The 112364-nt window shown below is 70.9% G+C and carries 108 protein-coding genes, 1 tRNA gene, 2 pseudogenes and 1 riboswitch (2 of these 112 cut by a window edge); of the genes and pseudogenes, 53 read left to right on the forward strand and 58 right to left on the reverse strand.

Annotated features, from left to right (window positions below; all coding sequences use genetic code 11):
- Positions 1–1512, reverse strand: the start of a protein-coding gene (locus OHA17_RS17825) for a sacsin N-terminal ATP-binding-like domain-containing protein (protein WP_406510747.1). Its footprint begins 1596 nt before the window's first position; only the first 1512 of its 3108 coding nucleotides appear in the window; it begins with the start codon at positions 1510–1512; its stop codon lies off the left edge, out of view.
- Between the two features lie 797 nt (positions 1513–2309).
- A complete protein-coding gene (locus OHA17_RS17830; protein ID WP_398877598.1) occupies positions 2310–3230 on the reverse strand; it encodes a DUF3027 domain-containing protein in 921 nt (306 codons plus the stop codon).
- Positions 3231–3568: 338 nt separating this feature from the next.
- Here OHA17_RS17830 and OHA17_RS17835 point away from each other — a divergent pair, with 338 nt between their 5' ends.
- The 4 genes from OHA17_RS17835 to OHA17_RS17850 all read left to right on the forward strand — a co-directional run bounded on the left by OHA17_RS17835 (position 3569) and on the right by OHA17_RS17850 (position 7110).
- Complete coding sequence (locus OHA17_RS17835) at positions 3569–4924, forward strand: MFS transporter (RefSeq protein ID WP_406507433.1); 1356 nt, start codon at positions 3569–3571, stop codon at positions 4922–4924.
- A gap of 80 nt (positions 4925–5004) precedes the next feature.
- Positions 5005–5502, forward strand: a complete 498-nt coding sequence (locus OHA17_RS17840; protein ID WP_406507434.1) for a DUF2771 domain-containing protein — start codon at positions 5005–5007, stop codon at positions 5500–5502.
- A gap of 17 nt (positions 5503–5519) precedes the next feature.
- Complete coding sequence (locus OHA17_RS17845; protein WP_406507435.1) at positions 5520–6266, forward strand: futalosine hydrolase; 747 nt, start codon at positions 5520–5522, stop codon at positions 6264–6266.
- Positions 6253–7110: a 1,4-dihydroxy-6-naphthoate synthase gene (locus OHA17_RS17850; RefSeq protein ID WP_406507436.1), complete on the forward strand. Its 858-nt coding sequence runs from the start codon at positions 6253–6255 to the stop codon at positions 7108–7110. The genes OHA17_RS17845 and OHA17_RS17850 overlap by 14 nt, the downstream gene beginning before the upstream one ends.
- Positions 7111–7115: 5 nt before the next feature.
- Here the strand turns inward: OHA17_RS17850 and OHA17_RS17855 are convergent, their stop codons facing one another.
- The gene (locus OHA17_RS17855; protein ID WP_053724374.1) at positions 7116–7499 is read right to left on the reverse strand and encodes a cold-shock protein; all 384 of its coding nucleotides are present in this window, start codon (positions 7497–7499) and stop codon (positions 7116–7118) included.
- A 135-nt stretch (positions 7500–7634) separates the two neighbouring features.
- On the opposite strand from OHA17_RS17855, the gene OHA17_RS17860 reads away from it, so the two are divergent.
- On the forward strand, positions 7635–7922 hold the full coding sequence (locus tag OHA17_RS17860; RefSeq protein ID WP_406510748.1) for a hypothetical protein: 288 nt from the start codon (positions 7635–7637) through the stop codon (positions 7920–7922).
- Positions 7923–7979: 57 nt separating this feature from the next.
- On the opposite strand, the gene OHA17_RS17865 is transcribed toward OHA17_RS17860, so the two are convergent.
- Entirely contained in the window at positions 7980–8612 is a 633-nt protein-coding gene (locus tag OHA17_RS17865) for an HAD family hydrolase (protein WP_406507437.1), read from the reverse strand.
- Between the two features lie 153 nt (positions 8613–8765).
- On the opposite strand from OHA17_RS17865, the gene OHA17_RS17870 reads away from it, so the two are divergent.
- Genes OHA17_RS17870 through OHA17_RS17885 form a run of 4 tightly spaced genes read left to right on the forward strand, consistent with a single transcriptional unit; the run spans position 8766 to position 12659 of the window.
- Positions 8766–9773 (forward strand): FecCD family ABC transporter permease, encoded by a 1008-nt coding sequence (locus OHA17_RS17870; RefSeq protein ID WP_406507438.1) that lies wholly within the window; start codon positions 8766–8768, stop codon positions 9771–9773.
- Between the two features lie 34 nt (positions 9774–9807).
- Positions 9808–10872: a FecCD family ABC transporter permease gene (locus tag OHA17_RS17875; RefSeq protein ID WP_406507439.1), complete on the forward strand. Its 1065-nt coding sequence runs from the start codon at positions 9808–9810 to the stop codon at positions 10870–10872.
- Positions 10873–11703 (forward strand): ABC transporter ATP-binding protein, encoded by an 831-nt coding sequence (locus OHA17_RS17880; protein WP_406507440.1) that lies wholly within the window; start codon positions 10873–10875, stop codon positions 11701–11703. It begins immediately after the preceding gene.
- The gene (locus OHA17_RS17885) at positions 11700–12659 is read left to right on the forward strand and encodes an ABC transporter substrate-binding protein (protein ID WP_406507441.1); all 960 of its coding nucleotides are present in this window, start codon (positions 11700–11702) and stop codon (positions 12657–12659) included. The genes OHA17_RS17880 and OHA17_RS17885 overlap by 4 nt, the downstream gene beginning before the upstream one ends.
- 189 nt (positions 12660–12848) lie before the next feature.
- Here the strand turns inward: OHA17_RS17885 and OHA17_RS17890 are convergent, their stop codons facing one another.
- On the reverse strand, positions 12849–13892 hold the full coding sequence (locus OHA17_RS17890; RefSeq protein ID WP_406507442.1) for a hypothetical protein: 1044 nt from the start codon (positions 13890–13892) through the stop codon (positions 12849–12851).
- 122 nt (positions 13893–14014) lie between these two features.
- Here OHA17_RS17890 and OHA17_RS17895 point away from each other — a divergent pair, with 122 nt between their 5' ends.
- Complete coding sequence (locus tag OHA17_RS17895) at positions 14015–16528, forward strand: helicase-associated domain-containing protein (RefSeq protein WP_406507443.1); 2514 nt, start codon at positions 14015–14017, stop codon at positions 16526–16528.
- A 301-nt stretch (positions 16529–16829) separates the two neighbouring features.
- Here OHA17_RS17895 and OHA17_RS17900 read toward each other — a convergent pair whose 3' ends face one another.
- From OHA17_RS17900 to OHA17_RS17910, 3 genes are all read right to left on the reverse strand, one after another.
- Entirely contained in the window at positions 16830–18020 is a 1191-nt protein-coding gene (locus OHA17_RS17900; protein WP_406507444.1) for an SPFH domain-containing protein, read from the reverse strand.
- A gap of 25 nt (positions 18021–18045) precedes the next feature.
- Positions 18046–18297, reverse strand: coding sequence for a hypothetical protein (locus OHA17_RS17905; protein ID WP_398877573.1), 252 nt, complete (start codon positions 18295–18297; stop codon positions 18046–18048).
- A 132-nt stretch (positions 18298–18429) separates the two neighbouring features.
- Positions 18430–18819 (reverse strand): hypothetical protein, encoded by a 390-nt coding sequence (locus tag OHA17_RS17910; RefSeq protein WP_406507445.1) that lies wholly within the window; start codon positions 18817–18819, stop codon positions 18430–18432.
- 207 nt (positions 18820–19026) lie between these two features.
- On the opposite strand from OHA17_RS17910, the gene OHA17_RS17915 reads away from it, so the two are divergent.
- The gene (locus OHA17_RS17915; protein ID WP_406507446.1) at positions 19027–20670 is read left to right on the forward strand and encodes a DNA repair helicase XPB; all 1644 of its coding nucleotides are present in this window, start codon (positions 19027–19029) and stop codon (positions 20668–20670) included.
- Here the strand turns inward: OHA17_RS17915 and OHA17_RS17920 are convergent.
- From OHA17_RS17920 to OHA17_RS17930, 3 genes and pseudogenes are all read right to left on the reverse strand, one after another.
- Positions 20628–21026, reverse strand: coding sequence for a hypothetical protein (locus OHA17_RS17920; RefSeq protein ID WP_406507447.1), 399 nt, complete (start codon positions 21024–21026; stop codon positions 20628–20630). The genes OHA17_RS17915 and OHA17_RS17920 overlap by 43 nt on opposite strands.
- 97 nt (positions 21027–21123) lie before the next feature.
- Positions 21124–21591 (reverse strand): annotated as a pseudogene (locus OHA17_RS17925) (glycosyltransferase 87 family protein); the annotation flags it as partial.
- A 66-nt stretch (positions 21592–21657) separates the two neighbouring features.
- Positions 21658–21858 (reverse strand): hypothetical protein, encoded by a 201-nt coding sequence (locus OHA17_RS17930; protein ID WP_406507448.1) that lies wholly within the window; start codon positions 21856–21858, stop codon positions 21658–21660.
- A 197-nt stretch (positions 21859–22055) separates the two neighbouring features.
- Between OHA17_RS17930 and OHA17_RS17935 the strand changes: the two genes are divergently transcribed.
- The 3 genes from OHA17_RS17935 to OHA17_RS17945 all read left to right on the forward strand — a co-directional run bounded on the left by OHA17_RS17935 (position 22056) and on the right by OHA17_RS17945 (position 25805).
- Complete coding sequence (locus tag OHA17_RS17935) at positions 22056–22955, forward strand: sigma-70 family RNA polymerase sigma factor (protein ID WP_406510749.1); 900 nt, start codon at positions 22056–22058, stop codon at positions 22953–22955.
- 586 nt (positions 22956–23541) lie between these two features.
- Complete coding sequence (locus OHA17_RS17940; RefSeq protein WP_406510750.1) at positions 23542–25524, forward strand: HelD family protein; 1983 nt, start codon at positions 23542–23544, stop codon at positions 25522–25524.
- A complete protein-coding gene (locus OHA17_RS17945) occupies positions 25521–25805 on the forward strand; it encodes a hypothetical protein (RefSeq protein WP_406507449.1) in 285 nt (94 codons plus the stop codon). Before OHA17_RS17940 ends, OHA17_RS17945 begins: the two co-directional genes overlap by 4 nt.
- Positions 25806–25848: 43 nt before the next feature.
- On the opposite strand, the gene OHA17_RS17950 is transcribed toward OHA17_RS17945, so the two are convergent.
- Both OHA17_RS17950 and OHA17_RS17955 read right to left on the reverse strand, forming a co-directional pair.
- Positions 25849–26217 (reverse strand): DUF397 domain-containing protein, encoded by a 369-nt coding sequence (locus OHA17_RS17950; protein ID WP_406507450.1) that lies wholly within the window; start codon positions 26215–26217, stop codon positions 25849–25851.
- A complete protein-coding gene (locus OHA17_RS17955; protein ID WP_406507451.1) occupies positions 26214–27050 on the reverse strand; it encodes a Scr1 family TA system antitoxin-like transcriptional regulator in 837 nt (278 codons plus the stop codon). The genes OHA17_RS17950 and OHA17_RS17955 overlap by 4 nt, the downstream gene beginning before the upstream one ends.
- Before the next feature lie 203 nt (positions 27051–27253).
- Here OHA17_RS17955 and OHA17_RS17960 point away from each other — a divergent pair, with 203 nt between their 5' ends.
- Positions 27254–27685, forward strand: coding sequence for an ATP-binding protein (locus OHA17_RS17960; protein WP_406507452.1), 432 nt, complete (start codon positions 27254–27256; stop codon positions 27683–27685).
- Positions 27686–27895: 210 nt separating this feature from the next.
- Here OHA17_RS17960 and OHA17_RS17965 read toward each other — a convergent pair whose 3' ends face one another.
- The 4 genes from OHA17_RS17965 to OHA17_RS17980 all read right to left on the reverse strand — a co-directional run bounded on the left by OHA17_RS17965 (position 27896) and on the right by OHA17_RS17980 (position 31634).
- On the reverse strand, positions 27896–28321 hold the full coding sequence (locus tag OHA17_RS17965; protein WP_406507453.1) for a hypothetical protein: 426 nt from the start codon (positions 28319–28321) through the stop codon (positions 27896–27898).
- Positions 28322–28440: 119 nt separating this feature from the next.
- The gene (locus OHA17_RS17970; protein WP_406507454.1) at positions 28441–29052 is read right to left on the reverse strand and encodes a hypothetical protein; all 612 of its coding nucleotides are present in this window, start codon (positions 29050–29052) and stop codon (positions 28441–28443) included.
- 100 nt (positions 29053–29152) lie between these two features.
- A complete protein-coding gene (locus tag OHA17_RS17975; RefSeq protein WP_406507455.1) occupies positions 29153–30139 on the reverse strand; it encodes a helix-turn-helix domain-containing protein in 987 nt (328 codons plus the stop codon).
- A gap of 805 nt (positions 30140–30944) precedes the next feature.
- Entirely contained in the window at positions 30945–31634 is a 690-nt protein-coding gene (locus OHA17_RS17980; RefSeq protein WP_398880487.1) for a copper homeostasis protein CutC, read from the reverse strand.
- Between the two features lie 355 nt (positions 31635–31989).
- Here OHA17_RS17980 and OHA17_RS17985 point away from each other — a divergent pair, with 355 nt between their 5' ends.
- Entirely contained in the window at positions 31990–34266 is a 2277-nt protein-coding gene (locus OHA17_RS17985) for a heavy metal translocating P-type ATPase (RefSeq protein WP_406507456.1), read from the forward strand.
- Positions 34267–34358: 92 nt separating this feature from the next.
- Here the strand turns inward: OHA17_RS17985 and OHA17_RS17990 are convergent.
- Together OHA17_RS17990 and OHA17_RS17995 are read right to left on the reverse strand one after the other, a co-directional pair.
- A pseudogene (locus tag OHA17_RS17990) lies at positions 34359–34895 on the reverse strand (sigma-70 family RNA polymerase sigma factor); the annotation flags it as partial.
- 145 nt (positions 34896–35040) lie between these two features.
- On the reverse strand, positions 35041–36300 hold the full coding sequence (locus OHA17_RS17995) for a hypothetical protein (protein WP_406507457.1): 1260 nt from the start codon (positions 36298–36300) through the stop codon (positions 35041–35043).
- Between the two features lie 213 nt (positions 36301–36513).
- Here OHA17_RS17995 and OHA17_RS18000 point away from each other — a divergent pair, with 213 nt between their 5' ends.
- From OHA17_RS18000 to OHA17_RS18010, 3 genes are all read left to right on the forward strand, one after another.
- Complete coding sequence (locus OHA17_RS18000; RefSeq protein WP_406507458.1) at positions 36514–37149, forward strand: hypothetical protein; 636 nt, start codon at positions 36514–36516, stop codon at positions 37147–37149.
- Between the two features lie 82 nt (positions 37150–37231).
- Positions 37232–37762, forward strand: coding sequence for a GNAT family N-acetyltransferase (locus OHA17_RS18005; RefSeq protein ID WP_406507459.1), 531 nt, complete (start codon positions 37232–37234; stop codon positions 37760–37762).
- 259 nt (positions 37763–38021) lie between these two features.
- On the forward strand, positions 38022–39227 hold the full coding sequence (locus tag OHA17_RS18010; protein ID WP_406510751.1) for a Cmx/CmrA family chloramphenicol efflux MFS transporter: 1206 nt from the start codon (positions 38022–38024) through the stop codon (positions 39225–39227).
- Between the two features lie 101 nt (positions 39228–39328).
- Here the strand turns inward: OHA17_RS18010 and OHA17_RS18015 are convergent, their stop codons facing one another.
- From OHA17_RS18015 to OHA17_RS18025, 3 genes are all read right to left on the reverse strand, one after another.
- Positions 39329–39532 carry a cold-shock protein gene (locus OHA17_RS18015; protein ID WP_053724154.1) on the reverse strand — a complete coding sequence of 68 codons (204 nt, stop codon included), beginning with the start codon at positions 39530–39532 and terminating at the stop codon, positions 39329–39331.
- 273 nt (positions 39533–39805) lie between these two features.
- Complete coding sequence (locus tag OHA17_RS18020; protein WP_189965166.1) at positions 39806–40072, reverse strand: DUF4031 domain-containing protein; 267 nt, start codon at positions 40070–40072, stop codon at positions 39806–39808.
- Positions 40069–40428, reverse strand: coding sequence for a hypothetical protein (locus tag OHA17_RS18025; protein WP_406507460.1), 360 nt, complete (start codon positions 40426–40428; stop codon positions 40069–40071). Before OHA17_RS18025 ends, OHA17_RS18020 begins: the two co-directional genes overlap by 4 nt.
- A 113-nt stretch (positions 40429–40541) precedes the next feature.
- Between OHA17_RS18025 and OHA17_RS18030 the strand changes: the two genes are divergently transcribed.
- The 6 genes from OHA17_RS18030 to OHA17_RS18055 all read left to right on the forward strand — a co-directional run bounded on the left by OHA17_RS18030 (position 40542) and on the right by OHA17_RS18055 (position 46398).
- Positions 40542–41459, forward strand: a complete 918-nt coding sequence (locus tag OHA17_RS18030; protein WP_398880478.1) for a MurR/RpiR family transcriptional regulator — start codon at positions 40542–40544, stop codon at positions 41457–41459.
- Positions 41460–41490: 31 nt separating this feature from the next.
- Complete coding sequence (murQ, locus tag OHA17_RS18035; RefSeq protein WP_406507461.1) at positions 41491–42420, forward strand: N-acetylmuramic acid 6-phosphate etherase; 930 nt, start codon at positions 41491–41493, stop codon at positions 42418–42420.
- Positions 42421–42482: 62 nt separating this feature from the next.
- On the forward strand, positions 42483–43949 hold the full coding sequence (locus tag OHA17_RS18040; protein WP_406507462.1) for a PTS transporter subunit EIIC: 1467 nt from the start codon (positions 42483–42485) through the stop codon (positions 43947–43949).
- Between the two features lie 66 nt (positions 43950–44015).
- Complete coding sequence (locus OHA17_RS18045) at positions 44016–44351, forward strand: helix-turn-helix domain-containing protein (RefSeq protein WP_406507463.1); 336 nt, start codon at positions 44016–44018, stop codon at positions 44349–44351.
- Between the two features lie 204 nt (positions 44352–44555).
- Positions 44556–45728 (forward strand): cytochrome P450, encoded by a 1173-nt coding sequence (locus tag OHA17_RS18050; protein WP_406507464.1) that lies wholly within the window; start codon positions 44556–44558, stop codon positions 45726–45728.
- A 124-nt stretch (positions 45729–45852) separates the two neighbouring features.
- Positions 45853–46398, forward strand: a complete 546-nt coding sequence (locus OHA17_RS18055; RefSeq protein ID WP_406507465.1) for a cupin domain-containing protein — start codon at positions 45853–45855, stop codon at positions 46396–46398.
- An 11-nt stretch (positions 46399–46409) separates the two neighbouring features.
- Here OHA17_RS18055 and OHA17_RS18060 read toward each other — a convergent pair whose 3' ends face one another.
- Positions 46410–46901 (reverse strand): hypothetical protein, encoded by a 492-nt coding sequence (locus OHA17_RS18060; RefSeq protein WP_406507466.1) that lies wholly within the window; start codon positions 46899–46901, stop codon positions 46410–46412.
- A 214-nt stretch (positions 46902–47115) separates the two neighbouring features.
- Here OHA17_RS18060 and OHA17_RS18065 point away from each other — a divergent pair, with 214 nt between their 5' ends.
- Complete coding sequence (locus OHA17_RS18065; protein ID WP_406507467.1) at positions 47116–49443, forward strand: LPXTG cell wall anchor domain-containing protein; 2328 nt, start codon at positions 47116–47118, stop codon at positions 49441–49443.
- A gap of 55 nt (positions 49444–49498) precedes the next feature.
- Here the strand turns inward: OHA17_RS18065 and OHA17_RS18070 are convergent, their stop codons facing one another.
- Entirely contained in the window at positions 49499–49789 is a 291-nt protein-coding gene (locus tag OHA17_RS18070) for a hypothetical protein (RefSeq protein ID WP_406507468.1), read from the reverse strand.
- 115 nt (positions 49790–49904) lie between these two features.
- Here OHA17_RS18070 and OHA17_RS18075 point away from each other — a divergent pair, with 115 nt between their 5' ends.
- The 5 genes from OHA17_RS18075 to OHA17_RS18095 all read left to right on the forward strand — a co-directional run bounded on the left by OHA17_RS18075 (position 49905) and on the right by OHA17_RS18095 (position 53081).
- Positions 49905–50744: a Scr1 family TA system antitoxin-like transcriptional regulator gene (locus OHA17_RS18075; RefSeq protein ID WP_406507469.1), complete on the forward strand. Its 840-nt coding sequence runs from the start codon at positions 49905–49907 to the stop codon at positions 50742–50744.
- Positions 50728–50988, forward strand: a complete 261-nt coding sequence (locus OHA17_RS18080) for a DUF397 domain-containing protein (RefSeq protein ID WP_406507470.1) — start codon at positions 50728–50730, stop codon at positions 50986–50988. The genes OHA17_RS18075 and OHA17_RS18080 overlap by 17 nt, the downstream gene beginning before the upstream one ends.
- Complete coding sequence (locus OHA17_RS18085; RefSeq protein ID WP_406507471.1) at positions 50985–51140, forward strand: hypothetical protein; 156 nt, start codon at positions 50985–50987, stop codon at positions 51138–51140. Before OHA17_RS18080 ends, OHA17_RS18085 begins: the two co-directional genes overlap by 4 nt.
- Before the next feature lie 385 nt (positions 51141–51525).
- Positions 51526–52446, forward strand: a complete 921-nt coding sequence (locus tag OHA17_RS18090) for a hypothetical protein (RefSeq protein WP_406507472.1) — start codon at positions 51526–51528, stop codon at positions 52444–52446.
- A gap of 56 nt (positions 52447–52502) precedes the next feature.
- Positions 52503–53081, forward strand: coding sequence for a Uma2 family endonuclease (locus OHA17_RS18095; protein ID WP_406507473.1), 579 nt, complete (start codon positions 52503–52505; stop codon positions 53079–53081).
- Positions 53082–53105: 24 nt separating this feature from the next.
- On the opposite strand, the gene OHA17_RS18100 is transcribed toward OHA17_RS18095, so the two are convergent.
- The 14 genes from OHA17_RS18100 to thrC all read right to left on the reverse strand — a co-directional run bounded on the left by OHA17_RS18100 (position 53106) and on the right by thrC (position 66660).
- Positions 53106–54038 carry an alpha/beta hydrolase gene (locus OHA17_RS18100; protein ID WP_406507474.1) on the reverse strand — a complete coding sequence of 311 codons (933 nt, stop codon included), beginning with the start codon at positions 54036–54038 and terminating at the stop codon, positions 53106–53108.
- 136 nt (positions 54039–54174) lie between these two features.
- Entirely contained in the window at positions 54175–54921 is a 747-nt protein-coding gene (locus tag OHA17_RS18105; RefSeq protein ID WP_406507475.1) for a DUF4097 family beta strand repeat-containing protein, read from the reverse strand.
- Between the two features lie 272 nt (positions 54922–55193).
- A complete protein-coding gene (locus tag OHA17_RS18110; protein ID WP_406507476.1) occupies positions 55194–55535 on the reverse strand; it encodes a hypothetical protein in 342 nt (113 codons plus the stop codon).
- A 61-nt stretch (positions 55536–55596) separates the two neighbouring features.
- Positions 55597–56079, reverse strand: coding sequence for a hypothetical protein (locus OHA17_RS18115; protein ID WP_406507477.1), 483 nt, complete (start codon positions 56077–56079; stop codon positions 55597–55599).
- Positions 56080–56108: 29 nt separating this feature from the next.
- Positions 56109–57458 carry a hypothetical protein gene (locus OHA17_RS18120; RefSeq protein ID WP_406507478.1) on the reverse strand — a complete coding sequence of 450 codons (1350 nt, stop codon included), beginning with the start codon at positions 57456–57458 and terminating at the stop codon, positions 56109–56111.
- Positions 57459–57601: 143 nt separating this feature from the next.
- Positions 57602–57898 (reverse strand): hypothetical protein, encoded by a 297-nt coding sequence (locus tag OHA17_RS18125; RefSeq protein ID WP_406507479.1) that lies wholly within the window; start codon positions 57896–57898, stop codon positions 57602–57604.
- A 15-nt stretch (positions 57899–57913) separates the two neighbouring features.
- The gene (locus tag OHA17_RS18130; protein WP_406507480.1) at positions 57914–58339 is read right to left on the reverse strand and encodes a hypothetical protein; all 426 of its coding nucleotides are present in this window, start codon (positions 58337–58339) and stop codon (positions 57914–57916) included.
- 1 nt (position 58340) lies between these two features.
- Positions 58341–59516 (reverse strand): type VII secretion-associated serine protease mycosin, encoded by a 1176-nt coding sequence (gene mycP, locus OHA17_RS18135; protein WP_406507481.1) that lies wholly within the window; start codon positions 59514–59516, stop codon positions 58341–58343.
- Between the two features lie 164 nt (positions 59517–59680).
- Positions 59681–61225, reverse strand: coding sequence for a translation initiation factor IF-2 (locus tag OHA17_RS18140; RefSeq protein ID WP_406507482.1), 1545 nt, complete (start codon positions 61223–61225; stop codon positions 59681–59683).
- Entirely contained in the window at positions 61225–61803 is a 579-nt protein-coding gene (locus tag OHA17_RS18145; protein WP_406507483.1) for a hypothetical protein, read from the reverse strand. The genes OHA17_RS18140 and OHA17_RS18145 overlap by 1 nt, the downstream gene beginning before the upstream one ends.
- Before the next feature lie 226 nt (positions 61804–62029).
- The gene (groL, locus tag OHA17_RS18150; protein WP_053728151.1) at positions 62030–63655 is read right to left on the reverse strand and encodes a chaperonin GroEL; all 1626 of its coding nucleotides are present in this window, start codon (positions 63653–63655) and stop codon (positions 62030–62032) included.
- A gap of 706 nt (positions 63656–64361) precedes the next feature.
- On the reverse strand, positions 64362–64565 hold the full coding sequence (locus OHA17_RS18155) for a cold-shock protein (protein WP_005315736.1): 204 nt from the start codon (positions 64563–64565) through the stop codon (positions 64362–64364).
- A 446-nt stretch (positions 64566–65011) separates the two neighbouring features.
- Positions 65012–65287 (reverse strand): MoaD/ThiS family protein, encoded by a 276-nt coding sequence (locus OHA17_RS18160; protein ID WP_189965133.1) that lies wholly within the window; start codon positions 65285–65287, stop codon positions 65012–65014.
- A gap of 74 nt (positions 65288–65361) precedes the next feature.
- A complete protein-coding gene (gene thrC / locus OHA17_RS18165) occupies positions 65362–66660 on the reverse strand; it encodes a threonine synthase (RefSeq protein ID WP_406507484.1) in 1299 nt (432 codons plus the stop codon).
- 17 nt (positions 66661–66677) lie between these two features.
- A riboswitch (SAM riboswitch) is annotated at positions 66678–66833 on the reverse strand.
- Positions 66834–66969: 136 nt separating this feature from the next.
- Between thrC and OHA17_RS18170 the strand changes: the two genes are divergently transcribed.
- A complete protein-coding gene (locus OHA17_RS18170; RefSeq protein ID WP_406507485.1) occupies positions 66970–67935 on the forward strand; it encodes a glucosyl-3-phosphoglycerate synthase in 966 nt (321 codons plus the stop codon).
- A gap of 74 nt (positions 67936–68009) precedes the next feature.
- The gene (locus OHA17_RS18175) at positions 68010–69485 is read left to right on the forward strand and encodes a trehalose-6-phosphate synthase (protein ID WP_406507486.1); all 1476 of its coding nucleotides are present in this window, start codon (positions 68010–68012) and stop codon (positions 69483–69485) included.
- A gap of 162 nt (positions 69486–69647) precedes the next feature.
- Here OHA17_RS18175 and otsB read toward each other — a convergent pair whose 3' ends face one another.
- The 3 genes from otsB to OHA17_RS18190 all read right to left on the reverse strand — a co-directional run bounded on the left by otsB (position 69648) and on the right by OHA17_RS18190 (position 72468).
- Entirely contained in the window at positions 69648–70487 is an 840-nt protein-coding gene (gene otsB, locus OHA17_RS18180) for a trehalose-phosphatase (protein ID WP_406507487.1), read from the reverse strand.
- A 67-nt stretch (positions 70488–70554) separates the two neighbouring features.
- A complete protein-coding gene (locus tag OHA17_RS18185) occupies positions 70555–70794 on the reverse strand; it encodes a DUF3263 domain-containing protein (protein ID WP_406507488.1) in 240 nt (79 codons plus the stop codon).
- 456 nt (positions 70795–71250) lie between these two features.
- A complete protein-coding gene (locus OHA17_RS18190) occupies positions 71251–72468 on the reverse strand; it encodes an extracellular solute-binding protein (protein ID WP_406507489.1) in 1218 nt (405 codons plus the stop codon).
- Positions 72469–72750: 282 nt separating this feature from the next.
- Here OHA17_RS18190 and OHA17_RS18195 point away from each other — a divergent pair, with 282 nt between their 5' ends.
- The 3 genes from OHA17_RS18195 (at position 72751) to OHA17_RS18205 (ending at position 75903) form a co-directional block, all read left to right on the forward strand.
- Complete coding sequence (locus OHA17_RS18195) at positions 72751–73758, forward strand: ROK family protein (RefSeq protein ID WP_406507490.1); 1008 nt, start codon at positions 72751–72753, stop codon at positions 73756–73758.
- Positions 73758–74903, forward strand: coding sequence for an N-acetylglucosamine-6-phosphate deacetylase (gene nagA / locus OHA17_RS18200; protein WP_398880420.1), 1146 nt, complete (start codon positions 73758–73760; stop codon positions 74901–74903). The genes OHA17_RS18195 and nagA overlap by 1 nt, the downstream gene beginning before the upstream one ends.
- Before the next feature lie 79 nt (positions 74904–74982).
- Positions 74983–75903, forward strand: a complete 921-nt coding sequence (locus OHA17_RS18205; protein WP_406507491.1) for a 1-phosphofructokinase family hexose kinase — start codon at positions 74983–74985, stop codon at positions 75901–75903.
- 25 nt (positions 75904–75928) lie between these two features.
- On the opposite strand, the gene OHA17_RS18210 is transcribed toward OHA17_RS18205, so the two are convergent.
- A complete protein-coding gene (locus OHA17_RS18210; protein WP_406507492.1) occupies positions 75929–76918 on the reverse strand; it encodes a CBM35 domain-containing protein in 990 nt (329 codons plus the stop codon).
- A gap of 110 nt (positions 76919–77028) precedes the next feature.
- A complete protein-coding gene (cdgB, locus tag OHA17_RS18215; RefSeq protein WP_406507493.1) occupies positions 77029–78702 on the reverse strand; it encodes a diguanylate cyclase CdgB in 1674 nt (557 codons plus the stop codon).
- A gap of 329 nt (positions 78703–79031) precedes the next feature.
- Here cdgB and OHA17_RS18220 point away from each other — a divergent pair, with 329 nt between their 5' ends.
- Both OHA17_RS18220 and OHA17_RS18225 read left to right on the forward strand, forming a co-directional pair.
- Positions 79032–79598, forward strand: a complete 567-nt coding sequence (locus OHA17_RS18220; RefSeq protein WP_406507494.1) for a flavin reductase family protein — start codon at positions 79032–79034, stop codon at positions 79596–79598.
- A 188-nt stretch (positions 79599–79786) separates the two neighbouring features.
- Positions 79787–81445 carry an FG-GAP repeat domain-containing protein gene (locus tag OHA17_RS18225; protein ID WP_406507495.1) on the forward strand — a complete coding sequence of 553 codons (1659 nt, stop codon included), beginning with the start codon at positions 79787–79789 and terminating at the stop codon, positions 81443–81445.
- Positions 81446–81518: 73 nt separating this feature from the next.
- Here the strand turns inward: OHA17_RS18225 and arfB are convergent, their stop codons facing one another.
- Entirely contained in the window at positions 81519–81953 is a 435-nt protein-coding gene (gene arfB, locus OHA17_RS18230; protein ID WP_406510752.1) for an alternative ribosome rescue aminoacyl-tRNA hydrolase ArfB, read from the reverse strand.
- A gap of 212 nt (positions 81954–82165) precedes the next feature.
- Here arfB and OHA17_RS18235 point away from each other — a divergent pair, with 212 nt between their 5' ends.
- The gene (locus OHA17_RS18235; protein WP_406507496.1) at positions 82166–82741 is read left to right on the forward strand and encodes a TerD family protein; all 576 of its coding nucleotides are present in this window, start codon (positions 82166–82168) and stop codon (positions 82739–82741) included.
- Positions 82742–83040: 299 nt separating this feature from the next.
- Positions 83041–84543, forward strand: coding sequence for a M4 family metallopeptidase (locus OHA17_RS18240; protein WP_406510753.1), 1503 nt, complete (start codon positions 83041–83043; stop codon positions 84541–84543).
- A 33-nt stretch (positions 84544–84576) separates the two neighbouring features.
- Here OHA17_RS18240 and OHA17_RS18245 read toward each other — a convergent pair whose 3' ends face one another.
- On the reverse strand, positions 84577–86037 hold the full coding sequence (locus OHA17_RS18245) for a M1 family metallopeptidase (RefSeq protein ID WP_406507497.1): 1461 nt from the start codon (positions 86035–86037) through the stop codon (positions 84577–84579).
- Positions 86038–86067: 30 nt separating this feature from the next.
- Entirely contained in the window at positions 86068–86613 is a 546-nt protein-coding gene (locus tag OHA17_RS18250) for a heme-binding protein (RefSeq protein WP_406507498.1), read from the reverse strand.
- Positions 86614–86778: 165 nt separating this feature from the next.
- On the opposite strand from OHA17_RS18250, the gene OHA17_RS18255 reads away from it, so the two are divergent.
- The 3 genes from OHA17_RS18255 to OHA17_RS18265 all read left to right on the forward strand — a co-directional run bounded on the left by OHA17_RS18255 (position 86779) and on the right by OHA17_RS18265 (position 89747).
- Positions 86779–88029 (forward strand): sensor histidine kinase, encoded by a 1251-nt coding sequence (locus tag OHA17_RS18255; RefSeq protein ID WP_406507499.1) that lies wholly within the window; start codon positions 86779–86781, stop codon positions 88027–88029.
- Positions 88026–88652, forward strand: coding sequence for a response regulator transcription factor (locus OHA17_RS18260; protein WP_053728166.1), 627 nt, complete (start codon positions 88026–88028; stop codon positions 88650–88652). Before OHA17_RS18255 ends, OHA17_RS18260 begins: the two co-directional genes overlap by 4 nt.
- A gap of 594 nt (positions 88653–89246) precedes the next feature.
- Positions 89247–89747, forward strand: coding sequence for a hypothetical protein (locus OHA17_RS18265; RefSeq protein ID WP_406507500.1), 501 nt, complete (start codon positions 89247–89249; stop codon positions 89745–89747).
- An 80-nt stretch (positions 89748–89827) separates the two neighbouring features.
- Here OHA17_RS18265 and OHA17_RS18270 read toward each other — a convergent pair whose 3' ends face one another.
- Positions 89828–90511, reverse strand: a complete 684-nt coding sequence (locus OHA17_RS18270) for a pentapeptide repeat-containing protein (protein ID WP_234392206.1) — start codon at positions 90509–90511, stop codon at positions 89828–89830.
- A 152-nt stretch (positions 90512–90663) separates the two neighbouring features.
- Between OHA17_RS18270 and OHA17_RS18275 the strand changes: the two genes are divergently transcribed.
- From OHA17_RS18275 to OHA17_RS18290, 4 genes are all read left to right on the forward strand, one after another.
- The gene (locus OHA17_RS18275) at positions 90664–91875 is read left to right on the forward strand and encodes an NAD(P)-binding protein (RefSeq protein WP_406507501.1); all 1212 of its coding nucleotides are present in this window, start codon (positions 90664–90666) and stop codon (positions 91873–91875) included.
- Between the two features lie 154 nt (positions 91876–92029).
- Positions 92030–92782 (forward strand): DUF6879 family protein, encoded by a 753-nt coding sequence (locus OHA17_RS18280; RefSeq protein WP_406507502.1) that lies wholly within the window; start codon positions 92030–92032, stop codon positions 92780–92782.
- A complete protein-coding gene (locus OHA17_RS18285; protein WP_406507503.1) occupies positions 92779–93621 on the forward strand; it encodes a helix-turn-helix domain-containing protein in 843 nt (280 codons plus the stop codon). The genes OHA17_RS18280 and OHA17_RS18285 overlap by 4 nt, the downstream gene beginning before the upstream one ends.
- A gap of 201 nt (positions 93622–93822) precedes the next feature.
- Positions 93823–94020, forward strand: a complete 198-nt coding sequence (locus OHA17_RS18290; protein WP_406507504.1) for a hypothetical protein — start codon at positions 93823–93825, stop codon at positions 94018–94020.
- A 65-nt stretch (positions 94021–94085) separates the two neighbouring features.
- Here the strand turns inward: OHA17_RS18290 and OHA17_RS18295 are convergent, their stop codons facing one another.
- Both OHA17_RS18295 and OHA17_RS18300 read right to left on the reverse strand, forming a co-directional pair.
- Positions 94086–94556 (reverse strand): GNAT family N-acetyltransferase, encoded by a 471-nt coding sequence (locus tag OHA17_RS18295; protein WP_406510754.1) that lies wholly within the window; start codon positions 94554–94556, stop codon positions 94086–94088.
- A 181-nt stretch (positions 94557–94737) separates the two neighbouring features.
- Positions 94738–95937: a hypothetical protein gene (locus tag OHA17_RS18300; protein ID WP_406507505.1), complete on the reverse strand. Its 1200-nt coding sequence runs from the start codon at positions 95935–95937 to the stop codon at positions 94738–94740.
- A 143-nt stretch (positions 95938–96080) separates the two neighbouring features.
- Here OHA17_RS18300 and OHA17_RS18305 point away from each other — a divergent pair, with 143 nt between their 5' ends.
- Entirely contained in the window at positions 96081–96791 is a 711-nt protein-coding gene (locus tag OHA17_RS18305) for a rhomboid-like protein (RefSeq protein WP_406507506.1), read from the forward strand.
- On the opposite strand, the gene OHA17_RS18310 is transcribed toward OHA17_RS18305, so the two are convergent.
- Positions 96788–97513 carry a DsbA family protein gene (locus OHA17_RS18310; protein WP_406507507.1) on the reverse strand — a complete coding sequence of 242 codons (726 nt, stop codon included), beginning with the start codon at positions 97511–97513 and terminating at the stop codon, positions 96788–96790. The genes OHA17_RS18305 and OHA17_RS18310 overlap by 4 nt on opposite strands.
- Positions 97514–97746: 233 nt before the next feature.
- On the opposite strand from OHA17_RS18310, the gene OHA17_RS18315 reads away from it, so the two are divergent.
- Positions 97747–99138, forward strand: a complete 1392-nt coding sequence (locus tag OHA17_RS18315; RefSeq protein WP_406507508.1) for an NAD(P)/FAD-dependent oxidoreductase — start codon at positions 97747–97749, stop codon at positions 99136–99138.
- Positions 99139–99937: 799 nt separating this feature from the next.
- On the opposite strand, the gene OHA17_RS18320 is transcribed toward OHA17_RS18315, so the two are convergent.
- Positions 99938–102037: a restriction endonuclease gene (locus OHA17_RS18320; protein ID WP_406507509.1), complete on the reverse strand. Its 2100-nt coding sequence runs from the start codon at positions 102035–102037 to the stop codon at positions 99938–99940.
- Positions 102038–102127: 90 nt separating this feature from the next.
- Positions 102128–102201 (reverse strand) — tRNA-Thr (locus OHA17_RS18325).
- Between the two features lie 220 nt (positions 102202–102421).
- On the opposite strand from OHA17_RS18325, the gene OHA17_RS18330 reads away from it, so the two are divergent.
- From OHA17_RS18330 to OHA17_RS18340, 3 genes are all read left to right on the forward strand, one after another.
- Entirely contained in the window at positions 102422–103558 is a 1137-nt protein-coding gene (locus OHA17_RS18330) for an ABC transporter ATP-binding protein (protein ID WP_406507510.1), read from the forward strand.
- Between the two features lie 210 nt (positions 103559–103768).
- A complete protein-coding gene (locus OHA17_RS18335) occupies positions 103769–104176 on the forward strand; it encodes a hypothetical protein (protein WP_100577781.1) in 408 nt (135 codons plus the stop codon).
- A gap of 33 nt (positions 104177–104209) precedes the next feature.
- Positions 104210–104941, forward strand: a complete 732-nt coding sequence (locus tag OHA17_RS18340; RefSeq protein WP_406507511.1) for an NDP-sugar synthase — start codon at positions 104210–104212, stop codon at positions 104939–104941.
- Between the two features lie 79 nt (positions 104942–105020).
- On the opposite strand, the gene OHA17_RS18345 is transcribed toward OHA17_RS18340, so the two are convergent.
- From OHA17_RS18345 to OHA17_RS18370, 6 genes are all read right to left on the reverse strand, one after another.
- A complete protein-coding gene (locus tag OHA17_RS18345) occupies positions 105021–106496 on the reverse strand; it encodes a DoxX family protein (RefSeq protein ID WP_406507512.1) in 1476 nt (491 codons plus the stop codon).
- 75 nt (positions 106497–106571) lie between these two features.
- Complete coding sequence (gene rlmB / locus OHA17_RS18350) at positions 106572–107528, reverse strand: 23S rRNA (guanosine(2251)-2'-O)-methyltransferase RlmB (RefSeq protein WP_053728178.1); 957 nt, start codon at positions 107526–107528, stop codon at positions 106572–106574.
- A gap of 110 nt (positions 107529–107638) precedes the next feature.
- Positions 107639–109039, reverse strand: coding sequence for a cysteine--tRNA ligase (gene cysS / locus OHA17_RS18355; protein ID WP_406507513.1), 1401 nt, complete (start codon positions 109037–109039; stop codon positions 107639–107641).
- Between the two features lie 119 nt (positions 109040–109158).
- Positions 109159–109659, reverse strand: a complete 501-nt coding sequence (ispF, locus tag OHA17_RS18360) for a 2-C-methyl-D-erythritol 2,4-cyclodiphosphate synthase (RefSeq protein WP_406507514.1) — start codon at positions 109657–109659, stop codon at positions 109159–109161.
- Positions 109649–110386: a 2-C-methyl-D-erythritol 4-phosphate cytidylyltransferase gene (gene ispD, locus OHA17_RS18365; protein ID WP_406507515.1), complete on the reverse strand. Its 738-nt coding sequence runs from the start codon at positions 110384–110386 to the stop codon at positions 109649–109651. Before ispD ends, ispF begins: the two co-directional genes overlap by 11 nt.
- A 292-nt stretch (positions 110387–110678) precedes the next feature.
- Positions 110679–111161 carry a CarD family transcriptional regulator gene (locus OHA17_RS18370; protein ID WP_003953493.1) on the reverse strand — a complete coding sequence of 161 codons (483 nt, stop codon included), beginning with the start codon at positions 111159–111161 and terminating at the stop codon, positions 110679–110681.
- Between the two features lie 612 nt (positions 111162–111773).
- On the opposite strand from OHA17_RS18370, the gene OHA17_RS18375 reads away from it, so the two are divergent.
- Positions 111774–112364, forward strand: partial view of a DUF461 domain-containing protein gene (locus OHA17_RS18375; protein ID WP_406507516.1) — the 5' portion only. 63 nt of this gene lie beyond the right edge of the window; the window shows 591 of its 654 coding nt (coding positions 1–591); it begins with the start codon at positions 111774–111776; its stop codon lies off the right edge, out of view.

The following is a 112364-nucleotide window of genomic DNA, read 5'->3' on the forward strand; positions in this document are numbered from 1 at the left end:
CACCGGGAGCCCGGAAAGCCGGTCGGGGTCGACGCCTGCGAGCGTGTCGTAGAGCCGGTACCACCACTCGGGGGCCCGCTCGGCCCCGGCGATCCGCTCGATGGCGTCGCCGAGCGGCAGCCGTCCGACCTCCAACGTGCGCAGTTCCGGGCGGCGTTCGAGACCGGCGGGCAGCAGGGTGGGCAGGACTTCGGCCAGGACGCGCACGGTGTCCGCGCCCGCGCCCTCGACGACCTCCGCCTCGAAGGGGCGCAGGGCGACGAGTTCCTCGGTGGGCGCGGCGGGCGCCAGGAACGCGACGCGGGGCAGCCGTTCGAGGACCGCCGCGCGCAGGGCGCCGTCCAGCTCGCCCCGGCCGAGCGGGCCGGGCACCAGGTCGACGGTGCCGGTGGACACCGGCCGCCAGGCGCCGAGGAGTTCGGCGTACGCGTCGGCCGCGCGCTGCACCAGGAAGTCGGTGAGCGGGCCGGGCGCGGGGTGACGGCGCGCGGTGTCGAGCGGGAACGACGCGATGAGCAGCGCGGGGACGCCGAGCGGCTCGTCGGTGGGGGTCGGCGCGTGCACCACTGCGGCGGTACGGGGCCGCTCGGGCGCGCCGTCCTCGTCCACCGGGACCGCCCAGGTCACCGTCCAGTGCGGACGCAGCCGCTCCTCGACGGGCCGGTCGGCGAGCAGGTCCGGGTGGATCGCCCCGTGGTGACTGACGGCCCGCCAGCGATGAATGGATTCATCCCGGCTGTCGTCGATGTGTACGTAGGCGTAGGCGTCGTCGTCGTGCACGGACCGCCGCAACACCCGGGTCGCGTCCGGGGTTTCGACGACGATCTCGGTCAGGCCGGGGAGGGTGAGGAGCAGCGCGTCGTCGATGCCGTCGAGGAGGCGGCGTACGAGATCCTCCGCGGTGCCGTCCCGCAGCGGCAGCACCACGACGGTGTCGTACCCCTCGGGGGCGGCGCCCTCGGCGGGCAGCGGCAGCCTGAGCAGCGGTACGTGTCCGTCGCGGCGGCGCAGCTCGTCGCCCAGGCCGGGGCTGGCGTGGGCGGCCTCGGCGGCCAGTTCGCGGGCCTCGGCGAGCGACCAGCGCACGCCGCCGGTGCGGCCCACCACGGCGGGCTCGTCGCTGACGGCGAGCACCGCGGCGAACCCGACGCCGAACCGGCCCACGGCCACCTCGGTGTCGGCGCGCTTGGCGCTGGCCCGCAGGGTGGACAGCGACTCGACGCCGATGGCGTCCAGCGGCGCGCCGGTGTTGGCGGCGGCCAGCACGGCGGGGGTGTCGGGGCCCGCGGGGTGCAGGGTCAGCCGGAGCCTGCCCGTGGTGTGCGCGCGGGCCGCGGCGTCGGCGGCGTTCTGGGCGAGCTCCACGACGAGGCGGTCGCGGTAGCCGCCGAGCGCGAGGTCCTCCTCGGCGTTGGCGTCCTCGCGGAATCTGGCCGGGCCCGCGCCCCAGGCGTTCAGGACCCCGCGCCGCAGCCGCGCCGTCCCGAAGGGGTCGGCCCCTTCGGCCGCCATCGCCTTGACGATCACGCCGTACTCCGCTCTGTCCTGCCCCCGCGTGTGCCGGGGGGCTGCGGGGCGAAGGTACCGCGCGTTGGGCGCGTGCCTTCAATTTCCCCCGCCTTGGCCCTGCCCTGCTGTGACACTTCGCGGCTCCGCGGCGTGGCCCTCCGGGGGTGGGGGTGCGGCTTGGCAGGGTGTACTGGGGCTCCGCCCCAGACCCCGTGGGCCCCTCCCCGCCCCTTCCCTAGACCCTCCGGGGGTGGGTGGGGTTCGGCTGCGGTCTGGGGTGGGTGGTGGTTCGGCTCCGGCCGGTGGTCGGTGGTCGTTCGGCTGCGGACCGTGGGTGGCTGGTCGCGCCCACGCGGCGGAGCCGCATATGTCACAGCCCCGCGCCCCTAGCAGGATCGATCCTGGCGGGGTCGGCATCTTCAGCCCGTCCGGCGTTTGAGGACGAGCGCCGTTTCAGGCGCGAGCGGGGGTCCGGGGGCGGAGCCCCCGAAGCAGGGGTGCAGGGGACGAAGTCCCCGCAAGGGGTCTGGGGCACAGCCCCAGGGCTCAGCCCTCCCCACCCCCGTCACGGGATGGGGGTCCCCCCTGCTCCTTAAGAGCTTGGGGGAGGGTGGACAAACCCCCCGGGGGTGCAGGGGGCAGAGCCCCCGCAAGGGGGGTCTGGGGGCGCAGCCCCCAGAAGCAGAACCATCCAACCCGCTGCACGGGCGGGTGGGCGAACTCCCCCGGGGTCTGGGGCGCAGCCCCAGGGAGCTCCGGGTCGGGGGCGGAGCCCCGGGCGCCCCCGACCCGGGCCAGGGTTACGAGTGGCCCAGGTCCTCCGTCGCGTCCGGCGCGTCCGGCACGGAGCCCTCGCGCGACGGCCGCAGGGCCAGGACGTCGGGGGCCACCGTGTCCAGGACGGGCGGGGCCGGCCGGGGCGGCTTCGGCATGACCGCCGCCTCGGAGTGGCCCCCGCAGCCGTAGTCGAGGGCCACGACACGCCCGTCCGCAGGACCGAATTCGTTGGCGCAGATTCCGAACGCCTGGGAGAGGGATCCCGCGATGGGGACGAGGAAGGCGCAGGACACGCAGGAGGCCGGCGCCGCCTGAGCCATCGCGGTCTTGCCGCCGAAGGACTCCTCCCACCGGTCGGCCGCCGTGTGCAGCCCGTACCGGGAAAGGACCCGCGCCCGCCGCATGCCGAGTTCCTCGGCGACGGCCGCGATGGAGCCGCGCGCGGTGCCCGCCGGGGCCTCCGCGTCGGACAGGTCGGCCAGCTCGGCGTCCTCCGCGTCGACCCGCTCGGCCATCTCCTCGGAGACCACGGAGTTCGGCGGCGGCACGTCCTCGCCGGAATATCCGGGCTCCAGGCGCAGATCGTCGGCCTCGGTGGGCAGCAGGTCGCCCGGGCCCATGTCACCGGGGCGCAGCCGCTCGCTCCACGGCACCCACTCCGGGGCCTCCAGGGCGTCCGGGCCGGGCAGCAGGACCGTCTCGTCGAGGGTGACCAGCTTGGCGCGGGACGCCCGGGCGACGGTCACCGCCCAGCGCCAGCCCCGGTAGCCGAACTCCTTGCACTCGAAGAAGTGCGTGACGACCCGGTCGCCCTCCGAAACCAGGGCCACATGCTCGCCGACCACACCGGGTGCGGCGGCTTCCTCCGCCGCCTCGCGGGCTAGGTCGACCGCCTCGGCGCACAGGCGGTCAGGGGTACGGCTTCGCGTCGTCGCAGCACTCACAGGTCTCGCTTCTCTCCTACGCCGTCTCACGGGTGCGCCGGGGAGCCGAATGCGTACGGGCGGCGGGCGGAGCGGACCAGGGGGCCGCGTCAACGTCCGCGCCCGGGCGATCAACTGCCCAGCGACTGTCCAGTTTCACTGACCAAGGGAGTCCCCCTTGCTCCGTATGAGCGTGGAGGCGCACCTTCTGCAATCCATTCTGCGGGATCACGGATAGGCGCGCGGCCTTGGGCAGCCGCGGGCGGCGCGCCTGTCACGCTACCCCCTTCGTGGCCCCCGGCCCACCTGCACGTCCGAATCCTGGTTCGGGTCGGACGGGCTTGGGGCACTATGGCGGGGTGGCAACCGCGAGGTCGTCAGGGTCTTCGGACGCGTCCGGCCGCCTCCGCAAGGCGGGCCGGGCGGTCGGTCACGCCCTGCACCTGCCGTTCACGGGGACGGCCCGTTCGATCAGAAAAGCGACCCACGCGCACGGCGCCGGTGAGTCGGGCCTCGGCAAACTGATCGAGCTGCACGCGGTGAACGGCGCCGGCGACGTCATGATCACGGTGGCGCTCGCCTCGACCGTGTTCTTCTCCGTGCCGACCGACCAGGCGCGCGGCCGGGTCGCCCTCTACCTGGCGATCACCATGGCACCGTTCACTCTCCTGGCGCCCGTGATCGGCCCGCTGCTCGACCGGATGCCGCACGGCCGCCGCGCCGCGATGGCCGGCGCGATGCTGGCCCGCGCGCTGCTCGCCCTGACGATGTCCGGCGCGGTCGCCACCGGCGGCCTGGAGCTCTATCCCGCGGCGCTCGGCGTACTGGTCGCCTCGAAGGCGTACGGCGTGGTCAGGAGCGCCGTGGTGCCGCGCCTGCTGCCACCCCGCTTCTCCCTGGTGAAGGCGAATTCGCGGGTCACCCTCGCGGGCCTGCTCGCCACGGGCATCGCCGCCCCGATCGGCGCCGGGCTCTCCCGCATCGGGCCCGAGTGGCCGCTCTACGGGGCGTTCTGCATCTTCACCGGGGGTACGTTCCTGGCCTTCACGCTGCCCCACAAGGTCGACTCGGCCAAGGGCGAGGCCAGGGCGCAACTCTCCGACCGCAGCGGCCTGCGGCCCAGTCTGCGTACGGTCGGCGTGTCCGTCCTGAACGGCCTGTACGCCAATGCCGCGCTGCGCGCGCTCTCCGGATTCCTGATCTTCTTCCTGGCGTTCCTGCTGCGCGAGCACCCGCTGTCCGGGCAGAGCGCGGCCGTCTCGCTCGGCATCGTCGGGGTGTCGGCGGGCGTCGGCAACGCGCTGGGCACGGCGGTCGGCTCGCTGCTGCGGGCGCGCGGGCCCGAGGTGCTGATCGTGACGATGCTGACGATCGCGCTGGGCGCGGCCGTCCTGTCGGCGGCGTTCTTCAGCGGCCTGATGGTGGCCGTGCTGGGCGCGACGGCCGGGCTCACCCAGGCGCTGGCCAAGCTGTCCCTGGACGCGATGATCCAGCGCGACGTGCCGGAGGAGGTCCGTACGTCCGCGTTCGCCCGCTCGGAGACGCTGCTCCAGGTGGCCTGGGTGCTCGGCGGCGCGATCGGCATCGCCCTGCCGCTCAACGGGATCCTGGGCATGTCGGTGGCCGCGGCCCTGCTGGCACTCGGCGCGGCCGTCTCGGTACGGGGCCTGCTCGGCGCGGCCCGGCGCGGCACCCCGCATCCCCGGGTCGCCTGAGCCCCGTACGGAGCGACGTACGACACGGCACGCCGCACCCCCGCGCGGCTTGGCTGGGGTCGACCGATAGCCTTCGCTCCATGACCGTTGCGTTCAATTCCGGTAGGACCCGCCGGGCCGGCCTCGCACTCGCCGCCGCCTCCGCCGGACTCCTCGTCCTCTCCGCCTGCGACAAGCCGACGCCTCTCGCGACCGTGACGGTCGGCACGAACTCCGTCAACACCGAGGCGTCCTGCCGCGGCGAGGACGGCAAGCCGCTCGCCGAGGCCAAGCTCACCAGCTGCCTCAGCGGCGTCAAGGACGCCAAGTCGATCGACTACGCGCCCGGTGCGACCCTGCGCCTCGGCGTCGACCCCAAGGTCGTCGAGAACGGCGGCAAGTGGATCGCGCTCCTCGACGGCAGCCCGATCACCGAGGCGTCCGCCCAGACCTACCGGAGCTTCCCCGGCGCCGACGTCTTCTCGACCGGCGGGCAGGGTGCCGCGCCGAAGGAGAAGAAGATCAGCATCGTGCAGGTCGACAAGGACAACAAGCCCGAGTCGGTCTGGAGCTTCTCGCTCAAGCGCACCAACTCCTGACGACCGGGCCCCGCCTGATGCGCGTGCTGGTCGTGACCGCGGTGGCGGCGGAGGCGGATTCCGTCGCCGCCGGTCTCGCCGCCGCCGGATACGCGCGCCTCGGCGAGGAGTTCGTCCGGCGCGCCCTGATCGCCGGGCCCGACAGCGCCTCGCCGCTGACCCGGCACGGACGCGCGGGGCACGAGATCCATGTCTATCCGGCGGGCGTCGGCCCCGCCGCCGCGGCCGCCGGCACCGCCCTCGCACTCGGCCGGGGACCCGGCTACGACCTGGTGATCTCGGCCGGCATCGGCGGCGGCTTCCCCGCCGTCGCCCCGCTCGGCACCCTCGTCGTGTCCTCGCGCATCGTCGCGGCCGACCTGGGCGCGGGCTCCGCCGAGGGCTTCATCCCCGTCACCGAGCTCGGCTTCGGCCGCCACGAGGTGCACGTACTCGGCTCGCTCGGCCGCCGCGCGACGCGAGCGCTGGACGCCGCGTACGGCACCGTCCTCACCGTCACGACCGCCACCGGAACCGCCGAGCGCGCCGCCGAACTCCTGGCCCGCCACCCGCGCGCGTTCGCCGAGGCGATGGAGGGCTTCGGCGTCGCCGAGGCCGCCGACCAGTACGGCCTGCCCGCCCTCGAAATCCGCGCGATCTCCAACGAGGTCGGCCCGCGCGACCGTTCGGCCTGGCGGATCGGCGACGCGCTCGCCGCCCTCACCGACGCATTCGGGAAGCTTCCGCCCGTATTGGAGAGTTGGACACCCCATGAGCCCGATTGAGCCCCTGAAGATCGCCTACTCTCCCTGCCCGAACGACACCTTCGTCTTCGACGCCTGGGCGCACGGCCGGGTGCCCGGCGCGCCCGCGCTGGACGTGACGTTCGCCGACATCGACATCACCAACGGCATGGCCGAGCGCGGCGAGTTCGACGTGCTCAAGGTGTCGTACGCGGTGCTGCCGTGGGTGCTTGAGGAGTACGCGCTGCTGCCCTGCGGCGGCGCGCTCGGCCGGGGCTGTGGCCCGCTCGTCCTCACCAGGGAAGCCGGAGTTGACCTGACCGGCAAGACCGTCGCCGTGCCGAGCGAGAAGTCGACGGCGTACCTGCTGTTCCGGCTGTGGGCCGCGGACGTCGTGCCGGGCGGGGTCGGCGAGGTCGTCGTCATGCCGTTCCACGAGATCATGCCCGCGGTGCGCGACGGCAAGGTCGACGCCGGACTCGTCATCCACGAGGCCCGGTTCACCTACCAGAACTACGGCCTGCACTGCCTCGCCGACATGGGCCGGCACTGGGAGTCGACGACCGGCCTGCCCATCCCGCTCGGCGCGATCATCGCCAAGCGCTCCCTCGGCGAGGACACGCTGCGGCTGCTCGCCGAGTCGGCCCGCACCTCCGTGCGGCTCGCCTGGGACGACCCCGAGGCGTCGAGGCCCTACGTACTGGAGCACGCCCAGGAGATGGACCCGGCCGTGGCCGACCGGCACATCGGGCTCTACGTCAACGAGTTCACCGCCGACCTCGGCGAGGACGGCTACGCCGCGGTGCGCGGCCTGCTGACCCGCGCCGCGGCCGAGGGGCTCGTACCGCCCCTCGGCCGCGCTGCGCTGGAATTCGTGAAGAACTGAGCGGACTAGACGTCCAGTTGGTCTGCCACCGCGCGCAGCAGGCCGGCGATCTTCTTGCCGGCCGCCTTGTCCGGGTAGCGGCCCTTCTCCAGCATGGGTGTGATGTTCTCCAGGAGCGTCGTCAAGTCCTGCACGATGGAGGCCAGTTCGTCGGGCTTGCGGCGCTGGGCTGCGGCGACCGAGGGGGCCGGGTCGAGGACCGTGACGGAGAGGGCCTGGTCACCGCGCTGCCCGGCGACGACGCCGAACTCGACGCGCTGTCCGGGCTTGAGTGCGTCGACCCCGTCGGGGAGCACGGAGGAGTGGACGAAGACGTCGCCGCCGTCGTCCCGGGAGAGAAAGCCGAAGCCCTTCTCGCTGTTGAACCACTTGACCTTGCCGGTAGGCACGTCTGTCCTCGTCCTCGTACTCGTCGTTGTGTGCGGGGCGCCGAAAACGGCTCTGGATAGCACTACAGCGGGTCGCCTTCCGACCCGCCGACACCAAGGCTAATGGTCCAGGGGCAGCTGACAAGACGTCCCGGCCTGTCCTTACGAGCAGGGAACTACCCTGGCGGGGTGAGTACCGAAACCCAGGCCAAGGCCGACCGCGACGCCCCCACCACCGGTGATCGGCTGGTTCGCGTCGGCGTCGTCGTGTTCTTCGTCGGCGCGCTCGCCACGCTGGTCACGGTGGCGCCGCTGTTCCTGCACACCGCGCCGTTCCCGTCGTTCGCCTATCTCGTCTGCATGCTGATGGGCGTCGGCTTCCTGATCGCGGGGGCGGGCGTGCTGCGCACCGTCGCGGAACAGCGCCGCCAGGCCCGCGCCTGACCCGGCCGCCGCTCACCTGAACCGGCCGGCCCCGTACGCAAGTACGAGGCCCCGCTGTCAAGCGCGTTCGGCGGCATAACCCTTCAACCAGGCCGGAAATGACGTCAGGTCGTCGAGGACGACGTCGGCGCCGGCCTCGCGCAGCTCGGCCGCGCCGATCGGCCCGGTCGGCACCGCGACGGAGAGGGCGCCCGCGGCGCGTGCGCCGAGGACGTCCCCGAGGTGGTCGCCGACGTACACCGCGGCGCCGTGCTCGCGCAGCGCGGTCGCCTTGCCCTCGGCCCACAGCCCGCCGACGACCTCGTCCGGGGTGATGCCGAGGTGGTCGAGGTGCAGCCTGGCCTGCGGTTCGTTCTTGGCGGTGACGACTACGGCCCGGCCGCCGAGCTCCTGCACCGCGCGCACCGCGTCGGCGGCTCCCGGCAGCGCGGGGGTGGGCAGGATCGCGCGTGTGGGGTAGATCTCACGGTATTTGAGGACCATCTCGGCGATGAGCTCCTCGGGGAACCAGTGCCGCAGCTCCCAGTCCAGCGGCGGCCCGAGCCTGCTGACGGCCTGCTCGGCGTCGATGTACGTCCCGGTGGTGGCGGAAAGCTCCTGGTAGACGGCGCGGATGCCGGGCCGGGAGTCGATCAGGGTCATGTCGAGGTCGAAGCCGACCGTGGGCGCGTCTATGGGCATGAAGGCCATTGTGCCCAGGTGGGCGGGGCGGCCGGGCCCTTAGACTGGCGGCCGTAGTTAGCTAAGCCTTACCAAATCCCGCCGTTTCGTCCCGACCGCCTTACCCAATCCCGACCACCTCGCCTCGACCGCCTCGCCGAATACCAACCTGTGATGGGCCCTATGCCAGCCGCACCCCGCCGGACCAGACGCGTGCTCGCGACGGCGGCGGCCGTCACGGCGCTCCTGGTCGCGGTCCTGCTCTCGCTCGCCGTGGGCGCGCGCCAGATCCCGCCGTCCGAGGTCCTGGACGCGTTGTTCGGCGGCGCGCACACCCCCAACGCCGAGGTCGTCCGCGAACTGCGGGTGCCGCGGACCCTGATCGGCCTGATGGTCGGCGCCGCCCTCGCGGTCGCGGGCACCGTCCTCCAAGGCATCACCCGCAACCCCATCGCCGACCCCGGCATCCTCGGCATCAGCCAGGGCGCCTCGGTCGGGGTGGTCCTGGCGATCGCCTTCCTCGGCGTGCACACGCTGACCGGGTACGTGTGGTTCGCCTTCGCTGGCGCGGCCATCGCCTCGGTCGTCGTCTACGCGATCGCCTCCAGCGGGCGCGGCGGGGCGACGCCGGTGAAGCTCGCGCTGAGCGGCGCCGCGATCAACGCGCTGCTCGTGTCCGTGACGATGGGCGTGCTCACCACGAAGGCCGCGGCGCTCGACGAGTTCCGCTTCTGGCAGGTCGGCTCGCTGGCCGGCCGCGATGCCCAAGTCGCCCACCAGATCTGGCCGTTCCTCCTTGTCGGCGTCGTGTTGGTGGCCTGGGTCGCACGCGGCCTTGACGCCCTGGCGCTCGGCGAGGACGTGGCGAAGGGCCTCGGCCAGAACGTCGCGACGGTACGCGTCCTGGGCGGCATCGGCGCGACCGTGCTGACCGGCGTCGGGGTGGCGGCGGCCGGGCCGATCGCCTTCATCGGTCTCGCGATCCCGCACATCGCCCGCGCGATCGTGGGCAGCGACCACCGCTGGGTGCTGCCGATGGCGGCCCTGGTGGGCCCGGTGATGCTCCTGGTCGCCGACACCGTCGGCCGGATCGTCTTCCCGCCGAGCGAGATCCCGGCGGGCGTGATGACCGCCCTGATCGGCGTGCCGTTCCTGGTGACGCTGGTCCGCAGGAAGGCGGTCCCGGCATGAGCGGCGTCCATCGGATCAGGAAGGCGGTCCCGGCATGAGTTCCGCAACGGCAGCCGTACGGGTGCGCCCCGCGGGCTACACCGTCGTACGGGCGGGACGAGCCGCCTTCCTCCTGCACCGCAGGGCGGCGGCGGTGGGCGTGTCCCTCCTCGTCCTCCTCGCCGCACTCTGCGTGGCCTACCTCTGCGTGGGCGAGAGCTTCGTGGCGCCCGGTGACGTGCTCAAGGTGCTGACCGGCCGGGACTCGTACGCCGAGCTCGTCGTCGGCACGCTGCGGCTGCCGCGCATGGTGGTGGGCCTGATGGTCGGCGCCGCGTTCGGCATCGCGGGCGGGCTGATCCAGACCGTCGCGCGCAACCCGCTCGCCAGCCCCGACATCATCGGCATCAGCCAGGGCGCCTCGGCGCTGACGGTCGGCGCGATGACGTTCGGCGTCACCTCGTACACCGTGCTGCCCTACCTGTCCGTCGTCGGCGGGGTCCTGGCGGCGGCCCTGGTGTACGTCTTCGCCTGGCGCGGCGGGCTGCACGCGACGCGCTTCGTGCTGATCGGCATCGGCTTCGCGATCGCCCTTCGCTCGATCACCACGCTGTTCATGACCAAGGGCGACTACCTGGTCGCCCAGCAGGCGCAGATCTGGATGACGGGCTCGCTCAACGGGCGCGGCTGGGAGGAGGCGGCGCCGCTCGGCTTGGTGGAGCTCGCGCTCGTGCCGGCCGTGCTGTGGGCGGCCCGCGCGCAGCGCACGGTCTCCCTCGACGACGACACCGCGACCGCGCTCGGCGTACGGCTCGGCCGGGTGCGGCTCGGCCTGGTCGTCACCGGCGTGGTCCTCGCCTCCGTGGCGACGGGCGCGGCGGGTCCTGTCGACTTCGTCGCGCTGCTCGCCCCGCAGATCGCCCGCCGGATGACGCGGACGGCCCAAATACCCTTGTTCTGCTCGGCGTTGACGGGTGCGGTGATCGTGGTCCTGGCCGATCTGCTGGCCCGGAAGCTGTTCTCGCCGACCGAGCTGCCGGTGGGCGTGCTCACCGCGGTGATCGGCGCCCCGTACCTGATCTGGCTGATCGTGCGCAGCCGTACGACTGGAGGAAAGTAGATGGCCAGCCGGCTGACGGCCCGCGAGCTGACCCTCGCCTACGAGGACCGCACCGTCGTGCACGGCCTCGACCTCGCGGTGCCGGACGGGCGGGTGAGCGTCATCGTCGGCCCGAACGCATGCGGCAAGTCCACGACGCTGCGAGCCCTCGGGCGCCTGCTGAAGCCGCGCGGCGGCGCGGTCCTGCTCGACGGTACGGAGCTGGCGCGCATCCCCACCAAGAGGATCGCCCAGTCGATCGGGCTGCTCCCGCAGTCGCCCGTCGCGCCCGAGGCGATCACCGTGGCCGACCTGGTCTCGCGCGGGCGCCAGCCGCATCAGCACTGGTGGCAGCAGTGGTCGGAGGCGGACGAGCGGGCGGTCACGGACGCGATGGAGCGTACGGACGTGGCGGGCCTCGCCGACCGCCCGGTCGACGAACTCTCCGGCGGCCAGCGCCAGCGGGTGTGGATCGCGATGGCGCTCGCCCAGGAGACCGACGTACTCCTCCTCGACGAACCGACCACGTATCTGGACATCTCCCACCAGGTCGAAGTAATGGATCTGGTACGGCAGTTGAACCACGAGCGGGGCCGTACGGTGGTGATGGTGCTGCACGATCTCAACCAGGCCGCGCGGTACGCCGACCACCTCGTGGCGATGAAGGCGGGGCGGATCGTCGCCGAGGGCCGCCCCGAGGACGTGGTGACGGCGGATCTCGTACGTGAGGTGTTCGGCCTGGACTCGGTGGTCGTCCCGGACCCGGTGACAGGCTCGCCCCTGGTGGTGCCCGGCGCCCCCTACTCGCCCCCTTCGGACTGCTCGCCCCCTTCGGAGAGGATCCCCCGATGACGATCCCTCGCCGCGCCGTGCTGGCGGGAGCGCTGACCCTGACGAGTGCCCTGACGGCGACCGCATGCTCGTCCGGCACGCCCAACTCGCCCCCCAAGGGCGGCAGTTCGCACCTCGTCAAGACGGCGATGGGGGACGTAAGGGTCAAGGATCACCCTCAACGGGTCGTCGTTCTGGACACGGCGGAACTCGACTCGGCGATCACGCTGGGCGTGCGGCCGGTGGGCGCGGCGCACGCCGACGCGGGCTCCGGGTTCCTCGACTACCTCCCCAAGGACAAGGTGGCCGGGATCAAGGACGTCGGCGCGGTGATGAGCCCCAGCCTGGAGTCCATCGCGGCACTCAAGCCCGACCTGATCCTGACCAGCAAGGTGCGGCACGGCGACAAGTACGCGGAACTGTCGAAGATCGCGCCGACGGTGATGACGGAGTCCACGGGCTACCCCTGGAAGCAGAACTTCCAGCTGCACGCCCTCGCGCTGGGCAAGGTGGCCGAGGCGAAGCAGGTCACGGACGAATACGGCGCGCGGGTACGGGAGTTGACGGCCCGGCTCGGCGGGCCGGCCAAGGCGGCGGCGCTGAAGGTCAACGTCGTCCGCTTCGTCGAGGGCGCGGACATCCGGATCTACGGCCGCAAGAACTACATCGCGACGGTGCTCGCGGACGTGGGCCTGGGGCGCCCCGCCATCGTCGACAAGGCGAAGGACGGCTTCTCGTACGACGTGAGCCCCGAGCGGATCGACCTCGCGGAGGCGGACGTCATCTTCCACGCGACGTACGGCGACCCGGCGAAGTCGAAGGCGACGCAGACACTGGGCAGCGCGTTGTGGAAGGGGATGTCCGCGGTGCGGGCGGGCCGGGTCCACGCGGTGGACGACCAGCTGTGGATCCAGGGCATCGGGTACGGGGCGGCGACCGTGATCCTGCGGGAGCTGGGCGAGATGCTGCCGCGGTAGTGGGCGGGCTCGGGATGCCCCTTCCGCATGCTGCCAGGGGCGCGGGGAACTGCGCGACCGGCCACGCACGGTCCGCAGCCGATCGACTACACAACCAGTCCCCACCCCCGGAGGGTTGCGGGAAGGGGCGGGGAGGGGCCAACCGGGGCCTGGGGCGGAGCCCCGGCGCACCCCCACCAGGCGCACCCCTCAGCGCTTGCCCCTCTGGGACCGCCACACCAAGAACCCCGCCGACGACAGCGCCGCCACCCTGATCAGCCACGGCCACATTCCCGTCAGGGCCTCCCCCATCTCGCCCTGGGCGATCGGCGCGCCCCAGCGGCCGTCCTGGCGGCCCCAGAGCCAGATCAGGCCGCCGAGCAGGGTCAGGCCCGGCATGCCCAGGACCGCCCACTTCGACTCCGCCCGGCTCAGCCTGCGGGACGCGTACGCGAGGAGCCAGCCCGCCCCCAGCGCCAGCCACAGGCCGAACAGCGCGCCCGCCACGAGCAGCGCCGCCGCGATGAGCAGGAGGGGGTTCGTCAGGCCGGGGCGTGCCTCGGCGGCCGAGCGGCGCAGGCCCAGGCGGCGGCGCCGCACCGGAGCGTCCACCACCACATCGTCGGCCTCGACGTCCTCGGCCCCGTCCGCCTCCTCGGCCGACTCGACGGGCTCCTCCTCGCCCTCCCCCGGCGGCTTGAGGATCTCCGGGATCTCCACCCCGCCCACGAATCCGGCCACGAAGTCGCCCGCGCCGCCCCCCGGCGGGCCCGGCTCGACCCGCCACCAGTCGGGCTCGACGCCCTGCGTGCCCAGCTCGTCCAGGCCCGCCAGATGCGGCGGCGCCGGCAGCGTGGGCGGCGCCGCGTCCGGTTCGAGCGAGCGCGGACGCGGGACGCGTTTGCCCCGCCCGGGGAACAATCGGTCCCGCTGAACCGGCACGGCCACATCCGGCGCGGGCTCCGCAACGTACGACCCGCCGGAGCCGGAGCCCGGCCCCGAGCCGGAGCCGAGATCCGCCCCCGAGCCGGCGGCAACCCGCGCCACGACCTCCTCCGGCGTCCCGAACCGCCCGAGAACACGCCGTACCGTCGCCGGGGTCTCGCTCCCGAACTTCGCCCGCTGCTTGTCGATCTCGTTGCGCAGCGACGACACCAGGCGCATCCGGTCCCCGGAGGGCAGTTGCCGCTGCTGGGCCAGGTCGCCGACCCGGCTCAGGTAGTCGTAGACCAGCTGGTCGCTCTCGATCCCCACGCGCGTTTCCCCTCCGCGGACCCCGCCCGCGGCCACCCGACGGCCGCGTCCGCCGGTCCGGTCGCGTTTCGGACACCGGCTCTGGGTCCTGACGGTAGCGCGCACGGGCTACCGTGGGGCGGATGGGGACCGGCGAGCGCAATCAGGAGGCGCACGTGCCCGAAGGAACGACCGGCGCGACGAACAGGGCTGCCACGGCACCCGGCACCGCCGCCTCGGCACCCCGCACCCTCGCCGAGTCCCTGCGCTCCCGCCCCGACGAGTCCCTCGCCGCGCTCCTGCGGACCCGCCCCGACCTGCTCAGCCCGGTACCGGGCGACCTCACCCAGCTGGCCACCCGCGCCGGCACCCGCGCATCGGTCGTACGGGCCCTTGAGCGGCTGGACAGCTTCGCCCTGCAGACCGCCCAGGTCCTCGCGGTGGCCCCGGACCCGGCCCCGTACGACGCCGTACGCAGCCTGCTCGCCGGGGACGACGGCGATCCGGAGGTCGAGGCCGCGCTGCCCGGCGCGCTCGCCGCGCTGCGCGAGCAGGCCCTGGTCTGGGGCGGCGACGACCGGCTGCGCCTGGTGCGCACCGCCCGCGAACTGCTCGCCCCCTCCCCCACGCACCCCTCCCCGACCGGCCTCGGCCCGACCGTCGCCGAGGCGACCGCGGGGATGTCGCCCGGCCGCGTCCAGGAGATCCTCCGGGCCGCCGGGCTCCCGGCCACGCACGACCCCGTGTCCGCGGTGGCCGCGCTGACCTCGCTGTTCACCGACCGCGCGAGGATGACGGAGCTGCTCGACTCCGCGCCCTCCGACGCGCTCACCGTCCTCGACCGCCTGGTGTGGGGCCCGCCGTACGGCGAGGTGTCCGCCGATCCGCCGCCGCCGGTGCGCTGGCTGCGCGACCACGGCCTGCTCCTTCCGGCCTCCGCGCGCACCCTGGTGCTGCCGCGCGAGGTCGCCCTGCACCTGCGCGCCGGGCGCGCGCACCGCACCACCGAGCCGGTGCCGCCCGCCGTGGCGCCGCTGCGCGAATACCGTCCACAGGTTGTGGACGCGACCGCCGCCGGCCAGGCGTTCATGGCACTGACCACCGTCGAGGACCTGCTCGCCGAGTGGAACGAGGGCGGCCCGGCCGTGCTGCGCGCGGGCGGCCTGTCCGTACGCGACCTCAAGCGCGCCGCGACCACCCTCGACACCACCGAGCCGACCGCCGCATTCTGGCTCGAACTCGCTTATGCGGCAGGCCTGTTGGCGTCCGACGGCGAGGCGGACGAGCGCTATGCGCCGACCCCCGAGTACGACGACTGGCTGGAGCTGCCGCCCGCCGAGCGGTGGGCCCGGCTCGCGGTGGCCTGGCTGACCGCGACCCGTACCGCCGGGCTCGTCGGCGAGCAGGACACCAAGGGCCGCACCCTCTCGGCGCTCGGCCCCGACCTCGACCGCTCCCCCGCGCCCGAAGTCCGCCACCGCGTCCTCGCCCTGCTCGCCACCCTGCCCGACGCCACCTCGCCGGACCCCGAGTCGCTGCTCGCCCGCCTCCGCTGGGAGCGCCCGGCCCGCAGCGGCCCCGACGACCTGCGCTCGCGGCTCGCCGGGTGGACGCTGTCCGAGGCCGAGTTGCTGGGCGTGACCGGCCGGGGCGCGCTGACCACCCACGGCCGTACGCTGCTGACCCCGGCAGTCGGTGCCGTCGAACGCGGCGCGCTCGGTGGGCTGGCCGCGAAGGCGCTGGCCCCGCATCTGCCCGAGCCCGTCGACCACGTCCTGCTCCAGGCGGACCTGACGGCGGTCGCACCCGGCCCGCTCAGGCGCCCGCTCGCGGCGATGCTCGGGGTGCTCGCCGACATCGAGTCCAAGGGCGGCGCCACCGTCTACCGCTTCACCGCGGGCTCGGTGCGGCGCGCCCTCGACGCCGGCCAGACCGCCTCCGACCTGCAAGCCTTCCTGACCGAGCACAGCCGTACGCCGGTCCCGCAACCGCTCAGCTACCTCATCGACGACGTGGCCCGCAGGCACGGCCACCTTCGGGTGGGCGCCGCTTCGGCGTACGTACGCTGCGACGACGAGGCGATGCTGGGCGAGATCCTCGCCGACAAACGCAGCCAGCCCCTTCGGCTCCGCCGCCTCGCCCCGACCGTCCTGGCCACCACGGCCGAGCCGGCCGCGCTGCTCGACGGGCTGCGCTCCATGGGATACGCGCCGGCCGCCGAGTCCGCCGAGGGCGACGTCCTGATCACCCGCGCCGACTCCCGCCGCACCCCGCGCCGCGCGGCGCCCGTGCCGGTCCCGGACGGCCCGCCGCTGCCCGACGGGACACTGCTCGACGCGGCGGTACGGGCGATCCGGGCCGGCGACACGGCGGCGACGGTCGTACGCAAGGAGCCGGAGGCCGCGCGCACGGACGGCTCCCTGCCGCGCACGTCGTCCGCGGAGACCCTGGCGACGGTGCAGGCGGCGGCGATGACGGGGTCGGCGCTGTGGATCGGGTACGTGAACGCGGAGGGGACGGCCAGTCAGCGGGTCATCGCACCCGTGCGGGTGGAGGGCGGGTTCGTGACCGCGTACGACCACACGGCGGACGAGGTCCGCACGTATCCGCTCCACCGCATCACAGGCGTAGCAGAACTCGCCGACGACCCGGCGTGAGGCCCCTGCCCTAGGGCTCCGCCCCAGACCCCGGGAGGCCCCACCCCACCCCTTCCCGAAACCCGCCGGGGGTGAAGGTGCTTCTGGGGCTCCGCCCCAGACCCCGTTCGCGCCTGAAGGGCGCTCGTCCTCAAACGCCGGACGGGCTGAAATGCCCCGATGCGGGCCAGGATCAGCCCTGCTAGGGGCGCGGGGAACTGCGCGACCAGCCCCCACCGGCCCGCAGACTGACGGCCGTCAGGGGTTCGGGGCACGCAGCCCGAGGCAGCCCGCACCGCACCCAACACCCCCGCAGTGGCGGCTAGTCGATGTCGACCGGCCCGTCCCCCTTGCCCTCCGGGCCGGCCTTGCCGGACAGCAGACCCGGCAGGGACAGCTGAGCCCCGCTCCGGGAGTCCGGGCGCGGCTCGCCCGAACCGCTCAGGTTCTGCCGGACAGAGTCCAGGATCGTCAGACCCTGGCCCACCAGACCGGCCGCGATCTCGCCGAGCCCGTCCGCCCCGTTCAGCACATTGACGTTCGCCCCCGCGAGACCCCCCGCCGCCTCCTTCACGATCTGCGGCAGCTGGTCGATCAGCATCCGGTCGAGCGCGACGCGGTCGTACGAGGCCGCGGCCTCCGCCTGGATCTTCATGCGCTCGGCCTCGGCGATCGCGAGCACCTTGATGCGCTCGGCCTCGGCCTGGGCCGGCTTGACGATCTCGGCGACGAGTTGCTGCTGGCGGAGCTCGGCGGCGCGCTGGGCCAGTTCGGTCTGCGCGAGGAGCACCTCCTGCTGGGCGTGGGCCTGGGCGAGCGGACCGGCCTGGGCGGCCTGCGCCTGCGCGCGGTCGACCTCCGCCGAGTACTCGGCCTTCACGACCGCGGTCTGCCGCGCGTACTCCGCCTGGTTGCGCGCCGCGACCTGCTCGGCCTCGACCGAGGCCTGGGTGGCCTGCGCCTGGGCGATCTGGGCGGCCCGCTGGATGGCGGCCTTGTGCGGCGCGGACATCGCGTCGATGTAGCCGACCTCGCCGTCGTCGATGGACTGGATCTGCAGTGAGTCGACGATCAGACCGATCTTCGCCATCTCGGTCTTCGAGGTCTCCAGGACCTCCGCCGCGAGCTTCTGCCGCTCGGTGACGATCTCCTCGACGGTCATCGAGCCGATGATGGACCGCAGGTGACCGGCGAAGATCCGGCCGGTCAGGACCGACATCTGGTCCTGGTCGGACAGGAAGCGCTGGCCCGCGTTCACGATGGACTCGTTGTCGTTGCCGACCTTGAACGCGATCACTGCACGCACGTGCAGCGCGATGCCCTGCTTGGTCACGCAGGTCTCGGTGACCTCGGCCTCGCACATCGACAGCGTGAGGAAGCGGGTCTTGCGGAAAATCGGCAGGACGAACTTGCCGTGGCCGGTCACTACGCGGAACGGTGCGCCCCCGAGACCGCGCCTGCCACCCGAGATCAGCATCGCCTCGTCGGGGGCGGGCACCCGGTAACCGAACATCCTTGTCTCCTTAGAAACGAAACGTCTAGCCGGCGTCGGCGGGAGAGCCGCCCAACGCTTCCAACGGATCGGCCCACTCGATGACGTCCACCTGGCGGGTGCCACGGGATCCGATCACGAGCACGGTCGCCCCCTTCGGCAGGGGTTCCTCCGACCAGGCGAGGAAGGCCTCTGTGCCGCCTCGTACGCTCACCACGACCTCGCCGGGTCCGGCGGTTCCACGGGTGGCGACGAGCAGCACTCCGGGGCAGCCGATGACGGCATCGTCCTGATCCACGGCCTGGCGCCCCCCATCGTTCTGGTCCTGGATTCCAGACCTTAGACCTGCCGGGATCAGCCGCCTATCCTCGGGCCTCCCCGTGTTGGGCCTCAGGCCCCGTTCCCCGCCGTGACCTGGGGTTCGGCCCGCCTAGTCGTGCAGGTTCCAGCCGAACATCAGGGCCACGCAGAGGAACACGATCATGATGGCCATGGCGAAGATCTTCGTGAGGACGAAGGCCAGCGCCACACCGCCCGCCCCGAGCCCGATCCGCGCCGGCCGCAGGGTCCGCCGGTGCGGAAGCAGCCAGCTCGTGGCGATCAGCGCGCCCGGCACCGCGTAGACCGCGACCGTCGCCCAGCCGGGCCTCGCCCCGAACCCCGACAGCACCGAGAGGTCGATCCACGCGGACAGCACCAGAGCCAGTGTGCAGACGGAAGGCGCCACCCACCACCGGGCGTCCGGCCCGTCCGTCTTGAGCGGGAGCCACCCGGGAGCCGCCTGCCCCCGGTACGCGTAAGGGTTCCACTGCGTCGTCATGCCCCCATCCCACCGCCCGCACCCGCCCCACGGGCACCGTCCGCATACTCATCCGGTACTCATCCGCGAGCCCTCGTACTCACCGCCGGCACCAGGTGCCCGCACCCGCGCACCCCCATGCACGACCCACCGAAGCCGCCGATACGGCAGACTGGAAGTTTGCCCGCCCTGCCCGGCGGGCCATCCGTCGGAAGGGACATGCCCCAGGTGACCGGACCACTCATCGTCCAGAGCGACAAGACCCTGCTCCTGGAGGTCGACCACGAGCAGGCCGACGCCTGCCGTCGCGCCATCGCGCCCTTCGCGGAGCTGGAGCGGGCCCCCGAGCACATCCACACCTACCGGGTGACGCCGCTGGGCCTGTGGAACGCGCGGGCGGCCGGGCACGACGCTGAGCAGGTCGTGGACGCGCTGGTCGAGTACTCGCGCTACCCCGTCCCACACGCCCTGCTCGTCGACATCGCCGAGACGATGGCCCGCTACGGCCGGCTCACCCTGAGCAAGCACCCCACCCACGGCCTCGTCCTGACCTCGACCGACCGGCCCGTACTCGAAGAGATCCTGCGCTCCAAGAAGGTCACCCCGCTGGTCGGCGCCCGCATCGACGCGGACACGGTCGCCGTGCACCCCTCCGAGCGCGGCCAGATCAAGCAGACCCTGCTGAAGCTGGGGTGGCCGGCCGAGGACCTCGCCGGGTACGTCGACGGCGAGGCGCACCCCATCGAGCTCGCCGAGGACGGCTGGGCGCTGCGCCCGTACCAGAAGCAGGCCGTCGAGGGCTTCTGGCACGGCGGCAGCGGCGTGGTCGTGCTGCCCTGCGGCGCCGGAAAGACGCTGGTAGGGGCCGGGGCGATGGCCGAGGCGAAGGCGACCACGCTGATCCTGGTCACCAACACGGTCTCGGCCCGCCAGTGGAAGCACGAGCTGGTGAAGCGGACGAGTCTGACCGAGGACGAGATCGGCGAGTACAGCGGCACGAAGAAGGAGATCCGCCCGGTCACGATCGCGACGTACCAGGTCCTCACCACCCGCCGTAAGGGCGTGTACGCGCACCTGGAGCTGTTCGACTCGCGGGACTGGGGCCTGATCGTCTACGACGAGGTGCACCTGCTGCCCGCGCCGGTCTTCAAGTTCACCGCCGATCTGCAGGCGCGCAGGCGGCTCGGTCTGACCGCGACGCTGGTCCGTGAGGACGGCCGCGAGTCGGACGTCTTCTCGCTCATCGGGCCCAAGCGCTTCGACGCGCCGTGGAAGGAGATCGAGGCGCAGGGCTACATCGCGCCCGCCGACTGCGTCGAGGTCCGGGTCAATCTGACGGACGCCGAGCGCCTCGCGTACGCGACCGCCGAGACCGAGGAGAAGTACCGCTTCTGCGCGACGACCGCGACGAAGCGGAAGGTCACGGAGGCGCTGGTACGGAAGTTCGCGGGCCAGCAGATCCTCGTCATCGGCCAGTACATCGACCAACTCGACGAGCTGGGCGAGCACTTGAACGCGCCCGTGATCAAGGGCGAGACCACCAACGCCCAGCGCGAGAAGCTGTTCGGCGCGTTCAGGGAAGGGGAGATCTCCGTTCTCGTCGTGTCCAAGGTCGCCAACTTCTCGATCGACCTTCCCGAGGCGACCGTCGCCATCCAGGTGTCGGGCACGTTCGGCTCCCGGCAGGAGGAGGCCCAGCGCCTGGGCCGGGTCCTGCGCCCGAAGGCGGACGGCCACATGGCCCACTTCTACTCGGTGGTCGCCCGCGACACCATCGACCAGGACTTCGCGGCCCACCGCCAGCGCTTCCTGGCCGAACAGGGCTACGCCTACCGGATCATGGACGCGGACGAACTCCTGGCGGACAACTGAGAGTTGGCCACGACAACCCCGGCTTGCAGGGCCACCACGGCCAGCCCCACCAGCGCGCAGGGGGAGGCCAACTGCTGCTGCCAGAGCGGCAGTTGAAGGCCCACATCGCCTGCGTGCGGTACGAGCCGGAGGCTGCGGGCGGTGAAGACGAGGGCGAGGGCTGCGGCCGTACGCGGCCGCCCCTCGGCGACGAGGAACGCGATGAGCGGGACGCACCACACCCAGTGGTGCGACCAGCTGATGGGCGAGATCAGCAGCGCGGTGAGGGCGCTGACGAGCAGGGCCCGGCGTTCGTCGCAGTGCCGGGCGGTCCACAGCCCGGCCGCACCGACACCGGCCGCCGCGAGGGCCCACACACCCCGGGCTCGGCGGTGTGCAGCAGCCGCGCGAGCATCCCCGCAGTGACTGGTTGTCGACGATCCAGGCCTTGCCTACCCGCCCGGTCTCGAAGAGCCGCCGCGTCCAGAACTCGACGCCGGCACAAGGCAGTACGAGCGCCCCGAGCAAGACGGTGGCCGCAAACCCGGTGGCCGCGGCGACGGCCTCCCGCCGACACCCGCGCACCAGCGAGTGCAGCACGAAGAACAACGGCGTGATCTTGATCCCGGCGGCGATGCCGACCGCGACCCCCTTGCCGAAGGCGCCCGCCGGCCGGGAGAAATCCCAGAGTACGAGGCAGGCGAGCGCGAGGTTGACCTGTCCGAAGAGCAGGGCCGCGAACGGGGGGTAGGTGGCGGGCAGTCGCCACGCGGTGACGGTGAACCCGTACAAGGAGGTGCCGTTCGTGACGGCCGCACCCTCCGCCCGGTAGACCAGGGCGTCCGCCATGGGAATCCGCAGCGCGAGGCAGAGCGCGGCAAGTACGGCGAGTGAAGCGGCGAGAAGAACCCAGCCAGCGGCGCGCAGTGAACGATCGGTCACGCGAAGTGACCCTAGCCGGACAGGTGATCAGCGCACGGAAGCCGTACCCGTCAGGGCCGTCAGGGCTCAGTTCCGGCGGTGGACGCCTGCCTCCTCCGCGTACTCCCCCATGACGACGACGCTGAACGCGGCACCGGCGAGGACCTTGGCGGCACGGACCGCGTTGCCGATCATGTGGGTACGGTGAGGCGCGGCGCCCGAGGCGGTGGCGCCCTTGGAGACGTTGGGGCGGGCCGAGGGGGCTGGGTTGAAGGTCGCTGTACTCATATCTCCATGATGGATTCCGGACAACCCAGGCACATCGCTCCCGGGGCTGAACCTCCTCACCCCCCGTGTAGTCCTCTGGTCCGACCCCGTCCCCTACGGGTAGGAGCGCCGATCTCCACCCAGCTGTCACATCGACCCCCTCCCCCTTGTCAGAGCAGTGCCACCACGCGACGGAGGAATGACGAGACATGCCAGAGATGGACGACGACGAATACCTCGCGCAGCGCTTCGAGGAGCACCGCGGGCATCTGCGTGCGGTGGCGTACCGGATGCTCGGTTCGCTCAGCGAGGCCGAGGACGCCGTCCAGGAGGGCTGGCTGCGGGCCAGCCGCGCGGACAGCGGCGCGGTCGACAACCTGGGTGGCTGGCTGACCACGATCGTCGGCCGGATCTGCCTGAACATGCTGCGGTCGCGGAGCACGCGGCGGGAGGCGGCGCTGGACGTGGAGGAGTACGAGTACGTCCACGTGCCGGACCCGATCGTGGGCCCGGTGGACGTGGTGGACCCGGAGCAGGAGGTGCTGCTCGCGGACTCGGTGGGCCTGGCGCTGATGGTGGTCCTGGAGACCCTGACTCCCGCCGAACGCCTGTCCTTCGTCCTGCACGACATGTTCGCGGTGCCGTTCGAGGACATCGCGCCGATCGTGGACAAGACGCCGGCGGCGACGCGTCAGCTGGCGAGCCGGGCGCGGCGGCGGGTGCAGGGCCGGGCGCCGTCGCCGTCGGCGGACCGCGCCCGGCAGCGCGAGGTGGTGGACGCGTTCATCTCGGCCGCGCGAGGGGGCGACTTCGAGGCCCTCCTCGCGCTCCTCGACCCGGACGTTCTGCTGCGGGCGGATGCGGGGGCGCTGCCGGCGACGAAGCTGGTGCGGGGGGCGCGGGTGGTGGCCGAACAGGCCTACACCTTCCGCAAGTTCGCGGCCCTCAACCAGCCGGTGCTCGTCAACGGCATGCCGGGCATCGTGGCGGCGAAGGACGGGAGGGCGTTCTCGCTCCTGTCCTTCACGCTGGGCGAGGACGGCCGGATCACAGAGCTGAACATCCTGGCGGACCCGAAGCGGATGGCAGAGCTGGACGTGTCGTTCCTGACGGGGTGACCGGCCCCGGCCCTGGGGGGGGCTGCGGCGGGGCGGGGCGCAGGTTCAGCGGGGTGCGCTGGGGCTCCGCCCCAGCCCCCGATGGCCCCTCCCCGCCCCTTCCCGAGACCCTCCGGGGGTGAGGACTGGCTATGCAGTCGGTCGGCTGCGGACCGTGCGTGGCTGGTCGCGCAGTTCCCCGCGCCCCTAGCGGGATCTGTGCTGGCCCGCATGGGCATCTTCAGCCTGTCCGGCGATTGAGGACGAGCGCCCTTAAGGCGCGAACGGGGGTCCGGGGGCGGAGCCCCCGAAGCAGGGGTGCAGGGGACGAAGTCCCCGCAGGGGTCTGGGGCGCAGCCCCAGCAGCCACCGGGCCGCACCCGAGTCAGTCACCCCCGGAGGGTCTCGGGAAGGGGCGGGGTGGGGGAAAACCATTGGCCCCCCACCCCACCCCGCACCTAAAATCCCCCCTCCGCCAAACCGCCGGAGGCACCCCGTGCAGACGCACGACCCCGAACCCCCCGCCCCCCAAGACCCTCAAGTCCCCCAGAACCCCCTGCACCACGAGCGCACCCACCTGACCCGCTCCCGCGCAGCCCTCCGCGCGATGCGCGAAGACGTCGAGAACCTCGACATCAAGGACGTCACCGCGAACTGGGTCAACGCCGCCGTCCTCCAGCGCCAGATCGACGACCGCATCAAGGCCCTCGCGGACCTCTCCCACACCCCCCTCTTCTTCGGCCGCCTCAATTACCTGCACGCCCCCGGCGCGGACCTGGCCGAAGGGGCCGAGGGAGAGCAGTTCTACATCGGACGCCGGCACGTCCACGACGCCGACGGCGACCCGATGGTCATCGACTGGCGCGCCCCCGTCTCACAGCCGTTCTACCGCGCCTCGAAGAAGGACCCGATGGACATCGGGCTGCGCCGCCGCTTCGGCTACACGGGCGGCGACCTGACGGCGTACGAGGACGAGCACCTCACCGACCCCACCGAGGCCGCCACCACGAGCAAGCTGCTCCAGGCGGAGATCGAGCGCCCCCGTGTCGGCCCCATGCGCGACATCGTCGCCACCATCCAGCCCGAGCAGGACGAGATCGTCAGGTCCGGCCTGAGCGGCAGCGTCTGCGTGCAGGGCGGTCCCGGCACGGGAAAGACCGCCGTCGGCCTGCACCGGGTCGCGTACCTGCTCTACGCCCACCGGGACCGCCTCGCCCGCACCGGCACCCTGGTCATCGGCCCGAACAAGTCGTTCCTGCACTACATCGAGCAAGTCCTCCCCGCGCTGGGTGAGTTGGAGGTGAAGCAGGCGACGGTAGACGACCTGGTGACGACGGGCGTCGAGGTGCGCGGCACCGACGAAGCCGGGTCGGCCACCGTCAAGGGCTACGCCCGCATGGCCGAGGTGCTCCGCAGGGCCGTCTGGTCGCACGTCAGCACCCCGACCGAGCCCCTCGTGGTGGTGCGCGGTTCGCGCCGCTGGCGGGTCCCGGCGTACGAACTCGCCGAGATCGTCGAGGAGTTGAGAGACCGGGACATCCGTTACGGTGCCGCCCGCGAGGCCCTGCCGCAGCGGATCGCGCACACGGTTCTCGTACGGATGGAGCAGGCGGGCGAGGCGCCCGACGACCGGGTACAGGACGCGGTGGCCCGCAACACCGCCGTGAAGGCGGCCGTGAAGGAGATCTGGCCCCCGGTCGACCCGGCGAAGCTGGTTCTGCGGCTCCTCAACGACCCCGATTTCCTGGCGGCGCACGCCGAAGGCGTCCTCACGGCCGACGAGCAGAAGACGATCACCTCCCCCAAGCCCGCCCGCAGCGTGAAGTCGGCGAAGTGGACGGCGGCGGACGCGGTCCTCATCGACGAGGCGAACGACCTGGTCGCCCGCACCCACTCGCTCGGCCACGTCGTACTCGACGAGGCGCAGGACCTCTCCCCCATGCAGTACCGCGCGGTGGGCCGCCGCTGCACGACCGGTTCGGCGACCGTGCTCGGGGACCTCGCGCAGGGCACCACGCCCTGGGCGACGGCGAGTTGGGCCGAGGCGCTGCGTCATCTCGGCAAGGGCGAGGCGGTGGTCGAGGAGCTGACGGCGGGCTTCCGCGTGCCGCGCGAGGTCATCGCGTACGCCTCGAAACTGCTCCCGTCGATCTCCCCCGGCCTGGCGGCGGTGGAGTCGGTACGTGAGACGCCGGGCTCGCTGGACGTACGAGAGGTGCGCGAGGCGGGGGGCCTGGACGCGGACGTGGTGGCGGCCTGCGTGGAGTCCCTGTCCCACGAGGGCTCGATCGGCCTGATCGCGGCGGATGCCCGAATTCCCGTACTGGCGGCGGCACTTGAAGCCGCGAACCTCCCCTACCTGGCCCCGGGCGAGGAGACGACGGCCGAGTCCCGCCTGACCCTGGTCCCGGCCTCGCTGGCGAAGGGCCTGGAGTACGACTACGTGGTCCTGGACGAGCCGGCCGCGGTGGTGGACGGCGAGCCCGACGAACGCACGGGCCTGCGCCGCCTGTACGTGGCCCTGACCCGAGCGGTCTCGGGCCTGACCGTCGTCCACGCGGCCCCGCTGCCGCGGCAACTGGCCGGGTGACGCGGGGGCGACTGGCAGCACGGGGGGGCGACGTACAGGGGCGAGGGGAACTGCGCGACCTCCCGGCGCCCGCGCCCGCCGTCTCCCTGCGCACCCGGCTCGCGCCGCTCACCAACCGCGACGTCCTCGGCGCGACCGGCGGCGACCAATCCCGCCTCACCCTGCTCCTGTCCCTCAACTCCACCGCGCTCTACCTGGGCATAGCGGCAGCGGGCGTCACGGGCGGCGCGGCCATAGCGGCGCTGGGCGACAGATGGTTCCCCTCGCCTCAACTGCCTTGACCCTGCTGGCACTTGGGTCGGCGTACGTAACGAACCGCGAGCGTCAGCCCCGCCCGCCGGCGAAGGCGACGAAGTCGCCCCAGGCGGTGGGAGAGAGGGTGAGCTGAGGGCCGGTTTTGTTCTTGGAGTCGCGGATGTGGATGGTGGTGGGGCAGGTGGCCACCTCCACGCAGTCGTCGCCTTCGGCACTGCTGTAGCTGGACTTGCTCCAGCATTCGGCTACTTCTACGCAGTCGTCGCCAGAGCCACTGCTGTACGTGGCCTTCCGCCAGGAGTGAGCGACCTCGACGCAACTGTCGCCGGATCCGCTGCTGTACGTCGACTTGCGCCAGTCGAGAGCCACTTCTATGCAGTCGTCACCGGAGCTTCCGCTGTAGCTGCTCTTGAACCAGTCGAGTGCGGTAGTGCTCATAGCGCTCCTCGCAGTTGCTCCAACAGTCCTACGGATTCCTCGTAGGTGATGGCCTGTGAACGCAGTTTCGCATACCGCATATGTAGCGTGCTGATCACTTTGGGATCGGAGATGAACTGGCCGCTCTCCTGCCCCTCGCAATAGCCGAACCACCTATTGCCGGGCGTCTCCAGCAGTCGGATGGGGCCGTCCATCGCAGAGTGAACGTCCCGCTTCATCGGCAGAATCTGGAACTGCACGTTGCGAGGCTTGACGCATGCCAGTACATGCTCGATGAGCTCGCGGGTCACCTCCGGCCCACCCGTACGCCGCAGGAAGACGTGCTCCTCGACGATGAAGCTGTACGAGGTGTTCGGCCGCTCGGTCAGCAGCTTCTGTCGTTCCAGGCGGGCCGCCACCTGAGACTCCAGTTGCTCGTCGGTCAGAGACGGCAGGCGCTCGCTGAACAGCACCCGGGCGTACGCCTCCGTCTGAAGCAGCCCCGGCACCAGCCGGGACTCGTACGTGTACAGGCTGATCGCCTCCCGCTCCAGGAGGGCCCACTTGCGGAACCAGGACGCCAGGCCCGGCTCCCTGCTCAAATAGCGGGCCGCCTTCTTCAGCGCCCCCGTGTTGCCCGTGGCCGCCTCCGTGCCCTCGATGAAGTCGGGGTAGGCCATGCGGCGCCCCAACTCCACCGACGCGACCGTGTGTTTGGAGTAGCCGACCAGCGCCGCCAGGTCCTCGCGGCTGAGGCCGGCGTGTTCGCGCAGGGCCTGGACGACCGCGCCGAACGTCCGCAGACTGTCGGAGGAGTCGGGTTCCCCATCGTGTGCTTCGTGGTCCCATGCCATCGGCGGCCACCTCCCGGTGAACGGATCGCCCCGCGTTCGCAACTCACCCAGAGTTACGGCACAGGGTACGTACCGTCTACAGCACGTGCGCGTACGCTCGCTGAGCGTACGCAGCGGATGCCTGGTCGCGGGAGTTCCACCCCCGCCACGGTGGTCGCATGCACCTCGAAACCGAAGCAAGAGCCCGTCAACTTCCGGCTACCGTGCGTGTGTTCAGAAGGCGGTTCGCGTCGACGCGGCGGGCAGCTGTTCTGGCGCGGAGGCTGGCGCAGGGGCAGCTGGACGCGTGGGGCGTCCCGCACGGCAGCGAGGCCTCCGACACGGCGGCACTGATCGTGGCGGAGCTGGCCGCGAACGCGGTGCTGCACGCGTACGTGTCCGGACGCGGCTTCGAGCTGGGGCTGCTGCTGCGCGAGGACGGCGTACTGCGCATCGAGGTGACCGACACCCGCGCGGACAAGGCGCTGCCGGTGGTGGCCGTCGGCGCGCCCGACGACTCCGAATCGGGGCGCGGCCTGCTCGTCGTCCAGGGGTTCGCCGACCACTGGGGCACGACGGAAGGCCCACCCCCGCTGAAGACGGTGTGGGCCCAACTGGCAATCAGCGCAGGCGATTTCGTACGAGCGCCTTGGTGAGGAGCGCCTCGACCCCGGGCACCCGGGCCGCGTCGGCGCCCGCCTGCGCCCCGCGGCGCCGGCCACGAAAAGACCACCCCCGTGGACCTCTTCGTGGCCGACGCCTCCCCACACGAGGAACAGCCCCACCGGTGCGGGACCGGCCGTCGAAAGCCGTTGAAGGCCGCCGACGCCGCCGAAGCGCTCGAAGACGTAGCGGCGTCGGGGCTGCTACGAAGAGACGGCGACCGAGAAGATGCTCACCGTGTCGCCCTTGGCCTCGCCATTGACCTGGTCGACCCGCAGGTAGACCTTGGTACCCGCCGGGATCTTCCGGTCGAAGGACGAGGTGTGGTTGCCGCCCTTGAAGCACTCGCTCAGCACGGCCGGGGCCCCGATCCGGTGGTCCGGCCAGAACGGCACGTTCTCCCACATCGAGATGGTCACGGTGTTCTTGTGGGGCCCGTTGCCCTTGGAGTGGCACTCCTGGAAGCTGGCCTTGGAGCCGCTGTAATGCGACGTCCAAGTACGGGACTCGAAGCCCGTCCGGACGTCGATCATCTTCCCCTGCCACTCCGCGGCCATGGCCATCGGCGAGTCGAGCAGGACCACGAGCCCCACCATCCCCGCGAGCACGGCAACCCGGGACTTCTTCATACCCCGCACTTTCTTCCGCCCGTTCATCGGCTCCATCGCTTGCCCCAGCGTTTGCGTCTCCGTTTGTTCGGGCGTTTGTCCGGCCGCTTGTTCCGCCGTTTGTTCCGTCCTTGGGCCCATCAGACGGTGAACTTGGCGTAGTTGACCTTGCAGACGACGTTCGGGGTGGCGGCCCCGGAGCAGCCCTTGGGCAGCTGGGTCCAGACCCAGCCCGGGGTCATGAAGGCGCCGTGCATCTCGTTCTGGACGTACAGGCTGCGCGTCCGCTTGACCTTCTTGGTCACCTCGTTGGTCGTCGGCGTCGGGTCGATGGCGTTGATGAAGCTCCACTTGCCCTCGGCTACGGCGCTGTTGTTCTTGCCGTCGAGCAGGCGGGCCCGGATCTCGCCCGTGATCATCGGCCCGTCGGGCCCGACGGCGGCGCAGTAGAACCCGGCGGTGGCGGTGACCTCGGTGGGGTCGCCCGCGGTCCACTTGGAGTTGCCGGTCCACTCGCACAGGACGGTGTGGGCCCCGGCCTGCTTGCCGGTCTTGGCATCGACCTTGGCAACTTGGGCGGCGAAGGTGACGGCCCCGTTCTGGGCGTGAATATCGGTGCTGGTGCTGGTGCTGGTGTTCGTGTTGGTGTTGGTGTTGTTGGCGGACTGGTGGCTGTCGGCGTGGGCCGTGCCGGCCAGGACGCCGAGTCCGAGCGTGGTGGCGGTGACGATGGCCAGAGCACTACGTCGCACCTGCAAGGAATCCCCCTGTGTTGTGTCATGACCTGCTTGGTTTCAGCCTGCCGGAGGGGGCGGGGGAAGTCGTTCGCACAGGGTTCACAGTTCTTCGCGATCAGTGCACGGTGGCCGCGCGGAGCGCCTGGTGGCGGAAATCCTTGGGCGGCAGGCCGTACGCGCCCCGGAAGGCCCGCGTGAAATCGGCGGCCCGGGTGAAGCCCCAGCGGGCGGCGATCGAGTGGATGGGGGTGGCGCACAGGGACGGATCGGCGAGATCACGACAGGCCCGCTCCAGCCGCTGACGGCGTATCCAGGCTGCGACGGTCTCGTCCTCGCCCTGGAAGAGCCGGTGCAGATAGCTGGTCGAGATGTGGTGCGCGGCGGCGATGGTGGTGGGCGTCAACTGCGGGTCGTGCAGGTTGCGTTGTACGTGTGCGCGGATGCGGTGGACGAGGGCGCGGGTACGGGTCTCGGGCGGCAGGGCGCGGTCGGCGTCGAGGGTGTGCGCGAAGAGGGCGGAGAGGAGATCGACGAGTACGGTCCCGAGCCGGGGGCCGTCGCAGGGCTGATAGGCGCTGGTGTCGGCGGCGAGCCGAGTGACGAACTGCACGAGCAGGGCGCCCATTCCGTCCGTACCGGGGATGGCTCGCGCGAAGAGTTGGTCCGTCTTGTGTCGCGGGAGGTGGAGCAGCGCCTTGGGGACCTCGATCCCTATCCCCTGGAACGGGTCGGCCCCGTTGGCGCAGGTGACTTCGACGGGGCGGGAACTGTCGAAGACTCCGATCGTGTGGGCCCCGTACACCGCCTTCTGGTCGTCGAAGGCGACTCGGTTGTTCCCCTTCAAAGGGATCCCGATGTGGAACGACTCGGGGTCGGACTGGCGGATGAGCCTGGGGGTCCGGCGGTAGGTGAGGGACTGGTGGGTGGTGGGCCACATGTGGACTGCGCCGAGTTCGAGGACGCGCTGGTGCGCCCGGTAGTCGGCGGCGTGGTCGCTGTGGAAGTCGAGCGGGGCGTGGGTACGTCCGATCCGCTCACACCAGAAGTCGAACCGGTCCGCCCCTGGCAGATCCTCGGTCCGGAACACAACCTCGCACAACATCCCCGCGACTCCTCCACGCTGCCTTTGCACCGCCCTGACCAGGCGTTTCGTTGCGTGGTCCACCGTCTCAACCGGGGGGTGGGAAGCGCCATTTGGGGGGCCGGGGGATTCCCCCACCCCGCCCCTTCCCTAGACCCTCCGGGGGTGAGCGGGCCGGCTGCGCACCGCGCGTGGTGGCTCGCGCCCCCAAACCCGCTTTCGCCCTCGGGCCGTACGCGGCTGGCCGCGCAGTTCCCCGCGCCCCTAGCTGGGTCGCCCCTGGCCGGCACCGGCACCGGCATCCTCAGCCCGTCATGGGGTCCCCCTGGCCCTGGCCCTTAAGGCCTTGGGGGAGTTTGAGGACAAGCGCCCTTGAGGCGCGAACGGGGTGCAGGGGGCGGAGCCCCCTCCCGCAGAGGTCTGGGGCGAAGACCTCGCAGGGGTGCGGGGGACGGAGTCCCGGCGGGGGTCCGGGGGCGGGAGCCCTCGCAGGGTCCGGGGCGGAGCCCCCGAAAGGGGTGCAGGGGACGAAGTCCCCGCGGGGGTCTGGGGCGCAGCCCCAGGGCTCAATCCTCCCCACCCCCGTCACGGGCGGGCGGGTGGGCAAACCCCTCGGGGTCTGGGGCGGAGCCCCAGGGCTTGGGCTCTCAACCCTGCGCAACGGGTGGGCGGGTGGGCGAACCCCCCCGGGGGCTGGGGCGGAGCCCCAGGCGGACCGGGCCATCCCACCCCCGTCACGGGCGGGCGGGTGGGAAAGCGGGCCGGGGCCCAGCCCCAAGCCCCCAGGGCCGCCCGACCCCGGGCCGGAAGGCCGCCCCGCACCCCCCTACGCGTCGAGCGCCGCCCGCCACTCCGCGACCGCCGCCGAAGACACCGGGGCGGCCCACCCGCCAGGACGGGACGCCCCGCCGATGTGCACCGCGTCAATACCCGCGGCGCGCAGCACCGGCAGGTGGGACAGCCGCAGCCCGCCCCCCACGAGGATCCGGGGTTCGTACCCCGGCTCCCCCCGCCGCGCCGCCTCCGCCAGGAGAACGGGCAGCCCGTCGTCGACCCCCAGCCCGGATCCCGCGGTCAGGTACGTATCAAGGCCCGGCACCCCCGAGAGCTCCTTGCGGAGGGCGTCCCGGGAGGCCGCCCGGTCGATGGCCCGGTGGAAGGTCCAGCGGCACCCGGAGAGCGCGGAGGCCAGCGCCCGTACGGCCACCATGTCCGGCCCCCCGGTCTCGTCGAGGAACCCGAGCACGAATTCCTCCGCCCCCTCCGCCCGCAGCGCCTCCGCGGAACGTACGAGCGCGGAGACGTCCCCCGCCGCGAACCCGTCCGCCGCCCGCAGCATCACGCGCAGCGGGATGTCGACGGCCGCGCGGATCGCCGCGAAGGTCTCCAGGGGCGGGGTCAGCCCGTCGGCCGCCATGTCGGTGACCAGCTCCAGGCGGTCCGCCCCGCCGGCCTGGGCCGCGACGGCGTCTTCCGCGTCGAGCGCGATCACCTCAAGCAGTGCACGGTTGCTCATCTGACCCCATTCCTCCGTAACCCGGGCCCGGCTCGGCCCAAATAGGTCTAGTCCATTGACTAGCCTACGCCGCGAAATGCCCGCCCACGTGGCCGGTAAACGCGGCCGTACGGGCCTTTCCGCCGCACCGGAAGTCCAGGACCAGAGGCCCGCCCCGCCGCCGGCAACCCCGCGAGGCCCGCCTCGTACCCACCCTCGGCGGCGGGGCGCGACGGGCGGCCGCCTCCCGCAGCCCCTTGCATCCCATACACCCTGGGGGTATACATGGGCCTATCAAGATACCCCCAGGGGGTATTTGTATCGGCGCCACTATTACCCCCAGACCCGACCACCCCTGCCCCGAGGAGCCGCAGCCGTGACCACCACCACATCCACCACATCCGGCGCCGCCGACGTCGAGCTCGCCATCGGCGGCATGACCTGCGCCTCGTGCGCGGCCCGGATCGAGAAGAAGCTCAACCGCATGGACGGGGTCGAGGCCACCGTCAACTACGCCACCGAGAAGGCGAAGGTCACCTTCCGCGAGGACGTGTCCGTCGCCGACCTCATCGCCACCGTCGAGGCCACCGGCTACACCGCCCAGGAGCCCTCACCCGTACGGACCGAGCCCAGGGACGAGGCCGACACCGGGAGCGGCGCCGAGCCGGACGACGAGCTGCGGCCGCTGCGGCAGCGGTTGCTCACCGCGGTCGTCCTCGCCGTGCCGGTGATCGCGATGTCGATGGCCCCGGCCCTCCAGTTCGCGTACTGGCAGTGGCTGTCCCTCGCCCTGACCGTGCCGGTCGTGACGTACGCCGCCTGGCCCTTCCACCGGGCCGCCTGGGCCAACGCCAGGCACGGCGCGGCGACCATGGACACGCTGATCTCGGTCGGCACCTCGGCCGCGTTCCTCTGGTCGCTGTGGGCGCTGTTCTTCGGCACGGCCGGAATGCCGGGCATGACCCACCCCTTCGAGCTGACCGTCGGCCGCTCGGACGGCGCGGGCAACATCTACCTGGAGGCCGCCGCCGGCGTCACCGCCTTCATCCTCGCCGGGCGCTACTTCGAGGCCCGCTCCAAGCGCAAGGCGGGCGCGGCCCTGAAGGCGCTGCTCGAACTGGGCGCCAAGGACGTGACCGTTCTCCACGGCGATGGCAGTGAACTGACCATTCCCACCGGCGAGTTGAAGGTCGGCGACCGCTTCCTGGTCCGGCCCGGCGAGAAGATCGCCACCGATGGTGTCGTGGTCGAGGGGACGTCCGCGGTCGACGCCTCCATGCTCACCGGCGAGTCCGTCCCGGTCGAGGTCGCCCCCGGCGACACCGTCACCGGTGCCACCCTCAACGCGGGCGGCCGCCTGGTCGTCGATGCCTCGCGGGTCGGCGCCGACACCCAACTCGCCCGCATGGCCAGGCTCGTCGAGGACGCCCAGAACGGCAAGGCCGCCGCCCAGCGCCTCGCCGACCGGATCTCGGCCGTCTTCGTCCCGGTCGTCATCGGCCTCGCGCTCGCCACCCTCGCCTTCTGGCTCGGCAACGGCTCGGGCCTCACCGCCGCGTTCACGGCCGCCGTGGCCGTACTGATCATCGCCTGCCCGTGCGCACTGGGCCTCGCCACCCCGACCGCCCTCATGGTCGGCACCGGCCGCGGCGCCCAGCTCGGCATCCTGATCAAGGGCCCGGAGGTCCTGGAGACCACGCGCAAGGTCGACACGATCGTCCTGGACAAGACCGGCACGGTGACGACGGGCCGCATGACCCTCCTCGCCGTCCACACCGCCGACGGCACCGACAAGGCCGAAGTCCTGCTCCTTGCAGGCGCGTTGGAGCACTCCTCCGAGCATCCCGTCGCCCGCGCGGTGGCCGACGCGGCCGCCGCCGAGGCCGGTCCGCTGCCGGCCCCCGAGGACTTCGCCAACATCGCCGGCCTCGGTGTCCAGGGCATCGTCGACGGCCACGCGGTGCTGGTGGGCCGCGAGAAGCTGCTCAGGGAGTGGGCGATGGAGCTCACCCCAACCCTGAAGCAGGCGAAGGAGCGGGCCGAGGTGGCGGGACGTACCGCCATCGCGGTCGCCTGGGACGGCGAGGCCCGCGCGGTCCTCGAAGTCGCCGACGCGGTCAAGGAGACCAGCCCCGAGGCGATCCGCCGCCTGCGCGCCCTCGGCCTGACCCCGATCCTGCTGACCGGCGACAACCGGGCGGTCGCCGAGGCGGTCGCGGCGGAGGTCGGCATCGAGACCGTGTACGCGGAGGTCATGCCCCAGGACAAGGTCGACGTCGTCAAGTCCCTTCAGGCGGAAGGCCGTTCGGTGGCCATGGTCGGTGACGGCGTCAACGACGCGGCCGCCCTCGCCCAGGCCGACCTCGGCCTCGCCATGGGCACGGGCACCGACGCCGCCATCGAGGCCGGCGACCTCACTCTCGTACGCGGCGACCTGCGGGCGGCGGCGGACGCGATCCGGCTCTCGCGCAAGACGCTCGGCACGATCAAGTCGAACCTGTTCTGGGCCTTCGCCTACAACGTGGCCGCTCTGCCCCTGGCGGCTGCGGGCCTGCTGAACCCGATGATCGCGGGCGCGGCGATGGCGTTCTCGTCGGTGTTCGTGGTCGGCAACTCGTTGCGTCTGAGGAGCTTCAAGGCGGCGGACCACTGATCAGCGGACCACTGAGCACCGGTGCTCAGGCCGTCAGCACGGTCGGCACGGTCAGCACCATCAGAACAGTCGGCTCAATCCGGGCTCGGCCCCTCGACCACCTCGCCACGGCCCGCGAGGCCGGTGTCGGGGGCGCCGCCCCTTACCCGGCGCCGGGCACGGGCCGCGAGCCGACGGGCGGCGGCCGGAGTACGCCCGATGACGGGAGCGATCTCGTCGAAGGGCACGGCGAAGAGGTCGTGCAGGACGAAGGCGAGCCGCTCGGCCGGGTCCAGCGTCTCAAGGACGACGAGCAGGGCCAGACCCACCGAATCGGCGAGCAGTACGTCGCTTTCGGGGCCGGGGGCATCCCCACCACCGGCCCTCGGGTCGGGCACGCGCGATCCGAGCGGCGCCTCGCGGCGGCAGGCCCGGCCGCGCAGCATGTCGAGACAGACCCGCCCGACGACGATGGTGAGCCAGTGCCCGAGGTTCGCCACCGCGACGGTGTCGGACCGGCCGAGCCGCGACCAGGCCTCCTGCACGGCGTCATCGGCCTCGTGGAGCGACCCGAGCATCCGATGGGCCACGGAACGCAATTGCCCCCGCTGCGACTCGAACCGCTCCGCCAGATATTCCTGCCCGTTCATGGCCCGCATCCCCTCGTCGCAACCCGATCCGTCACACCGCTGACGCGCCGAAGCCGGCGGATGTGACACGGGGCCGCCGGGGTACGACGCCGGCGGCCGCCTCACCGAGGCCGGCCGCCCGAGTCGTTTGTGCTGCGGGGTGCCATCATCCGACCGGCTGTTCCGCCTCCGCCACGGGACGGGGCTCGGTCCGGGGATGCCGTTCCGGCTGCACGGCCGCGATGTAGGCGAGCACGGCCATCAGAGCCGGCAGCACGGCGATCACGGCCGCGAGACCGGCGACCCAGGACGGTGCGGCGGTGATCGCCAGGGCGCTGGAGAGGGCCCGCGAATGGAGCTGGCCCTCAAGGAGCTGCACGGAGGCCAGCGCCGCGGGCACCAGCACGCCGAGGGCGAGAACCACCGGCGATCCGGTGAACGCCAGCGCCACCGCCAGCAGGAAGCACAGACCCGACACGCCGAGGTCGATGCCGACGGAGCCGAGCGACGCGCCGCCCCGGTGCAGCGGGAGGTAGGCCAGGCTGCACACGACGAGCGCCAGAGACGTCAGCCACCTCGGCCACGCGCGGGGAGTGCCGCTGCCCTGCGTCTGCGCACGGCCGCGCCGTGCGGCGGCCGGGACGAAGACGTCGGCGGGTGCGCCCTGGGGGACCATGCGGAGGTCCGCCGGGGGATCCACGTACAACAGGGCGGCGTCCGGGTCGTCCGACGCCAATGCCGACGCCCTCGCGGCGGGCTGCGGCGCGTCCACGTGCTTCTCCTCGGCCAAGCGGCCGATCAGCTGCACGAGGTCCTCGACGGGCCTGTTGGTCGCGGCCGCCCGGATCGCCTCCTCTCCGCAGTGCCGCTCCAGCGGAGACCGGTGCAGCAGAGCCATCAGCCGGGAGACTTCCTCCACGGGCCGGCATTCGGCCGCCGCGCGGATCGCCTCGTCGGCGCTGTCAGGGCTGCGCGGCGGCCGCGTCAGCAGCGCCACCAGCCGGGAGATGTCCTCCACCGAGCGGTCCATGCCGACCGCGTGGAGCGCGTCGACCGTGGCGCGCGCGTACTCCGGCGACTGCTCCAGGAGCGTGATGAGCTGTACGACCTCCTCCAACGGCCGGTCGGCGACGGCGGCGTGCACCAGGCCGTCGACCGGGCTGGAGTACGCGGACCCGGACTTGCCGACGACGGGTCCCGCGACCTCGGCCGGCTGAGCCGGGGCCGCGTCCTCGACCGGCTGAGTCAGGTCCGCGTCCTCGACCGGCCGGGACGGGCGTACTTCCTCGGTCGGCGGAGGCGGGGACGGGGGCGGGGGCGCTTCCGCGACACGTTCCGCGTATCCGACCGGCGGGGACGGGTCGGCCGAGGGGAGAGGAGGTATGCCCGGCGGGGCGGGTAGGGGTGACGAAGAAGGTGTCGTCATACTCGGCTCCATGGGGACGGGTGCGTTTGCTTTTGGCCCATCTGTGCACTGAGTTACCAGTTGTTGCCATTACCTGGTGGTGGACCCCTTCGCGCCACTTGGATGCGGCATCTGTGTGAGCACCCCTCAGCCGATCGGCGCACCCGCCCGGGTACGTACCGGCACACGGTGAGCAGGAGGGTGGGAGAACCGGCCCCCGATACCCTCGGCCGCATGCCCGAAACCGACGCCCTCAGCGCCCGCTGGCACACCGCCCTGCTCGCCGCCTCCCCCGCCGCGCGGCCCGAGCCGTACGCCGACGCCCTGCTGGCCCGTTGGGCCGAACCCCACCGCCGCTACCACAACACCGCCCACCTCCAAGCGGTCCTGGACCACATCGACGTACTGGAGCAGTACGCGGCCGACCCCCACCTGGTGCGGCTGGCGGCCTGGTTCCACGATGCCGTCTACCTTCCGGACCGCTCCGAGAACGAGGAACGCTCCGCCCGCCTGGCCGAACGCGCCCTCCCCGAGGCCGGGTTGAGCCAGCAGGACACCGCGGAGGTGGCGCGCCTGGTGCGCCTGACCGTCACCCACGCCCCCGAGGACGGCGACGCCAACGGCGCGGTCCTGTGCGACGCCGACCTCGCGATCCTCGCCGCCGCCCCGGAGGCATACGCCGCGTACGCCGCCGCCGTACGCGAGGAGTACGCCTTCGTGCCGGACGAGGCCTTCCGGGTCGGCCGCGCCGACGTGCTGACCCAACTCCTCGCCCTGCCAAGGCTGTTCCGCACCCCGCACGGAGAACGCGAGTGGGAGGCCCCGGCCCGGGAGAACCTTGAGGCGGAACTGACCCTGCTCACCGCCTGATCGGCCGCATAATCACCACGGGCGCAACGGCTCCGAGCCCATCGCCCGCCGCACAACTCCCGCCGGAAAGCAGGTAACCCGCGTGCTCCCCGTGACAGTCCAGGCCGACCGCATCGCCCTTCACGAGCTGACCCGCGCGTCGGCCGCGGAGCTTCAGGACGGCGGCGACGGCGGCTGGGAGTGGGCGCCCGGCGGCCCGCACGAGGGCAGCCGCTTCGCCGCCGGAAAGATGCTGGCGGGCCTGGAGACCAGCCGGCACCGCACGGGCTGGGGCGCGTACGTCATCGTCCGCACCGAGGACGACCGGGCCATCGGCGGCATCGGCTTCCACGGCCCGCCGGAGGACGGCCGCGTCGAGATCGGCTACGACCTGGCGGAGTCCGCACGGGGCCGGGGGTACGCGACCGAGTCCGTCAGGGCGCTGACCGCCTGGGCGCTGGCGCAGCCCGACGTCGAGGCGGTGTACGCCACGACCGACGAGGACAACACCGCCTCGCAGCGCGTCCTGGAACGGGCGGGCTTCCGCCGCATCGGCGACACCCCGCGCCCGATAAGCGGCCGGGAGGCCCAGCACCTCTTCGAACTGCACTTCCTCGACCAGAACCGGGACTGACCGGAATCGGGACTGACCGGAACCGGGATCGGCGGGCCCGGCCGGGCCCGACCGCCGGCGGGGAATTCCACAAACGAGGAATAGCCCGGGGATGCCCGGCGGAATACCCCGGGGAATACGGAAACGGCCACTCGCGTTGGCACCCGATATGCCCGCCGAGCCCATACCCACGCCCGCGCCCGCCCCCACTCCCCCCGCAGAAAGCCTCTCCGGCTCCGCTTCGGCGAACTCCTCCGGCTCCGCCCCCGCGGCGAAACGCATGCCGCTGGCCGTCTACATCCTGGGCCTGTCGGTCTTCGCGCTCGGGACGAGCGAGTTCATGCTCACGGGACTGCTTCCGGCCATCGCGGACGACATGAGCGTGTCGATTCCGCAGGCGGGCCTGCTGATCTCGGCCTTCGCTATCGGCATGGTGGTGGGTGCCCCGCTGCTCGCGGTGGCCACCCTGCGGCTTCCACGCCGCACCACCCTGATCGCGCTGATCACCGTCTTCGGCCTGGGCCAGGTCGCGGGCGCGCTGGCCCCGAACTACGCGCTGCTCTTCGCCTCGCGGGTCGTGTCCGCGCTGGCCTGCGCCGGATTCTGGGCGGTCGGCGCGGCGGTCGCCATCGCGATGGTCCCGGTGAACGCGCGGGCCCGCGCGATGGCCGTCATGATCGGCGGCCTGTCGATCGCGAACGTACTGGGTGTGCCGCTGGGCGCGCTGCTCGGTGACGGCCTGGGCTGGCGGGCGGCGTTCTGGGCGGTCGGCGCCGCCTCCGCGATCGCGCTGGTCGGCGTCGTGACCCGCATCCCGCGCATCCCGCTGCCCGCCGAGAAGCCCCGGCTCAGCCGGGAGCTGCGGATCTACCGCGACCCGCAGGTGCTGCTCTCCGTCGCGATCACCGCACTCGCCGCGGGTGGCGTGTTCTGTGCGTTCAGCTACCTCAAGCCGCTCCTCACGGACGTCGCGCACGTGGACGCGGGCTGGGTCCCGGCCGTGCTCGGCCTGTTCGGCGTCGGCGCGCTGATCGGGACGACCATCGGCGGCCGGGTCGCCGACGCACACCTCTTCGGCGTGCTGCTCAGCGGCATCACCGCCTCGACGGCGTTCCTGGTCGCGCTCGCGCTGTTCGCGTCGACGCCCGCCGTCGCGATCACCCTGTCGTTCCTGATCGGCCTCTCGGCGTTCTACACGGCCCCCGCGCTCAACGCCCGCATGTTCAACGTCGGCGGCGCCGCCCCGACGCTGGCCGGCGCGACGACGACGTCCTCGTTCAACCTGGGCAACACCGCGGGCCCCTGGCTCGGCGGCATCGTGATCAGCGCGAACCTGGGCTTCGCCGCCACCGCCTGGGCGGGCGCCGCGATGACGGTCCTCGCCCTCGTCCTGGTCACCGCCTCCCTGCGCCTGCACAAGTCCCGGTCGTACGTGGTGGCCCGCTCGACGGACCACACCCTCGCGCCAGCCCGCGTGGAGGTCTGACCCGTCCGAACCCGTACGCGCGAAGCGCCCCGCACCCGATTCCTCGGGTGCGGGGCGCTTCGGTGTTCCCCCGGCCAAAGCCGGGGTCACGGGGTCACTGCTTAGGCAGGGGTGACGTTCTCCGCCTGCGGGCCCTTCGGGCCCTGGGTGACGTCGAAGTTGACCTGCTGGTTCTCCTGCAGCTCACGGAAGCCGGTGGAGTTGATCGCGGAGTAGTGGACGAAAACGTCCGGGCCGCCGCCGTCCTGCGCGATGAAGCCGAAGCCCTTTTCCGCGTTGAACCACTTCACGGTGCCGGTTGCCATGTGTTTCCCCTGTCGAGGATCGCGGGGCACTGGCTTGTCAGTACCCCTGGGTGAGGTGATCGCCCTGGTCCTCGGACATTGCTGCACAGCAAACGCCCACGGCGTAAACCGCGGGCGCTGAGACTTCGGAACCACGACTACTGGCAAGGAAGTTAGCCGATCCGCAGTCGTCTGGCTACGGGCCGCAGCCGAACCGGCGACAAGATCCCGCCAGCGGGGTCCCCCGACCGGCGCCGGGAAGCCGTTCCGCGCACCCCCTCGCCGGAGCTTTCGTCAGGCCGGCCGCCCCTTCGGCCGCCGCAGCCCCGCCTCCGTGAGACGGCGCACGAGCTCCTTCGAGCCGATCTCCACCGCGCCCGCCCGCACCGCGTCGTCGTACCGGTGCGCGGGCACGTCGTAGTGATCACGTTCGAAGGCTCGCGGCGGGCAGCCGATGGACGCCGCGAACGCGTGCAGCTCCTCGTACGAGACGTCGCTGACCAGGTGCGACCACATGCGGCCGTGGCCCGGCCAGGTCGGCGGGTCGATGTACAGGGTCATCCGCCGAGGCCGCCGACCGGGGCCACCACGACGCCCGCCTTGCCGCACACCCAGTGCGGGTCGGGTCCGAGCTCCGGCTCCACGTCCAGGGCGTGCGGATCGCCCGCGTCGCACACCGGGCACAGCGGCCAGCGCCCGTACTGCTCCAGGAGCGCGTCCTGTACGTCCTGGGCGACCAGCCCCGCGACGTACTCCGTGCCCTCGGGCCACTGCTCGACCCACCAGCGCCGGTGGGTGACCGCGTCCTCGACCAGCGAGACGACGTCCGCGTGCGCCACGTCGCGCGCCGCCAGATCCGCCAGGACCAGGGCGCGGGCGGCGTGCAGGGCTTGCTCCAGAGGTTGTACGTCGTCCATGCCCTCCATTGTCACCCCGGCCACACCGGAGCCCGAGCGAAGGGACCAAGGGCCGCGCGGTGACGGGACCAAAGGGGGTTGACCGGAGAAGCGGCCGAAAATATCTTTCAAGAGTGACCAATGACGTGAAGGAAAGTTTCAGCGGCGGCGCCCCGCCCGCACCGGCGGCCCTCGCGGCCAAGGTGCGCACGCTCGCGCCGTCCATGACCCGCTCCATGCAGCGGGTCGCCGAAGCCGTCGCCGGCGACCCGGCCGGCTGCGCGGCCCTCACGGTCACCGGCCTCGCCGAGCTCACCGGCACCAGCGAGGCCACCGTGGTGCGCACCGCCCGCCTCCTCGGCTACCCCGGCTACCGCGACCTGCGCCTCGCGCTCGCCGGGCTCGCCGCCCAGCAGCAGTCGGGCCGGGCCCCGGCCGTCACCGCGGACATAGCCGTCGACGACCCGATCGCGGACGTCGTCGCGAAGCTCGCCTACGACGAGCAGCAGACCCTCGCCGACACCGCGGCCGCCCTCGACACCGTCCAACTCGGCGCCGCCGTAGGTGCGTTGGCGGGCGCCCGGCGCATCGACATCTACGGCGTCGGCGCCTCTTCGCTGGTCGGCCAGGACCTCGCGCAGAAGCTCCTGCGCATCGGGCTCATCGCGCACGCCCACACCGACCCGCACCTCGCCGTCACCAACGCCGTGCAGCTGCGCTCCGGCGACGCAGCCGTCGCGATCACCCACTCCGGCTCGACCGGCGACGTCATCGAGCCGCTGCGGGTCGCCTTCGACCACGGCGCCACCACGATCGCGATCACCGGCCGCCCGGACGGCCCGATCTCGCAGTACGCCGACCACGTCCTGACCACCTCCACGGCCCGCGAGAGCGAACTGCGCCCGGCCGCCATGTCGTCCCGCACGAGTCAACTCCTCGTCGTGGACTGCCTGTTCATCGGGATCGCCCAGCGCACGTACGAGACGGCGGCCCCGGCCCTGTCCGCCTCGTACGAGGCACTCGCCCACCGCCACAACCCCCGCACCCGCTAGCGCCGTACGCAGAGAAAGAGCCGCCGTCACCATGACCACCCAGGACTACGCCGAACTCCGCGCCGAGCTCGCCACCCTCACCACCGAGGCGTTCCGGCCCGATCTCGCGGAGATCGACCGGCTGCCGACCGCCGAGATCGCGCGGATCATGAACAGTGAGGACGCCACGGTCCCCGCGGCGGTCGCCGAGCGGCTGCCCGACATCGCGGCCGCGATCGACGCGACGGCCGCGCGGATGTCGCAGGGCGGCCGGCTGATCTACGCGGGCGCCGGCACGGCCGGGCGGCTCGGCGTCCTCGACGCGAGCGAGTGCCCGCCGACGTTCAACACCGACCCCTGCGAGGTCGTCGGCCTCATCGCGGGCGGCCCGTCCGCGATGGTCAAGGCGGTCGAAGGCGCCGAGGACTCCAAGCAGCTGGCGGCGGAGGACCTCGACGCCCTGCACCTGACCCACCTCGACACCGTCGTCGGCATCTCGGCCTCGGGCCGCACCCCGTACGCGATCGGCGCGGTCGAGCACGCGCGCCGCACGGGCGCCCTCACGATCGGCCTGTCCTGCAACGCGGGCAGCGCGCTCGCGGCGGCCGCCGAGCACGGCATCGAGGTCGTGGTCGGTCCCGAACTCCTCACCGGCTCCACGAGGTTGAAGTCGGGCACGGCCCAGAAGCTGGTCCTCAACATGATCTCGACGATCACCATGATCCGGCTCGGCAAGACCTACGGGAACCTGATGGTCGACGTACGGGCCTCCAACGAGAAGCTGCGCGCCCGCTCGCGCCGCATCGTGGCGCTTGCGACCGGCGCGGACGACGCCGAGATCGAGGCCGCGCTCGCCGCGACGGACGGCGAGGTGAAGAACGCGATCCTGGTCATCCTCGGCGGCGTGGAGGGCCCCGCGGCGGCCCGCCTCCTGACCGAGAGCCGGGGCCACCTGCGCACGGCCCTGCACGCAGCCCCCTGACCCCCCGCTCGGCCCCCTCGGCTCCGCACAGCAAGGCACCCGCACAGCAAGGCACCCGCACCATGGCACCAGAGAACAAGAACCGCGCCACGGCCGCCGCGATCCTCCCCCTCGTGGGCGGTGCCCGGAACATCGGCTCGATCGCCCACTGCATGACCCGCCTCAGGCTCGGCCTGAAGGACCGCGCCCTGGTCCAGGACGAGGCGTTGAAGGCGCTGCCGGCGGTCCTTGGCGTGGTCGAGGACGACACGTACCAGATCGTGCTCGGCCCGGGAACGGTGGCGAGGGTGGCCCCCGAGTTCGAGACGCTGGTGGCGGAGGCAGCCCCCCAACTCCCGCTCACCGCCGAGGAGTTGGCGGATCGCGGGGCCGAGCTGAAGGCGGCCCGCAAGGAGCGGAACGCGACCCCGTTCAAGCTCTTCCTCCGCCGGATCGCGAACATCTTCGTGCCGCTGATCCCGGCGCTGATCGGCTGCGGCATCATCGCGGGCCTCAACGGCCTGCTGGTGAACCTGGGCTGGCTGACGGGCGTGACCCCCGCGCTCGCCGCCATCGCGTCGGGCTTCATGGCGCTGATCGCGGTGTTCGTGGGCTTCAACACGGCGAAGGAGTTCGGGGGTACGCCGATCCTGGGCGGGGCCGTGGCGTCGATCATCGTGTTCGCGGGGGTCGCGAAGATCACCGTCTTCGGCCAGACGCTGGCGCCCGGCCAGGGCGGCGTGCTCGGCGCGCTGGGGGCGGCGCTCCTCGCGGTGTACGTCGAGAAGTGGTGCAGGCGCTGGGTCCCCGAGGCACTGGACGTCCTGGCCACCCCCACCCTGACGGTGCTGATCTCGGGCCTGGTGACCCTCTACGGCCTGATGTTCCTGGCGGGGGAGGTCTCGACGGGCATCGGCCACGGCGCGAACTGGCTCCTGGACAACACGGGCGCGTTCGCGGGCCTGGTCCTGGGCGGCCTGTTCCTGCCGCTGGTGATGCTGGGCCTGCACCAGGCCCTGATCCCGATCCACACGACCCTCATCGAGCAGCAGGGCTACACGGTGCTGCTCCCGATCCTGGCGATGGCGGGCGCGGGCCAGGTGGGCTGCGCGGTGGCGGTGTACCTGCGCGCCAAGCGCAACGAATCGCTGCGCGGCACCATCAAGTCGGCGCTCCCCGCCGGATTCCTGGGCGTGGGCGAACCGCTGATCTACGGAGTCTCGCTCCCTCTCGGCCGCCCGTTCATCACGGCGTGCGCGGGCGGGGCCGCGGGCGGCGCGTTCGTGGGCCTGTTCTCGATGCTGGGCGACAAGGTGGGGTCGACGGCGATCGGCCCGTCGGGCTGGGCCCTGTTCCCCCTGCTCCAGGGCAACCACGGCCTGGGCACGACGATCGCGATCTACGCGGGCGGCCTGCTGACGGGCTACGTGGTGGGCTTCCTGGCCACGTACTGCTTCGGCTTCACCCGCCAGTCCTTGACGGACCTGAACGCGACGCCCGCCCCGGCGGAGCCCGCCACCCCCAAGGCGATGGAGCCCGCCCACTCGTAAGGTGGGCGGGGGTCGGCACCGCCCGGCCCAACTGCCGTACAGCCAAGGCGAAGAGGGGGACGCGTCATGGACCACGCCCGAGGAAACCCGGCCCGGGACAAGGCACTCACCAAGGGGCACGCCGCGGCCTCCAAGGGCGCGGCCAAGGTGGCCCGGTTCCGCTTGGCCGTGTCGTTCGCGAAGGCCGTCCTCGACCGCCGCAGAGAGCTCGGGCTGTCCCAGGCCGAGGTCGCCGAGCGCTCGGGACTCTCCCAGGCCAAGATCGCCCGCATCGAGAGCGCGGCCTCCTTCCCGACCCTCCCGCTGCTGCGCCGCCTGGCGGTGGGCCTGAACGCGTCGCTGAACATCGCGATGGACGCGGACCGGGAACAGATCACCTTCACCGCCCACCCGGCCGCCTGACGTCCCGGACGACGCCCGGCTCGGGCCCGTTTAAACGAAGGGCATGCCCCTAGTGGCCCGGAAGGGTGACTTTCCCGGTGTGCCCGGCTGCGAAGGCGCCTGTACGGGGAGCTGTCCGAGTAAGAGGACTGTTTCCCAGCGGGGTGGTGGCCGATGAAGTCAGCTGAACCTGTATCAGACCGGTGTCCGGCACGTCTGTGGACCGTGGAAGACCTGCCGGAGTTGGACTTCGACCCGTTCCTCCGCGAGTCGCTGAGAGACCGGCCGGTCTCCCGCATCAGGCTGCCGCACGGGGAAGGCGAATGCTGGCTGGTGACCCGGTACGACGACGTCCGGTTCGTCACCTCGGACCCCCGCTTCAGCCGGGACATCATCGGCCGCCCCATCCCGAAGATGACCAAGCACTTCATCCCGATGGACCGGGCGCTCAGCTTCGTGGACCCGCCCGGCCACGCCCGGGTACGCGCGGTGGTCGCCCCGGCGTTCACACAGCGCGCCATGGACCGGCTGCGGCCACGGGTCCAGGAGCTCCTGGACCTGCGCGTGGACCGGCTGATGGCGGCCGGGCCGCCCGCCGACCTCGTGGAACACGTCACCTCGCCGTTCCCCTTGGACGTGGTCAGCGAGCTGATCGGGGTGCCGCCCGCCGACCGGCCGCAGATCCGTGCCTGGGCCCAGACCCTCCTGACCAGGGCGTCCGACGAGACGGCCGCCGACCGGGCCCGGCAGGGGCGAGAGGCCGCCTGCGCCTACTTCCGCGACCTGGCCGCACAGCGCCGTGCCGAACCACGGGACGACCTGATGAGCACGATGGTCGCCGCCGTCGACGACGGCCGCATCGACGAGGAGGAGCTCCTCGCCCTCACGACACTCATGGAGCTCAACGGCTGGCACGCCGTCTGCAACAACACCACCAACATGGTGTACGCCCTGCTCACCCGGGACGGCCTGATGGACCGGCTGCGTTCCGAGCCCGCGCTGGTGCCCCGGGCCGTGGACGAACTGCTGCGCTGGATCCCCCACAAGCACGGCGTCGGGCAGCCGCGCATCGCCACCCAGGACGTCGAGGTGGGCGGTGTGCTGATCCGCGACGGCGAGTTGGTCTACGTCTCCTACGTCGCCGGCAACTGGGACGAGCAGGTCTATCCCGACCCGGACCGGATCGACGTCGACCGCCAGGGGCCGCCGCACCTGGCCTTCGGGCACGGTCCGCACTACTGCGTGGGTCCGCTCCTCGCCCGCATGGAGTCGGAGGTTCTCCTGTCCACCCTGCTCAACCGGCTGCCGGACCTGCGGCTCGCGGTCCCGGCCGAGCAGGTGCGCTGGCCGACCGGGGTGCTGATCCGCGGCCCGGTCGACCTGCCGGTGACGTGGTGACCCCACGCGACCTGCCAGTGCCCCGGTGACCCCACCCACCTGACCCCACCCACCTGACCCCACCCACCGCCCTGCCCCGCCGGCCTGTCGCGCTGCCCTGACCCCTCCCGAAAGGATCCGCACGATGACGCTGCCCTATGTCCCCGACGGCCTGGTGATGCCACCGGGAGAGGGCCGCACCCTGGTCACCGCGGCACAGCACGTGACCTTCAAGGCGACCGGTGAGCACTCACGGGTCGCCTCCAGCTTCGAGGTCGTGGTCCCCCCGGGATTCGACGTCGGCGCCCACCTGCACACCCGCAGCGAAGAGCTCTTCTACGTCCTCGAAGGCGAGCTCGACGTCCTCGCCTTCGAACCGAGCATCCGCACCCGCGACAACTGGCGCGCTTGGGAATCCCCGTCGGGAAAGCGGTGCGTCCGGGCCACCGCCGGAACCGTGATCGTCGTCCCGGCGGGCTGCCCGCACGCGTTCGCCAACACCTCGGGCGAACCGGCCCGGATGTTCTTCCAGGCATCGCCCCCGCCCGACCACGAGCGTTACTTCGAGGAACTCTTCGACATCCTCAACTCCGGCCCGCAGGTGGACCAGGAAGCCATCGCCGAACTGCGCCTCCGCTACGACATCGAACAACTCACCCCGATGGAAATGACGCCGCCCCGCATCGGGTGAACGCCCCGCCGTCAGGCCCTGCCCCGCCCCCACTCCTCGAACTCCTCCACCACGTTCCGCAGCCGCCACGGCGGGGATTTGAGGAACATGCCGCGCAGTTCGGTGACCGGCACCGCCGCCGGGCAGTAGTCCTCGTCCTCGTACAGGTCCTCGTGGTCCGGGTCCTCCATCGGGTCACCCGGCACACCCACGAACGGGCCCTCCCAGGTGTCCGGGTCGATCGGCGCCGCCGGGTTCACCTTCCACACCGCGCCCGCCCGCACGCACACCTCGCCCAGGTACCACGCGGGCGCGGTCACCCTCGGGGTGTGCTGCGCGGCCCGAACGTCCTCCCACTCGGACGAGGCGAAGTCCGCCCGCACCGCACGCTCCAGGTCGTCGACCGAAGACGGGGAGAAGTCCCAGGTGCCCGGGTGCGACGCGGCCCACGCCGCGAACGCCGCCTCCTGTTCCGCCAGCCACGTCCTGAGCCGGGGATGGTCCGTCCACTGCTGCTCGCTCATGACCGACGAGGGTACGGGAGTGGTGTAAGAGGCTTGTGGAGATGGGGAGTTGGGAGTTTGGGGAGCCGGAAAACTGTGGGGCTCCTGTGGCGCGGCAGGGCTAGCGTGTGGTGCTGCGCGGCACCATTGAGCACGGGGGCCCCTGGTGTCGCGGCACGCTCCACGCCCACCTCTTCGGGCTCCCGGGGAAAGACACGCTCGCGTGAACCAGCCGATGTCTTCGAGATCCACGTCTTCGATATCCACGCGCTCGATATCCACGCCTTCGACATCCACGCGCCGGCACCACCTCTGGGCGCGCGCCGCGGTCGCGCTCGCCACCGTCGGCATCCTCTCCGTCAGCGGCCTGCCGCAGCTCCAGGGCACCGCCGCCGCAGCGGTCAAGGCGCAGCGCTGCGACGAAATGTTCAAGCTGCCCAGCAACCCGACGGACCCGAGCAAACTGCCCTGGGCCAAGGGCGACGCGGTCCGGCCCGAGACCGATTGGGACTCCTACGGCTTCCCCAACCAGCGCCAGGCCATGGACGGCCTCTCCCTGCCCGACGACCCCGCCGCGCGCGACAGGATCCTCGACAAGCTCGACAAGCCGTACAAGAGCTACCCGGAGGGCACCCCCGACCGGGTCTACGCGACGTACAAGGACTACCTGAAGCGCAACGGCAACACCGACACCAAGTACGGCGGCTTCGGCAACTGGCTGAACGAGGCCTACATCGAGGTGTACGGGCGCCAGCCGCGCGGCGAGGCCTTCCACGGCAAGGTCATCAAGGACCTCGGGCTGACCGGTCCGGACTGGATCTGCGAGGAGACCGTCACGGTCACCGACCCGGAGACCGGCGAGTCCTACCAGCGGCGCTACGACGCGTTCAACAAGGTCACGAAGGAAGCCGTCGAGATCAAGTCCGGTGGCAACCACGACACTTCGCAGGCGCCCAAGGACCGGGCGTTCCTGAAGGACCCGAAGTTCAAGGACTACAAGCTGCGGTACGCCTTCGGGCAGCCGCAGTCCGAGGACACCGTCAAGTACACGGACGGGCTCAAGAAGCTCGGCGGGCAGGGCCGGGTCACGACGTACGAGCACGTCTCCACGCCGGAGCCCGAGTTCCAGCCCGGCAAGTACACCGCCCAGGACACCGCCAAGAGCATCGGGCGCGGCGCCGACGTCATCCGGCAGTCGCCGCCGACCCCGGCCGACCTGAAGCGGCAGCTGGACCGCATCCGGGCCGCCGACCCCGAGGGCATGCGCGTGCGCGGCCCCGGCGGCGTCGACTTCTCCACGCTCGAACTCCGCTACGTCGGCAAGCCCGTCAAGGGCCAGGGCCTCAACTACTCGTTCTCCGCGAACAAGGTCGACGAGTCCTCCGGCCTCGGCTACGGCGGCCGGCAGAAGGCCGAGCTCATCTCGGACTCCTTCTTCACCTGGCTCGCCCTGACGCCCGAGAAGTTCTGGGTCAACCTCAACCCGGACCAGCCCGACAAGATCATGGACAAGACGTTCGGCAAGACCGACGCCGGACGCGTCCTGCTCCAGGCCGACCTGGAGATGAAGCACGACTACGCCAAGGACATGGACCCGCGCACGGGCATCGGCAAGCAGCTCTTCGACAAGCTCAAGGCCGAGAACATCCCCTGCACCCACGGCGTACGGAACTGGATCGTCCCCAAGCCCGCCGAGGTCCGCGAGCAGAACGGCGGCCTGTACATCCTCGACGCCCCGCTCAAGGTCAACTCGGTCCCGCAGGAGGTCAAGACCCCGAGCCCGAACGGCCCGTGCAACCTCACCGACGCCCAGCACAAGCGCGTCACCGAGCTCATGGACGCGATGATCGTGCCGGACATCGAGAAGAAGGTGAACACCGACGCCCGGTACGCCGACCTGCGCGCCGTCTACAACGCGCGCGTCGCGGCCGAGTGGATCCGCCAGCAGGACGCCAAGTCGCCGACCGACTACCACGCGATCATCAACAGCAACACGGTCACCGACTGGCCACTGCGCGGCAAGAACGCCTCCTGGACCCCCGAGCAGACGTACAAGGACTACGTGAAGTCCTTCACCCAGGGCGACTACAGCTACCCCTGCGAGAGGGCCGGCCGGCCCGGCACCTGCGTCATGGGCGGCGTCGACTTCTCCAAGTCGCCCAAGCAGAACGTCACCCAGGCCAAGTTCACCGCCGAGCACAAGAACCTGCCCCGCACGACCGACATCTCCGTCAAGGCGATGACCGACGACGCCGAGAGCAGGGCACTGCTCGCCCTCGGCGGCAACACCGCAGCCCACACCGGCACGGGAGGCAACCCCACTCCCACTCCGACCCCGACCCACAGCGGTGGGACCTCGACACCGCCGTCCACCCCGGCACCGGCCCCCTCCGGCCAGGGCGGCCACCAGCCCGCCCCCGGTGACCAGCACGCCAGCGGCGGCCTCGCCAACACCGGCACCCAGATCGCCACGATCGCGGGCGCGGCCCTGGCACTGCTCGCGGCCGGCGCCGGCCTGGTCTGGCTCCGCCGCCGTAAGGCCTCCGGTGGTGGCGGTGCGTAACTGGCCCTGACATTCCGCGAGTTACGGATGCCAATCACGGAGCTCGGTTACGCGCTCAGTTACGGAGCCCAGTCACGGAGCTCAGTTGCGGATTGCCGGAAGGGGTGCCGCTGCCCAGCGGTGCCCCTTCCGGGCCGTACGCCCCGGACAGTACGGCCACCAGCCGCAGCGCCATGTCCAGGTTGCAGCGACCCAGGTCCACCAGCGGGAACAGGACGTGCCCCGAGCAGGTCAGTGGGTCGATCCGCAGCGACGGCAGCACCACCCCGGCCCGCGCCAGCTCCTCCCGCAACTGCTCCACGGCGTTCTCCGCCGCCCGTACCCGCTCCACAGCCGTCAGCGCCATCTGCCTCGCCCTCCTGCATACCGAGTGTCCTTCTTTCCTTACCCAGCGTGGCCGAATCCAGCTAGCCTGACTACTGTCGGCGACCCAACAACCCCGCATGTCCAGGGAGTTGCCCATGCCAGGCCCCAAGGACCTCGACCCGTCCGCCTCCCCCCGCACCTTCCTCGGCGCCGAACTCCGCTTCGCCCGCGAAAAGTCCGGCCTCACCCAGGACGAACTCGGCCAGCCCCTCTTCGTCTCCGGCTCCTTCATCGGCCAGCTCGAATCGGGCACCCGCCGCATGCACCTCGAATACGCCCGCCAGATCGACCAAATCCTGGGCACGGACGGCTTCTTCACCCGCAACTGCGTCGCCGCCGCGAAGTCCAAGTACCCGGACCACTTCGCCGAGGCAGCGGAGGCGGAGGCGGTCGCGACGACGATTCGGGAGTACGCGCCGCTTCTCATCCCGGGTCTGCTGCAAACGGAGGCCTACGCGCGGGCCGTGTTCCGCGCCTACCAGCCCACGGCCCCGGACCCCGTCATCGACGACCTGGTGACAGCCCGACTGGACCGCGCCCACCTCCTGGCCGATCCAACAACGCCCTTGATGTGGGCGGTACTTGATGAAGCAGTACTGCGCAGGGAGGTGGGCGGAGCAGCGGTGATGGCCGAAGCCCTGGCCCATGTGGCAGCCCTCGGCATCCGGCACCGGATCATCGTGCAGGTGCTGCCGTTTTCGGCGGGTGGGCATGCGTCGATGGGCGGCGCACTGAAACTGATGGGGTTTGAAGATGCACCCCCGCTCGCCTACTTCGAAGGCCCAGGAACAGGGCGCCTGGAGGACGACCCAGCCACCGTCACCCGCCACGAACTGGCATACGATCTACTTGGGGCCAGCGCACTGTCACCACAACAATCCCTGGCCCTGATCGAATCAGTGGCGGAGGATTACGCCCATGAAGATCAGCCCTGAGTACGACCTGAGCAAGGCAAGTTGGCACAAGTCCAGCTACAGCGGCGGGGACGGCGGCAACTGCCTGGAGGTGGGTCACTGGCGCAAGTCCACGTACAGCGACGGCAGCGGCGGGAACTGCCTCGAAGTCTCGGACGACTTCCCCCACATCGTCCCCGTCCGGGATTCGAAGAACCCGGACGGCCCCGTGCTGGTCTTCCCGGCCGCAGCCTGGGCGGCGTTCGTGGAGGACGTACGCGCGTGAGGGACCGGGACGACGAACCCGTTTTCCGTAAGAGCGGGTTCGGCACCAACCGGTACGAGTACAACCCCGCGAACCCGGTGGGCCGCGTACTGATCGTGGTCACGGCCATCGGGGTAATCGTCGGCCTCGTGGTGATGGGGTCGTCGCACTGAAGGCGTAAAAGGCGTAGAAGGCGTAAGGGGTCCGGGCGCTCAAGCCCCGGGCCCCGTCTGCTATTTGGCGAACTTCGGCGATGCAGGCAATACATGCGGCCCGGGCAGGGCGTCGCGCACACCCCGGAGCTCAGGCGGCGAGCCGCGAGCCGTGTTTGAAATCGAATGGGCGGAGGGCCTCAACCCACCCGCCCTCCCTGCCAGTTGGGCGCGCCGCACAAAGAATTCGTACTTTCCGCGTTCGACTTGCCACGGAGGGTGACGACCCTTTAGCGTCCGAGACAACAAAAAGCCCCCGGGGCGCGCAAACACCTCCGGGGGCCGACGCCAAGATCGTTACGAGCGATCCGGCGGTGTGACCACCACGATCGAAACAGGCGATCCGATGGCTGACAGCCACTTTAGTGCCGTACCCCCCGCCGCGCACCCAGACCCGCATCCGATGGCCAACCCGGGCTACGGAAAGCGGTGCGTACCCGGCCAACTGGCCCGCACGAACAACGACTTCTCGCACCTTCCGCCCCGCGAGGCCGCCGTCGCCGCATACGTCGACCGGCTCCCGGAAGGCGCGGACATCTCCGTAAAAACGCTGGCCAAGGTGCTGCCGTACGGCCAGTGCGCCTTGCGCACCGCACTCCAACGCCTGGTGAGCGCGGGCCACTTGCGCCGGGGGCGGGAACACCTGCTCGGCTCAGACAGTGCGCGCTGGGTGACCCGCACCTGGTTCTCGCGGACGGCGAGGGACGACGCTTGGTGGGCGGAATTCACCCGAGGGTGTGTCGACGACGCGTCCCCCTCACCCCCGCCCCCGCCCCCGCCCCCGCCCTCCCCCTCCCCCGGGCCCGTTACCGCTCAACACCCCACCTGCAGCCGGGCGTTCACCCTGCTGGCCGCCCTGGGACGTACCGCACCAGCGCTCTCCCTCTCCGCGCGGGACTGCTCGGACCTGGAGCCACTGGTGGTGGCCTGGTTCGAGCGCGGCGCGACGGACCAGGACGTACTGCGCGCCCTGACCACCGGGCTCCCGACCCCGGTCTACAGCGCCGCCGCCCTCACCCGCACCCGCCTCATCGGCAAGCTGCCCCCGGAGCGTGCGTCGGCACGCCCTGCCTTGCGCGTCCTGGAGTGCGCGAAGTGCGGCACTCCGGGCCGCCCGGAGGCCCTGCTGGGCGGCGAATGCGGCCCGTGCCGGGGCGAACCCACCCCCCGGCCACCCGCCTCCCGACTCCCCTCCGAAAAGGTCCGCGCCCACGCCGCAGAAGCCCGCGCGGCAGCGACGCGCCGGGCCGAGAGGACTCCCGCGTGACCATGCAGCCCATTCGCGCACGTGGCGGGGCACGATGTAGGGGAGGAGGCGACGCCATGACCCCCAGCACAGCCGAGCACCCCCAGATGTCCGTCGAGGACTTCGAGGAGCTCGCTCGCCACGCTCCCGAGACGGTGACTCTTGAGTTCATCAACGGAAAGCTAGAGGTCAAGCCCGTGCCGGACGGCGACCACGTCACCATCTTCATGTGGCTGCTCCGTCAGTGCATGCAGGCCCGACCCGACCTGGACCTGCACCCCGAGCAGGGCCTGAAAGTCGGGGCGTACCGCAAGGGCCGCGCCAAGCCGCACGGCTCACTCGGACCGGTGGGCCATTTCGCCGGGCAGGGCGAATGGGCTGACCCCGCCGGCGTCCTCATGGTCGTGGAGGTCACCTCCCACGACTCCGGCACGGACCGCCGCGACCGCGTCGAAAAGCGCGACGGCTACGCCGAGGCCGGTCTTCCCGTTTACCTCCTCATCGACCGCGACGCCAACACCCTCGTCGTCCACAGCGACCCGCGCGGAAACACGTACACGCAGACCGTCTCCCACCCCTACGGCGCGACCGTCCAACTACCCCACCCGGTGAACATCACCCTGGAAACCGAGAAGCTGAAGGACTACGCGCTCTAGAGGTCCATACCGCTGACGCCACCGTCACGCCGAGGCCAGGAAGTCCCGCTCACGGCGCAGTTCCCGCTCGGTGATGGTCAGAGGGAACAGGGTGAAGCCGTGCATCGCGCCGGCGACAACACCCAGCTGCACCGGCGCGCCCGCCGCCTCCCACCGTGCGGCAAGGAACAGTGAGTCGTCCAGCAGCGGATCCTCGGTGCCGACGACGATCCGGGCGGGCGGCAGCCCCGCCAAGTCCGCGAACAGGGGCGAGACCTCCGCTCTGCGGCGCTGCTCCTCCCCCATCCCTGGCGTGAACAGCTCATAGCTGCCCCGAAGCGAGTCGGTATTGCTCAACAGCCGCCTCGCGCCAAATGATCGCTGGCTCGGTGTCATCGACAGGTCGTAGGGGCCGAAGAGCAGATGCGCCGCCCGGAACGCGCCCGCCATGCCGTGCCGGTCGCGCAGGCGCAGCAGCGTCACGACGCTGAGGTGGGCACCGGCCGATTCACCTCCGATCAGCAGCCGTTTGGTACCGAACTCGGCCGCAGCGTAGTTCACCAGCCACCGGGCAGCGGCTTCGCAATCGTCGGGCCCGGCAGGGAACGGGTGCTCCGGCGCGAGACGGTAGTCCACGCTCACCACGGCCAGCCGCGCCTCCTCGGCGAGCCGCCAGAGCCGCTCGTCCTGCCCGTCCGCAGACCCGAACGCCCACCCCCCTCCGTGGATGTGCAGATACACCCCGTCGACCTGGTCGGGCACGAAGACCCGTACCTTCACTCCGCCCTCAATGACACGGTCTTGGCCGTACGGCAGCCGTACCGGTGGCGCGTCGCCGCCGAGCCGGTTGCGCCGCAGGAGCGCCAGCGCGGCTGCACTCGGCGCCTGCCCGCGAGCTGGACGGCTCGCGGCCGCGGCCTCGAATTGCTCGTTGAACGCCAAGGTCTCGGGGAGGCAGTCCTCATCTGTGATCGTCATGCCATCGACAGTCGCAGCCGTCCGCGACAACCCCCTGTCACCGTTTCCGCGTGAAGGCCATCACGCTCACTGGCCCGAAGGTCCAAGTGCCGTGCCATGTAGACCACTTGGCGGCGCCTTGGCGGCTACTTGATGCCTACTTGGCGGACTTCACCGATATGTCGCCGTTGCTCGTGGTCAGGTTCAGGTGGTGGGCGGCGGACGCGGTATCGGGTATGCCGAGCTTCTTGTGGCCGCTCTGGGTCTGGGCCGCGACCTGGTACTGGGCGGACGGGGCGGTCAGCGTGATGCTGCCGTTGGTGGTCTGGGCCGAGACGTTCTGCACCGTGGCCGGGGTCAGGGAGATCGAGCCGTTGGACGCTCGGGCCGTAGTGGCCGTGCCCTTCAGGCCGTTGGCGTCGATCGAGCCGTTGGTGGTGCGGATGTCGACCGGACCCGTGGCGTCGTGCACCTTCACCCCGCCGTCGGTCGTGGACACCTTCACCTCGCCGACCGACGACAGGCTCAGCGCGCCCGCTTCGGTCGAGCCCGTGACCGGGATGCCGGCGGGGACGTCCACCGTGTAGTCCACCGAGCAGTGGCCGGAGCAACCCCCGAGCACCAGCACGCCGTTCTCGACCCGGTAAGTGGTGCCCTCCGGCTTGGACTTGCCCCGGTAGTTGACCTCCCGGTGCACGGCCGCCTTGGTGAGGCCCTTTTTGCCGCGTATGCGGAAGCCGTCCGAGTTACCGTCGATCCGTACTGCGGTGATCTTGTCCTTGACGGTCGCGTCGTCCTTGAACGTCTTGTCGTCCAGCGGCCCGCACGCACCCAGCGCGCCGACCGCCAGGGCGGTGAGGCTCACGGCCGCGATGGTGCGGATCCGCAGTCGTGTGGTGCTCATGGAACTCCCCCGATGGTGCGTCATGTGGCGTCATGTGCGTCTGCGTCATGGGCGTCGTTTACTTGCCGGTTGGGCCGGTCCGCGCCCCCGTCCAATCACAAATTCTGCCCGCCCCACAGGCCCCGCACCATGGAGCCAGCACTACTTTTGACCTTCGTATTCTCCGTACCTCCAGGGTTCGGGACAGCGCAGAGCGGGGGCTCAGAAGTCCATGTCACCGCACCGCCGCTCTCCCTCTCAGCGGGTGAGAGCGGCGGCGGCTCGCATAGAACTCATCCCCTCCAGGTTCGGTCGTCATCACTGACCGGTTCGGCAGGCGTTGCACAGCCGTGCCGCTTGGCCGACTCCGCGGCGAAGGTGCTCAGAGCCTTGCGGACCGCTGCGCGGTCGTGGTCTGCGGAGGAGAGTGCTTCGACGGTGAACAGCGCCTCACCCGTCGGGCAGGACGCGGTCGTCCATGCTGAGCCGTCCTCGTTGCCCCGAGGCCCGAGGTACAAGAACGGGTTGCCCTGGGGATCCCGGGGGGACTGCTGGTACGGGCCGTAGTACGCGGAGATCTTGAGGGTCCGCCCACCATCCGGTCCGACCAGGCGGCACTGCTCGATGGGCGCCACGCCGTCAGCCACAGCCTCGTACGCAGGCGAGTCAATCCCGCGGCATTGAATTCTCCGACCATCACCCCGTACAGCCAAGCTTCTTCGTAACGTTGGGTACAAAGTCCTCAAGGAACGCTTGGACCTTCTTTGCCCCTGCTTCGGAACTTTGGACCTGCTTACCAGTCAATTTAACATCAAATTGCACATAGGCGGCAGGTGATCCACAATTAGCCGTAATGAGGGCTCCATTCGCTCCAATTACGGCGATCCCCGGGAAGGCCGTCCTACGGCGGCCAGCCTGCGCGAACTCTGAAATCGCATTCGCCCAATCCTCGGCTGGCAATTGCTTATCAATCTTGGAGATCCGGACGTTTAGAGTTTGAATTCCGTCGACGCTCAGATTACAGATTACGTCGCGCAGTTCACCCTTCGACACCGCCACTTCCCCCTCACTGGGCAACAGCGGGGCCAGGGAGTCACCCCGCACCGCAACGTCGCAGAATGATTTCGGCATGTCGATACCCTTGCTACATCCTGACACCACCAGCACAAGGGCGACCACAGCCAGTAGGGTTTTATATGCGGTTCTCATCAATGAGTTCCCGCAATACCGTCTGCCATGGAGTTTCCATGGTCGGCGGCCGCCGCTATCTTCTTGTAAATCCCCTCACTTGCCGAATAACCGGTCTCGCCAGTCGCCCAGGTCGAATTAACTTTGTACCACTGATCCGCGAGCGCATTGAGCTGGTACTGTCGCATTGTGTATGTCTGCTGGTTGTCGTTGGTCAATTTGTCTGCCTGGTGCTTCTGCTCGTCCATGATCCATGCGCTGGTGACTGCGTCGGCGCCGCGCTGTGCGATGTCACCAATTCCGGGAATGAAGTTAAGTATCGCCCCCGAAGCGTGGTAGCTCCAGGCCTTGTCCCATGTGTAGTCATGTTGGTCACCCTTGAGAGCGTTATAGCGCCCCTCCTCCATGAACCCAATCGCATATCCCGCCGCATCCAGCGTGTCTTCCGGCCTTCTGCTTCGGTCATAGAAACTGCCGACAATGGCATGGTTCATACCCTCATGGAGCATCCCATAGGATTCCTCACTCCTGGAGATTTGTTTAGTCATCTCCATGACCTGCCCCTGATTTAGTGGCGTATGCCCACTTGGGTCACTCATCGTGGCGTACACCTTATCCCCATAGTTGGTCATGATCTTTGCCAAGTCATCCCGAAGGGAGGCCGGCACATCATTGCCCTGTTTGGACAAAAAATCCAGCGAGTGCTCGAATATACGATTGTTGACACCCGAATGAGTTGTGAGAGCGTGGGGCGGCCCGGAGGGATCGATGCCGGTTGCCCCTGCGGTCAAGGCATCCCCCAAGCCTTTGCGGTTGTCGACGTCGGGTATATCGGGACCATGTGTTTCAGCCTTCGCGCCTTGGCTGTCCCAATTACTGGTGTTAATGACATCCCAATCGCGGCTGCCTTCACCGTGGCCCAGCAGATAGTCAAAGCGCTTCTTACCATCTTCCGTGCCCGGGTCGAGGTACCCAGCAGCGCCTTCCGCGTCGTGAGACATAACGCCGAGCGCGGCATCGACGGGGTCGTTCGCGAACCAACCGCCACCATTCTTGTTATCGAAATGACCATACAGATCCCAGACGTTCGGATCCTTCTTCTCCATTGCGATCATGTCGTCGGTAACGTCTGCAACGAACTGCGGCGAGTATCCGTGGCCTTGCTGCATCAGGGTGGCCAGGCTCTGATATCCCCGTACTTTCTGACCCTGCCCTGGCCCCACCTTCACCTGGTCGTGCGCTACTTCGAGGCCATACTCGTCATCGCCATGCTCCCGCAGCGCATCGCGCCACCGGTTATAGAACTGTGCATCTTTGCTGTTCTGCCAGAAGCCGAACTCAAGGTTGTATGCCGATGTCCCGAACTGCAATCGCTTGCCGGAGGCGTCCTTGAACTCCGGGACACGCGTCGCGGTCGCCAGCGAGTCGGACAGACCGCCATTGATACGCAGGTACGCGTCCTTGTGTTTCGTGTCATCGAAGTACGCGAGATCGTCGATCTTGTTGGACAGCTTCAGGGTCTTGTCCGCTGCGCCTGCTCGACGAGATCCTGCACGTGGCTGATCCGCTGGGCGAACTGGCCATGCGCTTCCACCTGGGCATCGGCGAACTGCTTCCGCGTCGCGGCAAATTGCCCCGCAGCCGCGTCGGCGCTTTCGCCGACCCAGCCCCCGTCCTTCGCGACGCGTTCCACCTGGGCCTTGTACAGGCTCTCCGGTCTGGTGAACTGGTCGGCCATGTCGTCCCAGCCCTGGGCAAGATCCGTCAGCGCACCTATGCGGGCAGTGACCACATCCTGATATGTGAGCATGCTCGTCCCCGTCTCCTAGACCTCGTGCCGCGGGACAGGCGCGGTGTGTATCTGCGCGACCCGGCTCTTCACTCCGTGGTCGATGTACTTGAAGTCCTGCTTGGTCTGCTCCAGTGCCGCCTGATCAGTTGCCAGACGGCCCTTCAAGTTCTCGACCTGCTGGTCCCATTCGTTCTGCGCGTCCCCCAACGCAGAACCGAACGCCCAGACCGAGAACGCCCGGGAGACCGATGCCGAGCCCTCTTCGGTTTGGCGACCGGCCTTGTCCGTCTCGTGCCGTATTTCCCGCAACGCCTTGACCGCCGCCGCTTTCCCCGAGCCATTCGTCCTCAGACCGTCCGCGCCGCCGCTTGCGCCACCGCCCGCACCGTCCAGCCGCATCTGATTCTGACGCCGCACCACCGCGTCGGTTTTTAACTGCTCCCACTCATCCCATGCCATCTCAGAAACTCCTCGTACGATCGGCGCCTTCATGCCCCGGCCACCCCAACCCCTGGCTCTGTGCGGCGACTTGAGCCCGGGCGGCTGCCGCTCGGCGGCGACGGGCGCGAAGGAACCAGAGGCCGAGGAGCGTGCCGGTGAGCGCCAAGGCGCCAATTCCCAGGGGCAGTGCGTAAGTTGATGCCTTGCTTTCGCTGCCTTCTGCCGCCGGGGGCGCCTCGTGCCCGGCGGGGCTCTCGGTGGAGCTCCCCTTGGGCTTCGACGCGGGGGGCGCAGCTGGCGGGGTGAGATCGGGCAGGGGGTATACATCGGCGGGGCCGGGGTCACCGGGGTTTTCCAGGGCGACGCGGGGGCGGACGATCCCGTAGCCGATCGAATCGTTGCGCTTGGCGCCATCTGTGGGGGCGCCGACTGTGTTGAGCATGACCCGCAGGACCTGGTTGTTGGTCCAGTTCGGGTGCTTGGACCAGATCAGGGCGGCGGAGGCGGAGGCTAGGGCGGTGGCGTCGCTTGTGCCGTGTGATCTGCACAAGTTGGTCTCGCTCTTGCAGGCGTGCACCATGTCGTCGCCGGGCGCGGCCAGATCAACCTGGGGGCCGTATTCAGACTCGGCGGTCTTGCGAAGGTCCCGGCCCACCGCAGACACTCCGACCACACCTGGTGTGGCGCCGGGGTAGTCGACTTCATTGTCCACATTGCCGCTGTTCCCCACGGACGCGAAGACCAACGAGCCTTTGTCCAATGCGTATTTCACTGCCTCGGTGAGCTGTGGCGAGCCTTCACTTACGCCCATGGAAATGTTGATGACCTTGGCGTTCTGGTCAGCTGCGTAGCGGATCGCCTGGGGAGCAACCCCATTGAAGCGCTTGTTTCCTTCGGCCTGGTTGGCGGCAGTACCCGCCTTGGGCATGCGGATCGGGAGGATCTTTGCGCCTGGGGCCAGGCCGAAAGCACCGCTTCCGCCATGGGCAGCTCCCGTTCCCGCGATCAGCCCGGCCATGCCGGTGCCGTGACCCAGATAGTCTGTGTGCTCGTCCCCCGGCTGGCCCTCTGAGAGGTCCTTACCCGGCAGAACTTGCCCGGCCAGATCAGGAATGCTCGGGTCGACGCCTGTGTCGATCACGGCGACAGTGATGCCTTTGCCCGTGCTGGTCCGCCACATCTCGTCGGCCTTCATGGCATCGAGAAACCACTGCTTCTCGCGTGTCGACTCCGCCCGGGCCGGTACGGCCGCGGCACCCACCAGCAACAGGCCGCACAACGCCGACACCGCAGCGGGCCCGCGCCTGCGCCCAACACTGCTCCTTGGCATGGGATTCCCTCGCGCCTTTCCTGAACGCATCAGTCGATGACCGGCGGCACAGCACGCCCGGCGCCCTGCCGCCACGTCTCTTCGTCCTCGGTGAGGTAGCCGGCGGCCCCTTCACGCCGTGGGCGCGCCTTTTGGGAGTCCCGGGGTGTCGTGCCACCACGGGCACCGCCCGGAGCCGCACCAACCGGCCTCCCGCCCGAGATGCCTCCTCGCTCCGCACCGGCACCTGCCGACGCGGAAGAGGGACCGCCGGCTCGCCCCGACTGCTGCGCGCTGCCGCCGCTCACCCCGCCACTCGCGTACGGAAAACGGCGGCCAGGAGCCGCTCCTGGCCTGCCGGACGCCGCTCCCGTCGGGCCAAAACCCGCTGCTGGCCGACCCGTCATCTGCCCGGCGGGGCCTGCTCCTGTGGCAGGCCCCGCTGCACCGTGGCCTGCTGCTTCCCCGGCCCCCACGACGGTTCCCCTGGGGATGCTGCCACCTGGTCGACCCGAAGGTGCGGGCACGGGACGACCGCCGGTGATGCCGGGGCTGCTGTCCGGCATGCGAACAGGGCTGCGCCCAGACCCGGTCTGCCCAGGTTGCGTCAGAGGACTCTCCCCAGCCACAGGCCGCCCCGGGCCCGTTGGGCCTGGAGGCACGCTCAGCCCGCCGCCGAGAGCCGACGGCGGCATGCGTACTACCGACAAGTCACCGCTGTTGGTCGGAGCCGGGCTCGGCATGCTCCCGGCAGGGCTCGGTGTCGGTGCTGTCTGCGGCAACGTGGCCACCGAGTCGATGTCCAGCTTCGCGGGCTGCTGAGCGTCCCCCGATGCGGGGTGCGCAGGGGAGACGAGATCCGTACGGGCTCCAGGGCCAGGGCCGGGGGCGCCAGAAGCAGAAGCTTGGGCCTGCGCCGGGTGCTCCAGGGAGATGCGCCCGCGCGAGGAAGCACCCGCAGCCGTACCACTGGCGTCCGGCTCGTACACGCTGCCGTTGTGCGAGTCATACGCTTCCGGCGCGATCGCCTGCGGCGGCGGCGGAAACTTAGGCCGCTCCAAGCCATTCATCTGCGTCGCAGACTGCTGGTACGCCTGCCCCAGCTTCCGCATCTGTGCGACGGCCTCCTGACGCACCTTCTCCTTGTCCGCCGCCAGTGCCGCCAGCTCGCCCGCCGACTTCTTGCTTATTGCCGCCGCGTCCGGGTCGTTGTGCGCCTTCTGGGCCGCGTCCAGGTTTCCTTGTGCGCCCGCCTGGTCGCGGGGGATGGCGACCTGGGCCGAGGCGATCGCGTCGGAGGCGTGGCCCAGCCATGTCGACGAGCCCTCGCTGAAGTCGCCCAGTCTCAGCGTGGCGTTGGCCAGGTCCGCGCTCCAGGTGCGGAACGCGTCCGCGCCCGCGCCCTTCCACTCCACCCACTGCGGGCGGACCTTCAGGTCGTCCGCGATCTTCCGGATCTCCTTGGCCGCCGCCGCCAGCCGGTCGGCGGCCCCCTGCACGGTGCCGCTGTTCGCCTGGTCCAGCCAGGCCAGCATGGCTTCGTGGCTCATGCCCTCGAACGGCGTGCTGCCACCGGCGTTCCCCTTGCCGCCCATCAGATCGTCCCTCCGGCGTCGCCGCCCGAGGGCGACTGGCTCGGCTTGTCCGGCTGGCTCGGCTGGTTCGGCTGGTTCGGCTGGTTCGGCTGGTTCGCACCGCTTTCCGGATGCGTCTCCGGCTTGGCATGTCCGGGGTCGTAGTCGCCGCCGTAGTGCTTCTTGGTCTCCACGGCGATCGCCGCCATGCGCTGGCGGATCTCCGCGTCGATGTTCTGGTAGCCCTTGTGTGAAGCCAGCACCGCGATGCCCATGCCCTCGATGGAGTCCGACAGCAACTTGGACAGGCTCTCCAACTCGGCGATCACCGTCTCGTACGAGGTGAACAGACCCGAGGCTTCGGCGAACGCGCCGCCCCCGCCCCCGAACTGGTCGCGGGCGAGCCGCTCTTGGCCCACCTCGCCCGGTCCGGCCGGAGAGCCCTTGAGGTTCCGGATCAGTTCATCCACGCGCTGCTGGAACTTCGTGAACGACGTCAGCTCGGTGACCACGTCCCCCGCGGCCGCCTGCGCCACGCCGAGCGCGTTGAACGGCCAAGACGACGACTCCGCCGCCGCCCCACCCCCGTTTGGTGGCAAAACACCCTCCCCGTACAGCACTGTTCTCACCTGCAACGCAACTCTAACTATCGGTAGTTGCGGTTCCCAGGCGTCCCCTCGCAAAGAGCGGCGGAAACAGGCCAATGTGGGGTACGGATCGACATAACCGCTCGCTCGCGGTCTGGTTCGGGAAACGCCCGAGGGCGGCACCCCCGTGATGGGGATGCCGCCCTCGGCGTACTGCCAGGAGCTACCGAGCCGGGGCTCAGAAGTCCATGTCACCGCCCGGCATGCCGCCCGGAGCGCCGCCGGCAGCGGCCTTCTCCGGCTTGTCGGCGATGACGGCCTCGGTGGTCAGGAACAGCGCGGCGATGGAGGCGGCGTTCTGCAGGGCAGAGCGCGTCACCTTCGCCGGGTCGATGATGCCTTCGGCGATCATGTCGACGTACTCGCCCGTGGCGGCGTTCAGACCGTGGCCGACGGCCAGGTTGCGCACCTTCTCCACGACGACGCCGCCTTCGAGACCACCGTTGACGGCGATCTGCTTCAGCGGGGCCTCAAGGGCGAGCTTCACGGCATTGGCGCCGGTCGCCTCGTCACCTTCGAGCTCAAGCTTCTCGAACACCGCGGAGGCCTGGAGCAGGGCCACGCCACCACCGGCGACGATGCCCTCCTCGACGGCCGCCTTCGCGTTGCGAACGGCGTCCTCGATGCGGTGCTTGCGCTCCTTGAGCTCGACCTCGGTCGCGGCACCGGCCTTGATGACCGCAACACCGCCGGCGAGCTTCGCCAGGCGCTCCTGCAGCTTCTCGCGGTCGTAGTCGCTGTCCGAGTTCTCGATCTCGGCGCGGATCTGGTTGACGCGGCCCTGGACCTGGTCGCTGTCACCGGAGCCGTCGACGATCGTCGTCTCGTCCTTGGTGATGACGACCTTGCGGGCGCGGCCGAGCAGGTCGAGACCGGCGTTCTCCAGCTTGAGGCCGACCTCCTCGGAGATGACCGTGCCGCCCGTGAGGATGGCGATGTCACCGAGCATGGCCTTGCGGCGGTCACCGAAGCCCGGGGCCTTGACGGCGACGGACTTGAAGGTGCCACGGATCTTGTTGACGACCAGGGTCGACAGGGCCTCGCCCTCGACGTCCTCGGCGATGATCAGCAGCGGCTTGCCGGACTGCATGACCTTCTCAAGGAGCGGCAGCAGGTCCTTGACCGAGCTGATCTTCGAGTTGACGATCAGGATGTACGGGTCGTCGAGCGACGCCTCCATACGCTCCATGTCGGTGGCGAAGTACGCCGAGATGTAGCCCTTGTCGAAGCGCATGCCCTCGGTGAGCTCAAGCTCAAGACCGAAGGTCTGCGACTCCTCGACGGTGATGACGCCTTCCTTGCCGACCTTGTCCATGGCCTCGGCGATGAGCTCGCCGATCTGGGTGTCGGCGGCGGAGATGGAGGCCGTAGAAGCGATCTGCTCCTTGGTCTCGACATCCTTGGCCTGCTCAAGGAGGGCGGCGGAGACGGCCTCGACGGCCTTCTCGATGCCGCGCTTCAGGGCCATCGGGTTGGCGCCGGCGGCCACGTTGCGCAGACCCTCGCGCACCAGGGCCTGGGCCAGGACGGTCGCGGTGGTCGTACCGTCACCGGCGACGTCGTCCGTCTTCTTGGCGACTTCCTTGACCAGCTCGGCGCCGATCTTCTCGTACGGGTCCTCGAGCTCGATCTCCTTGGCGATGGAAACACCATCGTTGGTGATCGTGGGGGCGCCCCACTTCTTCTCGAGGACGACGTTGCGGCCCTTGGGGCCGAGGGTGACCTTGACGGCGTCGGCGAGCTGGTTCATCCCGCGCTCGAGACCGCGCCGTGCCTCCTCGTCGAACGCGATGATCTTGGCCATGTGAAGTGGTCCTCCCGGACAGGGGTGGCGTTCTTCGTGGATCGCGCCGGCGCCCGCGACGGACGGCCTGCAGCCCTTGTGGTTCCTTGCCCCACGCGGTCTGCGGGCCTCACTGACCCGATCCAAGTTCTGTCACTCTCACTGGGAGAGTGCTAAGCCCAATGATTAGCACTCGGCACCTGCGAGTGCAAGCGAGTCTCTTGAACCGGACCCCTCCACTTACCGGTGCTGTCCCGTCCCCCGGCGCCGGCGGGGGCTCCGCCCCCACACCCCGGCTCCTGCGGAGGGCCGTCCGTTTCGTCCGCGGGTCGTACGTGGCTGGTCGCGCCCACGCGGCGGAGCCGCACAATGTCGCAGCCTCGCGCCCCTTAACCCCCTTCGACCTGCGGGTCGTGCGTGGCTGGTCGCGCAGTTCCCCGCGCCCCTGTAGGGCACCCGGCATCCCCTTGGTCGCGCCCACGCGGCGGAGCCGCACGTGTCACAGCCCCGCGCCCCTAAAAGCTCGATGCTGGCCGGCACCGGCATCCCCAGCCCGTCCGGCGTTTGAGGACGAGCGCCCTTAAGGCGCGAACGGGGTCTGGGGCGGAGCCCCAGCAGGGAACCACCGGGCAGCGGCCACGGGGGGATGCAGGAACGCGTGAAGGGGGCCACCCTTTTGGGCAGCCCCCTTCACGCGTGAGTGCGTCGGTGGCCGATCGCGCCGAGATCAGACGGCGAGCTTGACCATGTCCGCCTGCGGACCCTTCTGGCCCTGCGAGATCTCGAACTCGACTCGCTGACCTTCTTCAAGGGTGCGGTAACCGTCCATCTGGATCGCACTGTAGTGGACGAAAACATCCGCACCACCGTCGACCGCGATGAAGCCGTACCCCTTCTCCGCGTTGAACCACTTGACGGTGCCCTGAGCCATGCCTAACTCCCCTATTACTGGCCCTTGCACGGGACCACACTTCGCGGACCCGGGTCAGACCTCCACCCTCCGACAGGAGAGGGTGTGCGCCGGAACGCGTCGACCGCGGCTGAATGTATCTGCCCAACTGCCCTCTGCAACAGGTCAATCGGACGAGAATTCCGGGCACACTCGGAGAGCGGAATGCCGTGAATTCAACATTCCGGGGCAAGTCGGGCCGGGCAAAGCGCACTTAAGGCACAAAGGACACACACACTTTGACCTCATGTTGTCGCGTTCTCATATGCACTTGGCATTCGAAGCGAAGGGGCTTCCCCAACTGTACCCCGCTCAACCATGTTGAATTGCCCCCTCCGCTTCTCGTGCGGAGAGGGCAACTCTGGGTTCAACTCTGGGTACGGATGAAGTTAAACGCGCGGTTGAAGACGGCGGTTGAAGACGGCGGATCAGCCGCCCGCGACCGCCGGGATGATCGAGACGCCGGCGCCCTCGGGCGTGGCCGTCTGGAGGCCCTGCTCGAAGCGCACGTCGTCGTCGTTGACGTACACGTTGACGAAGCGGCGCAGCTTGCCCTGGTCGTCCAGGACGCGCGCGGCGATGCCGGTGTGGTTCTTCTCCAGGTCGGCGATGACCTCGGCGAGGGTGGCTCCCTCGGCGGCGACCTCGGCCTGGCCACCGGTGTAGGTGCGGAGAATCGTGGGGATGCGGACGTTCACGCTCATGGTTCGGTGCTCCTAGTCGTTCAGCAGTGGCTCAGTGGGCCGAGGCCCGCCTCGTGGCTCAGCGCCTCAGCGCCTCAGTGGGCGAGGCCGGCCTCGCGGAAGGCGTCCAGGCTCGGGCGGATGGTCGCGGTCGCCTGGGACGTGGCGGCCACCGCGTCCAGGGTCTTGAGCCCGTCACCGGTGTTGAGCACGACCGTGGTGAGCGACGGGTCGATGAGACCGGCCTCGATGAGCTTCTTGGTGACGCCGACCGTCACACCGCCCGCGGTCTCCGCGAAGATGCCCTCGGTCCGGGCGAGCAGCTTGATCGCGTCGACGATCTGCTCGTCGTTCACGTCCTCCACCGCGCCGCCGGTACGGCGCGCGATGTCCAGGACGTACGGGCCGTCCGCCGGGTTGCCGATCGCGAGGGACTTGGCGATGGTGTCCGGCTTCTGGGGGCGTACGACGTCGTGCCCGGCCTTGAAGGCGGTCGACACCGGGGAGCAGCCCTCGGCCTGCGCGCCGAAGATCTTGTACGGCTTGTCCTCGACGAGGCCGAGCTTGATCAGCTCCTGGAGGCCCTTGTCGATCTTGGTGAGCTGGGAGCCCGAGGCGATCGGGATGACCAGCTGGTCCGGCAGCTGCCAGCCGAGCTGCTCGCAGATCTCGTACGCCAGCGTCTTGGAACCCTCGCCGTAGTACGGCCGCAGGTTGACGTTGACGAAGCCCCAGCCCTCGCCGAGCGGGTCGCCGATGAGCTCGGAGCAGAAGCGGTTCACGTCGTCGTAGTTGCCCTCGATGCCGACGAGCTCGCCGCCGTACACCGCGGCCATGACGACCTTGCCCTGCTCCAGGTCGTGCGGGATGAACACGCAGGAGCGGAAGCCGGCCCGCGCGGCGGCGGCGCCGACCGCGCCCGCGAGGTTTCCGGTGGAGGAGCAGGAGAGGGTGGTGAAGCCGAAGGCGCGGGCGGCCTCCAGGGCCTGGGCGACGACGCGGTCCTTGAAGGAGTGCGTCGGGTTGCCCGAGTCGTCCTTGACGAACAGCTTGCCGGGCTCGACGCCCAGCTCGCGCGCCAGGTTCTCGGCCTTGACGAGCTTGGTGAAGCCCGGGTTCAGGTTCGGCTTGTCGGCGACGTCGGCGGGGACGGGCAGCAGCGGCGCGTAACGCCAGATGTTCTCGGGGCCCGCCTCGATCCGCTTGCGCAGCGCCTCGGGGTCGCCGAGCGGCAGGTCATAAGCCACTTCGAGCGGTCCGAAACACAGTTCGCAGGCGAAGATCGGGCCAAGTTCGAAACGCTGGCCGCACTCGCGGCAGGAAAGCCCGGACGCCGGACCGAGATCAACGGCATTGTCGGCAGAGGTACGGTTTTCGACAGTCTGTGCAGACATGGAGGGGAGGCCCTTTCTCCTCATCTTCCTCACGGCGAACGTCGCCATGAGACGGATTTGGCACCTTCCCTAGCCGGTGGCCTCGTGTCTTGGATCGTAGAGATCGACGAGAACCGACTGGAGGGTTGCCGGGGCTTCAACGGGCCGTTTCCCTCTGCCCCTCTGGATGAGCGGTATTCGATTGTCAGCGTGACGACGACCCCCGACATGCGACGGTCATCCGCGTTGTTCAAGACTGTAACCGAAGCCCGGGACGGTTGAGATAGTCGTCCGAACCGCGAGATGGATCACACGAGGAGGCCAGGAACCGTGCTGGAAGAGGTGGAACGCTGGCTGAGCAGGCGTTCCTGGTCCGCGGCGGAGCGGCCGATCGAGCGGATCCTGGCCGCGAAACAGCGCACCGGTACGACCGTCAGTGTCGTGCTGCCCGCCCTCGACGAGGAGGCCACCGTCGGTGACATCGTGGCCGCGATCCGGCGCGAGCTGATGACCGATTCCGTCCCCCTGGTCGACGAGCTCGTGGTGATCGACTCCGGCTCCACCGACCGTACGGCCGAGGTCGCGGCGAAGGCCGGCGCCCGGGTCGTCCACCGGGACGCGATCCTGCCCCGCATACCCGCGCTGCCCGGCAAGGGCGAGGTGCTGTGGCGCTCGCTGCTCGTGACCAGCGGCGACGTCGTGTGCTTCATCGACGCGGACCTGAAGGACTTCGACGCGGGGTTCGTCTCCGGGATCGTCGGGCCGCTCCTGACCGACCCGGACGTGGACTTCGTCAAGGCGATGTACGACCGCCCCTTCGGAGCGGACAGCCCCTTCGGGGAGACGGCGAGCCAGGGGGGCCGGGTCACCGAGCTCGTGGCGCGGCCGCTGCTCAACCTCCACTGGCCCCAACTGGCCGGAATTGTCCAGCCGTTGGGCGGCGAGTACGCGGCCCGGCGCTCACTCCTGGAGCGGCTGCCGTTCCCCGTCGGGTACGGAGTGGAGCTCGCGCTGCTCGTCGACGCGCTGCACACGGTGGGCCTCGACGCGCTGGCCCAGGTCGACGTGGGCGTACGCAGGCACCGCCACCAGGACGGGCCGGCGCTCGGCCGGATGGCCGCCGCGATCTACCGCACCGCGCAGCTGAGGCTGTCCCGGGGCCATCTCGTACGGCCCGAGCTGACCCAGTTCGAGCGCGGTGAGCACGGCTTCGTACCGCACACGTACGCCGTCGACACCGAGGAGCGGCCGCCCATGCGGGACATCGAGGAGTACGCGGTGCACCGGGCGGCGTAGGACGGCCGGATCCCGCTCCCGGGGGCGGGCGTACGGGTGTTTGAGGGGTTGCGGGGTGGGCTAGGTTCCGCAACATGGTCACCGCGCACGCCGCCCCCAGGGCCCAGGTACTCGTCGCGTCGAATCGCGGCCCCGTCTCGTATGCCCTGAAGGAGGACGGGTCCCTCGAATCCAAGCGGGGCGGGGGCGGGCTCGTCTCGGGGCTCAGCGCGATCGGCTCCGACGTGGAGTCGGTGTGGGTGTGCGCGGCGCTCGGCGACGGCGACCGCGAGGCGGTGCGACGCGGCGTGGGTGAGACGGGCGTCCGGATGCTGGACATCGACCCGGCCGTCTTCTCCGACGCGTACAACGGCATCGCGAACTCGGTGCTGTGGTTCGTCCAGCACATGCTGTACCAGACACCGCTGGAGCCGGTCTTCGACGCGGAGTTCCGGCGGCAGTGGGCCTCGTACGAGGCGTACAACCGCGCCTTCGCCGCGGCGCTGGCGGCGGAGGCGGGGGTCGGGGCGCGCGTCCTGGTGCAGGACTACCACCTCGCCCTGGTGCCGGGGATGCTCCGCTCGCTCCGTCCCGACCTGCGGATCGCCCACTTCTCGCACACGCCGTGGGCGCCGGTGGACTACTTCCGGATGCTCCCGGACGACATCGCGCGGCAGCTGTTGCGGGGGATGCTGGGCGCGGACCGGCTGGGCTTCCTCACCTGGCGGTGGGCCTCCGCGTTCGCGGCGTCGGTGTCGGGGGTGCTGGGGGCGGACGAGGGCGAGGTGGTCGGCTCGCCGGGCGCGGAGGGGCGGGTTTTCTTCCGGCACGGGGTGGTGGCCGGGGAGCCTGCCGCTCGCGAGACCGACATCGCCGTGTACCCGCTCGGCGCGGACGGCGACTTCCTGCGGCGGCGCTCGCACGAGGCCGACGTCGAGCAGCGCATGGCCGCCCTGCGCGAGCAGATCGGGCCGGACCGCCGGACGATCGTGCGGGTCGACCGCACCGAGCTGTCCAAGAACATCGTGCGGGGCCTGCTCGCCTACCGGCACCTGCTCGACACACACCCCGAGTGGCGCGAACGGGTCGTGCACGTCGCCTTCGCGTATCCCTCCCGGCAGGATCTGGCGGTGTACCGGGAGTACACGGAGGAGGTCGGGCGGGTGGCCGATGAGATCAACTCCGCTTACGGGACTGCCGGTTGGACTCCTGTCGTGCTTCATGTCCAGGACGACTTCGCCCGGTCGCTGGCCGCCTACCGGCTCGCGGACGTCGCCCTCGTCAACCCCGTCCGCGATGGCATGAACCTCGTCGCCAAGGAGGTTCCGGTGGTGTCCGACTCGGGGTGCGTGCTGGTGCTTTCGCGGGAGGCGGGGGCGTTCGCGGAGCTGGGGGAGGATGCGATCGTCGTGAACCCGTACGACGTCACGGGGACGGCCGCCGCGTTGCACGCGGGGCTGTCCATGGCGGAGGAGGAGCGGGCGGAACGCACCAAGCGGCTGGCTGCGGCGGGTACCGCGTTGCCGCCTCGGCGGTGGTTCTTGGCGCAGTTGGAGGCGCTGGGGGGGTGAGGGCGGCGTTTGCCCACCGGCCCGCCCGTGCGGGGTTGGGTGGTTCGGCTCCTGGGGCTGCGCCCCAGACCCCCGGAGGGTTGCGGGAAGGGGCGGGGAGGGGACTACCGGGGGGGCTGGGGCGGCCCACCCGGACACGCCCCAGCCCTCCCCCGGCCCGGGCTACATGTGCGAGGCCAGGGCCCTCAGGAACTTCGTCACCGACGCCGGGCCGTTCAGCAACAGGTCGGCCCTTTCGGCCAGTTCGGGAATCACCGTGTCCGCGGCCACCAGCAGCCCCGGCATGCCGTCCGAGCGGAGTTTTTCCACGGCGGCGAACGCGGGGAGGTCGCCCAGGTCGTCGCCCGCGTACAGGACCGACTCGGCTCCCACCTCGTGTACGTACGCGGCGAGCGCCACCCCCTTGTCCATGCCCGGGGGCCTCAACTCCAGTACCAGGCGGCCGGGTTCGAGCACCAGGCCGTGGTGGGTGGCCAGGTCGGCGAGCGGGGTGCGCAGGGCCTCGAAGGCGGCCTCGGGGTCCTGCGCCCGGCGGGTGTGGACCGCGACGGCCTGGCCCTTCTCCTCGATCCACGTGCCGCGCCAGGCGCCGTGCGTGTCGAGAACTCCGGGGAGTTCCGCGCGGGCCGCGGCCACGCCGGGGTGGGCGGCGGGGGTATGGACGGTGCCGGTGACCGCGTCCCAGCGCTCGGCGCCGTAGTGGCCCAGGACCACGAGGTGCTCAAGGCCTCCTACCCCCGCGAAGCCCCCGTAGCGGACCGCGACCCCGGCCGGCCGGCCGGTGACGACGGCGACGGATGCGACGTGCGGGGCCAGCGCGACCAGTGCGGGTACGGCGTCGGGGTGGGCCCGGGCCTGCTCGGGGTCGGCGACGATCTCGGCGAGCGTGCCGTCGAAGTCGATCGCGACGACGGCGCGCTCCGGGCGGGCCACGATCGCGGCGAGGCCGTCGCGGCCGAGCTGGGTGGCGGGGGTCGGCAGGGGTTGCGGTTGGCTTCCCATGCGGCCGACCCTATCGGGGTCCGGGCGGGGCGGGGTGGGTGCACGTATGGCGCAACGGCGCGTGCGGTCAGCGGCGGTCGCGCTGTTCGTCCCTGGCCCGGCGGAGGCGGTTGACGGTCACGGGGGCGTGGGCGAGGGCGCGGGTGTCGTCCAGGAGGGCGTTGAGGAGCTGGTAGTAGCGCGTGGGTGAGACCCCGAGCTCCTCCCTGATGGCCCGCTCCTTGGCACCGGGGGTGGGCCAGGCGCGGGCCTCCATCCGGAGCACGGCCTGCGCCCGGTCGTCCAGCTCTTCTGCCTCTTCTGCCATGCGGTCCACGGTAGCCCTGGGCGGCGGGATGGGGTGCGGTGCGGTTCGGCGGGGTGCGCTGGGGCTCCGCCTCAGACCCCGGGAGGCCCCTCCCCGCCCCTTCCCTAAACCCGCCGGGGGTGGGTGGGGTCGGCTCCGGCGGGTGATGAGTGGGACATGGTGGGTGGCGCTTCGGCTGCGGACCGTGCGTGGTTGCTCGCGCAGTTCCCCGCGCCCCTAGCAGGGTGCCCTCGCAGGCATTCCCAGCCTGTCGTGGGGGTCCCCCTGGCCCTTAAGGCCTTGGGGGAGTTTGAGGACGAGCGCCGTTCAGGCGCGAAACGGGGGTCCGGGGGCGGAGCCCCCGCAGGGGGTCTGGGGCGCAGCCCCAGGGCTCAGCTCATCCAACCCCGTCACGGGCGGGTGGGTGGGTGGGCAAACTCCCCGGGGTTTGGGGCGGAACCCCCGAGGAACCCCGGGTTATTCCGCGTTCTCCGCGTCCATCGCCACCTTCGCGATGTCCTGGAGGACCGCCTTCGGCGAACCCCCCGGCGCCACAGCCGTACCGATCTTCTTCTTCACCGTCTCGCTCACCTTCGGCCACGACGTCTTGCCGACCGGGGGCAGCTCGGACGTCGGCAGGGCGTCCAGGAACGGCTTGAGGTCCTTGTGCTTGGCGTCCGCCGCCATCGCCGAGGACGCCGACACCGTGGACGGCAGCAGGTCGTACTGCTCGGCGAACTGGAGCACGTTCTGGTCGGTGAACGTGAAGTCCAGGAACTTGCCGATCTGCGCCCGGTGCCCGCCCTGCTTGAAGCCCATGATCCAGTCGGCGACGCCCATCGCCGCCTTGGCCTTGCCGTTCGGCCCGGGCAGCGGCACCATGCCGAACTTGATGCCCTTCTTCTTGGCCTGCTCCATCAGCGAGGGATGGCCGTTGAGCATGCCCACCTCGCCCTTCGCGAACGCGTCGAACGCGGCCTGCCGGTTGAGCTTGGCGGGCGCGACCGGGCCGGTCAGCTCGGGCTCGACCAGGTTGCTCTTGAGCCACTCGAAGGTCTGGATGTTCTCGGGCGAGTCGATGTCGTAGCCGTCGACGGTGTTGGTGTAGCCGCCGTTGCCGCTGAGCATCCACATCATGGTCTCGGCCTGCGCCTCCTCGCTGCCGAGCGGCAGCGCGAAGGGGGTCTTCACACCCTTGGCCTTGAGTGCCTTGGCGTCGGTGGCGAGCTCGGCCCAGGTGTTCGGCGGCCTGATGTGGGCGTCGTCGAACAGGGTCTGGTTGTAGAAGAGCAGTCGCGTGGAGGCCACGAACGGCATGCCGTACTGGACGCGCTTGACGTTGCCCGCGTCCGCGAGCGGCGCCAGGAAGTTGGCCTCCGTGGGGATGGAGAGCAGCTGGTCGACGCTGTAGAGCTTGCCGCTCGCCGCGTAGTCGGAGTACGCGCCGATCTGCGCGATGTCGGGGGCGTTGCCCGCCTTGACCATCTCGGCGACCTTGGCGTCGACGACGTCCCAGGAGAAGATCTGGACGTCGATTTTGATGCCGGGGTTCTTCTTCTCGAACGCGTCGACAACGTTGTGCCAGTACGTCTTCGTGCTGCCGCCGCCGGATATGTCGTAGTCGGCGGCCACCAGCTTGAGGGTGACGTCGCCGGAACCGCTCTGCCCGCCACATCCCGAGAGCACTGCCGTCATGCCGAATGCGGCAACCGCCGCGGTCAAGCCCAAGAAGCGCCTGCGCACGCGCTATCCCACCCTCGTTGTGATCCTGGCGGATCCAGTCGGTCCCCCGTGACGTCCTGTATTTGAGCTGCGATTTTCCCTCATACGGGGGCATGAGGTCTACACCAGTCGCATATCGCTTCCGCAACGCCCGGTGCAAGAGTACATTGGGAAACTTTGAGGGCAGAAAGCGCTTTCTACTTCTTCTGGCGAGTGGACTAGACCTTTCATGGGTGTTGGCGCGAGACTGTCCCCGTGAGACACGTCATCGCCCTGGATGTGGGCGGCACCGGGATGAAGGCCGCCCTCGTAGGGGCGCACGGCACGCTGCTCCACGAGGCGCGCAGGCCCACCGGCAGAGAGCGCGGGCCCGACGCCGTCGTCGAGTCGATCCTCGCGTTCGCGGCGGACCTGCGGGCGTACGGGGAGGAGCACCTCGGCGAGAGCGCTGTCGCGGCCGGCGTCGCCGTGCCCGGGATCGTCGACGCCGAGAACGGGATCGCCGCGTACGCCGCCAACCTGGGCTGGCGCGACGTACCCATGCGGCGGCTGCTCAGCGAGCGCCTGCGCGGGGTGCCGGTCGCGCTCGGCCACGACGTGCGCACCGGCGGCCTCGCCGAGGGCCGGATCGGCGCGGGCAAGGGCGCCGACCGCTTCCTGTTCATCCCGCTCGGCACCGGCATCGCGGGTGCGATCGGCATCGACGGCCGGGTCGAGCCGGGCGCGCACGGCTTCGCCGGGGAGATCGGCCACATCGTCGTACGCCCCGGAGGCATCCCCTGCCCCTGCGGCCAGCGCGGCTGCCTGGAGCGCCTCGCCTCGGCCTCCGCGGTGACGCTGGCCTGGGCCGGGGCGAGCGGTGACCCGGACGCGGACGCCGCCGACTGCGCCAAGGCCGTCGAGTCCGGCGACCCCCGCGCGCTCGCCGTCTGGCAGAACGCGGTCGACGCGCTCGCCGACGGTCTGGTCACGGCGCTCACCCTGCTCGACCCCCGCGTGCTGATCATCGGTGGCGGACTCGCCGAAGCCGGGGAAACCTTGTTCGTACCGCTCCGGGCCGCCGTCGAGGAGCGCGTGACGTTCCAGAAGCTGCCCGAGATCGTCCCGGCGGCCCTCGGGGACACCGCCGGCTGCCTGGGCGCGGGCCTGCTCGCCTGGGACCTCGTCGCCGAGACCGCCGACTCCGGCTCCAGCTCCGGCTCCGATCCCGACCCGGCCCAAGACTCCGACTCCGACTCCGACTCCAGTGAGGTAACCGCCTGATGGCCGCATCGCTTGTTCTCTCCGGCGCCCGCGTCGTCCTCCCGACCGGGGTCGTCGAGAACGGACGCGTGATCGTCGACGGCACCAGGATCGCCGGGGCCGCCCCCGCCGACGCGCCCTCGCTCGACCTCGCGGGCCACTGGGTCGTGCCCGGCTTCGTCGACATGCACAACCACGGCGGCGGCGGCGCCTCCTTCACCAACGGCACGGTCGAGGACGTCCTCAAGGGCGTCCACACCCACCGGCTGCACGGCAGCACCACCGTGGTCGCCTCCACCGTGACCGGCGAGATGGACGTCCTCGCCCAGCGCGCGGGGCTGCTCTCCGAGCTGGTCGAGCAGGGCGACCTGGCCGGCATCCACTTCGAGGGCCCGTTCATCTCGCCCTGCCGCAAGGGCGCGCACAGCGAGAGCCTGCTGCGCCACCCGGACCCGGCCGAGGTCCGCAAACTGATGGACGCCGCGCGCGGCACCGCGAAGATGTTCACGCTGGCCACCGAGCTGCCCGGCGGCCTCGACTCGGTACGCCTGCTGGCCGAGCACGGCGTGATCGCGGCGATCGGCCACACCGACGCCTCGTACGAGCAGACCGTCGAGGCGATCGACGCGGGCGCCACCGTCGCGACCCACCTCTTCAACGCGATGCCCCCGCTCGGCCACCGCGAGCCGGGTCCGATCGCGGCCCTCCTGGAGGACGAGCGGATCACCGTCGAGCTCATCAACGACGGTACGCACCTGCACCCCGCGGCCCTCGAACTCGCCTTCCGCCACAAGGGCGCGGGCCGGGTCGCGTTCATCACCGACGCCATGGACGCGGCCGGGTTCGGCGACGGCCTCTACCACCTGGGCCCGCTGGAGGTCGAGGTCAAGGAGGGCGTGGCCCGGCTCGTCGAGGGCGGCTCGATCGCGGGCTCCACGCTCACCCTGGACCGTGCGTTCCAGCGCTCGGTGACGGTCGACGGCATCCCGGTCGAGGACACCGTACGGGCACTTTCGGCCAACCCGGCGCGGCTGCTCGGCCTCGACGACAAGGTGGGCTCCCTCGAACCCGGCAAGGACGCCGACCTGGTGGTCCTGGACGCCGACTTCGCCGTCAAGGGCGTGCTGCGCAAGGGCAGTTGGGTGGTCGAGCCGCAGCTCGGCTGAGCGCCGCCGGCGCTGATATCCGGTACGGCGGCCGGTCCGGGGTCTGGGCCTGCCGCCGTCCGTTTGACATGATCACCCCGTGATTCTGACCGTCACGCTGAACACCGCACTCGACATCACCTACCGCGTCCCCGCCCTCGTACCGCACGCGAGCCATCGCGTCGACGAGGTCGCGGAGCGCCCCGGCGGCAAGGGCCTCAACGTCGCCCGGGTGCTCGCCGCGCTCGGGCACGAGGCGGTGGTGACGGGATTCGCGGGCGGCCCGAGCGGCGAGGTGCTGCGCGCGCTGCTCGCCGAGCTCGCGCCCGTCGACGAGCTCGTCCCCATCGCGGGCGCCACCCGCCGCACGATCGCCGTGGTGGACGCGGTGACGGGCGACACGACCCAGCTCAACGAGCCGGGCCCGCTCGTCTCGCCCGCCGAGTGGGATGCGTTTGTGGCCACGTACGGGCGGCTGTTGGCCGGCGCCGAAGCGGTGGCGCTGTGCGGGAGTCTGCCGCCCGGGCTGCCGGTCGGGGCGTACGCGCAGCTGGTGCGCCAGGCCCGCACCGCGAAGGTGCCGGTGCTCCTGGACACCAGCGGCGAGGCGCTGCGGCGCGGCATCGCGGCCCGGCCCGACCTGGTCAAGCCCAATGCCGACGAGCTGGCCCAGCTCACCGGCTCGCGCGAGCCGCTGCGGGCGGCCCGGGACGCGCGCCGCCGCGGGGCCCGCACGGTGGTCGCCTCGCTCGGCGCGGAGGGCATGCTCGCCGCCTCCCCCGACGGCCTGTGGCAGGCGGCCCCGCCGGCCGCGGTGCGCGGCAACCCGACGGGCGCGGGCGACTCGGCGGTGGCCGGTCTGCTGTCGGGCCTGGTCGAGGGCCTGGACTGGCCGGGCCGCCTGACGCGCGCGGTGGCCCTGTCCGCGGCGACCGTACTGGCGCCCGCGGCGGGCGAGTTCGACCCGGAGGCGTACGAGAAAATGCTCGGCTCGGTACGCGTGACCGAGCACGCGCACTGAGCCGAGCAGCAGCTTCGAAGCCGGTCTACGAGGCCGGGGTCAGCCAGAACTGGTCGAGGTTGACGTTGCACTGGTTGCCCTGCTCGCAGGACAGCTTGATCTCGTTCACGCCCTTGGTGAGCTGCACTATGGCGTACGTGTTCTGCCAGCCCTTGGCCCAGTCCCCTGCCGGGGAGTGCGCGAAGTTCTTCATGTTCATCGGGCGGGACTCGGCCTTGCCGTTGAGCGTTATCGTCGCGTTCGCGTCCACGCCGGGGATGCCGTACTGCAGGTTCAGCTTGTACGAGCCGGCCTTCGGGACGTTGGGCTTCCAGGTGACCGAGGCGCCCACGTTGTTGAAGTTGCCGACGAACGCGCCGCCGGTGCCCTTGGCGCCCGGCACGTTGGTGCCGACCTGCGCGGAGCCGCCGAGGGTCAGCGTCGCCGCGTCGTCCTTGGGCAGCTCCGCCGGGGCGGAGGCCGAGGCCGACGGGTCGGTGCTCGGCTGCTGCGAAGACTGGCTGGAAGAGGACTTGCCAGGGTTGGCGGTGTCGTCCTTCTTGTCCTTGTCGCCGCTGTTGCTGGCCAGCGCCACGGCGATGCCTATGACGACGGCCGCGACCACGGCGACGGCGCCGATCAGGAGCCCCTTGGTGTTGGGTCCGCGGCCGCCGCCACCGGTCTGCTGCGGGGGCGGTCCCTGCCGGGGCGGGGCGCCGCCGGGGTAGGTCTCGGGCGCCGCGTACTGGGCGGTCGGCCGCCCGTACTGCTGCTGAGGGGGGCCCTGCTGCTGCGGGGGCCCCTGATACTGCTGCTGCGGGATCTGTCCGTACTGGCGCTCACCGACCGTGCGCACCTGGTTGTACGACGTCCTGGGGACTCCGGGCTGTTGCTGCCCCACCGTCGGACCCGGGTAGCCGTAGCCGCCACCGGTGCGGGGCGGGGTGGCGCCTTGGGCCTGCCCGTCCTCGTAGAGGTAGCCGAACGGATCGTCGTCCTCGGGGGTGTTCGCGCCGTTGTTGCCGGGCGTCGTCATCCGGGGTCACTCCTCACTGTCCGCCAGCCGTCGCCGACCGGCCGAGCCTACCCCGAACGGACCACTGCCCGGTCTGGCCTTGACCACACGTGATCGTTGTCCGGATTTGGTCACCCGGCGCGGCGGTGGACCTTGGAGCGGGAGCGCTTCTCGATGTACATCCGCTGGTCCGCGGAGCGCAGGACCTCTTCCACGGACATGCCGCAGCTGGCCCAGCCGATGCCGAAACTGGCCCCCACGCGGACCGCTCGGCCGTCCACCCGGATGGGCGGGATGATCGCGTTGCGGAGACGAACGGCCAGGTCGGCGGCGTCCGCGGCGCCGAGCCCGTCCGCGAGGACGACGAATTCGTCACCCCCGAGCCGCGCCACGGTGTCGCCGTCGCGCACCCCCGTGGTGAGCCGGCGGGCGACCTCGATGAGGACCGCGTCACCCGTGTGGTGGCCAAATCTGTCGTTGATCGACTTGAAGCCGTCGAGGTCGCAGAAGAGCACCGCGAGCCCCTTCGTGCCGTCGTCGATCTCATCGTCGGGGGCCACGGTGTGGACATGGTGGTCGTACGGTCCGCCGCCCGGCAGCGCGTCGAAGTCGAAGCCGTCGGCGCGGAACGCGTGCCCGTGCGCCTCGGACTCGCCCGTGGCCGGGAGCTGCCCGTAGGCCGCGTCCAGGGTCTCGACCGCGCTCGCCGGGCCGACCGAGTGCGGCCGGGGACAGAGCCGCGCCGACAGCCTCGCGCGCAGCTCCGCGCTGTTGGGCAGGCCGGTGAGGGCGTCGTGGGATGCGCGGTGGGCGAGCTGGAGCTCGTGCCGCTTGCGGTCCTCGATGTCCTCGACGTGGGTGAGCAGGAAGCGCGGCCCGTCGGCGGTGTCGGCGACCACGGAGTTGCGCAGCGACACCCACACGTACGTGCCGTCGCGCCGCCCGAGCCGCAGCTCGGCCCGGCCGCCCTCGGCGGAGGTGCGCAGGAGTGTCCCTATGTCCTCGGGGTGCACGAGGTCGGCGAAGGAGTAGCGCCGCATGGCGGAGGCGGGCCGCCCGAGCAGCCGGCACAGCGCGTCGTTCGTCCGCAGGAGGCGGCCGTGCTGGTCGCCGCCCATCTCGGCGATGGCCATGCCGGACGGCGCGTACTCGAAGGCCTGGCGGAAGCTTTCCTCGCTGGCGCGCAGGGCCTGCTGCTCGCGCTCCAGGCGGACCAGGGCACGCTGCATGTTTGCGCGGAGCCGGGCGTTGCTGATCGCAATCGCGGACTGCGATGCATACATCTGGAGCGCTTCCCGCCCCCAGGCGCCGGGCTTGCGGCCGTTGCGGGGTTTGTCGACGGAGATGACGCCCAGCAGCTCCTGCGTGCCGCCGGAGGAGTACATCGGAGCGTAGAGCCGGTCCTGCGGATGCCACTCGTCCTCGAACCGCGGCTCGGGGCCCTCCGTGTACCACTGGGGTACGTCGTCCTCCAGGAGCACCCAGCCCTCGGTGTGCGGGATGAAGCGCAGGCCGTCCCAGTCCTCGCCCATCGCGAGGCGGCGCTCCCAGGAGCCGCGGGATCCGACCCGGCCGGTGATCAGGGCTTCCGCGGCGGCGTTGCCGGCGAAGGCGGCGACGACCAGGTCACCGTCGGGGCGTACGAGATTGACGCAGGCCAGCTCGTAGCCGAGTCCCGCGATGACGCCGTCCGCAACGGTCTGCAGCGTGTCCGCGAGGCTGCGGGCCGTATTGAGCTCCCCGACCACCTGGTGCAGCTGCCGCAGGGTCGCAAGACGGACGTAGGGCTCCGACTCGGTCTCCATTGCTCGCTCTCCCCGAGACCTCGACAGCAACTCCTGGCTTCAGATCGACATTCCTTTTGCACTGTCCCGCCACTGAATCACAGCGAGCTGTCTAGCCGGTACACAGGGTCAACAAATAGTGCCTTCTGTGACTCAAGTCACAGCAGATGATGGGGGGTTGGCCGTTCTTTCCGTCTTTGCCCCCTACCTTTCCTGAACGCAAACTGAGAACGGGCTGGGAACTTGCTGAGCCCCTCGGCAAGAGAGTGCGCGTCGGCCGCGAGACCTAGGTCCCGGCTGGTCCCCGGGCCCGATGTGGTCCGCGGTGGCAGGAGACTAGCGTTCCGGTTGTGCCGCAGACACCCCTTACCGCCACCCTTTCCGCAGTTGCCCCCGAGACCCCTCATCCTGTGGGGGTGAGCAATGACGAGTTCCGCGCCGCGATGTCCCGGCTGGCCGCGGGCGTGGTCCTGGTGACCGCGCACGACATCGACGACGGCCCGCGCGGCGAGGACGTCGGGATGACCGCGACGGCCTTCATGTCGGTCTCCCTCGACCCGCCCCTCGTCCTGGTCTCGCTGCGCAACGGCTCACGGATGGACGACCTCCTCGCGGAGCAGCCGCTGTGGGCGGTGTCCCTGCTGTCCGAGAGCCAGCGGCACGTCGCGGGCCGGTTCGCGATGAAGGGCCGCATCAGCGACCGCCTCCTGTTCGAGGACATCCCGTACACGAGGGGCGAGGTGAGCGGCGCCCCCTTGGTCGGCGGCGCGCTGGCGACCCTCGAATGCCGTACCGAGCAGCGCGTGGTGGCGGGCGACCACACGCTGGCCATCGGCCGCGTCCTGACGGCGAACCTGCCGAGCGCGGAGGGCGGGCCGCTGACGTACTTCCGGGGCCGGTACCGGCAGTTGGGCTGACCCCCTCCACTTCGGGGCGAACCGGACGACACAGGTCCGTTCCCCCCTGTGACACAGCTGTCACACAGGCACCTTTCCTCCCCAACACCCCCTGCATAAGCTCCCTTTACACGCCGGGCACGCCAACTTCGCCGCCCGGACACATTCCGCGTACGGCATCCACGTACGCCCATGTCCTGGGGGGGACCATGCGCAACACCCTTACGTCCGGCCGCGCTCGACGCATCGCGGCCTGCACGGCGATCGCCGTCGCGGCGGGGACGCTGCTCAGCACGCCGGCGCTGGCCGAGGACAAGGGTCCGGGGGCGCCAAAGGCGGCCACCACCAAGGCCAAGCCGCGGTTCGACTGGGACGGGGACGGGCTCGGGGAGATCGTCCGCAACGGCTCCATCGGCTACCCGGACAACTACCTCCTCCAGGCGTCGGCCAAGTCCGAGGACAAGCCCTTCCCGCTCCTCGTGGAAGCGGACCTCGTCGGCGCCCAGCAGCTGATCACGCCCGGGGACCTGAACGGCAACGGCATGTCGGAGCTCATCACCGTGTCGACCGACGGCACGCTCAAGCTCTTCGCCGACGTCAACAAGGATCCGTACTCGGCGGCATGGACCAGCACGGGCTGGAACGCCTACAACAAGATCGTCGCTGCGGGGGACCTGACCGGCGACGGCAAGAACGACCTGCTCGCCCGCACGTACAACGGCGACCTCTACCTGTTCCCGGGCACCGGCGACCTGAAGGCGCCGTTCGGCGAGCGGATCAAGGTGCCCGGCAGCTGGGGCGACTTCGACCAGATCGTCGGGGTCAGCGACTCCAACGGCGACGGCATCGGCGACGTCTACGCCCGCAACAGGACCGACGACCTCGTCTTCTTCGCCGGAACCGGCAAGGCCGAGCAGCCGTTCGCGCCGGGCGTCGAGCTGGGCGCCGGCTGGCACGCGTACAACCAGCTCCTGAGCGCCGACGACCGCGACGGCGACGGGCTCTCCGACCTGCTCGCCCGCACCCTGAACGGCGACCTCTACCTCTACCGGGCCGACGGCCGGGGCGGCTTCGCGGCCCCGGTGAAGTACCGGTCGGGCTGGAACGACGCCGACGTGCTGGCGGGCATCGGCGGCCAGGCCGCCTTCGGCAACAAGTTCCTCACCGGGCGCGACGCCGAAGGACGGATCTCAAGCCGCTACACCACGAACAACGGGCAGTTCTCGTCCCCGTCCGCCCCCGGCGCCCCGGACAGGGACACGATCGGCCACGCCAACTCGCTCGACGGAAGCGGCATCGCGACCTCGCTGGCCCTGACCGGCGGCCACCTCCTCACCTCCGGCTTCAACGGGGTGCACGGCGACCTCGGCGCGGGCTGGGACGCCTACGACTCCATCACCGGTCCCGGCGACCTGAACGGCGACGGCCACGGCGACCTGCTCGCCCGCGACAGGACCGGCGGCCTGTGGCTCTACCCGGGCGACGGCTCGGCCGTGAAGTTCGGCGACCGCATCCGGGTCGGTGACGACTGGAAGGCGTACGACAAGATCCTCGGCTCGGGCGACGTCAACGGGGACGGGCGCGCCGACGTGCTCGCCCGCACCGACGACGGCCACCTCTACCTCTTCCCGGGCACGGGCGACGGCAGCGCCCCGTTCGGCCCGCGCCAGGACCTCGGCGGCGGCTGGAACGGCTACACCATGCTGGCCACCGTGGCGGACGCGAGCGGCGACGGCACCACCGACCTGATCGCGGTCGACGCGTCCGGCCAGGCCTACCGGTACGACGGCCAGGGTGCCTACGGCGGCAAGTTCAAGCCGCGCGCCCCGCTCGGTGGCGGCTGGAACACCTACAAGGAGCTGCTCTGATCCGTCCCGCTCCAGCGTTCCTGAGGCGCTGACGGCATCGGCGTGAGGCGGCGGCGGGCGGGACGGGACGGGTTCACCAGTCCCGCCCCGCCCGCCCCTTCTTCGTCTGGGCGCGCTGCTTCTTCTCGCGCAGGCGGCGCTCGTTGATGCCGCGCGGGATCTTCGTCGCGCGGCGCGGCTTCGGCGGCGGGGCGGTGGCCTCGGCGAGCAGGGAGGCCAGGCGGACCGCGGCGGTCTCACGGTTGCGCCACTGCGAGCGGTGCTCCGAGGCGCGTACGGAGACGACGCCGCCCACCAGCCGGCTCGCGAGCCGGTCCAGCGCGCGGGACTTCCAGACCTCCGGCAGCGCCTCGGTCTTCGCCAGGTCGAAGCGGAGCTCCACCTGCGAGTCGCTGGTGTTGACGTGCTGGCCGCCGGGCCCTGACGACCTGGAGAAACGCCAGATCAGCTCGGCCTCCGGAAGGGAGACGGAGCCGCGGATGAGATAGGGCCCGGACATGACATCCATGGTGACGGGTGCGCGGCACGGCGTCACCCGCTTTTCCTCACGCTTCCCTTACGAGCGGCAGCGTCCGCCCCTGTTGTCGGCGCCTCTTGTCGGCCCCTTGGCAAAGAAAGCAAAGCGGGATGGAACCTCACGGTCCCCTGCCGACGTTATGGGGAATGACGGTAGCTTCGGGACGGCTCGAAGCCCGCACACCACGAAGAAGGGGACATCCCATGGCTGTAAGCCTGTCCAAGGGCGGCAACGTCTCGCTCACCAAGGAGGCCCCGGGCCTGACCGCCGTCACGGTCGGCCTCGGCTGGGACGTCCGCACCACCACCGGAACCGACTTCGACCTCGACGCGTCCGCCATCGCGGTGAACGGGGCGGGCAAGGTCTACTCCGACGGTCACTTCGTCTTCTTCAACAACAAGTCGACGCCGGACCAGACCATCGTCCACACCGGTGACAACACCACCGGCCAGGGCGAGGGCGACGACGAGTCGATCAACGTCAACCTGGCGGGCCTGCCCGCCGACGTCGACAAGATCGTCTTCCCGGTCTCCATCTACGACGCCGAGGCCCGCTCGCAGAACTTCGGCCAGGTGCGCAACGCCTACATCCGCATCGTCAACCAGGCCGGCGGCGCCGAGATCGCCCGCTACGACCTGAGCGAGGACGCCGCGACCGAGACCGCGATGGTCTTCGGCGAGCTGTACCGCAACGGCGCCGAGTGGAAGTTCCGCGCCGTGGGCCAGGGTTACGCCTCGGGCCTGGTCGGCATCGCGCAGGACTTCGGCGTGAGCGTCTGACGCCCCCGCCGGCACACGTGAGGTGCCCCCGGCGTTCGCGCCGGGGGCACCTTCTCGTTCACCGCCGGGGGCGCCTCATGCGCATCCGGTGTCTCAACTCCCCCTCGTACGGCTTGAATTAGTCGGTCAGCGGACACCATCGACCCAGTTTCGGACACGATCAAGCCAAATATTTGTCGGGTCTCTGTCAAGAAGTAGTCATCAGCTGGCAGTCTCCAACTCGCCCCCACGGAACGAGTGAAGGAGACCACCGAGTGCGAACCACTCTGCGTGCCGCCGCTCTTGCTGCATCCGCCGCCATGGTCGTCGTCGGCGTACAAGCCGGCTCGACCGCCGGCGCCACCGACCGCGCCGCCGGTGCCACCGCCCTGGACCTCAGCACCGCCCAGCGTGCCGACGCCCTGCGCACGGCCCAGGACGCCGCGCCCGCCACCGCCCAGGAAATCGGGCTCGGCGCCAAGGAAAAGCTCGTCGTCCGCGATGTGATCAAGGACGCCGACGGTACGGTCCACACCCGCTACGAGCGCACCCTGGACGGCCTGCCCGTCCTCGGCGGCGACCTCGTCGTGCACACCGCGAAGAACGGCACCCTCAAGGGCGTCGACAAGGCGACCGACGCGAAGATAGCCGTCGCCACCACCACCGCGCTCAAGGCCGCCCCCACCGGCTCCCGCAAGGTCGTCTGGGCCGCGGACGGCAAGCCCGTCCTCGCCTACGAGCGCACCGTCACCGGCACCCAGCCGGACGGCACCCCGAGCCGCCGCGACATCGTCACGGACGCCACCACCGGCGCCCAGCTCTACTCCCACGAGGAGATCGAGACCGGCACCGGCACCAGTGAGTACTCGGGCAAGGTCACGCTCGGCACCTCCAAGAGCGGCTCGACCTTCAGCCTCACCGACGCCACGCGCGGCGGCCACAAGACGTACGACCTGAAGGGCGGCAGCTCCGGCACCGGCACGCTCTTCACCAAGTCCACCGACACGTGGGGCGACGGCACGCCGTCCAACCGCGAGACCGCCGCCGTCGACGCCCACTACGGCGCGGCCGAGACGTGGGACTTCTACAAGACCGAGCTCGGCCGCAACGGCATCGCGGGCAACGGCAAGGCCGCCTACTCGCGGGTCCACTACGGCAACGCGTACGTCAACGCGTTCTGGGACGACAGCTGCTTCTGCATGACGTACGGCGACGGCGAGGGCAACAAGAAGCCGCTCACCGCGCTCGACGTGGCCGGTCACGAGATGAGCCACGGCCTCACCGCCGCCACCGCCAAGCTGAACTACAGCGGGGAGTCCGGCGGCCTCAACGAGGCGACCAGCGACATGTTCGGCACGTCGGTCGAGTTCTTCGCCAACAACGCCTCCGACAAGGGCGACTACCTCATCGGCGAGAAGATCGACATCAACGGCAACGGCACGCCGCTGCGCTACATGGACAAGCCCAGCAAGGACGGCGGCTCGGCCGACTACTGGTCGAGCGGCGTCGGCAACAAGGACGTGCACTACTCGTCCGGCGTCGGCAACCACTTCTTCTACCTGCTGTCCGAGGGCAGCGGCGCGAAGACGATCAACGGCGTGAACTACAACTCGCCGACCTCCGACGGCTCCAAGGTCACCGGGATCGGCCGGGTCAAGGCGTACAAGATCTGGTACAAGGCGCTCTCCACGTACATGACGTCGACCACCAACTACAAGGCCGCGCGCGCCGCGACCCTGAAGGCGGCGGGCGACCTGTACGGCACGACCAGCACCGAGTACAAGACGGTGGCGGCCGCCTGGACCGCCGTCAACGTGAAGTGACCGGCATGAAGTAGCGGGTCAACTCGCCTGGTTCTACGGGGAGTTCGGGGAGTCCGGCTTCCCGTCCCCGTAGAGCCAGGTGTCCCACACCGCCGAGAGCTTCTTGCCCGCCCCCGCGTCCATGAAGCGGGTGAACTCCTCGGTCGAGGCGTTGCCGTGCCGGTGGGTACGCACCCAGTCCTGTACGAGCGTGTAGAACTTCTCGTCGCCGACGGCCTGCCGGATCTTGTGGACGACCATGGCGCCGCGCACGTACACCGGCCGCCCGGACACCTCGGCGGCGGTCGGCGGCTCGGCCGGCGGGAACGCCCAGATCTCGTCGCCGTCGCCCTTGGCGTACTCCTCGTCGAAGTGCTGCTGCGCGCTCGGCCCGTCGTGGTCCTCGCTCCACAGCCACTCCGAGTACTGCGCGAAGCCCTCGTTCAGCCACATGCCGCGCCACGAGTCCGGGGTGACGGAATCGCCGAACCACTGGTGGGCCAGCTCGTGCACGAGGGTGCTCAGGTCGAAGTGGTCCAGCGGTATCACCGGCCGGTTCTGCGTCTCAAGGGCATAGCCCGAGGCCTTCTCCGGCGCCACGATCACGCCGGTGGACGAGAACGGGTAGGGCCCGAAGTTGTGCTCCTCCCAGGCCATGATGTCCGGGATCTGGGCGACGACATCGGCGGTCTGCTCCTTCACGCCCGGATCGACGGCGTTGTAGATCGGGATGCCGGACTTGGTCATCCCCTTGTCGTCGATCTCGTACGGCCCGATCGCGACGGTCGCGAGGTAGGTCGCCATGGGCTCCTTGACCCGCCAGCTGAACGTGCTGCGCCCCTTGTTGTGGGTGGTGGACGCCAACTCGCCGTTGGACACGGCCTGCAGACCGTCGGGCACCGTCACCTTGATGTCGTACGTGGCCTTGTCGCTCGGGTGGTTGTTGGACGGGAACCAGGCCATCGAGCCGGTCGGTTCGCCGAGCGCGAGCACGCCACCGCCGGGCGACTTCAGCCAGCCCTCCTCCGAGCCGTCGAGGTCCGTGATGGTCTTCGGGCTGCCCGAGTAGCGCACGTACGCCGTGAACGTCTTGCCCCGGGCGAGGTCTTTGTGGGGGCGCAGGGTCAGCTCGTCGCCGGCCCGGTTGACGGCGGCGGGCTCGGCGTCGACGGTGGCCTTCTCGACGTCCATGCCGGCGAAGTCGAGGTCGAAGGCGCTGAGGTCCTTGGTGGCCCGCGCGACGATGGTGGCTCCCGCCTTGAGGCGCCCGGTCGCCGGGTCGTAGTCGAGGTCCAGGCTGTAGTGCTGGACGTCGTAACCGTCGTTGCCGAGCTTGGGGAAGAGCGCGTCGCGCGAGCCGGAGGAACCCGGGGTGCCTCGCACGCCGCCGGTGCACGAGGTGACGGCGAGGGCGGTGAGCAGGGCGACGGCGGCGAGGCGGGTGCGGCGGGCGTTGCGTGCACGGTTGGCCCCGCGCCCTTTCGACGCCGCCCGCCTCTCCGGTCGTTTGTCCACGCCTGTGATCCTACGGGCGGCGGCCCCGGCTCACTTGTCGAGTGCGGCGACGCCCGCCTGGGCGAACTTCTCGTCGAGGTCGCCGCTCGGGGCACCGGCCACGCCGACGCCCGCGACCGGCGCGCCCTTCGCCTGGACGGGGGCGCCGCCCGCGAGGAACAGGGTGCCCGGGATGTCCTTCAGGTTCGGGGTCTGGGCGAGGCGCTTGGCCAGCTCGGAGGTGGGCGCGTTCCAGGAGACGGCGGTGTACGCCTTGCGCTCGGCCGACTCGGGGGACTGCGGCCCGGCGCCGTCACCGCGCAGGGTGACCAGGGTGTTGCCGTTGCGGTCGACGACGGCGACGGACACCTTCTGGTTCTCCTTCCCGGCGGCGTCGAGCGCGGCCTGGGCGGCCTTGGTGGCGGCGGCGACCGTGAGGTGGGTGGAGGTGGTGAGGTTGTGGCCGCTGGCGCTCGGGGCGGGGGCCGCGGCGCTGGCGGAGACGGCGCCGAAGGTTCCGGCGGCGGCGATGGCGAGGGCGGTGACGCCGAGGGCGAGCCTCTTGGTCCTGGTGCTCTGCGTGCTGTTGAAGTTCATGCTTCGATCCTGGGGGCGGTGGGGCCCGGGCGCGGTCGGCGTACCGGCTGCCCGCGCCGCCCGGACCGGCCGACCTTCCCGTCAGCCGATCGGTTGATGCGGGGGTGGCCGGATCGGGTCACGATGAGTGCGGGACGAGTACGTATGCGCAGGTGAGGTGGGTGGATGGGCGGCGAGGGCGAACGTGGGACGCATGGGCTCGTCGACCCGGCGGGCACCGAGCGGTGGCTGCCCGTCGTCATGCATGCCGCGTTCTTCCTGCTGCTCGGGGCCTCGCTCGCGCGGTTCCTGATCCGGCATCCCGGAGAGCCGCGTACGCCCTGGATCATCGCGCTGTCGGCCGCGCTGGCCGTGCTGTACGTGCTCGGCCCGGCGCCGGGTTCGCGGCCGACCCCGCGGCGGCTCGCGTGGCTGGGCGGGGTCGTGGCCACCTGGATGGTCCTGGTCGTGCTCGCGCCGAGCTTCGCGTGGTGCGCGGTGCCGTTGTTCTACACCGGCCTGCGCACGCTGCGGCCGCGCGCGGCGCTGGTGCTGGTCGGGGTGCTGACGGCGTTCGTCGTGACGGCCCAGGTCGAGCTGTCCCCCGACGGGTTCGACCCGAACCTGGTCCTCGCGCCGCCCGCCGTCGCGGCGATCGCGACGGCCGTGTTCGTCCAGATGCAGCGGCAGGCCGACCGCCAGCACCAACTTGCCGACCAGCAGCGGGAGTTGATCGACGACCTGTTGCGCACCCGGCGCGAGCTCGCCGCCACCGAACGCCGCGAGGGCACGCTCGCCGAGCGGCAGCGGCTCTCGATGGAGATCCACGACACCCTCGCGCAGGGCCTGTCCAGTCAGCAGATGCTGCTCCAGGCGGCCGACCGGGTGTGGGCCGCCGACCCCGGCGCGGCGCGGCGTCATGTCCGTACGGCGGAGTCCATCGCGGAGCGCAACCTCGCGGAGGCACGCCGGTTCGTCCACGATCTGGCCCCGGCGGACCTGGCGGAGGGCGGCGGCCTGGACGCGGCGCTGCGCACGCTGGCGGCGCGGGAGTCGGCGGAGTCGGGGTCGGTCGAGGTGCGCTGCCACATCGACGGCGCGCCGACCACCCCGCTGCCCGACCGCGTGGGCTCCGCCCTGCTGCGCATCGCCCAGGGCGCCCTCGCGAACGTACGGGAGCACGCGGGGGCGACGGCTGCGGCGCTGACGCTCACCTATCTGGGCGACCAGGTGGTGCTGGACATCGCGGACGACGGGCAGGGGTTCGACCCGGGGGCTCTTGGCGCGCCGGGGGCATCCGTCCCGGGCGTACGGGGCCACGGCCTGCCCGCCATGTACGCGCGGGTGCGGCAGCTCGGCGGGAGCCTGACCGTCGAATCGGCCCCCGGCGAGGGCACCGTCCTGTCCGCCGCGATCCCCCTGGAGCCCCGGCCATGACCGACCCCGTACGGATTCTGCTCTGCGACGACCACGCGGTGGTGCGCGCGGGGCTGCTCGCGCTCATCGGCAGCGAGCCGGACATCGAGGTGGCCGGGGAGGCCGGCAGCGGCGAGGAGGCGGTGGCCGCGGCGGCCAAGCTGAAGCCGGACGTAGTACTGATGGACCTCCAGCTGGGCCCCGGCATCGACGGCGTGGAGGCCACCCGGCGCATCTCCGCGACCGGGGTGCACGTCCTGGTCCTCACCACCTACGACACGGACGCCGACATCACGCGGGCGATCGCGGCGGGCGCGACCGGCTACCTCCTCAAAGCCGAACGCCCCGAGGAGCTCTTCGCCGCGATCCGGGCGGCCGCCGAGGGCCGCACCACGCTGTCCCCGCCGGTGGCCAGCCGCGTCATGAACCAGCTCCGCGGCGCCTCCCGCCCCACCCTCACACCCCGCGAACTCGACATCCTGGCCCAGCTGGCGAACGGCCTGGGCAACCGGGAAATCGCCCGCGCGCTGTTCATCAGCGAGGCGACGGTGAAGACCCATCTGGGCCGGATCTACGACAAGCTCGGGGTCGAGACGCGGGCGGGGGCGGTTTCCGTGGCCAAGGAGCGGCGGCTTCTGCCCTGACGGGGGCGGAGTGCGGGTAGCCGCGCCAGCACCCGGGGTGGCTCCCCGGGCGGGACGACCTGCGGCTCCGCCGCGTGGCTCTGGGGGGTGCGCTGGGGCTCCGCCCCAGACCCCAGAAGCCCCCCGCCCCGCCCCTTCCCGAAACCCTCCGGGGGCGAAGGTTCTGCTGCGGCCCGGTGGTCGTTCCTGGGGCTCCGCCCCAGACCCCGTTCGCGCCTTGAGGGCGCTCGTCCTCAAACTCCCCCAAGGCCTTAAGGGCCAGGGGGGACCCCCATGACGGGCTGAAATGCTCCGGTGCGGGCCAGCACCGACCCCGCTAGGGGCGCGGGGCAGTGACATTGTGCGGCTCCCCCGCGTGGGCGCGACCAGCCCCCACCGGTCCGCAGCCGAAGAATCACGCATTCAAGCCCCTCCGGCGTTTGAGGAGCAAAGGTCCGGGGACGGAGCCCCCCCCCGGGGTCAGGGCGCAGCCCAGGGCAGACACCCCCGGGGTTCAAGGGCACAGCCCAGGGCGAAGAGCCCCGGGGTTCGGGGCGGAGCCCCGTGAGGGGGTTGCGGAAGGGGTGCCCACCCCGGCCATGACACCATCGACCCGTGCTCGACATCGGCTACTCCCTATCCCGCCGCTTCCCCGACCCCACGCGGATCGACTACAGCCGCGCGGACGTCTACACCCTGCGCCACGACCTGTTCTGCGGAGACGTCTACCTCGCCGACACCAAGGCGGACCGCGAGGTGTCCACAGCCTGGGGATGGGTGCCGGTGCTCGACTTCGCGTGGGCGCTGTCCGACACCGTGGAGCTCCTGGACCGGGACCCGCTCGGCTCGCGCGCCGCGCGGCCCCAGTACGCCGAGATCGACTTCACCGAGTCGACGGACCGGATGCTCTTCGAGCGCCGCTTCGGCTGGGTGGACGTGGAGGCGGACTGGATGCCCGCCGACGAGGAGCCCCTCACGTTCTCGCACACCGAACTCCGCCGCGAGACGAGGGACTTCCTGCACGACCTGATCGCCGACCTGACCGACATGCACGAGGGCCTCGGCGACAACCCGATCGTCTGGGACCTCCAGGCTCGGTTCCCCAGGATCGGCTGACGGCCCGGCGGGGCCGACGAAGAACCGGGTCGAGCGGCGAAGCCCCCCCCGAAGCCCCCGAATCCCTCCTCAGCGAGCCCTCACGCCTCCACCCGCACCCCCACCTGCGCCGCGAACGCCGGTGCCAGGTCCAGGAGTTGGGTCGGACTGATGACCGCGCCCGCGAGCCGTTCCACCCCGCGCGCGATGTCGAGCAGGGTCGCGCCGCGCAGGTCGACGTCCTTCATCCGGGCGCCCGTGAAGTCGGCCCCGCGCAGTTCGCAGCCGTGGAACTCGACCCGCACCAGCGTGGCCCCGCCGAAGTCCGGCTCGGACAGGACGCAGCCGTCGAAGACGACGTCGCGCAGCTCGGCCTCGCGCAGGTTCAGGTAGTCGATCTTTCCGCCCTTGATCAGCACCCGTTCGAGCACCGAGCCGTGCAGTTGCACCCCGCCCATGCGGACGTCGCGGACCTCCACATCGCGCAGGCTCGCCCGCGCCAGATCCGTACCGACGCCGCGGATCCCCGAAAGCACCGAGTCGATGAAGCGGGCCCCGGTCAGCCGCGTGTCGTCCAGGCCGCAGCCGTAGAGCGCGCAGTCGAGGAAGCGCGCGCTGTGCGCCTGCTGTCCGGCCAGGTCGAGGTCCCTGAACTCAAGCCCGTCGTAATCACCCTCCGGCTCCAGCTCACCCGCGCCGAACGGCGCCAGTGGCGGCAGTCGCACCTCCGCCCTGCGGGCGCCCGCCGTAGCCGCCGTCTTCTTCGCACTCCGTGCCGCTGCCATGTCCCCATGCTGGACCATGGCACTGACAATCACCCCTGCTCGCGAACGGGGGAACCCCCAGCTCCGTAAATTCGCGGCCCGGACATGTCACATTCCGGCCGTCTGCTCCGTCCTGTTTCCGTACGCCGTGCGCATCGCGAAGGGAGACAGCAATGTCAGCAGGGCCAGCAGGGCCGGGCCGGGGCCGCACCGGCCGGATCACCGTCGTGGGCGGCGGCTTCGCCGGACTGACCGCCGCGATCACCGCCGCGGAGTCCGGCGCGGCCGTCACGCTGTACGAGGCGCACGGCGGCCTGGGCGGCCGGGCCCGTACCGCCGCGGCCCCGTACCGGACCAACGAGGGTCCGCACGCCCTCTACAACGGGGGCCCGCACTGGGCCTGGCTCAAGCAGCGCGGACTGCTCGGCCCGGTCGCGTCCGTGCGCCCGGCGGAGGCGGTACGGTTCCGCTTCCTCCGGCGCGGAACCCTGCACCGCACCCCGCCGCTCGCCCTGCTGCGCCTGGCCCGCAAGCGGCCCGAACTGGCCCCGGTGGACACCGACTTCGCGACCTGGGCCACCCAGCAGGTGGGTCATCAGGGGGCCCGCGCGGCCGCGCTCTACATAGCCGTCGCCCTCTTCCACCACGACCCGGGTTCGCTCTCCGCCCGCTTCGTGCAGGAGCGCCTGCACCGCGCGGCGGCCCTGCCGCCGGAGGCGCACTACCCGGTCGGCGGCTGGGGCGCGCTCATCGAGCGGATGGCGTCGCGCGCCTGGGACCTGGGCGTACGCATCGAAACGGACGCCCGCATCGGCGAACTCCCCCGCACCGCCGAGGGACCGGTCGTGGTGGCCACCTCCCTGGACGCGGCCCGCCGCCTCCTCGGCGACACCGGCCTCACCTGGCCGAGCGGCCGCGCCGCCCTGCTCGACCTGGCGCTCGCCGCCCACCGGGGCGACCCGTTCGTGGTCTCCGACCTGGACGCCCCCGGCTGGCTGGAACGCTTCACCGGCAACGACCCGGGCCTCGCCCCGGCCGGCGAGCACCTGTACCAGGGCCACTTCCCCATCGCCCCGGGCGAGTCGAAGGCGGCCGGAATCGAGCATGCGGAGTGCCTGTTGGACGCGGGGTTCCCGGGCTGGCGCGCCCGCGAGACGTGGCGCCGCGAGGCCGTCGCGACGGGCCGCACCGGCGCGGTCGACCCACCCGGCACGACATGGCGCGACCGCCCCGCGATCGCCCGGAGCCACGGGGTGTACCTGGCGGGCGACCAGGTGGCGGCCCCGGGAATCCTCTCGGAGGTGGCCTTCAACAGCGGGATGGAGGCGGCTTCGCTGGCGCTGAAGGAGTTGAGGCTGGCTCGGCTGGACTCCCATCGCGCCTGACGCCAACGGCAGTTCACCCGACCCGGCCGTCAAAGGAGCCTCATGGACGCTGCGCGAATATCCGCGAATCAAGCCGGACAGAACACCGGTGCCGGTCTCATCCTGGTCGTGATCCCTCCGTGATCCTGATCTGTCCGGCGTGAGAGGAACGACCATGGCCCGGCGACTGCGCATCATCGGCACCAACTCCGGCAACGACGGCTGCCCGACCCTGTACGAAGACCTGGATACCGGGGAGGTCCTCGTACAGGGTGACGTAGTGACCGGCCCCGACGACCTGGCTCAGCTCCGCAACGTCAAGCCCGGGGAAGGGGTCGTCGCGGTGCCGCGTGTGCTGCTGGCGGATTTCGCCCCGAGGGAGGCGGACAAGGTGCCGGTGATGATCGGCTTCGACGAGTTCGGAGGGATGTTCCGGACCTTCGAACACACCGCCTGGCGCCTGGAGACCCGCCGCCGCTACGAGTCGGACGAGGAGACCGAGACCTACCGCCGGTTCGTCCGGGGCGAGGACGCCGGGTGGGACCTCGACGACCCGTGGTGCGCGTCCCGGCGCGAACAGGCGGCCCTGGGCAAGCGGTTCGAGCGCGTACGCATCGTGGACGACCCGCCGACACCGGGCCAGCGGTACCTGCTCGACAACGCCCGTCGCAACAGCGCCGTGGGCGAGGACATCCGCAACCTCTGGAGGAGCGAGGCCGAGCGGCTGAGGCTCCCGGCCGAAGACTTCTGGCTCTTCGACTCACGGGTGATCGCACGCCTTCACTTCGATGACGACGACCGAATGACCGGCGTCGAACTCATCACGGACCCGGTCCAGGTGGTGCGCGCCTGCCAGGTCCGCGACGCGGCCTGGCACCACGCCGTCCCGTACGACGTGTTCGCGGGCCAGGTGCCGTCCGCCGAGTGACCACCGACTTCCAGCAGGCCAGGGCTGCCCTCGGCGCGCGGCTGCGCGAGCTGCGCGCCGAACGGGGCTTCACGGGAAGGGAGTTGGCGAGCGAACTGGGATGGCCCCAGTCCAAGGTCAGCAAACTGGAGACCGGACGCCAGACGGCGACGGCCGATGACCTGGTGGCGTGGGCACACGGCACGGGCTGCCCGCAGGCAGCCGAAGAGCTGACCTCCAGGCTTCGGAGCCTGGAGTCCCGGTCCCGCTCCTGGCGGCGCCAACTCGCCGCCGGAGACAGGCCGGTTCAGGACACGCTCACAGCCGAGTACGAGCGCTCCAGGGTCCTCCGGGCCTGGCAGGGCTCCATGGTCGTCGGCATGCTCCAGACGGCCGAGTACGCCCGTCACGTGTTCTCGCAGTACGTGGACCTTCACCGGTCGGTACGCGATGTAGAGGAAGCCGTCCGGGCCCGCGTGAAGCGCCAGGAAATGCTGTACGTGCCGGGCAGGACCTTCCACATCGTCCTGTGGGAGGCGGCCCTGCGGGCCCTGGTCTGCCCGCCTGCTGTCCTGGCCGCACAGCTCGACCGGCTCAGCGGCGTACTCGGACTCGACACCGTCTCCCTCGGCATCGTCCCGCTCGGCGCCCCGCTCGGGCTCCCGCCGGCCAACGCCTTCTGGCTCTACGACGACCGCCTGGTGATCGCGGAGGACTGGCACGCGGAGCTGTGGCTCGACGATGCCGAGACCGTCGCCGTGTACGGCCGGGTCTGGCAGGCACTCGCCGATTCGGCCGTCTACGGAGCCGACGCCCACCGCGTGATCACCCGCGCGAGACGGGCGCTGGACGCCTCCTGAGCATCGCCCCGAACCGCGTCCCGCCCCGCGCGAATCACCGCGCATCAGGGCCCACGGCCCTCGCCCGCGTTCCCTAACTTCCCTGGGACGGGCTCGGAGTGGCCGTGCTCCGTGAGCCCAGGACGCGCGAAGGGAAGGCAGGCCGATGTTCCACAAGTACCGAACCGCGATCACACGCAGCACGACCAGGAGGACCCCCTGGTGTGGGCCATCCCTCCGGCAAGCTCCAGCTCCCTGGACGCCTGGCTGTACGAAGCCAAACCCGTCCCCGGCTGCGGCGGCTGCACCGACGCCATGACCCGCCTGGAGGCCGCCATGAAGGCGGGCAACGCCACCGCCCGCTTCAACGCCTCGGCCGACGTCCGCAGCCACCCCGACCACAAGCCCGACGCCCCATGAAGAGCACGGCGCCCCGGCGAAAGGGGTTGTCGACCGGGGCGCCGCGTGTCGCCAAAAGCCTTCGGCTACGCCCCGAGGCCGGCCAGCGCCTCATCCGTGAGCCGGTACACCATCCACTCGTCCTGCGGCCGCGCCCCCAGCGACTCGTAGAACGCGATCGACGGGGTGTTCCAGTTCAGGACCGACCACTCCAGGCGCTCGTACCCCCGCGCCACGCAGATGCGGGCCAGTTCCGTCAGGAGGGCCTTGCCGTGGCCGCCGCCCCTGGCCTCGGGGCGTACGTACAGGTCCTCCAGGTAGATGCCGTGCACCCCGCGCCACGTCGAGAAGTTCAGGAACCAGAGGGAGAAACCCACCGGGCTGCCCGACTCGTCCTGCGCGATGTGCGCGAACGCGGCCGGGTGCTCGCCGAACAGGGCCTCGCGGAGCTGGTCCTCGGTGGCGCGTGCCTCGTCCAGGCACTTCTCGTAGTCGGCCAGCTCCTGGACCATCTGGTGGATCACGGGGATGTCGGAGATCGTGGCGTTGCGAATCACAGGCGGCTTCGGCACAGGCGTGGTCATGGGTGTCGTCATGGGCGGAGGGTAGGCCTCCTGCCCGGCCTCCCGCGCGACCGTTTCGCCTTGCGGACCCGCGCCACACCCGGACCCCCGGACCCCCGGACCCTCGGACCCTCGGACCCTCGGACCCTCGGACCCTCGGACCCCCGAAACAGGCCTACGGCAGGACGAAGCCGATGTTCGGGAGCCCCGGGACGGCCGGGATGCCCGACGCCGCCAGGATCGACGTGTTGAGCGCGGCTCGCGGGCGGGTCAGTTCGAAGGTCGCCGCCGCCCCGGGCCTCACCCGGTTCTCGGTCGGCAGGGTGTTCCCCGCGCCGGGGAGCCGGGCGATGACGGCGTCGGCGGTCACGGAGACCGCGATCCACTCGGCCCGGTGGTTCCGTACGTGGACCCTGACCCTTTTCCGCGGTGGCGGCGGCACGGGTGCCTGAGGGAGGCCCAGGTCCCGTACGGATGGCTGAGGGTTCAGCGGGAAGTACGTGATGCGCTGAGGGTTGCGCTGGAAGCGCCCAGGTGGCTGGGGGTTTCGCGGGAACAGCATCGGCGGCTGGGGGTTCCGGGGGAACCTCCCCAGTGGCAGGGGGTCGGGATTGCGCGTGCCGGGGCGGGCCGCCCTCGGGGGGTCGTCGGCTTCGGGCGGGAGTTCCTCCACCCGCATCTCCACCCCCGCGCACACGACCGGGTCGCCGTACTTCACACGGACGGCGAGGCGCGCCCCGCCGGTGGGCGGCCTTCCCGGCGTCGCCGGCAGGATCGGCTTCCCCGCCGTGGCGGGCTGCTCGCCGTACCTCTTGCAGAGGTACAGCACGTCGGCGTACGACTTGGTCGGCAGCGACGTCCCGTACAGCATCTCCTTCTCCAGGATCCCCCGGGCCGCCCCGATCGTCTTCCTCACGTCGGGCAGCGAGGGCACCCACAGCCAGCAGCCGGCGATGGCCACGTCCGCCACCGCCTGACGCTGCGGGGACTTCATGTGTTCCGCGATCCCGTAGGCGTGCACGAACTCGCGGCGGGCGTCGCGGATCAGTTCGCGGCGGTCCTTCCGGCTCCGCCACGCGTCGGGCAGATCGCGTACGTAGCGGCGTCCGGCGGCCATGTACTCCTCGAACTCGCGCCCCGGGATGTCACCCACCTGCCGGCTCACGAGGTCGACCTTGCGCCCCAACTCGGTGAATTTCTGGCCGAGTTGATGGACGTCCGACTCCTGCCGGGTCGACGTGGTGACCAGGACGTCCACCACCTGGGTCGCCACCCCGGCCCAGTCCGCGTTGTCCATGGGCCGGCCCTGGATCAGCTGGGCGACGACCGCGCGTGCCGCAAGCGCCCCCAGTGCGACCGCCAGCTCAATGGCCATGGCCCACCCCCCGTGGCAGATCGATGGCTTCAAGTCTAGGGAGCGGACGCATCGTTGGCCCATCCCCGGGATGCCCCGATCCGGATGGCTAGCCTCGAATGTCGGCCCCCCCGCCCGTCCCGCCGCCGTGCGTGAATCGGGGCATGAGGCCATTTCCGCCCGGCGGGCGAGTGCTCCGCCGCGTCCGGCGTTACGTCCGCAGCGCACCCGGCACCTACCTCTGGCTGGCCGCGCTGTTCGTCACGACCATCGCCATGCACCACATGTCACCGGAGTTCGAGGCGGACTTCCTGCGGCAGCGGTCCACCAACATCCACGAGCTGTCGGCCAACCCGCGCCGGGTCCTGATCGCGAGCGCCTTCTGGATCGACGGCGGCGGCTGGCTCCCGTACGCCGTGCTCTACTCCGTCTTCCACGCCCAGGCCGAACGCTGGCTCGGCACCCTGCGCTGGCTGATCGTCGCCTTCGGCACGCACGTGGCCGCCACCTTCATCAGCGAGGGCGCCCTGCTGTGGGCCGTCCGGCACGGCTACGCACCCCACTCGGCCGTCAACACCCTTGATGTGGGCGTGAGTTACGCCCTGGCGGGTGTCGTCGCCGTGCTCACGTACCGGATCGCACGGCCCTGTCGCTACCTGTACCTCGCCGCGATTCTCGTCGTCTACGGCGCTCCGCTCCTCGGCGGGCGCACCTTCACCGACCTCGGGCACTTCGCGTCCGTGCTGGTCGGCCTTGCCTGCTACCCGCTCACCCGCGGGCGGGGCGGCGCGCCCTGGAACCCGGCCGACACGCTGCGTACGGCCGGCCGGGGGATGGGGTTCTCGGGGGCGCGGGCCAAGGACCGCACCCGCTAGGAGATGCCCGCGTCCGCCAGCACCTTCTTGAACGCCTCCTCGTTGAAGATCGCCCGGCCGTCACCCGCCGGCTTCTTCCCGTCGATCAGGATCACGGGGCTGCTGTTGACGCCCGAGCTCTCGAACGCCCCCTCCGCCGCCTTCACGAAGTCCTTGTAGGTGTTCTCCCGTACCGCCTTGTCGAAGGCGGCCCCGCGCAGGCCGGGCACCTTGTCGGCGATCTTCAGGAGGTTGTCGGCGGTGAAGGCGTCGTCCGTCTCCTTCGCCGGCTGGCTCGCGAACACGGCCGCGTGGAACTCCGGGAACTTGCCCTGCTCGACCGAGGCCCGCATCGCGTTCACGGCCCGCTTCGAGCTGTCCCCGCCGAAGTTGGCGTCGAGGAACGAGGCGATCGTGTAGCGGACCTTGACCTTCTTCTCGGCGGCGAGCTTGGCGACCGCCGCGGCTCCGCCGCCCTCGTAGTGCATGCAGAACGGGCAGCGCGGGTCCTCGTACACCGTCACGGTGTGGGGCGCGTTCGGATCACCGACGACGATTTCCGCACCCTCGACCTTCGCGGGCAGCTTCGCGAGCGTGGCGGCGTCCGGGGAGGTCTTCGCGGTGAGCTCCGCCTGCGAGGACGTGCCCGAGCCCGAGTCCGAGGAGCAGGCCGCCGCCGACAGGCAGAGGGCCGTGGCCGCCGCCACCGCGACGGCGGCACGACGGAAACTGCGTACACCCATGAAGATTCAACCTTTCGGCACAAAACAGAGCAAAAAACCTAACCTTCGACACTAAACACCCCATCGCACCGCCCCGGCCGCCAAAGGTCCCGCCCCACGCCGCCATTGGTCCCACGGATTCCGCAACGGCCCTGTCACCTGCGGATTCCGTAGGTTCTCAAGGGCTGCCCGAGAGCTGTCCGAGAGCTCTCGGAGGGTGGACAGCCCGGTGACCCAGGTGTACGAACGTGCCCATGAGCACGATCAACGGCGGTATCTCCTTCTGGTACGCGACCGACGGCATCCCCACGCCCCGCGAGCCGCTGCCCGGCGACGCCGCCGCCGACGTGGTGATCGTCGGCGGCGGATACACCGGCCTGTGGACGGCGTACTACCTGAAGAAGGCGGCGCCCTTCCTCAACATCACCGTCCTGGAGTCCCGCTTCTGCGGTTACGGCGCCTCCGGCCGCAACGGCGGCTGGCTGTACAACGGCATCGCGGGCCGCGACCGGTACGCGAAGCTGCACGGCCAGGAGAGCGCGGTCCGCCTCCAGCAGGCGGTGAACGACACCGTGGGCGAGGTGGTGCGGGTCGCCGGGGAGGAAGGGATCGAGGCCGACATCCACCAAGGCGGCGTGCTCGAAGTCGCTTATACACCGGCCCAGTTGGGGCGCCTCAAGGCGTTTCACGCCGCCGAGACCGCCTTCGGCGAGAAGGACCGGGTACTGCTCGGGGCGCGCGAGACGGCGGAACGGATCCGGGTCAGCGGGGCGGTCGGGGCCACCTGGACCCCGCACGGGGCGCGCATCCACCCGGTGAAGCTGCTCAAGGGCCTCGCAGCGGCGGTCGAGGCGCTCGGGGTCACGGTGTACGAGTCGACACCGGTCACCGAGATCCGGCCCCGGCACGCCGTCACCCCGTACGGAACGGTGCGCGCGCCCTACATCCTGCGCTGCACCGAGGGGTTCACGGCCTCGCTGAAGGGGCAGCGGCGGGCCTGGCTGCCGATGAACTCCTCCATGATCACGACGGAGCCGCTCGGGCCGGAGGTGTGGGAGGCGATCGGCTGGGCGGGGCGCGAGACGCTGGGCGACATGGCGCACGCGTACATGTACGCGCAGCGCACGGCGGACGACCGCATCGCGCTGGGCGGCCGCGGCGTCCCGTACCGCTTCGGCTCACGGACGGACAACGACGGCCGCACCCAGGCGGCGACCGTCGAGGCGCTACGGGAAATCCTGGTGCGCTTCTTCCCCCAACTGGCCGGGGCCCGCGTGAGCCACGCCTGGTCGGGGGTCCTCGGCGTGCCGCGCGACTGGTGCGCCTCGGTCACCCTGGACCGTACGACGGGGCTCGGCTGGGCGGGCGGCTACGTCGGCTCGGGCGTGGCCACGGCGAACCTCGCGGCGCGTACGTTGCGGGACCTGGTGCGGCAGGACTCGGGGCAGGCGGGGGCCACTGAACTGACGGCTCTGCCGTGGGTCAACCACGAGGTGCGGCGGTGGGAGCCGGAGCCACTGCGCTGGCTGGGAGTGACGGGGATGTACGCGGCGTACCGGGCCGCGGACCGGCGGGAGCGGTTGACCCACGCGGCCACGACGGCCCACATCGCAACCCTGGCCGACCGAATCGCAGGCCGCCACTAACCACCCCCTGGGCTGCGCCCAGTCCCCTCTGCGCCGTGGCTCTGCCACGACCGGTGCCCGGCTGGTCGCGGGGTTGCCCGCGCCCCCAACCCGGCTCTCGACCTCGGGTCGTCCGTGGCTGGTCGCGCAGTTCCTCGCGCCCCTAACCCGGCTTTCGACCGCAGGCCGTGCGTGGCTGGTCGCGCAGTTCCCCGCGCCCCTAACCCGGCTCTCGACCGCGGGTCGTGGGTGGTTGCTCGCGCAGTTCCCCGCGCCCCCAAGCCCGCTCTCGACCGCAGACCGCCCGTGGCTGGGCGCGCAGTTCCTCGCGCCCCTAACCCGGCTCTCGACCGCGGGTCGTGGACGGTTGTTCGGCGCCGTTCCCGCGGCCCCCAACCCCGCCTTCGACCGCAGGCCGTGCGTGGCTGGGCGCGCAGTTCCTCGCGCCCCTAAACCCTCCCCCGACCGCGGACCGTGCGTGGTTGCTCGCGCAGTTCCCCGCGCCCCTAGCGGGGCGTTCTTGGCGGCGTGTTCATGCAGGCATCCCCGCCCACTGGGCAATGTCGATAGCGGACGTCAGCCCATATTCAGCCCGTCCGGCGTTTGAGGACGAGCGCCCTTCAGGCGCGAACGGGGTCTGGGGCGGAGCCCCAGAAGCTCCTTCAACCCCCGGCGGGTTTCGGGAAGGGGTGGGGTGGGGGCTCCCCGGGGTCTGGGGCAGAGCCCCAGGAGTCCGGCTCAGCCGAGCCACACCCCCGGAGGCCACGCGGCGGAGCCGCAGAGCGTCACAGCGGGAAGGGGCGGGGTGGGGGCCAACCCCTCAGGCCACCACAACCCCGTACTCCCCCACCAACTCCCCCAGCCCACCCCGATACCCCTTCCCACCCGGGACGAAGTCCCAGTCACCCCCCGCCCGGCGGCGGAAAGACCCGAGCACCAGGGCCGTCTCGCCCGGACGCCCGTCCGAGACAGGGAGCCGGTCCAGCTCACGCCCCGCCGCATCCCGCAGACATATCGCCGCCGAGGTGAACCCGCCCAGATCCCCGGCCGGATTCACCTCCGGATCCACCGCGGCCACCAGCACGAGCCGGTCCGCACCGGACGGCAGCGCGTCGAAGACCACCCGCACGGCCGCCCGGTCACCCCCCGCCCCCGGCCGCACCATCCGTACCGAACTCCCGGGATTCTCCGGGTTGTTGAAGAACACGAAGTGTTCCTCGGCCAGCACCCGAGACCCCCGGCACACCAACGCGCACACGTCGAGCGAGACCGCCCCGGTCCACGTCATACCGAGGATGTTGAAGTCCTCCGGAACGTCGTCCCGCGCGGCCCGCTGGGCAGGAACGGCCGCCTCCCCGGAAGCGGGCGGCTCGGCCGAGCCGGAACCGAGCCGCCCCCGCAACCCGTGCTGATGCAGCAGATCCACCAGCTCCGCCCCCGACACCAGCGTCAACGGCTTCCCCTCCGCGAAGCCGTACGACCCGGGCCCGAAGCCAGAAGTCGTCACCAGGACGCCCTTGTTGGCGCCGGCCCCCTGCACCGTGCCGTACAGATCGCGCACCGCCGTCGGCGGGACCGTGTTGCGGTAGCGCTTGACCTGGACGATGATCCGGCCGCCGCTGATCGGGTCCGGGTCGAGGGCCTCGACGTCGACGCCGCCGTCGTTGGAGCGCTGGGTGGTGAGCGCCTGCATGCCGCGAGCCCGGAACAGCTCGGCGACCAGGCCCTCGAACTCGATGGGGTCCATCGTGAACAGGTCGGGCTCCTCGCCGCCCCCGTGCGACACGACGCCCGTACCGACGTCGGCGGGCCGCCGCCCGGGGCGTACGGCAGTGCGCTGGTCGGGCCGCGCGGACAGCTGGCCGCGCAGCGCCTCCACCAGGCAGTCGACCGCGCTGACCTGCCCGAGGTTCAGCGACTCGAACGCGGCACGCGGCACGCTCACCGTCGCGAGGAAGATCTCCGCCGGACGCCCGGTGGCAGGATCCACATCGTCGACGAAGCCGTTCAGGGCGACCGACTCAAGGCAGCCGAACTCATCGGCCGCGAACACCTCGCGCAGCACGAGCAGCATGCACTGCGCGAGCGCGTCCCGGTACAGCGCCCGCCGCTGAGTGACGGGCCGGGCCGACTCCTTCTCCTGGTCCGAACTTGCCACGTAGCGAACGGACTTGACCTCGGGGACCACCTCGACCCCGGGCAGCTCCCAGTCGAGGACGAGCTGGCGCGCGCCCCGGTCGAAGGCGGCGGACACCTGCCGGGGGAAGCCCTCGGGCCAGGCGCCCGAGGAGTAGAGGGCGGCCGAGAAGTAGTCGACGGCCGCGCCCGGCTCGCCGGCCCGCAGCGCGTCCACCAGCTGGGCGAGGCCCGCGTTGTGCCCGCGCACCTCGGCGAGCTGCTCGGCGGCCCATGCGTCGTACTGCGCCCGGTACGCCGCGAGCTGCTGCACGCGGTGTGCCTCGGCGGCCTGCGCGGCCCGCCAGTCGTGCTGGTACCTGGCCTCGGCCTCCTGCTGGGCCTGCGCCCGGCGCCCGGCCGTCCAGCCGCCCTGGGCCTGATAGCGCGCCGGATCGGGCATCACCACCGGCTGCCCGAGCTGACCGGGCTCGAACGGCGCGACCTCCTCCGCCCGGGTCAGCGACGCGACCCGGAACGGCGCCGCGCGACACCCGTCCGCCAACAGCCCGCCCAGCAGGGCGACTTGCCCCTCCAACTCCTCCGTACGAAGCCGGGCGTCCGCTTCCCGCCCCTGCCGGTACACCGCCTGCTGCTCGCGCTGCATCCGCGCGAGATCACGCTCGTACGCCCGCTGCTGCCGCTGCTGCTGTACCACCGCCCGCTGCTGCGCCTCCCGCTGGCGCTGCTGCTGACGCTGCGCCTCCGCCCAGACGCCGACAAGCCCGCTGGAACGACGACTCATGCGTTGACTGCCTCTCTCCCCACACCCCGGAAAAGCAAGTGTCCCGGACCTGGCAGGCCCGGGACGCTGTGTTGCGCTGTGTTGCGGCAGAGCCCCCTGTCGGGTTCGAACCGACGACCCCCGCTTTACAAGAGCGGTGCTCTGGCCAACTGAGCTAAGGAGGCAACCCGTGAAGTGTAACCAACGCTCGCGCGGGCGCGGCGGGGAATTGCGGTGGGGCGGGGCGCGAGGGGCCAGGCCCCGGGAATTCGGTGGGGCCGGACTGCTGACAGGACGGGCATCCCCAGGTAGCGTCCTGACCCAGTCCACTCAGGTGGACTAAACCACTTCTCCCTCTACTCGGATCGTCCGGCACGTTCCTGCCGGTGAAGGGACACATCAGTCATGGCCACTGTCACGTTCGACAAGGCGACCCGGATCTACCCGGGCTCCACCAAGCCCGCGGTCGACGGTCTGGAGATCGAGATCGAGGACGGCGAGTTCCTCGTCCTCGTCGGCCCCTCGGGCTGCGGAAAGTCCACCTCGCTGCGCATGCTCGCGGGCCTGGAGGACGTCAATGGCGGAGCGATCCGCATCGGCGAGCGTGACGTCACGCACCTGCCGCCCAAGGACCGGGACATCGCGATGGTGTTCCAGAACTACGCGCTGTACCCGCACATGACCGTCGCCGACAACATGGGCTTCGCCCTCAAGATCGCCGGCGTGAACAAGGCGGAGATCCGGAAGAAGGTCGAGGAGGCCGCCAAGATCCTCGACCTGAGTGAGTACCTGGACCGCAAGCCCAAGGCGCTCTCCGGCGGTCAGCGCCAGCGCGTCGCGATGGGCCGCGCCATCGTGCGCGAGCCGCAGGTCTTCCTCATGGACGAGCCGCTGTCCAACCTGGACGCCAAGCTCCGCGTCTCCACCCGTACACAGATCGCCTCGCTCCAGCGCCGGCTCGGCATCACCACCGTGTACGTCACGCACGACCAGGTCGAGGCCATGACGATGGGCGACCGCGTGGCCGTCCTCAAGGACGGTCTGCTCCAGCAGATCGACTCGCCGCGCAACATGTACGACCGTCCGGTCAACCTCTTCGTCGCCGGCTTCATCGGCTCGCCCGCCATGAACCTGGTCGAGGTGCCGATCACCGACGGCGGCGTGAAGTTCGGCAACAGCGTGGTGCCGGTCAGCCGCGAGGCGCTGTCCGCCGCGGCCGACCGGGGCGACCGCACGGTCACCGTCGGCGTCCGCCCCGAGCACTTCGACATCGTCGAGCAGAACGGCGGCGCCGCGAAGACCCTCAGCAAGGAGTCCGCGGACGCCCCGGCCGGTCTCGCCGTCACCGTCAACGTCGTCGAGGAGCTCGGCGCCGACGGTTATGTGTACGGTTCCGCCGAGGTCGGCGGCGAAGTGAAGGACCTCGTGGTCCGCGTGAACGGCCGCGCCGTCCCGGACAAGGGCACTCAGCTGCACGTCGTCCCGCGTCCGGGTGAGACCCACGTGTTCTCCACTTCGACGGGCGAGCGCCTCACCGACTGAGTACGCTACGAAGGCCCCACCAGGGGGTCTACGATTTCGGCGGCCCCGCATGCGAGTGCGGGGCCGTCGCCCGTTGTCGACAAATACCCCGGCACACCGGCCATTTCGAATCCTGTTCGTCAACGCGTGATTCGAAAAGCAGCGTCGAACCATCCCCCGACAGGGTGACTAAATGTCGCCAAATCATCACTCCCCGCTACGCTCGCCTCCGTGACGCACACAGCCCGCCGAATCGGCCGAACTCTCGCCCTCGTCCTGCCCGTCGTCCTCGTTCTCTCCGGGACGCTCGCGGTCACCCGGGTCAACTGGGCCGGCAACGAATCGCAGATCCTGACCGCCTCTTCCGAGAACGTCTCCGTACGCGCCAAGTCCCGTGCCCCGCAGGACGTCCTGCGCGACGCGCTCCTGACCGAGCTCCAGGAGAAGGACCCCGGCACCGCGCTGACCCACCTCCAGCGCGAGGTGGAGCACCGCCCCTCGCTCGCCCAGCACTGCATGTCGATCGCCCGCGCGCTCGGCAGGGCCGCCGTCGAGCACTACGGCCCCGTGAAGGCCCAGTCGTTCTCCCGCCCCGTCTGCGACACCTCCTTCGCCTCCGGCGTGGCCCAGGAGCGGTGACGCCCCGCTGCGGGGACGCCTATCGTTCACCGCATGACTGCGAGCACAACTGCGACGTTTCCGACGCAGGCCGTGGTCCTGGCGGGCGGCCAGGGCTCACGACTTCGTCCGTACACCGACGACCGCCCGAAGCCGATGGTCGAGATCCCGGGTACCGGGATCCCGATCATCGGCCATCAGCTCGCCTGGCTGGCCGCCGAGGGCGTCACTGACGCCGTCGTCTCCTGCGGCCACCTCGCCGACGTCCTGAAGGACTGGCTGACGAAGGCCGATCTTCCGCTGCGTGTCACCACGGTCGTCGAGGACGAGCCGCTGGGCCGGGGCGGCGGCCTCAAGTACGCGGCGGCCTCGCTGCCGCACCCCGACCAGCCCTGGTACGCCACCAACGGCGACATCTGGACGCGCTTCTCGCTCCGCGAGATGGCCTCCTTCCACGGCGAGCGCGACGCGACCGCCACGCTGGCCCTGGCCCGCCCCCGCATCCCGTGGGGCGCCGTCGAGACCGACGCCTTCGGCCACATCACGGACTTCATCGAGTCGCCGCCCTCGCCGTACCTCATCAACGCGGGCGTGTACGTCTTCTCCGCGGCCTTCACCGCGATGCTGCCGGACGTCGGCGACCACGAGCGCACCACGTTCCCCCGCCTCGCCCGGGAGCGCCGCCTGGCCGGGTTCCCGCTGCCCCACGGGGCGTACTGGCGGGCCATCGACACGGCGAAGGACCTCACGGAGGCGGCCAAGGAGCTTGCTGCTCAGCGGAGTTGACCCCACGAGGGCTCTCGCATGAACGCCGGAGGGGCCGGACACCTGAAGTGTCCGGCCCCTCCGCTGTGCTGTTCCGCCGCTAGCCCAGCAGCCCCCCAATGGGGTTGCGGTTACCGCCGCCCCTTGAGCCCGTGCTGCCCGACGACGTCGGGCCCGCGCTCGTCGACGGAGGGGCCAGCGGGGTGCTGCGGTGGCGGGACGGGGGCTGGCCGCCGCCGGTGCCGGCGGAGTGGCTCGGCTGGCCGGTGGTGCCCGCGGAGACGGTCTGGTGGACCTTCGGCTTCTTGGACGGCTTCGCCGACGGGCTCGCCGACGTCTTGGCCTTGGCCGACGGCTTGGCGCTCCTGACGGGCGTACGGGGCGCGAGCGCGGGGCCGGTCTCGCTCGGCAGCGGAGTGCCGGGCAGGTAGTTGGTCGGGTCGTCGTCGGGGCCGGGCACGGTCACCACGGTGGTGGAGCGGACCGCGCCGCCGAGGAGCGCGCCGGTCGTCAGGGTGAGGCCGACCACGACGGTCGTCATGACCAGGCCGCGCCGCAGCACCCGCCGCCGCAGCTCCCACAGTTCGGAGCGCGGCCCGAGCTTGCGCCAGGCCTCGCCGGCGAGCCGGGCGTCAAGGGAGTACACCGGGGCGCCCGCGATGATCAGCGGGGACCAGGCGGCGAGGTAGATGATGTCGGGCGCGTCGTAGGCGCGTACGGTCTGCCAGCTCACCGTCACGAGGAGGGCCGCCGAAAGCAGCGCGCCGAACACGGCCGCCACCCGCTGCCACAGGCCCAGCATCGTCAGTACGCCGACGACGACTTGGAGGAACGCGACGGTCAGGCCGGCGCCCACGGGGTGCTGGAGTGCGAAGTCGCGCAGGGGCTCGGCGAGCGCCCAAGGGTGCAGCGAATTCAGCCACTTGACCATCGAGCCGCGCTCGCCGCCGTCGAAGTACACGGGGTCGCACAGCTTGCCCATGCCTGCGTACACGGAGATGAAACCGAGGAAGACGCGCAGCGGGAGCAGCACGACGCCGAGGTTCATCCGGCGGCCCGGGTAGTAGGCGTGCCGGACCGGTTCGGCACCGCGCCGCTTGGCGGTCGAGCCGTCGTCCCCGTCGCCGTCGAGCTCGTCGAAGTCCTCGAACTCGCCCTGTCCGTACGGCTGTTGGCGGTAAGGAGTGCGCATCTGCGGGAGCAGTGCGGTCTCCGGTGCCGCGCCGGGTCTGGGGATGAGCGGCGTCGGCCTCGCGTCGTCGACGGTGATGCGCGGGATGACCTGCGTCGAGCCGGAGTCGTAGCGCTCGCCCGCGCCGCCGGCGACGGAGGTGGCGCGGACCGCCTGCAGGAGTCCGCTCGCCCCCGGCGCCGACTTCCCGCTCCACACCACGGGCGCCCTGCGGCGGACCGCGGTGCTCGAAATGAGGGGCTTGGGCAGCGACTTGGGCGCAAGCTGCACCCGGAAGCTCGCGTGGTTGACGATGACCTGCGCGGGGTCGCAGTCCACCTTGACCATGCTCAGGGCAGGCTGGTCGTCGAACCCGGGCCGGGGCGTTCTGGTGTCCACACTCATCTAACCGAGTGATGGGGGTTTAGGACACTGCTTGACGGGCCCGAATCTGTCCGAGACCCGTCAAGATCACCCAGGTCAGGCGCGTCGGCGGGCCGCCTCGTAGAGCACGATGCCCGCGGCCACACCGGCGTTGAGGGACTCGGCGCCGCCCGGCATCGAGATCCGCACACGGTAGTCGCAGGTCTCGCCGACGAGCCGGCCAAGTCCCTTGCCCTCGCTGCCGATCACGATGACGACGGGGCCGCCGATCTGCTCCAGGTCCTCGACCGTGTGCTCGCCGTCGGCGGCGAGGCCGACGATCGTGAGGCCTTCCTTCTTGTACGCCTCAAGGGCGCGGGTGAGGTTGGTGACGCGGGAGACCGGCGTACGGGCCGCGGTGCCCGCCGACGACTTCCAGGCGCCCGCCGTCATGCCGGCCGCGCGCCGCTCGGGCACGACCACGCCGTGGCCGCCGAAGGCGGAGGTGGAGCGGACGATGGCGCCGAGGTTGCGCGGGTCGGTCACGCCGTCGAGCGCGACGATCAGCGGGTCCTCGCCGTTGTCGTACGCGAGCGCGGTGAGTTCCTGCGGGTCCGCGTACTCGTACGGCGGGACCTGGAGGACGAGGCCCTGGTGGTTGAGGCCGTTCGTCATCCGGTCGAGCTCGGCGCGCGGGGCCTCCATCAGGTTGATGTTGCCGCGCTCGCCGGCGAGCTGGAGGGCCTCGCGGACGCGCTCGTCGTTGTCGATGTACTGCTGGACGTAGAGCGTGGTCGCCGGAACGCCGTCGCGCAGCGCCTCGAAGACCGGGTTGCGGCCCACGACCATCTCGGACGCGCCCTTGGCGCCGCCGCGCCGGGGTGCGGGGCGACGGGTCGCGGCCTGCTTGGCCTTGGCGGTCGCGATGCGGTTCTTCTTGTGCTTCTTGCGGTCCTCGGCCTTGGGCGTGGGGCCCTTGCCCTCCAGGCCACGGCGCCGCTGGCCACCGCTGCCGACCGTAGCGCCCTTCTTGTTGGACGTGCGGCGGTTCCTGCGCTGGCTGTTCCCGGCCATGACCTACCTATTTCCTCAGTGAATCCGCGATCCACATGCGGATGCAGATCGTGTACGTACGTATATGAAGTGTGCCGCCCGATCGCCCGGGCGGCACGTCGCGTGTGGGTTCAGCGTGGGCCGAGGGTCCAGCGGGGGCCGGTGGGGCTGTCCTCGATGACGAGGCCGGACTGGGTGAGCTGGTCGCGGATGGCGTCGGCGGCGGCCCAGTCCTTGCGGGAGCGGGCGGCCTCGCGCTGTTCCAGGACCAGGCGTACCAGGGTGTCGACGGCCCCGTGGAGGTCCTCACCGCGGTCGGACTCGCCGGCCCAGTGCGAGTCCAGCGGGTCCAGGCCGAGCACGCCGAGCATCGCGCGGACCTCGGCCAGGCGGGCGGTGGCGGCTTCCTTGTCGTCGGCGGCCAGCGCGCTGTTGCCCTGACGCACCGTGGTGTGGACGACCGCCAGGGCCTGCGGCACGCCCAGATCGTCGTCCATGGCCTCCGCAAACGCGGGCGGCACCTGGGCGGCGGGCTCGACAACACCCCCGGCCTTCTCCACCACACGCTGGATGAAGCCCTCGATCCGCGCGAACGCCGACTCGGCCTCGCGCAGGGCCTCCTCGCTGTACTCGATCATCGACCGGTAGTGCGGGGTGCCCAGGTAGTAGCGCAGCACGATCGGCCGCCACTGCTTGACCATCTCGGAGACCAGCACACTGTTGCCCAGCGACTTCGACATCTTCTCGCCGGACATCGTCACCCACGCGTTGTGCACCCAGTAGGCGGCGAAGTCGTCACCGTAGGCCTTGGCCTGGGCGATCTCGTTCTCGTGGTGCGGGAAGACCAGGTCGAGGCCGCCGCCGTGGATGTCGAACGCACTGCCCAGATACTTGTGGGCCATCGCCGAGCACTCCAGGTGCCAGCCCGGCCGGCCCCGCCCCCACGGCGTCTCCCAGTCGGGCTCGCCCGGCTTGGTCGCCTTCCACATCGCGAAGTCCCGCGGATCCCGCTTGCCGGTGATGCCCTCCTCGGCCGGCTGGCGCAGATCGTCGATGTCCTGGTTCGACAGCTGGAGATAGCCCGGGAAGGAGCGCACGTCGAAGTAGACGCTGCCGTCCGCCTCATAGGCATGACCACGCTCGATCAGACCGCGCATCATCTCGACCATCTCGGTGATGTGCCCGGTCGCACGCGGCTCATAGGTGGGCGCCAGGCAGCCCAGCGCGGTGTAGCCGTCGTTGAACGCGCGCTCGTTCTCGTACCCGATCGACCACCACGGACGGCCCTGCTCGCCCGACTTCCTGATGATCTTGTCGTCGATGTCCGTGACATTGCGGATGAACGTGACGTCATAACCCCGGTACTCGAACCAGCGCCGCATGATGTCGAAGTTCAGCCCCGACCGGATGTGCCCGATATGCGGAGCCGCCTGAACCGTGGCACCACACAGGTAGATCGAGACACAACCCCGCGAGAGCGGGACGAAATCACGAATCTGCCGGGCGCTGGTGTCGTACAGGCGAATGGTCACCCCACAAGGGTAGTGGCCCAATACCAGTGCCCCGCGACCCTTCCGGGCCTCGGGGCACACAATTTGGCGACTGTTGGGTGTCGGACCCACCCGACGATCTTCCGCGGGGTGATCGACTTCTACCGCACCCGGTACACCAGCGCCGTGGCGATCGCCGCGAGCCCCTCGGCCCGGCCGGTCAGACCGAGCCCGTCCGTGGTGGTGCCGGACACCGAGACGGGCGCCCCGGCCGCGGCCGACAGCGCCTTCCGAGCCTCGTCGCGCCGCTTGCCGATCTTCGGCCGTACGCCGATGACCTGCACCGCGATGTTCCCGATCTCGTACCCCTCGGCGCGCACGATGCGGGCGGCCTCGGCGAGCAGGGTCACGCCCGCGGCGCCGGACCACTCGGGGCGGTCGGTGCCGAAGTGCGCGCCGAGGTCGCCGACGCCGGCCGCCGAGAAGAGCGCGTCGCACGCTGCGTGGGCGGCGACGTCCCCGTCGGAGTGCCCGGCGAGGCCGTACTCCTCACCCTCCCAGAGCAGCCCGGCGCACCACAGCTCGCGCCCGGGCTCGAAGGCGTGGACGTCGGTGCCGATCCCGACGAGCGGGATCACGGGGCCGGCGGTCTCAGAAGCCATCGTTGGCCCTCCGTCGTGCGAGTACGGCCTCGGCGAGCACTAGGTCGAGCGGCCGGGTCACCTTGAACGCCTCTTCGTGGCCGGGCACCACGACGACGGTCAGGCCGAGCTGCTCGATCATGCTGGCGTCGTCCGTGACGTTCTCGGTGACGCTCTCGTGGGCGCGTACGAGCGTGGCGTGGTCGAAGCCCTGCGGGGTCTGCACCGCGCGGAGCCGGGCCCGCTCGGGAGTGGCGACGACGGGCTCCGGCGAGCCGTCGGCGCGCGGCTCGACCTGTTTGACGGTGTCGGCGAGCGGGAGCGCGGGCACGACGGCGGGCGCTCCGTCGCGTACCGCCTCGATGACCGCGTCGACGGTGTCCACGGGAACGAGCGGGCGGGCCGCGTCATGGACCAGTACGACGTCGAAGCCGGGCGGCAGCGCGTCCAGGCCGAGCTTCACGGACTCCTGACGGCTCTCGCCGCCGGGCACCACGAGGAAGTCGGTGCGGTCCGGCAGGGCGTGCTCGGCGAGGAGGTTCTTCACCTCGGTGGCGCCGTCCGGCGGGGCCACCACGACGACGAGCGAGACGGCGCGGGAGGCGGCCATCGCCCGGACGGCGTGGATGAGCATCGGCGTGCCGTTCAGCGCGCGGAGCGCCTTGGGGGCGCCCGGGCCGAGCCGCACGCCGCGTCCGGCCGCTGGAATCACCGCGGCGGTGCGGAAAGGGCGCGATTCGTCTGACAAGGTTTGTGTCCTCAAACGACATGGGTATGGCCTGGGGGTACCCCCTGCTCCTGGAGCCTGGGGGAGTGCCGGGCGCGACGCCCTGACCGGCCCTTCCGTGACGACCGGTCAGGCAGGCCGCCCGGGCCCGGCACGGTACACACAGAGTGCGAGCGCTGACGGCGAGGGGATACGAACATGCCGCAGCGCCCGGCGACACAGCAATTTTCACTGCTGGTCAGCGGGCACCGCGGCAATGCCGGGCATTCCGGGGCGGGATCCCGGAACTAACCGGGCCCCGGAACTGACGGCGTCAGGACGCGAGGACCTCGTCGAGGAGAGCCTCGGCCTTGTCTTCGTTGGTGTTCTCCGCGAGGGCCAGCTCGCTCACCAGGATCTGGCGCGCCTTGGCGAGCATGCGCTTCTCACCTGCGGACAGTCCGCGCTCGCGCTCACGACGCCACAGGTCACGCACCACTTCGGCGACCTTGATGACATCGCCGGAGGCGAGCTTTTCGAGATTTGCCTTGTAGCGACGGGACCAGTTCGTGGGCTCCTCCGCGTACGGCGCGCGCAGCACCTCGAAGACCCGGTCCAGCCCGTCCTGACCAACTACATCGCGAACGCCGACGAACTCCGCATTGTCCGCGGGCACGCGCACAGTCAGGTCGCCCTGGGCGACCTTGAGCACCAAGTAGGTCTTGTCCACGCCTTTGATCTGGCGAGTTTCGATGGCCTCGATCAGCGCGGCCCCGTGATGGGGATAGACCACGGTGTCGCCAACCTTGAACGTCATGTGACAGGTACCCCTTCCGTGGCTATCCAGGGTAACACGGATACGGCTTCTTCTGAATGGCGTTTTCGCAGGTCAGGGCATATCTCGGGGCTTGACAACAGCAACAGGAACGTGCTGCGGAGGGCTTGCGGAACCCGGTATTCGCAGGTCGGAGCAGCTGCGAAGGGGCTGCGAAACGCGTACGTTACGCACCCCCGATCGGCGCCCGTGGAGGCCGAACGTCCCGGTTTGCCGGATTCCGGACGGTGAACTTCATCTACTCCGTTCGGCGCTCGTTCACCCGTTCGGCCGTGCGGGATTCTTTCCGGAATTGATCAACGAACGACCCGGTCGGACCACTCCCGGGGATTTTCGGTAAGGAATGTGTGGCGGCCCGGGAAATTGATCACCCGGCATATGTGAACGGCGTACGAAAGACCAAGATCGGAACGTGATCCACCCGAGTTCGGCGGGCCCGTCGCCCCAAGGGGCGGGTCGGGTGCGGGGCGCGTCGGGCGGCTCGGTAATCTAGGCCCGCTGACACACCCTTAGCTGGCCCTTAGGTATGCGGCCGGCTGACCCGTAGCCCGTCCGAAGCAGTCCGTCTCGTACGTCCAAGGAGTTGCCGCCGCCGTGAGCCGCAGCCTTCGACGCGGCGCCCTCGCCGCTTCTGCCATCGCGTTCTCGCTCGCCTCCCTCTCCGCCTGTGCCGCGGGCAACGGGGCCCAGACGCTCGGGGTCAAGGCGGACAACGCCTACGTCGCCGTGGGCGACATCAAGGTCCAGAACGCGACGGTCGTCACCCAGCCGAAGGTCGACGCCGAGGGCCCGGCCGTCGTCGCTGCGACGCTGTTCAACAACGGCACCGACCCGCAGACGCTGGACTCGATCCAGGTCGGCAGCGCCGCCGTCAAGCTCTCCCCCGCCAAGGGCACGGGTGCGATCACCGTCCCGGCACACGGCTCCGTCGTGCTCGGCGGCAAGGGCAACGCCTCCGCGGTCGTCGCCAACGGCCGCGAGGCCGCCAAGAACGGCGACGCGCAGAAGGTCACCTTCCAGTTCAGCAAGACCGGCGCGGTGAGCCTGGACGCCTTCGTGGTCCCGGCCACCAGCTACTTCCAGGGCGTCGGCCCCAGCGAGCTCCCGAAGCCCAAGGAGACCCCCTCGGGCGAGCCGTCGGCCCCCGTCTCGGGCGCCCCGTCCGGCTCGGCCACGCCGAACACC

It is taken from the genome of Streptomyces sp. NBC_00212 (assembly GCF_045206365.1).
Classification (GTDB): Bacteria; Actinomycetota; Actinomycetes; order Streptomycetales; family Streptomycetaceae; genus Streptomyces.

Bases quoted from the DNA above. Each gene is read 5' to 3' on its own strand.
- OHA17_RS17840 (WP_406507434.1), top strand. From the start codon at position 5,005: ATGACCGTTGCGTTCAATTCCGGTAGGACCCGCCGGGCCGGCCTCGCA.
- OHA17_RS17845 (WP_406507435.1), top strand. From the start codon at position 5,520: ATGCGCGTGCTGGTCGTGACCGCGGTGGCGGCGGAGGCGGATTCCGTC.
- OHA17_RS17850 (WP_406507436.1), top strand. From the start codon at position 6,253: ATGAGCCCGATTGAGCCCCTGAAGATCGCCTACTCTCCCTGCCCGAAC.
- OHA17_RS17865 (WP_406507437.1), bottom strand. From the start codon at position 8,612: ATGGCCTTCATGCCCATAGACGCGCCCACGGTCGGCTTCGACCTCGAC.
- OHA17_RS17870 (WP_406507438.1), top strand. From the start codon at position 8,766: ATGCCAGCCGCACCCCGCCGGACCAGACGCGTGCTCGCGACGGCGGCG.
- OHA17_RS17875 (WP_406507439.1), top strand. From the start codon at position 9,808: ATGAGTTCCGCAACGGCAGCCGTACGGGTGCGCCCCGCGGGCTACACC.
- OHA17_RS17880 (WP_406507440.1), top strand. From the start codon at position 10,873: ATGGCCAGCCGGCTGACGGCCCGCGAGCTGACCCTCGCCTACGAGGAC.
- OHA17_RS17885 (WP_406507441.1), top strand. From the start codon at position 11,700: ATGACGATCCCTCGCCGCGCCGTGCTGGCGGGAGCGCTGACCCTGACG.
- OHA17_RS17895 (WP_406507443.1), top strand. From the start codon at position 14,015: ATGGGGACCGGCGAGCGCAATCAGGAGGCGCACGTGCCCGAAGGAACG.
- OHA17_RS17900 (WP_406507444.1), bottom strand. From the start codon at position 18,020: ATGTTCGGTTACCGGGTGCCCGCCCCCGACGAGGCGATGCTGATCTCG.
- OHA17_RS17910 (WP_406507445.1), bottom strand. From the start codon at position 18,819: ATGACGACGCAGTGGAACCCTTACGCGTACCGGGGGCAGGCGGCTCCC.
- OHA17_RS17930 (WP_406507448.1), bottom strand. From the start codon at position 21,858: ATGAGTACAGCGACCTTCAACCCAGCCCCCTCGGCCCGCCCCAACGTC.
- OHA17_RS17935 (WP_406510749.1), top strand. From the start codon at position 22,056: ATGGACGACGACGAATACCTCGCGCAGCGCTTCGAGGAGCACCGCGGG.
- OHA17_RS17940 (WP_406510750.1), top strand. From the start codon at position 23,542: ATGCGCGAAGACGTCGAGAACCTCGACATCAAGGACGTCACCGCGAAC.
- OHA17_RS17950 (WP_406507450.1), bottom strand. From the start codon at position 26,217: ATGAGCACTACCGCACTCGACTGGTTCAAGAGCAGCTACAGCGGAAGC.
- OHA17_RS17955 (WP_406507451.1), bottom strand. From the start codon at position 27,050: ATGGCATGGGACCACGAAGCACACGATGGGGAACCCGACTCCTCCGAC.
- OHA17_RS17965 (WP_406507453.1), bottom strand. From the start codon at position 28,321: ATGAAGAAGTCCCGGGTTGCCGTGCTCGCGGGGATGGTGGGGCTCGTG.
- OHA17_RS17975 (WP_406507455.1), bottom strand. From the start codon at position 30,139: ATGTTGTGCGAGGTTGTGTTCCGGACCGAGGATCTGCCAGGGGCGGAC.
- OHA17_RS17980 (WP_398880487.1), bottom strand. From the start codon at position 31,634: ATGAGCAACCGTGCACTGCTTGAGGTGATCGCGCTCGACGCGGAAGAC.
- OHA17_RS17995 (WP_406507457.1), bottom strand. From the start codon at position 36,300: ATGACGACACCTTCTTCGTCACCCCTACCCGCCCCGCCGGGCATACCT.
- OHA17_RS18000 (WP_406507458.1), top strand. From the start codon at position 36,514: ATGCCCGAAACCGACGCCCTCAGCGCCCGCTGGCACACCGCCCTGCTC.
- OHA17_RS18010 (WP_406510751.1), top strand. From the start codon at position 38,022: ATGCCGCTGGCCGTCTACATCCTGGGCCTGTCGGTCTTCGCGCTCGGG.
- OHA17_RS18015 (WP_053724154.1), bottom strand. From the start codon at position 39,532: ATGGCAACCGGCACCGTGAAGTGGTTCAACGCGGAAAAGGGCTTCGGC.
- OHA17_RS18020 (WP_189965166.1), bottom strand. From the start codon at position 40,072: ATGACCCTGTACATCGACCCGCCGACCTGGCCGGGCCACGGCCGCATG.
- OHA17_RS18025 (WP_406507460.1), bottom strand. From the start codon at position 40,428: ATGGACGACGTACAACCTCTGGAGCAAGCCCTGCACGCCGCCCGCGCC.
- murQ (WP_406507461.1), top strand. From the start codon at position 41,491: ATGACCACCCAGGACTACGCCGAACTCCGCGCCGAGCTCGCCACCCTC.
- OHA17_RS18040 (WP_406507462.1), top strand. From the start codon at position 42,483: ATGGCACCAGAGAACAAGAACCGCGCCACGGCCGCCGCGATCCTCCCC.
- OHA17_RS18045 (WP_406507463.1), top strand. From the start codon at position 44,016: ATGGACCACGCCCGAGGAAACCCGGCCCGGGACAAGGCACTCACCAAG.
- OHA17_RS18055 (WP_406507465.1), top strand. From the start codon at position 45,853: ATGACGCTGCCCTATGTCCCCGACGGCCTGGTGATGCCACCGGGAGAG.
- OHA17_RS18060 (WP_406507466.1), bottom strand. From the start codon at position 46,901: ATGAGCGAGCAGCAGTGGACGGACCATCCCCGGCTCAGGACGTGGCTG.
- OHA17_RS18065 (WP_406507467.1), top strand. From the start codon at position 47,116: ATGTCTTCGAGATCCACGTCTTCGATATCCACGCGCTCGATATCCACG.
- OHA17_RS18070 (WP_406507468.1), bottom strand. From the start codon at position 49,789: ATGGCGCTGACGGCTGTGGAGCGGGTACGGGCGGCGGAGAACGCCGTG.
- OHA17_RS18075 (WP_406507469.1), top strand. From the start codon at position 49,905: ATGCCAGGCCCCAAGGACCTCGACCCGTCCGCCTCCCCCCGCACCTTC.
- OHA17_RS18080 (WP_406507470.1), top strand. From the start codon at position 50,728: ATGAAGATCAGCCCTGAGTACGACCTGAGCAAGGCAAGTTGGCACAAG.
- OHA17_RS18090 (WP_406507472.1), top strand. From the start codon at position 51,526: ATGGCTGACAGCCACTTTAGTGCCGTACCCCCCGCCGCGCACCCAGAC.
- OHA17_RS18095 (WP_406507473.1), top strand. From the start codon at position 52,503: ATGACCCCCAGCACAGCCGAGCACCCCCAGATGTCCGTCGAGGACTTC.
- OHA17_RS18100 (WP_406507474.1), bottom strand. From the start codon at position 54,038: ATGACGATCACAGATGAGGACTGCCTCCCCGAGACCTTGGCGTTCAAC.
- OHA17_RS18105 (WP_406507475.1), bottom strand. From the start codon at position 54,921: ATGAGCACCACACGACTGCGGATCCGCACCATCGCGGCCGTGAGCCTC.
- OHA17_RS18125 (WP_406507479.1), bottom strand. From the start codon at position 57,898: ATGCTCACATATCAGGATGTGGTCACTGCCCGCATAGGTGCGCTGACG.
- OHA17_RS18130 (WP_406507480.1), bottom strand. From the start codon at position 58,339: ATGGCATGGGATGAGTGGGAGCAGTTAAAAACCGACGCGGTGGTGCGG.
- mycP (WP_406507481.1), bottom strand. From the start codon at position 59,516: ATGAAGGCCGACGAGATGTGGCGGACCAGCACGGGCAAAGGCATCACT.
- OHA17_RS18140 (WP_406507482.1), bottom strand. From the start codon at position 61,225: ATGGGCGGCAAGGGGAACGCCGGTGGCAGCACGCCGTTCGAGGGCATG.
- groL (WP_053728151.1), bottom strand. From the start codon at position 63,655: ATGGCCAAGATCATCGCGTTCGACGAGGAGGCACGGCGCGGTCTCGAG.
- OHA17_RS18155 (WP_005315736.1), bottom strand. From the start codon at position 64,565: ATGGCTCAGGGCACCGTCAAGTGGTTCAACGCGGAGAAGGGGTACGGC.
- OHA17_RS18160 (WP_189965133.1), bottom strand. From the start codon at position 65,287: ATGAGCGTGAACGTCCGCATCCCCACGATTCTCCGCACCTACACCGGT.
- thrC (WP_406507484.1), bottom strand. From the start codon at position 66,660: ATGTCTGCACAGACTGTCGAAAACCGTACCTCTGCCGACAATGCCGTT.
- OHA17_RS18175 (WP_406507486.1), top strand. From the start codon at position 68,010: ATGGTCACCGCGCACGCCGCCCCCAGGGCCCAGGTACTCGTCGCGTCG.
- otsB (WP_406507487.1), bottom strand. From the start codon at position 70,487: ATGGGAAGCCAACCGCAACCCCTGCCGACCCCCGCCACCCAGCTCGGC.
- OHA17_RS18185 (WP_406507488.1), bottom strand. From the start codon at position 70,794: ATGGCAGAAGAGGCAGAAGAGCTGGACGACCGGGCGCAGGCCGTGCTC.
- OHA17_RS18190 (WP_406507489.1), bottom strand. From the start codon at position 72,468: ATGACGGCAGTGCTCTCGGGATGTGGCGGGCAGAGCGGTTCCGGCGAC.
- nagA (WP_398880420.1), top strand. From the start codon at position 73,758: ATGGCCGCATCGCTTGTTCTCTCCGGCGCCCGCGTCGTCCTCCCGACC.
- OHA17_RS18210 (WP_406507492.1), bottom strand. From the start codon at position 76,918: ATGACGACGCCCGGCAACAACGGCGCGAACACCCCCGAGGACGACGAT.
- cdgB (WP_406507493.1), bottom strand. From the start codon at position 78,702: ATGGAGACCGAGTCGGAGCCCTACGTCCGTCTTGCGACCCTGCGGCAG.
- OHA17_RS18225 (WP_406507495.1), top strand. From the start codon at position 79,787: ATGCGCAACACCCTTACGTCCGGCCGCGCTCGACGCATCGCGGCCTGC.
- arfB (WP_406510752.1), bottom strand. From the start codon at position 81,953: ATGGATGTCATGTCCGGGCCCTATCTCATCCGCGGCTCCGTCTCCCTT.
- OHA17_RS18235 (WP_406507496.1), top strand. From the start codon at position 82,166: ATGGCTGTAAGCCTGTCCAAGGGCGGCAACGTCTCGCTCACCAAGGAG.
- OHA17_RS18240 (WP_406510753.1), top strand. From the start codon at position 83,041: ATGGTCGTCGTCGGCGTACAAGCCGGCTCGACCGCCGGCGCCACCGAC.
- OHA17_RS18250 (WP_406507498.1), bottom strand. From the start codon at position 86,613: ATGAACTTCAACAGCACGCAGAGCACCAGGACCAAGAGGCTCGCCCTC.
- OHA17_RS18255 (WP_406507499.1), top strand. From the start codon at position 86,779: ATGGGCGGCGAGGGCGAACGTGGGACGCATGGGCTCGTCGACCCGGCG.
- OHA17_RS18260 (WP_053728166.1), top strand. From the start codon at position 88,026: ATGACCGACCCCGTACGGATTCTGCTCTGCGACGACCACGCGGTGGTG.
- OHA17_RS18270 (WP_234392206.1), bottom strand. From the start codon at position 90,511: ATGGCAGCGGCACGGAGTGCGAAGAAGACGGCGGCTACGGCGGGCGCC.
- OHA17_RS18275 (WP_406507501.1), top strand. From the start codon at position 90,664: ATGTCAGCAGGGCCAGCAGGGCCGGGCCGGGGCCGCACCGGCCGGATC.
- OHA17_RS18280 (WP_406507502.1), top strand. From the start codon at position 92,030: ATGGCCCGGCGACTGCGCATCATCGGCACCAACTCCGGCAACGACGGC.
- OHA17_RS18300 (WP_406507505.1), bottom strand. From the start codon at position 95,937: ATGGCCATTGAGCTGGCGGTCGCACTGGGGGCGCTTGCGGCACGCGCG.
- OHA17_RS18305 (WP_406507506.1), top strand. From the start codon at position 96,081: ATGAGGCCATTTCCGCCCGGCGGGCGAGTGCTCCGCCGCGTCCGGCGT.
- OHA17_RS18310 (WP_406507507.1), bottom strand. From the start codon at position 97,513: ATGGGTGTACGCAGTTTCCGTCGTGCCGCCGTCGCGGTGGCGGCGGCC.
- OHA17_RS18315 (WP_406507508.1), top strand. From the start codon at position 97,747: ATGAGCACGATCAACGGCGGTATCTCCTTCTGGTACGCGACCGACGGC.
- OHA17_RS18320 (WP_406507509.1), bottom strand. From the start codon at position 102,037: ATGAGTCGTCGTTCCAGCGGGCTTGTCGGCGTCTGGGCGGAGGCGCAG.
- OHA17_RS18330 (WP_406507510.1), top strand. From the start codon at position 102,422: ATGGCCACTGTCACGTTCGACAAGGCGACCCGGATCTACCCGGGCTCC.
- OHA17_RS18340 (WP_406507511.1), top strand. From the start codon at position 104,210: ATGACTGCGAGCACAACTGCGACGTTTCCGACGCAGGCCGTGGTCCTG.
- OHA17_RS18345 (WP_406507512.1), bottom strand. From the start codon at position 106,496: ATGAGTGTGGACACCAGAACGCCCCGGCCCGGGTTCGACGACCAGCCT.
- rlmB (WP_053728178.1), bottom strand. From the start codon at position 107,528: ATGGCCGGGAACAGCCAGCGCAGGAACCGCCGCACGTCCAACAAGAAG.
- ispF (WP_406507514.1), bottom strand. From the start codon at position 109,659: ATGGCTTCTGAGACCGCCGGCCCCGTGATCCCGCTCGTCGGGATCGGC.
- OHA17_RS18370 (WP_003953493.1), bottom strand. From the start codon at position 111,161: ATGACGTTCAAGGTTGGCGACACCGTGGTCTATCCCCATCACGGGGCC.